Genomic DNA, 115,343 nt, shown 5'->3' with positions numbered 1-115,343 from the left:
CCCCCGGCCCAGCCCGGCTATGGCTACCCGCAGCAGCCTCCGCAGGGCGCCCCCAACCCGTACGGCCAGCAGCCCGCCTACGGTCAGCAGCCGCCGTACGGCCAGGCCCCCTACGGGGTCCCGCAGCCGCCGGCGCCGGGTGGGGGCAAGAAGCGGACGGCGATCGTCCTCGGGGCCGTGGCCGTCGTGGCCGCCATCGCCGTGGGGGCGTGGTTCGTGCTGGGCAGCGGTTCGGGCGGCGGTTCCGACATCGCCGACGACGGCGCGCACAAGCTGACGACGCCGGCGACCGTGATCGACGGCACGTACAAGAACAGCGGCGACGCGGCGGACGAGATGACCGACAAGGAGATCAAGGAAACCCAGTCGTGGGGTGTGCAGAACCCCAAGAACGTCAGCGCGGGCTACACCTCGGGGTCGGGACTCACCGCGAAGAAGCTCATGTTCTCCGGTGTGTACGGCACGGTCGAGGACCCGGAGAAGGCCGTCGACGCGATGTTCACCAAGATGAGGACCGAGTCGGAGAAGGACACCTCCTTCAACGGCAAACTGGTCGGCAGCCCGCAGGAGTTCACGCCCTCGGGCTTCGACAACGGCGTCATGAAGTGCCAGCAGATCGAGAGCACCGAAGCCGGCAAGGCGACACGGATGCCGGTGTGCATCTGGGGTGACCACAGCACCCTCAGCTATGTCATCTCGATCGACATCGCCGCCCTCGCCACCGGCGGCGGCAGCTCGCTGGAGGACGCGTCCGCGCTCGCGGCCAAGCTGCGCGCCGATGTGCGCGTCAAGGCCTGACACCGCGCGCACGCCTCGGTCACGTCTCAACAGCGGAGGGGCCCCGGTCTGTTGACCGGGGCCCCTCCGCTGTCCGTCCGTACGGAAACGATCTGCCGTTACGCCGTCTTCTGCTCGCCCGGGCCGCGTCCGCGCGCGTCCCTCGGGATCAGGGTCGGGTTCACGTTCGACAGGACGACGTCCGCCGTGATGACGACCCGGGCCACGTCCTTGCGGGACGGGACCTCGTACATCACCGCCTGGAGGACCTCCTCCATGATGGCGCGCAGACCGCGCGCGCCGGTCTGGCGCAGGATCGCCTGGTCGGCGATGGCCTCCAGCGCCTCGCGCTCGAAGTCCAGCTCCACGCCGTCGAGTTCGAAGAGGCGCTGGTACTGCTTGATGAGGGCGTTGCGCGGCTCCACCAGGATCTGGAGGAGGGCCTCGCGGTCCAGGTTGTGCACGGACGTGATGACCGGGAGGCGGCCGATGAACTCGGGGATCATGCCGAACTTCACCAGGTCCTCGGGCATGACGTCCTCGAAGCGGTCCTTCGCCTCCAGCTCCTTCTTGGAGCGGATCGTGGCGCCGAAACCGATGCCCTTGGCGCCCGCGCGGGACTCGACGAGCTTCTCCAGACCGGCGAAGGCACCGCCCACGATGAACAGCACGTTCGTCGTGTCGATCTGGATGAACTCCTGGTGCGGGTGCTTGCGTCCGCCCTGCGGCGGGACGGAGGCCGTCGTGCCCTCGAGGATCTTCAGCAGGGCCTGCTGGACGCCCTCGCCGGACACGTCACGCGTGATCGACGGGTTTTCACTCTTCCGCGCGACCTTGTCGATCTCGTCGATGTAGATGATTCCGGTTTCGGCCTTCTTGACGTCGTAGTCCGCCGCCTGGATCAGCTTCAACAGGATGTTCTCGACGTCCTCGCCGACATACCCGGCCTCCGTGAGCGCCGTCGCGTCGGCGATGGCGAACGGGACGTTCAGCATGCGCGCCAGGGTCTGCGCGAGGAGGGTCTTGCCGGAGCCCGTGGGGCCCAGCAGCAGGATGTTCGACTTCGCCAACTCGATGGCGTCGTCACGGCCTTGACCGCTGGCGTTCTCACCTGCCTGGACCCGCTTGTAGTGGTTGTACACCGCGACCGACAGGGCCTTCTTGGCCGACTCCTGCCCGACCACGTACCCCTCGAGGAACTCGTAGATCTCGCGAGGCTTGGGGAGTTCCTCCCACCTGACCTCGCTCGTCTCCGCGAGCTCTTCCTCGATGATCTCGTTGCAGAGATCGATGCACTCGTCGCAGATGTACACACCGGGGCCTGCGATGAGCTTCTTGACCTGCTTCTGGCTCTTGCCACAGAACGAGCACTTGAGCAGATCGCCGCCGTCACCGATGCGTGCCACGGTGTGCTTCCCCTTCGCCTGGGAGTCGCCTGGGTCCAGCGACTCCTGGTGCTGCCTTATGTCCGACGGTACCTTGCCGGGCCCCCCGTTCGGGCCCCCCTTGGCGCGGTTGACTTCGACGTGCTCCAAGTCGAACCGTGCCAAGGGGCGGCAGACGATACAGCTTCCGCGTCTACCAGTGCGCCTACCAGTACGTCAGCGGACGCTGGCGTTGTTCATCTTCCGGGTGGAAATGATCTGGTCGATCAGGCCGTACGACAGGGCGTCCTCGGCCGTGAGGATCTTGTCGCGCTCGATGTCCTCGCGGATCTTCTCGATCGGCGTGGTCGAGTGCTTGGCCAGCATGTCCTCCAGCTGGGCGCGCATCCGGAGGATCTCGTTGGCCGCGATCTCCAGGTCGGAGACCTGACCGCGGCCGGTCTCGCTGTACGGCTGGTGGATCAGCACGCGCGCGTTGGGCAGCGCCATGCGCTTGCCCGGCGTACCGGCCGCGAGGAGGATCGCGGCGGCGGAGGCCGCCTGGCCCATGCACACCGTCTGGATGTCCGGCTTCACGAACTGCATCGTGTCGTAAATCGCAGTGAGAGCCGTGAAGGAGCCACCGGGGCTGTTGATGTAGACCGAGATGTCCCGGTCGGGGTCCATCGACTCCAGGCACAGGAGCTGTGCCATGACGTCGTTGGCGGAGGCGTCGTCGATCTGCACGCCGAGGAAGATCACGCGCTCCTCGAAGAGCTTCGCGTACGGGTCGTACTCACGCACGCCCTGCGAGGTGCGCTCGACGAAGCGCGGGATGACGTAGCGGGACTCGGCGATGGGGCCGGTGTACTCCGCCTGGGCGGCCTGGGTGGCCCTCGTGCGGTCGTAGAGGCCGCTGCCGGGGAAGTCGTTCACGGTGTCTCCTGAAAGGGGCTGAGGCGGGGGCTGGCGGGCGTTGGGGGGCTGTCTACGAGCCCGCCCCGGTGCCTCCGCCGCCCGGCATGCCGGCAGCTGTGGCGATGACGTCGTCGATGAGGCCGTATGTCTTGGCCTCGTGGGCGTCGAACCAGCGGTCGCGGTCCGAGTCACGGGTGATCTGCTCCACCGACTGGCCGGTGTGCTGGGACGTGAGCTCGGCCATGCGCTTCTTGGTGTGCAGCAGCCGCTCGGCGTGGATCTTGATGTCCGAGGCCGAACCGGCGAGGCCGGCGGACGGCTGGTGGATCAGGATCTCGGCGTTCGGCAGTGCGAAGCGCTTGCCCGGGGTGCCCGCGCTGAGCAGGAACTGACCCATCGAGGCGGCGAGGCCCATGGCGATCGTCACCACGTCGTTCTTGATGAACTGCATGGTGTCGTAGATCGCCATGCCGGCCGTGATCGAACCGCCCGGGCTGTTGATGTAGAGGTTGATGTCCTTGTCGGGGTCAGCGGCGGCAAGGAGCAGCAGCTGCGCGGTGATCTTGTTCGCGATGTCGTCGTCGACCTGCTGACCGAGGAAGATGATCCGCTCGTTGAGCAGCCGGTTGTAGACCTGGTCGCCGAGGCCACCGCCGATGGAAGGCTCGCCGGCGGCGGAAGGCATCAGATTCGTCACGTCGTATCCACCTGCTCGTATTACGACGGCGCCGGGCCGTCTCACGTGTTCTACCGGGGCGTGGGGCCGTCCGGCGGTTTCGGGGACTCCCCTGCCCTCGTATTCATGGACCCTAACGCGCGGGTCCCTCCGGGGAATCCCGGGAAGTGAACTGTTCGCTGTGAGCGCATGTGCTCCGCTGGGGTGAGCAGGGGGTTGCGTCGGGGTCGGCCGTGTCCGGGGCGGGGTCGGGGTGAGCGTCGCGGGGCTGCGCCCCGGGCCCCCTGGGGTGCGCTCGCCGCGGGGGCGGTGGTGGGTGGGGCGGTACGGGTGGGTGGGGGCTGGGCGCGCAGTTCCCCGCGCCCCTATAGGGCGTCAGCGGGGCCCGGGGAGGAATCCGGGGCGGGGTCGGGGTGAGCGTCGCGGGGCTGCGCCCCGGGCCCCTGTGGGGCGCGAACAGGCCCCCGGGGATCGAAGTCCTCGGGGGCCTGTTCGGGTGTTCTCAGCTGGGCCGGGGGCTTTAGGCCTCCGGCTTCTCCTCGGGGGTCTCGGCCTCGGCGGCCGGGGTCTCCTCGGAGGTGGACTCCGTGGTCTCGTCCTCTTCCTCGTCGTCGAGGTCGATGATCTCGCCGTTGGTGTCCTTGACCGTCGCGGCCTCCACGACGACCGCGAGGGCCTTGCCGCGAGCGACCTCGCCGACCAGCATCTGGACCTGGTTGCCCTCGACGACCGCCTGCGCGAACTGGTCGGGGGACATGCCGGAGGAGGCCGCGCGCCGCATGAGGTGCTCGGTGAGCTCCTCCTGGTTGACGTTCAGCTTCTCCTTGTTGACCAGCTCGTCGAGGACGAACTGCGTCTTGATGCCCTTGACCGCGGCTTCCTTGGTCTCGGTGTCGAACTCCTCGGCCGTCTTGCCCTGGATCTCGAGGTACTTCTCGAGGTCGAGGCCCATCTGGCCGAGCTGGTGGTGCTCCAGGTTGTGCTTACGGGTGTTGATCTCGTCCTCGAGGAGCTTCTCGGGGACGGGCACCTCGACGAGCTCCAGCAGCTTCTCCAGGACGCGCTCCTGGGCCTGCGTGGCCTGGTCGTACTGCTTCATGTTCTCGAGGCGCTTGCGGCTGTCCTCGCGCAGAGCCTCCAGGGTGTCGAACTCGGAGGCGAGCTGGGCGAACTCGTCGTCCAGGGCCGGGAGTTCACGGGCGGCGACCTGGGTGACCTTGACGGTGACCTCGGCCTCCTTGCCGGCCGCCGAGCCGCCCTTGAGCTCGGAGGTGAAGGTGGCCTCGCCACCGGCCTCCACGCCCTTCACGGCGTCGTCGACGCCGTCCAGCAGCTCACCGGAGCCGATGGTGTAGGAGACGCCGGTCGCGACGCCGTCCTCCAGCACCTCGCCGTCGACCTTGGCCTCCAGGTCCAGCGTCACGACGTCGCCGTCCTCGGCGGCACGCTCGACCGGGGAGGTGGAGGCGAAGCGCTCACGGAGCTGCTCGACCGACTTGTCGATGTCCTCCTCGGTGACCTCGATCGCGTCGACCTCGACCTCGATGCCGGAGTAGTCCGGGATCTCGATGGTCGGGCGGACGTCGACCTCGGCGGTGAAGTTCAGCGTCTCGCCGTCCTTCAGCTCCGTGATGTCGACCTCGGGCTGGCCCAGGACGTTGAGCTCGGCCTCGTTGACCGCGTCGGTGTAGAACTTCGGGAGCGCGTCGTTGACCGCCTCCTCCAGGACCGCACCGCGGCCGAACCGCTGGTCGATGACGCGCGCCGGGATCTTGCCCTTCCGGAAGCCCTTCACCGTGACCTGCTGGTTGATCTTCTTGTACGCCGCGTCGAGGCTGTCCTTGAGCTCCTCGAAGGGCACCTCGATGCTGAGCCGAACCCGGGTCGGGTTCAGGGTCTCCACGGCGCTCTTCACGGTTCGGTCTCCTTGGGGGCTGACTTCTCTGGGTTCTGCTGAGGGTTCTGCCGATTGCCCTCTGCCGGACACGGCCCAGCCTCAGCGGATTCGCGGCCCTTGAGGGACGTAACAACGCAGACACACGGGCGCGCAGCTTGCATAGTAGCCGCAGGCGGTACTCGCCCCAAAAGGTGATCTCGCCGGTGGTCCGGCAGGTGGTCGGGGTGGCGGGATTTGAACCCACGGCCTTCCGCTCCCAAAGCGGACGCGCTACCAAGCTGCGCCACACCCCGTCTGGTGCGACACGTAGGGTACATGGCCGCAGGCCGTGGGGTTACCGCATTTCAGGACTGGGAGTGGAGGCCGGCGTGAAGTCCGGCCGCGTCCCGGAAAGGGAGTGTGCGTCGAGGGCCCTCGAACCGCTACGATGCCTTCTGTGCCGCGGTCACCTGACCTGCGGCGCGCGTCTGCGGGCGTAGCTCAATGGTAGAGCCCTAGTCTTCCAAACTAGCTACGCGGGTTCGATTCCCGTCGCCCGCTCTTCACCGCCTCCGGCCCGGTTCTCTGAACCGGGCCGGCCGCGTTTCCCGCGGATGTCGCTGCTCGCCGACACTCCCGACGCCATGGTTGTCGATCGGTTCACGACGGCGGTCAGAACTGGATCTCGTTGATCGTGTCGGCTATCGAGTTCAGGAATCTCTGGATGTCGTCCGCCATGCCGGTCGAGGCCAGGAAGAAGCCGAAGAGTATGGCGACGACCGCCGGGCCCGCCTTGATCGTGCCTCCGCGGATCAGCACCACCAGGATGATTCCCAACATCAGCACCACTGACAACGAAATGGCCACACTGATCACACCCTACGGTCGGTCCGCTACCGGCCCAGGGATGCGTTCCCTCGCACCCCCGCCAGATCCATCGTGCCACCAACGAGGCCCGCATATGCGGCCGGTGACGCATCATCGGCCTCACCTGGACGATTTTTCCGCACAGACAAACCCAGGACACGGGAATATGTCTTTTAGTAGTAACTAGGCTGATATTTACGCTTCTTGCAGGCCCAGAAGTGCGCGCATTCTGGCGTACTTGTCGGTCAGGCGGGCGCGGGTCGTGGCATCCAGTGCCGCCAGGCGGGCCGGGTCCGCGTTGTGCGCCAGGTCCGCCTGCTTGACCAGGAGCGCGCCCGGGGTCTCGAGAATGCGCCGGGCGTACGCCTCTTGGGTCTCCCCCGCGCGCTTGGTGACGGCCAGCACGATGTCCTTCGTACGGGGTGACAGAGCTGCCTCCGCCAGCCAGCGTGCGGACAGCGCGTCGTCCTCCACGGCGTCGTGCAGCCAGGCCGCGGCGATCTGTTCGGCGTCGCCGCCACGCGCGCGTACGCCCTCCGCGACGGCCTGGAGGTGTTCCACGTAGGGGCGGCCGGCCTTGTCCGTCTGGGTCGCGTGGGCTGCGCGGGCCGTGGCTTCCACTTCGGTCAGGGTCAGGGTCAGGGGCTGGGTCTGGGTCTGGGGTGTTGGTGGGGGTTTCGTCATCCGGCCAGTGTGGGCGCGGGGGGCTTCGGCGGGTTGCCAGAGTCGTTTGGCAAGGTAATTATTGACTCTTACTTGACGTTATCTTGACCTGGCAAGTCGTCAGATTGTTGCCTGGGCGGTGGGGCCCTCTCGGCAGATCAGGAGGAGGGCTCTGTCGTCGTTCACGTCTCTGGCCACCGCTTCGATGAGGTGCCAGGCCGCGCCGTGGAAGCCGCCGGCCACATAGCGGTCGGCTTCGCCGGTCAGGCGGTCGATGCCTTCGACGATGTCCCGCTCGGACGTTTCGACCAGGCCGTCCGTGAACAGCATCAGGACGTCTCCGGAGCGCAGTGATCCCTTCACGGGGTCAAACTGGGCTCCGTCGTACACGCCCAACAGCGGTCCCTCCGCTGCCTTTTCCTCCCAGCGGCCCGTGCCCGCGCTGAGCTGGAGGCCCGGTGGGTGGCCGGCCGAGAAGAGTTCGTAGTCGCCGGAGTCGAGGTCCAGGACGAGGTGGATCGAGGTGGCGAAGCCCTCGTCCCAGTCCTGGCGGAGGAGGTAGCCGTTCGCCGCCGGGAGGAAGGCGTGGGGCGGCAGCGAGCCCAGCAGTCCTCCGAAGGCGCCGGAGAGCAGCAGGGCTCGGGAGCCCGCGTCCATGCCCTTGCCCGACACGTCCGTGAGGACGACCTCCATCGTGCGGCCGCCGTTCGTACGGGCGGCCACCACGAAGTCGCCCGAGAACGACTGGCCGCCCGCCGGACGCAGCGCCATCTCCCGGTGCCAGCCCTGCGGCAGCTGCGGCAACTTGCTCTGGACGCGGATGCGTTCGCGCAGGTCGAACAGCATCGTGCCGCCGCGTCGCCAGGGGACGCCGACCCGACTGCGGAACTGGGCGATGAGGAGCCCGAAGAAACCGCAGGCCGCCACCACCAGGACCACTCCCGGCGTGACCCGGCTCGGGCCCTCCGTGTACGGGCCCAGCTTCACCGACTCCACGATCAGTGCGGTGGCCGCCCCCGCGTACAGGCCCAGCAGGCTGGACGGGCGCAGCAGGAGGCCGCCGGCGACGATCGGGAGGACCAGCAGGGCCGGGGAGCACCACACCGAGTTGGTGAGGGTCATGGCCATGATGATCGGGATGGTGAGGAGCAGACCCGCGAGCGCGATCCAGTCCGAACCGTCGCCCCGGAAGTAGTCCACGGCGGATCTGCGCACGCCGGTGCGGACCCGGTGGACCTGCTTCTTCAACCGGGCCGTGAACGTCTCGGCCTCCGCGCGCCGCTCTCGTCCTTCTGCCATTAGTTCGGGACCCTATCCATCGGACCAGCTGCTTGGCACGGGAGGTCCCACTTGTCCCCCGTCCGAGCTTCAACTTCACAGTGAAACCCACCGGGGCCCGATCCGAGGCCCCGAGGGGAAAATTCCCTCGCTCGCCCCGCATTGCCCTGGTAGTCATGGTCCATGACTACCTCCAGGACCCCCGGCTCGACCGACCTGCGGGTGCTCCGGCCCGACGACTGGGATCAGTGGTACGACAACCTGCTCCGTGCCTTCGGCGGAATGCCGGAGTCCGCCGAGGAACGGGAGTTGTGGAAATCACTCACCGAGTACGACCGTTTCGTGGGCGCCTGGGACGGTGACACGTGCGTGGGCAGTGCGGGTGCCTTCACTTTCCGGGTAACCGTACCGGGTGGGGCCTCCGTTCCGGCAGCGGGCGTGACGGGGGTCGGCGTGGCCGGCACGCATCGCAGGCGCGGGGTGCTCACGTCCATGATGCGGCGGCAGTTGGACGACGTACGGAGCTGGGGCGAGCCGTTGGCCGTGCTGACGGCGTCGGAGCCCGCCATCTACGGGCGGTTCGGGTACGGGCTCGCCACCCACTCGTTGAGCTTCGAGATCGACACGACGCGGGTACGGCTGGACGTCCCGGCCGGGACCGGTGACGTACGGCTGCGGTATGCCGTACCGGCCGAAGTCCTCGAGGTCTGTGAGGCGGTGTACGCGCGGCGGGTGCCGGAGCGGCCCGGGATGCTGGCGCGGATGCCCGGCTGGGCGCCGGCCATGGTGCTCGACCCGGAGGGCGAGCGGGGCGGGGCGTCGCCGTTGCAGTGCGTTGTCGCCGAACGGGGCACGGAGGTCGTGGGGTTCGCCCGGTTCCGGGTCAAACCCGACTGGGATGTCACCGGGTCCAACAGCGCGGTCGTCGTCGAGGACGTGGAGGCGTTCGACGCCGCCGTGCAGGGGGCGTTGTGGCGGTTCCTGTTCGACATCGACCTGACGTCGAAGATCGTCGGGCGGGGGCGGCCGGTCGACGAGCCCTGGCATCACCTGGTGTCCGACATCCGGCGGTGCGCTCTGCGCAAGCGGGACGCGCTGTACGTACGGCTGGTGGAGGTCGGGGCCGCGCTGGAGGCGCGGACGTACCAGGCGCCCGTGGATGTCGTCCTCGATGTCGAGGACGCGTTCTGTCCGTGGAACTCCGGGCGTTGGCGGCTGACCGGCGATGCCAAGGGGGCGGTGTGCCGGCGTACCGAGGACGCGGCTGATCTCGCGCTGTCCGTACGGGAGTTGGGGGCGGCGTATCTGGGCGGCGTGTCGTTGGCCGGGCTGGCGGCTGCCGGGCGGGTGCGGGAGGTTCGGCAGGGGGCGTTGGCCGAGGCGTCGGTGGCGTTCGGGTCGGTTGTGATGCCGTGGCTGTCCCACGGGTTCTGATGGGTCTTTTGTTGCGGGGGGCCGTCGTCGCGGGCGGTTCAGGGGGTTGTCAGTTGTCCTGGCAGGTGGGGCACCAGAAGAGGTTGCGGGCTGCGAGGTCGGCGGTGCGGATCTCGCCGCCGCAGAGGTGGCAGGGCAGGTTGGCCCTGCGGTAGACGTAGACCTCGCCGCCGTGGTCGTCGACGCGCGGCGGGCGGCCCATCGCCTCCGGAGTGTGTTCCGGGCGGACGGTGTCGATGCGGTTGTTGCGCACGCCCTCGCGCATGAGGTCGACCAGGTCGTTCCAGAGCGCGTCCCACTCGATGGGGGTGATGTCTTTGCCCGGGCGGTACGGGTCCATGCCGTGCCGGAAGAGGACCTCGGCCCGGTACACGTTGCCGACGCCCGCGATGACCTTCTGGTCCATGAGGAGGGCGGCGATCGTCGTACGGCTGCGGCTGACGCGGGTGTAGGCGGTGCCGGGGTCGGCGTCCTCGCGGAGGGGGTCGGGGCCCAGGCGGTCGTGTATCGCCTGCTTCTCGGGGGCCGTGATGAGGGCGCAGGTCGTGGGGCCGCGGAGATCCACGTACGAGGTGCTGTTCGCGAGGCGCAGGCGGACCGTGTCCGTGGGGGGTGGGGCGGGGGCGTCGCCGAAGTTGACCTTGCCGAAGAGGCCGAGGTGGATGTGGATCCAGTCGGCTTGCCGGAAGCCGAGGAAGAGGTGTTTGCCGTGGGCGTCGGCGGTGGTGAGGGGGACTCCGTCCAGTAGGGCGGCGGAGTTGGTGAACTTGCCCTGGGGGCTGGTTACCTGGGTGGGTTTGCCTGCGAAGTGGGCGGCGTAGTCGTGGGCCAGGCGGTGGATTGTGTGCCCTTCGGGCAAGGTGCGGGTTCCTTTCGTGTTTTTTGCCCACCCACCCGCCCACCCGTCTCGGTCGGTCGAGAGGTCGGCCTCTACCCGGGGGCTGCGCCCCCGGACCCCCCTTCGGCCTGAACGGCCTCGTCCTCAAACGCCGGACGGGCTGGAAATGCCGACCGGCGTGAAAAGGCCGAGGCCATCTCTGGTTATGGCCGAGGCCAGGGCGCCTGGGGCCGGGCTGGGGAGCCTGGGGGCCGGGCTGGGTAGCTGGGAGCCGGAGGCGGAACCCGGAGCCGGGAGCCGGAGGCGGAGCCGAGAGCCGGAGCCCGGAACCAGGAGCCGGAGCCGGGCCCTGAGCCTAAGCCGGAGCCCGGAACCAGGAGCCGGAGCCGGGCCCTGAGCCTAAGCCCTTGGCCTCGGTCCTGCGGTAGGTGGGGCCGGGTCGGGATTCAGCCGTCTCGGCCGGTCCTCGGCTCTAGGCCTGTGGGTGGTGTGCCGGGATGGGCGGGAGGTCGCCTGTCGTTTCGTACGACGTCAGCATGTCGATGCGGCGGATGTGGCGGGGGTCCTCCGAGAACGGTGTTGCCAGGAAGGTCTCCACGAACTTCGTCGCCTCGTCCTGGGTGTGCATCCGCGCGCCCACCGCTACCACGTTCGCGTTGTTGTGCTGGCGGCCCAGCGCCGCCGTCTCCTCGCTCCAGGCCAGCGCCGCGCGCACGCCCTTCACCTTGTTCGCCGCGATCTGCTCGCCGTTGCCCGAGCCGCCGATCACGATGCCGAGGGCATCCGGGTCGGCCGCCGTGCGCTCTGCGGCGCGGAGGCAGAAGGGCGGGTAGTCGTCGAGGGCGTCGTAGATGTGGGGGCCGCAGTCCACGGGGTCGTGGCCGGCCTCCTTGAGCCACTCGACGAGGTGGTTCTTGAGTTCGAAGCCCGCATGGTCGGAGCCGAGATACACGCGCATGGTCCGAGTGTGACATGCGTGTTTCCGGGCAGCAGCCTCGGGGGCTGATCGCGAAAAGCAGTAGCAACACTCAGAAACCTCAAGCAAACCTCAAGTAACGATCTGGATTCAAAGGTTCAGGAATCCCTATGCCTCCGATTCACTGGACCGACTGTTTACGCCGTCCCCACCGGCGCGCTTACCCCGTTCACCCGGCGCAAAGGAATTCCCCCATGGCCTCGCAGCCGACCACCGGTCTTCAGGCCGGACTGAAGAACCGACATCTCTCGATGATCGCCATCGGCGGTGTCATCGGAGCCGGACTCTTCGTCGGATCCAGCTCCGGTATCCGTACCGCCGGACCCGGCATCCTGCTCTCCTACGCCCTCGTCGGTACGCTCGTCGTGCTGGTGATGCGGATGCTCGGCGAGATGTCCGCCGCCAACCCGACCTCCGGTTCGTTCTCCGCGCACGCCGACCGGGCGCTCGGGCGCTGGGCCGGGTTCTCGATCGGCTGGCTCTACTGGTTCTTCTGGGTCGTCGTACTCGCCGTCGAGGCGACCGCCGGGGCCACCATCCTCGAGGGGTGGGTTCCCGCCGTACCGCAGTGGGCCTGGGCGCTCATCGTGATGGTGGTGCTGACCGCCACCAACCTCGTCTCCGTCGGTTCCTACGGCGAGTTCGAGTTCTGGTTCGCCGGTATCAAGGTCGTGGCCATCAGCGCGTTCGTCATCATCGGTGGGCTCGCCGTGTTCGGTGTGCTGCCCGGTGTCGACAGCGACAAGGCCGGGCTCGGCAATCTGACCGACCACGGCGGCTTCCTGCCCAACGGGCCCGGCGCCATCCTCACCGGCGTACTGCTCGTCGTCTTCTCCTTCATGGGCAGCGAGATCGCCACGCTGGCCGCCGGGGAGTCCGAGGACCCGCAGCGAGCGGTCACCAAGTCCACCAACAGCATCATCTGGCGTGTGGCCGTCTTCTACCTCGGCTCGATCTTCGTCGTCGTCACGCTGCTGCCGTGGAACGACCCCTCGATCAAGGAGGACGGCTCGTACGTCGCCGCCCTCGACTCCCTCGGTATCGCGCACGCCGGTCAGATCATGAACTTCATCGTGCTGACCTCGGTGCTCTCCTGCCTCAACTCCGGGCTCTACACGGCCTCCCGCATGGCCTTCTCCCTCGGCGAGCGCGGTGACGCGCCGAAGGCCTTCGCGCGGACCACGTCCCGTGGCGTACCGCTCGCGGCGATCGTCGCCTCGGTCGTCTTCGGCTTCGTCGCCGTCTTCTTCAACTACAAGTTCCCGGACTCGGTCTTCCTCTTCCTCGTCAACTCCTCCGGCGCCGTCGCCCTGTTCGTCTGGCTGGTCATCTGCTTCTCGCAGCTGCGCATGCGGAAGATCATCGAGCGGGAGTCCCCGGAGAAGCTCGTCGTACGAATGTGGCTGTACCCCTATCTGACCTGGGCGACCGCCGCTCTCATCGTGTTCGTCCTCGGCTACATGCTCACCGACACGGAACACGACGGACGCGAGACCGTTCTGCTCTCGCTGCTGGTCGCGGCCGTGGTGGTCGCCATCTCCGTCGTCCGGCAGAAGACCGGGCGCGGGGTGCCAGTCGGTGATGGTGGTGGAGGCAGTGGTGTGGGTGCTGGTGCCGAGGGCACGGGGGGCGCCGATGACGGCGATGGCGTCGACGATGTCGTCAAGGTCGGCTAGTTCGGCTCGTTCGACCCGCTCGGCTAGTTCGGCTCGTTCGACCCGCTCGGCTAGTTCGGCTCGTTCGACCCGCTCGGCTAGTTCGGCTCGTTCGACCCGCTCGGCTCGTTCGGCTGGTTGAGGAGGAGTCGTTCACAGCACCGTGAACGACTCCTTCGCCCTTTCGTAGGTCCGCACTGCCTCGTCCTCGATCTCCTCGTGGTACCAGGTGCTGATCTGGTACGACTTCCCCTCCACGTCGAAGCCGAGCAGTCTGGCGTGCCAGTGCGTGCCGTCCAGAGTGAAGGTGTACTCCCAGACGACCGCCGGGTGATCCTGGTACGTCGTCTCCGCCAGGGTGATCTTCGTGTAGTCCCGGCCCTGGCGGGCGTTGCGCTCCGACTCCTCCCACGTTTCCAGCAACTCGCCCCTGGCCAGGGAGGACTTGGCGAGCAGTTCCTGCCTGCCGTCGGGGGACGTGTAGTGCACCTCGGCACCCGTCTTCACGTCCCGGCGCCAGCCTCCGGGAGTCGCCCACGCGTATCCGCCCGCCTCCTCGTGCGCGCCCGGCGGCAGGCTGCGCGGGCGCGAGGTGCCCTCGACAGTGGGTTCGGGTGTGAATTCGGGGGTGGGTTCAGGGGTGGGTTCTGATGTGAGTGGGGTGGCGGGCTGTGGGGGCGCGGGCTCGTACGACGCCCAGGTTTCTGGCGGCGATCCCGGAGTCGCCGTGTCCCTGCCTCCGGGGGAGCCCGCCGTCGCCACCAGGATTGTTCCGATCACCGCTCCTGCCGTGATTACACCGGCGGCCACCATGCCCAGCCTGCGGCGGGCGTGGCGCGAGCCCTGGCCTTCGTGGGGTTCGTGCGGGGTCGCGGGGCCCGGCAGTTCGCCGGGCGGCCTTTCCGGTGGTGGTGTTACCGGTGGTGTTGTTCGCGTGGCCGTCGGCAGGTCGGCCGCCTGCTGCAGGTCCGGGCGCGACGCCCGGTGCCGCAGCTCTTCTCGGATCAGTGAGATCCCGGCGCTCCGGGCGGGGATCGCCGAGCCGGCCTCGGACCGTACTTCGGAGGGGACTTCTGTGGAGGCGTTGGAGGCCTCCTGGGGGTGTTCCCGTGCCTGTCGCGCTGCCCTGACGAGTGACGCGTCCAGGTAGGCGGGGGTGGGGGTGTCCTCGTGCGGTTGTACGGTGGGCGGGGGCTCCGGAGGCTCCCCCTCCCTCTCCCCCGGCTCCTCCTGCGGCTCCTGCTCCTGCACCTGCCCCGGCTCCGGAAACGCCACCGGCCTCAGTGTCCGTTCCACGTCCTCCAGTGCGGGCCTGGCCGACGGTTCCTTCTCCAGGAGTGCGGCCAGGATGTCGCGCAACGGGCCTGCCTCAGCGGGGAGTTCGGGATCCTCGTACAGGACCGCGAGCAGTGTCGCCAGGGTCGTTTCGCGGGAGAACGGGGAGCCGCCGCCCAGGGCCGCGCAGAGGGTCGCGCCGAGTGACCACACGTCGGACGGTGGGCCCTGGTGTCGGCCGGACACCCGTTCCGGGGCCATGTAGTCGGGGGAGCCGACGAGCATTCCGACCATCGTGAGCGCCTTCGCGTCCTGGATGGCCGCGATGCCGAAGTCGGTGAGGACCACCCGTCCGTCGCGTTGCTCCACCAGGACGTTGCCCGGTTTGATGTCACGGTGCAGGACGCCTCCGGCGTGCACCTGGCGCAGTGCGGATACCAGGCCGAGGCCCAGGCGGGCCGCGCCGGCCGGGGTCAACGGGCCGTCCTGGGCCAGGAGTTGCTCGAGGGAGCGGCCGTCGACCAACTCCATGACGATCCACAGGCGTTCACCCTCGTCCACCACGTCGTACACGCGCACGACGTTGGGGTGGTCGATCCGGGCCGTTGCCCTGGCCTCGCGGAGTGTGCGTTCGCGGCGGGTTCGGGTGTCCTCCGCGTCGAGTCCGTCGATGCGCATTTCCTTGACGGCCACCGGTCGGTCGAGCATTTCGTCGACGGCCCGCCACACCCGTCCCATTCCCCCCTGGCCGATACTTTCGACCAGCCGATATCGACCTGTCACCACCAGATCGGGAGCACCGCCGCCCATATTCCCCCGCAATCCCCTGCACCCCCTCAACGCGCGCCCCACCAGAACCACAATGGTCACACTTCATGCCGTATCAGCATAGTGGCGGGAAATCTTGTGGTACCTCTTCATGGACCGCGAATTCAGGCGCGGTCCAGGGGGATCCAAGGGGGACGAACATGAGTTCTGGTCGCACGACGGTCATCGCGGGATCGCTGCTCACGGCATCTTTCTCGGCCGTGATGATCCTTTCCTTCACCGCCAGCGCGGATGACCAGGGGCCCGGAAGCAGCAAGGGGGGAAAGGCCGTTGACGCGGCGCCGGCAGGCGTCAAGTTGACCACACAGTTGCCCGAGAGCATCTCGGTCGACAACAGTTCGAAAGAAACGGAACTCACCGCCACAGTAAAGAACGAGGGGAGCAAGGAGAGCGGCGCCGTCCGGCTTTTGGTCGTCGGATTCGACGGTATGACGGTCAAGAACGTTCAGGGCTGCTCGGAGATTGCAGAAAAAGATCTGCCGCCGGGTTCGAACAGCGGTTTCAGTTGCGCCGTCGGTAATCTCGCCGCCGGTAAGTCGAAGTCGTACGACGTCGAAGCGACGTTCGACCTGGGCAAGACCGGCAAGATCTGTCTGCCCGTCCAGACCGCCGACGGCGCGAAGACGTTCTGGCAGCAGGGCCCGGTCCCGTTCGGGACGAACAACCCGTCGCCGAACGCCCCGGCCACCCCGCTGCTGCTCGGCACCGACAACAAGCCGGTGGCCCCCGGCGGCGACAAGCTGCCGAGGACCGGTCCGGCGCGCGACCTGCTCCCGCTCGGCGCGGCCGGCGCCGCGCTGCTGTCCGCCGGAGCGGCGGGCATGTGGTGGTCACAGCGGCGGCCCCGCCAGCAGTCACAGGCCTGAGCGACCGATCGAATGGGTGGATGAGTGGCTGACGGCTGACGGCTGACGGCTGACGGCTGACGGCTGACGGCTGACGGCTCAGTCAGGGCCGTACGCAGAAGATCCGGGATGCCTTGTGTGGCATCCCGGATCTCGTCAACGTCCGTGGGGGGGGACTCAGCGGTTGAGGAACTTCCAGGCCGTCGGCAGCATGCCCATCGCGAGGGCCGCCTTCAGTGCGTCGCCGAGCAGGAACGGTGTCAGACCGGCGGCGATCGCCGCGCTCGCGCTCATGTCGGCGGCCAGGGCGAGGTACGGGACGCCGATCGCGTAGATGATCGCCTCGCCCAGCACCATCGTGCCCGCCATGCGCGGTACGGAGCGGTCGGCGCCGCGTCGGGCCAGCGCGCCCACGACGGCGGACGCGAGCACCATGCCGAGGATGTAACCGAAGGACACCGACGTGCCCGAGCCGCCCTGCGCGAACCACGGCACGCCCGCCAGACCGGCCAGGGCGTAGACGACGAGGGCGGCGAGGCCGCGGCCGGCGCCCAGCGCGGTGCCGACGAGGAGCGCGGCGAAGGTCTGTCCGGTCACCGGCACCGGCGAGCCGGGCACGGGGACGGCGATCTGGGCGGCGATCCCGACGAGCCCGGCACCGCCGAGCACGAGCGCGGTGTCCCGGACGCGGGAGGCGGGGAGCAGATCGGCGAGGACCTGACCGGGGCGGGCGGTGGCGACGGCGGTTGCCATGGGTACTCCGCGGGGATGTGGGCGGCAAGGACATCGCGACGCTATCCCAGCGTCCTCGGGCCGATCACCGTCAGCGATCGACAAAGGGGGCGCGGGCGGCTTGGTGGGCTCCGTACAAACGGTGGTGGTTACACCCGGTACGGCGTGACACCGGTCACTGAGGTGAGGTGGTTTCGGCTACGGGGGTAGCGGAGGCGGGCTCTGTAGGGTTCCGCCAATTCGGCCGGACGTCCGGCCCGGGTCAGGTTGCGCTTCGACCCAGGTCCGGCCCCGGTCCGGACACGTGCCGTCTCGCCCGTCGGTCGTCGTCTGTGCAGGGTCGGCGCGCTTTGCTAGCTTCGAGCGCATGGTCGCCCAGTCCCGGTACTTCTCGTCGCGTCGCCATGTCGACCTGCGACGCGTGGGCACGGCCACCTGTCGCCGCCCCGGGTGAGGCGGCTCCGGCGCGCCTCGCTCCACAGGACTCCCTGAGCGGGCATTCGCAGCTCCCCGAGTCCTTCTGAGACGGCGCAGTGTCGGACCCGTTCCCGAGGATGATCGCCATGCCCCGTGCCACGGCACCCACCCTTACCTCCCTCTCTTCTCCCCACTCCTCCCCTGTCTCCTCCTCTATCTCCTCTCCCATCTCCTCTCCCATCTCCTCTCGCACTTCATCTCTCTCCGCCTCCCCCTCGCCCTCCCCTTCGCGCGTGCCTCGTGCCGCCGATTCCGATCGGCGCAGGACGAGTGCGAGTGTCGTCCTGCGGTCCGTGCTCGCGCACGGGCCCGTGGCGCGCAGCACCATCGCCCGGTTGACCGGGCTGTCGCCGGCGTCGGTGACGGACTACTGCGCCCGGTTCGCCGAACTCGGCCTGATCCGCGAGGAGTCCGTGCCCCGGCGCTCCAACGGCGTGGGGCGCCCGCACGTCCCCGTCGATCTGGACGTCTCACGGTTCGTGGTCGCCGGGGTGCATGTGGCCGTGCCGTACACGACGGTGGCGCTGCTCGATCTGCGCGGCCGGGTGGTGGTCGAGCGGGAGCTGAAGCACGAGCGCACCGACCCGGATTGGGTGTTGGAGCGGGCCGCGGCGGGGCTGCGGGCGCTGCTGGACGGCGTACCCGGCTGCCGGGCCCTCGGTGTCGGGGTGGCCGTGGGTGGCTGGGTGGACCGGGAGTCCGGGACCGTCGTGGAGCATCCGCTGCTGGGCTGGCGGGACGTGGCGGTCCGGGAGATCCTCGAGGCTCGCACCGGGCTGACGGCCCATGTGGACGGGCACGCGCGGGCGTTGGTCAACGCGGAGCGGCTGTTCGGGGCGGCGCGGGACGGGGGGAGCGTGCTGCATCTCTTCGTCGGCAACGTGGTCGACGCGGCGTTCGCGACCAACGACAAGGTGCACCACGGGCCGCGCTCCCAGGCGGGCGCCATCGGCCATCTTCCGGTGCCGGGCGGGACGGAGCTGTGCGACTGCGGGCGTACGGCGTGCCTGCAGGCCGAGTTGAGCGAGCGGACGCTGTGCCGGCGGGCGCGGGAGGCGGGCGTCATCGCGGGCACGAACCCCATGCGGGTGGTCGCGGCGGCGGCCGGGGGCGACCCCGACGCTGTGGGGCTGTTGGTGCGGCGGGCGGGTGCCGTGGGGCGGGCGATGCGGCTGCTGCTCGATGTGCTGAATCCGGAGACGGTGGTCGTGACCGAGGTCGGGGTCATTCACCGCGAGGACTGCCTGGCCGCGTTGCGCGAGGAGGTCGGGGTGGAACGCGCGTCCTCCGTCGTGCCGACGAGTTTCCCGGATTCGGTGCTCGCGGTGGCGGGTGGTTCGGTGGCACTCGACGTGCTGTACCGGGATCCGCTGGCCGCGGGCCGCCTCACCTGAGGTTACTTAATTCAGAAACTCCGAATGTTGACAGGGACCACGCATGACCTGGAACATCGTTCTCATGAGCCCTTTCGTGAGCTGTCGCACCCTCTGTTGCTGACACGTCGCCACTGTTGCTGACACGTTGCCACGTGTGAAGCGCTCATTTCTTCCGAGCTTTCCGCTCGCCCTTCCTTCTGCGTGAATTCCCTTTCCCGGGCCTCCTCGTGCCCCGAATTCCGCATGCGCTCCAGCCTTCCCAACTCACGGAGTCCTCCCATGCCTTCCTCTCCCGTGCCCGGTGTCGACCGACGGCTCTTCCTCACCTCCCTGCTCGGCGCCGCGGCCGGTGTCGCCGGGTTGAGCGGCTGCGCCGACAGCAGCGCCGCCGCAGACACCAAGGGTGCCTCGACCGCTCCGCTCGCCGACAGGATTCCGGCCGGTACGAGCCTGAAGATCAACTCGTATTCGGGCACCCAGGAACTCCAGTTCAAGCTGGCCAAGTTGGGGGATCTGCCGTTCAAGGTGTCGAGTTGGGAGAACATCTCCGCCGGCCCCGATGTCATCAACGCCTTCCGGGCCGGCTCTCTCGATCTCGCCAACAACGCGGGTATTCCGCCGATCCAGGCGCACTTCCAGGGATTCGACGCGAAAATCGTCGCGATCAACGTCACCCGCAAGCCGAACTATCTCTTCGCCACCAAGCCCGGCAGCGATATCCGGTCGGTCGCGGATTTCAAGGGCAAGAAGCTCGCCTTCTCCCAGGGACAGGCGCAGGGCGTCGTACTTCTGCGGGCGTTGGAGAAGGCCGGGCTCGCGTACGACGACGTGAAGCTCGTCCCGCTCACCAGCAACCAGTTCTTCACCGCCCTTCAGTCGGGCCAGGTGGACATCGCGCCGCTGGCCATCGCCCAGGCGCCCGCGTACTTCCAGCAGTACGGCGGCAAGGGTGCCCGCAGCATCGACACGGACGTGGTCGACCTGCTCAGCCTGCTGTGGGCGCCGGTCTCCGTGCTGAACGACCCCGCGAAGGCCGCCGCGATCGCCGCGTACATCCCGTACTGGGCGAAGGGCCTGGTGTGGTCGTACGAGAACCCCGGCATCTGGAACGAGGAGTTCTACGTGAAGACGCAGAATCTGACCCTGCCCCAGGCACAGGGGATCTCCAGGCTCGCCAACAAGATGCTGTTCCCGGCGAGTTGGGCCGAGGCGATCAAGTGGGAGCAGGAGACCGCCGATCTGCTCGCGGAGGGCGGCTTCGTGAAGAAGTTCGACGTGAGCTCGCTCTTCGACCACCGCTTCGAGGGCATCGCGGCGAAGTCCGTGGCCGCGGAGTACCGGCGGTGACCGCCGTGACGGCCGGCGCCTCCGCCGGCCCCGAGGCCGCCGCACCGGTGGAACCCGTCGGGTCCGCCGGGTCCGTTCCGGGCGGTGCGGAGGGTGGCTCGCAGGTTCGCAGGCGGCGTCGGCTCTCCCCCGGGAAGCGGCTGCCGGCCGCTCCGCTCATCGGGCCGGCCCTCGTCATCGCCCTGTGGGCCGCCGCGTCCGCCGCCGGGCGGCTCGACCCGGCCGCGATCCCGGCGCCCTGGACCGTGGTGAAGACCGGCGCCCGGCTGTGGACCGACGGGACACTGCCGTCCGACATCCTGACCTCGGTACGACGGGCCGCCTCCGGGTTCGCGATCGGGCTGGTCGGCGGCATCCTGCTGGCGCTGGCCTCTGGGCTCAGCCGGGTGGGCGAGGCGCTGATCGACGGGACGGTCCAGCTCAACCGGGCGATCCCGGCGCTCGGTCTGATCCCGTTGTTCATTCTGTGGCTGGGCATCGGCGAGACGTTCAAGATCGCGATCATCGCCATCGTCGTCTACATCCCGATCTACCTCAACACGCATGCCGCGCTGTCCGGCATCGACAGCCGTTTCGTCGAACTCGCCGAGGTGCAGGGCCTGTCGAGGTTCCAGTTCGTCCGGCAGATCGTCGTCCCCGGAGCGCTGCCCGGATTCTTCGTGGGACTCCGGCTCGGCGTGACCGGGTCCTGGCTCGGACTGGTCGTCCTGGAGCAGATCAACGCCACCAGTGGACTCGGCTACATGATGTTCCAGGCCCAGAACTACGGCCAGAGCGACGTCATCCTCGTCGGCCTGGTCATCTACGGGATCTTCGGCCTGGTGTCCGACAGCGCGGTCCGTCTCATCGAACGGAGGGTGCTGTCATGGCGACGCACACTGAGCAACTGACGACCCGGTCCGGGTCCGCCGTCCAACTCCGGGGCCTGACAAGGTCGTTCGGCGGGCGCAAGGTTCTCGACGGGATCGACCTCGACATCCCGGCCGGGCAGTTCACGGCCCTGCTCGGGCACAGCGGCTCCGGCAAGAGCACGTTGCTGCGGGCGGTCGCCGGCCTCGATCACGAGGTCGAGGGCAGTGGTCAACTCACCGCGCCCGAGCGGGTGTCGGTGGTCTTCCAGGACTCACGGCTGCTGCCCTGGCGCCGGGTGCTGGACAACGTACTCCTGGGCACGGACGGCAAGGAGGCGGCGGCGAAGGGCCGGGAAGCCCTCGCCGAGGTGGGGCTGAAAGGGCACGAACGCGCCTGGCCCAGTGAGCTGTCCGGCGGTGAGGCGCAACGGACGGCGCTGGCCCGGTCGTTGGTCCGGGAGCCCGAACTGCTGCTCGCCGACGAGCCGTTCGGTGCGTTGGACGCGCTCACGCGGATCAGGATGCACGGTCTGCTGCGGGAGTTGTGGGAGCGGCACCGGCCGTCGGTGCTCCTTGTCACGCATGACGTGGACGAGGCGGTCGCGCTGGCCGAGCGGGTGCTCGTGCTGGAGGAGGGGCGGATCGGGCTCGATCTGGCGATCGACCGGGAGGTGGGTGCGCGTGGCGAGTACAGGGCGCTGTTGCTCGGTGCGTTGGGTGTGACCGTCGATGGGGGTGACCGTCCGCTGGGGGCTGCCGCCCCCAGGCCCCCGCGTCGGCCCTGAAGGGGCCTCGTCCTCAATCGCCGGACGGGCTGAACTACCTGGTCCTGCGTCGAGAGGGCACCGCACAAAACAGGCCTCCATGCCCGCTACCACGATTCCGCACCGGCATTCGTAAGCAAAGGAAACACCCATGACCCGCCGGCTCCACCTCAACGCCTTCCTCATGACCACCGGCCACCACGAAGCCTCGTGGCGGCTGCCCGAGAGCGACCCGCACGCCCATGTCGAGCTGAACCACTACGTACGGCTCGCCCAGATCGCGGAGCGGGGCACCTTCGACTCGCTGTTCCTTGCCGACAGTCCCCAGCTGTGGGGAAGCGTCGCGCAGCGTCCGGCAGGCGCCCTGGAGCCGCTCACCCTGCTGACGGCCCTGGTGACGGCGACCACGCACATCGGTCTGATCGCCACCGCCTCCTCGTCCTACAACTCCCCCTACAACCTGGCCCGCAAGTTCGCCTCGCTCGACATCATCAGCGGCGGCCGGGCGGGCTGGAACATCGTCACCACGGCCGGCGCCGAGGCCGCCCGGAACTTCGGGCTCGACGCGGAGCCCGCCCACGCCCAGCGGTACGCGCGTGCCGCCGAGTTCCTCGATGTCGCCCTCAAGCTCTGGGACAGCTGGGAGGACGACGCGATCGTCGCCGACAAGGCCACCGGCGTCTGGGGTGACGACACGAAGGTCCACCCGCCCCGGCACAAGGGGACGTACTTCAGCGTCGAGGGCGCCCTCAACGTGCCGCGTACGCCCCAGGGTTACCCACTGCTCGTGCAGGCGGGGTCGAGCGAGGACGGCAAGGCGTTCGCCGCCCGCTACGCGGAGGCCGTGTTCACCGCCCAGCAGACCATCGAGGACGCGCAGGCCTTCTACGCCGACCTCAAGTCCCGTACGGCGGCGGGCGGTCGCGACCCCGAGCACATCAAGGTGTTGCCCGGCATCGTGCCGGTGCTCGGCTCGACGGAGGCCGAGGCGCTGGCGAACGAGCAGATCCTGGAGGACCACATCGTGTACACGCACGGCGTTGGCAATCTGGAGAACCTGCTGAAGCTCCCCGCCGGGACACTGGAGTTGGACGCCCAGCTGCCGGCGGACCTGCCGCCCGAGAGCGCGATCGAGGGCGCCAAGAGCCGGTACACCCTGGTCGTCGAGCTGGCCCGGCGAGAGCGTCTCACCGTACGGCAGCTCATCGGGCGGCTCGGCGGCGGGCGCGGACACCGCACCTTCGCCGGGACGCCCGAGCAGATCGCCGACGAGATCGAGACCTGGTTCACCCAGGGCGCCGCCGACGGCTTCAACATCATGCCCGCGGTCCTGCCCTCCGGTCTCGAGGCCTTCGTCGACCACGTCGTCCCGATCCTGCGCGCCCGCGGTCTGCTGCGCGGCGAGTACGGGCCGCGCCAGACCCTGCGCGAGAGATACGGCCTTCCGCGCCCCGCGAACCAGTACGTCAGCCCCGCTTCCGCATCCGCCTCTGCTCCCGCTCCCGCCCTCGTCTGAGGAACTCCGAAAGGAACCCGCGCATGTCCGGCATCGAGATCCAGAAGGTCACCGCGAACATCGGCGCCCGAGTGTCCGGCGTGGACATCTCCAAGCCCCTCGACGAGGAGCAGGTCGCCGCTCTCCGTGAGGCCCTGAACGTCCACAAGGCCCTGGTCTTCGACGAGGTGAACCTCGACGACGAGGGTCAGCAGGCCTTCGTCCGCCACTTCGGGGAGCTGACCACCGCCCACCCGACCGTGCCGTCCGTCGACGGCGCGCCGAACATCCTGCCCGTCGACAGCGAGCGGGGCCGCGCCGCCAACCACTGGCACACGGACGTCACCTTCGTCCTCAACCCGCCGCAGGCCAGCACCCTGCGCAGCATCACGATCCCCGCGTACGGCGGCGAGACCCTGATCGCCAGCTCGGCCGCCGCCTACCGCGATCTGCCGGGCCCCCTGCGGCAGTTGGCCGACAACCTGTGGGCCGAGCACACCAACGACTACGACTACGCGGTGCCGGACGAGGCGCTCGACGAGCAACAGGCCGCCCAGCGCGCCCAGTTCACTTCCATCGGGTTCCGTACGGCCCACCCGGTCGTCCGGGTGCACCCGCTGACCGGTGAACGCGGGCTGTTCATCGGCGGGTTCGCACAGCGGATCGTCGGTCTGTCGGTCACCGAGTCCCGCAAGATCCTGGACCTGCTCCAGGCGTACGTCACGCGCCCGGAGAACGTCCTGCGTCACCGCTGGTCGCCGAACCAGCTCGTCCTCTTCGACAACCGCATCACCCAGCACTACGCCATCGACAACTACAACGGCCTGCCGCGCCGTCTGCACCGGGTGACCATCGCCGGTGACATCCCGGTCGGCATCGAGGGCAAGGAGAGCTACTCGATCGCGGGGGACGCCTCGCACTACACGTCTGTCGCCGCGTAGACCGGTCAACAAAAAGCCCCTCGTGCGCGTCACGCGAGGGGCTTTTTGTTGCTAGCGTGTAGTTGCAAGCTGTTCGCAATAAGAGCGGCGTGCGCAGCGTCCTACCTCGTGATCGTCTTCTCACCGAACACGACGGCAGGCGGAATGACGGACGGCCCCCGCGAGGACGTGACTCGCGGGGGCCGTCCCATGTCCGGTCCGCCCTGCCTACAGGTTGCTGAAGTCCGGGCCCGCCGTCCGCGAGCGCTTGATCTCGTAGAAGCCGGGGACCGAGGCGACCAGGAGGGTGCCGTCCCACAGCTTGGCGGCCTCCTCGCCCTTCGGGGCCGGGGTGACGACCGGGCCGAAGAAGGCGATCTGCTCGCCGTCGGCGCCGGGGACCGCGATCACCGGGGTGCCGACGTCCTGGCCGACCTTGGTGATGCCCTCCGTGTGGGAAGCGCGCAGCTCGGCGTCGAACTCGAAGTCCTCCTGCTCGGCGTAGTCGATCAGGTCGGCGGGCAGGCCGACGTCCGCGAGGGCGCCGGCTATCGACTCGAGGGTCAGTTCCTCGCCCTTGTTGTGCACGCGCGTGCCGAGGGCCGTGTAGAGCGGGCCGAGGACGTCGGCGCCGTGCTTCTGCGCGGCCGCCGTCACGACCTTCACGCCCAGCCAGGCTTTCACCTTGAGCATCTCCTGATACTCCTCGGGCAGCTGGTCGATCTTGTCCTCGTTGAGCACCGCCAGGCTCATCACGTGCCAGCGGACCTCGATGTCACGGACCTTCTCCACCTCGAGGACCCACCGGGAAGTCATCCAGGCCCAGGGGCAGAGGGGGTCGAACCAGAAGTCGACGGGGGTCTTGGTCGAGGTCGTCTCGGACATGGGTCTCCTAAGGAAGGGCGCGCTTTCAACGGGGAACGTATCCGCGCCACCATCGCATTCCCGGGTGCCCGGTGTCAGTGGTGCGTGGCAGGATCGGTGCTGGTCGGCCGTACTGATGACAATCGAGGGAGTGCTCCGTGCCCGGTGAGAATCTGTCCCGCGACGAGGCCCGGGAGCGGGCCGCGCTGCTGTCCGTCGACGGATACGAGGTGTTCCTCGACGTGCGGTCCGCCGTGGGCGAACCGGAGGGTGGGAGCGGGAACGGCGGGAGCGGGAACGGTGGGGGCGGGGGGCCTCGGACCTTTCGGTCCGTGACCACCGTGCGGTTCCGGTGTGCCGAGCCCGGTGCGGCCAGTTTCGCGGATCTGATCGCGCCCAGTGTGACCGCCGTCTCACTCAACGGGCGGGATCTCGACCCGGGGGCCGTCTTCGACGGCACGCGCATCCTGCTCGAGGATCTCGCCGCGGACAACGAGCTGGTCGTCGACGCCCAGTGCGCCTACTCCCGCACGGGCGAGGGCCTGCACCGCTTCGTCGACCCCGAGGACGGCGAGATCTACCTGTACACGCAGTACGAGCCCGCCGACTCGCGCCGTGTCTTCGCCAACTTCGAGCAGCCCGACCTGAAGGCTCCCTTCCGGTTCGAGGTGCGGGCGCCCGAGGAGTGGGTCGCGTGGAGCAACGGAGTCGGGGAACTCTCGGACGGGGTGTGGCGGTTCGCCGAGACCAAGCCCATCTCGACCTACATCACCACCATCCTCGCGGGCCCCTACCACTACGTCACCGATTCGTACTCGCGTACGTTCGCCGACGGTACGACGCTCGAGATCCCCCTCGGCGCCATGTGCCGGAAGGGCCTCGCCCCCTACTTCGACTCCGACGACGTCTTCCTCGTCACCAAGCAGGGGCTGGACTTCTTCCACGACCACTTCGACTACCCGTACCCCTTCGGAAAGTACGACCAGGCCTTCGTGCCCGAGTACAACCTCGGTGCGATGGAGAACCCGGGGCTGGTCACGTTCCGCGAGGAGTTCATCTTCCGCGGGAAGGTGACGCAGGCGGCGTACGAGCGGCGGACCAACGTCATCCTGCACGAGATGGCCCACATGTGGTTCGGCGACCTCGTCACCATGGAGTGGTGGGACGACCTGTGGCTCAAGGAGTCCTTCGCGGACTTCATGGGCGCGTTCTCGCTCGTCGAGGCGACCCGTTTCACCAACGGCTGGGTCACCTTCGCCAACAACCGCAAGGCCTGGGCCTACCGCGCCGACCAGCTCCCCTCCACCCACCCCGTCACGGCCGACATCCGCGACCTGGAGGACGCCAAGCTCAACTTCGACGGCATCACGTACGCCAAGGGTGCCTCCGTACTCAAGCAACTCGTCGCGTACGTGGGCCCGGAGGCGTTCCTCGAGGGCGCGCGGCGCTACTTCAAGCGGCACGCGTACGGCAACACGCGCCTCGGTGATCTGCTGTCGGTGCTGGAGGAGACCAGCGGGCGGGACATGGCGTCCTGGTCGCGGGCGTGGCTGCAGACGGCCGGGGTCAACTCCCTCACCCCGGCGGTGCTGTTGAGCGCGGACGGGCTGATCACCGAGCTCGCCGTGATCCAGGAGGCCGCCGAGTCGCACCCCGAACTGCGCCCGCACCGGGTGGCCGTCGGTCTCTACCGGCGTTCACCGGGCGGGGAGTTGGAGCGGTACGCGCGTGCCGAGGTCGATGTCGACGGGCCCCGCACGGTCGTCGGTGAGCTGGTCGGGAGCGAGGCGCCCGACCTCGTGCTCGTCAACGACGACGACCTGACGTACTGCAAGATCCGGTTCGACGAGGGCTCGTTGGCGACGCTGCGGGCGCACCTCGGTGAGATCACCGACCCGCTCGCCCGCGCGCTGTGCTGGTCCGCGCTGTGGAACCTGACGCGGGACGCGCTGATGCCGGCCCGGGACTTCGTCGACCTGGTACTCCGGTTCGCGGGACGCGAGTCGGACATCGGCGTCCTGCAGATGCTGCACGCCTGGGCCGGCACCGCGCTCACCCACTACGTGGCCCCCGACTGGCGGGCGGCCGGTGAACGCCTGCTCGCCGAGGGCGCGTTGAAGGAACTGCGGCTCGCCGAACCGGGCAGCCAGCACCAGCTGACGTGGGCCCGCTTCCTCTCGGCCGTGGCGTCCAGCGAGGCCGATCTCCAGCTGCTCCAGGGGCTGTTGGAGGGCACCGCGAAGATCGACGGGCTCGATGTCGACCAGGAGCTGCGGTGGGCGTTCCTGGAGCCGCTGACCTCGCACGGCGTCGCCGACGAGAAGACCCTCGCCGCCGAACTCGCCCGCGACGACACGGCGTCCGGCAAGCGCCACCAGGTCCGCTGCCTCGCCGCCCGCCCCTCGGCCGCCGTCAAGGCACAGGCGTGGGCCCAGGTCGTCGAGTCGGACGCGCTGTCCAACGCCCTCGTCGAGGCGACCATCTCGGGCTTCGTCCAGGGCTCGCAGCGGGAGCTGCTCGCGCCGTACGCGGACAAGTACTTCGCGGTGATCGAACGGATCTGGGCCGACCGCTCGATCCAGATCGGCATGGACGTCGTACGGGGTCTGTTCCCGTCCCTCCAGGACTCACCGGAGACGCTGGCGGCGACGGACACGTGGCTGACGGCTCACGAGGCCGCGGCCCCGGCGCTGCGGCGCCTGGTCCTGGAGTCCCGGGACGACCTGGCACGGGCGCTGCGGGCGCAGGCGTGCGATGGGGCGGCGGCGCGGTAAGGGGTCGGGGGGCGTCGTCGGGTGCGGGCTCGGTGGGGGCTGGTCGCGCAGTTCCCCGCGCGCCTGAAAAGCAGGGGCTGCGCCCCATGCTTTTCGGCCCGCAGGGCCGTGCTTTTGTCGTTAGGGGCGCGGGGAACCGCGCGACCGGCCCCCACCGGGCCGCACCCGACAACGAACCGAACCACCCCTCCGCCGGGTGACTTGCCCACCGAACCCACCGTTACCGAACCCGGGCACCCCATCCCGTAACCCCCGGAGGGACCAGCGTCTTTCGGCATTCGAACGCTTGCACTTTAGGGCGAGCTTGTCCTGAATTGTCGACGGGCTTGTAACGGCGGTTAGGGGACGGATCGGACACGGGAAAGTCGGAGTCATGACCCACAACACCCCGCTCTCCCCGAGCACCCGCCCCCTCCGTCACCTGTCGCACGTACGGCGCCGGGTACTGACCACCGCCCAACTGCGCGCGCACGGCATCGCGGCCGCCGAGGCCGGTGAGCAGTGCCGGCCCGGCGGGCCCTGGCAGCAGATCCTGCCGGGCGTGTTCCTGCTGCACCCGGGTCCGCCCACCAGCGAGGAGCGGCTGCACGCGGCCCTGCTGTACACAGCGAAGGAGCGGACGGCGACCGGAGTTCCGGCCCAGCCCGACTCCGAGGAGCCGTACCGGGAGCGAGGCCGTCCGGTCTACGCCGAGGCCATGATCACCGGCCTCGCCGCACTCGCCCTGCACGGGTTCGCCTCCGCGCCACCACTGCTGTCCCTCGGCACCCTCGACGTCCTGGTCCCCCGGCTGCGCCGACTGCGCTCGACGGGCTACGTACGCATCGTCCGTTCCTCCGCGCTGCCGACGCCCGAGCTGGTCGACGGGCTCCCGGTCGCCCCGGTCCCGCGCGCCCTCGCCGACGCGGTCGCCGGACTCACGGACGGGGACGCCGTACGCCGGCTGCTCACCGACGCGGTGCGCGGCGGGCACTGTGAACCTGCGGCGGTGGTACGGGAGTTGACCCAGGGCAGGCTGCTCGGGCGCCCGCATGTCGTGGACGCCGTCGACTCCCTGCTCGCCGAGGGCCGGGCGATCGCGGAAGACCGTCTCTACCGGATGGTGCGCGAGTACGGCCTCCCGGACCCCGTCTGGAACGTCGACCTGCGCCTGCCGGGCGGCCCGCACCTCGGCGGCCTCGACGCCTACTGGCCCGACCACGCGGTGGCCGTGGAGCTGGACACGCGCGCCCCGCGCCCGGTGCACGAGCAGGCGGACGACGCGCTGTGGTCGGAGTACGCCCGTAAGCGCGAGCACCTGGAGCGGCTGGGCATCACGGTCGTCCACATCACGCCGCGCAAGCTGCGCGAGGCGCTCGACCAGCAGGCAACTGTCGTACGCACGGCTCTGATGGCGTCGGGGGACCGCGAGCCGGCGGCGCATGTCATGGTCCTGCCGAGGTAGTGACGGACCTGGCAGAACCAGGAGGGGGAAGGAGGGGCCACCGGGAGACTGGGGCCCCTCCTCGTGTGGCGGATTCCAGGGGTCCTCGAGTACGTACGAGTCCTCATGGACGCATGTACCGGTCGGGACGCGCTCAGCCGGGTGAGCGCACGCGATAAACCCGGCGACGTCGGCGAGGGGCCCCGGGATACTGATCACCCATGGATGAGGTCGAGGTCGTTGTCACCCATTCCGAGCGCACGACCCTGCGCGTCGGCGACATGTACTTGAAGGTGGACGCCGATCAGGCCCGCCTCGACGTCGAGTTCGAGGCGATGTCCCTCGCACCGGTCCCGACCCCCGAGGTCCTGTGGCGCAAGCCGCACGTGCTCGCGGTCGCCGCAGTCCCGGGGACGACGCTCGGGCGCCTCGGCGGGCCGGCGACCGGGTCGCCGGCCGCGTGGGCCTCGGCGGGCGCCGCGATCCGGAAGCTGCACGACGCGCCCCTGCCGGCCCGACCGGGCCAGGCCGGCCGGAGCATCGTCGCGTTGGCGGCGGAACTCGACAGCGAGTGCGAGTCGCTCATGACGAGCGGCCTCCTGCCCGCCGACCTGGTCACCCGCAACCGCCAGGTCGCCGAGGCCGCGCTCCGGCCGTGGACTCCGGCGTTCACTCACGGCGACCTGCAGATCGCGCACGTCTTCGTCGAGGGCGACGAGGTCACGGGCATCATCGACTGGTCCGAGGCGGGCCAGGGTGATGCCCTGTACGACCTGGCCACCTTCACGCTCGGACACGAGGAGCGCCTCGACGACGTGCTCGCCGGCTATGGCGCCGGTTCTGGCACCAGCTCTGGCGTCGGCATCGACATCGACGTGATCCGGGCGTGGTGGTCGTTGCGAAGCCTGCTGATTGTCCGCTGGTTGACCGAGCACGGCTTCGACCCGTTCGCGCCGGGCTGTGAGGTCGACGTGCTGAGATCACGGATGTGAGGCTTCCCCGGCCTATTTCTGGCTGCCGCAGTACTCCGCCTCGACGACCTTCATCGGGTCGCCGCTCCAGTCGCCGTTGAAGTTGAAGGCGAGCGAATGCTTGCCGTCGGCAGTCGTGACCGCCACGGAGCTGGAGCCGTGGATGCCGCCGCTGTGGCCCCAGACGGTGACCCCGCAGCTCAGCTCGTTCTCGATGAGGCCGAGCCCGTAACGCCCGCCCACGGCCCCGGCGGCGACGGTCGTCTTCATCTCGGCGAGCTGCTTGGCCGGCAGCACCTTGCCGCGCAGCAGTGCCGAGTAGAAGCGGTTCAGGTCACCGGGGTTGGAGATGATCTCGCCGGCGGAGTTCGCCATCGAGGGGTTGAGCTCGGTGACGTCGTACACCTTGCCGCCGGCGTCCACGGCGAGTGTCGAGTAGGCGCGGCTGCCGGGCCGGGGGACGGTGGGGTCCGTACCCGGCATGTACGTGCCGTGCAGCCCGAGCGGCTTGATGACGCGCCGCCGGACCTCGTCGCCGTACGAGTTGCCGGTCACCTTCTTGATGACCATGCCGGCGATCGTGTAGTTGGTGTTCGAGTACCTCCAGTCCGCGCCCGGGGTGAACTCGGGCTCGTGGCTCATGGCGACCTTGACGATCTCGTTGGGGGTCCAGGTGCGGTACCGGTTCTTGAAGAAGCCGTCCGCGAGGAAGACCTCGCGCTGGAAATCGGTGTCCGATGTGTAGTTGAAGATGCCGCTGGTGTGGTTGAGGAGTTGACGGAGGGTGATCTTCCGTCCGTCGTGTCCGTTGCCGCGGACGACTCCGGGCAGCCACTTGTCGACGGTGTCGTCCAGCGACAGCCGCCCCTCGGCCTCGAGTTGGAGCAGGACGGTCGCGACGAAGGTCTTGGTAATGCTGCCCGCCCTGAAGTTGTCCTGGGCGCTGCGCGGCTGCTTGGTCTTGAGGTTGCCGACTCCTGCGGTGGCCTTCCAGACGCCGTGCCGGTCCTTGGCCTGGAGGGCCACGCCGGGTACGCCGTCGCTGACTGCGGCGTTCATGGCCGCGCGGGTGGCCTGGTGGCCGGCGCCCCGTTCGGCCGGTGCGGCTGCCGCTGCCGCTGTCATCGCGGGGGCGGTGAACACGCCTGCCGCCACGGCGATCGTCGCGGCCATTCCCACGAGCCTCTTGCTGCCCGGCCTCTTGTTGACTGCCATTCCGTTCCCCCTTGTTCAGGTTGCAATCGGTCGGGGGGAGGGACCCGGCGGGCGGGCGCGAGGTTGCTCGGGGTGGGCCGGTTGAGCGACTTTCAGCCGTCGCGCAGGTGGAGACGGGCGCGCACGGTCTTTCCGACGCTCGCACGCAGGTACCAGTCCAGGGAGTGGGCGAGCTGCCGTACGACGATCAGTCCACGCCCTCGCTCACTGAGGTCCCGCGACCTGACCTCGGGGAACGCGAGCACCGGGTCGGACACCTCGATGCTGAGCGCGTTGTTGTCCAACTCGACGATGCTCAGACGCAGTTCATGCCCGGGGATGCTGCCGTGCACGACGGCGTTGGCGACGAGCTCGGAGGTGACCAGAACGGCGTCTTCGATGTCGCCGGGCCAGCTCCACATGGTGAGGCGGCGACGGACGTGGAGCCGGGCGAGTCGGACGCTACGGAGGGTCATGGGGTAGCCCATGGTCCAGTCGTGGGTGAGCAGGGTTTGGGGACGGGGATCAGACATCGGTGTTCCCTTCAGCTCGGGCTTCCCAAATAGCGTGTTCTTGCTGGCAGAGCCGCACAATCGAACACGCCCAGATTATTCAGCGTCAGCAAAATTGGACTATGCCCGAATCTGAACAAGCGACTGCGCGAGCGCAACACGGGCTGTCACACTCGGTGCAGCACGAGCAACAGCAAGTACTGCGGCACGGAGGAGGTGCACATGGCGGCGAAGCGCGGGCGGACGGCCCAGCGACTCGAACTTGGGCTTCAACTGCGTCAGTTGCGCGAGAACTGCGACTGCGGCGACCGGGGAATCGGGCTCACCCGCAAGCAGGCTGTGCAGGGGCTGCGCATCTCGGAGGCGTCCCTGCAACGGATCGAGACGGGGTCCCTGAACTTCCGCTACGTGGGCGACCTACGGCGGCTCCTCACCAAGTACGGCGTCTCGGACGAGGAGGTCATCGACTCCCTCATCAACCTCAACAGGGAGTCCAACCAGCAGGATTGGCTCACGCAGTACCGGGGCTTGATGCCTGCGGGGATGCCGGGGTTCGTGGGACTGGAGCCCGAGGCCCAGGCGATGAAGGCCTACCACCCGACCCTGGTGTACGGCCTGCTCCAGACCAAGCGCTACGCCCACGTCGTGCACGAGGTGCAGAAGCCCATTGAGGAGTACACGTCGGAGTTCATTCGAAGTAGCGTTGAGCTACGGATGAAGCGCCAGGAGGTTCTCACTCGGGAGAGCCCCGTGAAGCTCCACGTCATTTTGGGAGAGGCCGCTCTGCGGTATCCGATCGGGGGCACCGATGTCATGCGCGAACAGTTCGCGCGCATTGAGGAGTTGTCGGGGTGGGACCACGTCACCGTTCAAGTACTGCCGTTCCGGCCCAGCTACCGCTCGATCAACGACTTCGCCATCCTCGACTTCGGCAACGAACTCCCGCCCCGCGTCCAGGCCGACAGCGCCTGGGGTTCCGTATCCACGTCGGACAAACCTCGCGAAGTCGACCGGTTCATCCGGCGGTTCGACGCCATGACAGCATCGGCGCTGCCACCCGAGGACACGCCCACTTTCCTGCACCGACTAGAACGAGAGCTGTAGACCCATGCATCCGCACCTCACCGCACTGGACCTTGCCCCTGAGAACGCCTGGTTCAAGTCCTCGTACAGCGATGCGGGCCAGAACTGCGTCGAGGCCAGCCACCTCGCGCCCGCCATGGGCATAGGCATCCGCGACTCCAAGAACCCCACAGGCCCCGCCCTCCACCTCACCCCCACCACCTGGACAGCCTTCGTCACGCACCTCTGCGCAGGCTGAGCAGCCAACGACCGCCGCGCCGACACGACACCCCGGCGCGGCGCCACTCCCCCCGTTCACGCCGGCGGCGTACCCCTCATGCGCCCGGCCCGGTCAGCTCGTACGGCTCGCCCAGGGGATGCGAACCGGGCCCCTTCCCTGCCATCGCGCGAACGGTGACCCGCTCGCCAGGGAAGAGGGCGAAAAGGGCGACCTGGGAAATGAGTGACTTCTGGATGGGGTCGCGGGTGGGGCCGGCTTCTGGTGCGGTGTTCTCGATGTCCAGGTGGTCGACTCCCCCGTCCACGAGCAACTCGTAGAAGCGCAGCAGTTCGTATCCTTCGTCGGCCTCGGGGCGACCGGTGAGCAGGAGTGTCTCCGACTCGCCGAACGGCACCAGAGACCTGCCGTCCAGCACGCTTGCGAGGTCCCGGGGGCTGGTCGGCTCGATTCCCATGGCGCCCCCGGACAGGTGGTCTGCCGCCGCCCAGGACCCGTCGTCCAGTCGGGTCGAGAAGTAGAGCTCCTCGGCGAAGTGGCCGTCCTTTCGCCGGTGAAAGAGCAGGACGAAGCCGAGGTCGTCGCGCATACAGATGTCGGCGACACTGACCTCGGCCCCGCTGTCGAGGCGGGTGCGCATGGTGTACGGCCCGTCGGCACCCTGCCTGTCCCTGGCCGTCAGAGCCGCACGGGCGAGTTCTGCCAGATTCCTGGGCATCGTCTTCCTTTCACCGCGTCCCCTTCTTCAACACCAACTCCACATTCCGATCCCCCGCACCCCCCGACAGATCCACCCCCGCCCCCGGCGCGTTGAACGACAGCTCCCGGTACAGGGACGCCAGGCCCGTCTGGGAGAGGTCCGTGTAGTCCGTTCTGTGGGGGGCCGCCGACTCCACCAGTGTGGTGAACAGGGAGAGCGTGCCGTCCCGGTTGTCCACCAGCTCTATCACTCGGGCCAGTTGCGGGAAGTCGATGTGCGACGCCGTCGAGATCTCCCAGAACGAGCGGTCGTCGGGGGCCGGGTGTGCCTTGATGACGTTGCGGTGGATGTGGCCGTTCACCCAGGCCAGGACGTTGCGGTGGCTCGCGAGGAGGGACACCAGGGCCGTGCCGTCGTAGCGGCGTTCGTTCGGGTGGGCCGGGTCGTGGTGGGTGTTGGTCATGGAGTCGCTGGTGTGGTGGCTGAAGACGATGGCGTACGAACCGTCCTTCGCGGTCTCGCGCAGCGTCCGGTCCAGCCAGCGGACCTGGGCCGCGCCGATCGAGCCCTGGTAGTGGCCGCCCGGGTCCGTGGTGTCGATGCTGATGCCGATGACGTCGTCCGAGATGCGGAACGTGTAGTACTGGGTGCCGGCGTCGAGGTTGGCCGTCGAGTAGCCGTGGCCGACCGGGCCCACCCCCGCGTACGCCGGGTCCAGGTGTGCCTTCAGATAGTCGGCCCGGGTGTACGGGGCTCTCTTCTCGTCCGGGGTGACCGAGCGCAGGTCGCGGGTGTGGGCCTGGATCAGCTCGCGGAAGCGGATGCCCCTCGGGTCGTCGGAGCTTCTGATCTGGTCCTGGAGTGCCTTGCTGCGTGCCGTCGGCAGATCCATCAGCTTCTTGCCGCCGACCGCGAAGTCGGTGAGGAAGGGGTCGCTGTGGGAGGCGTAGCAGCCGAGGGGGAGGGAGTCGTGGTTGCCGACCGTCGAGAACCAGGGCAGGTTCAGGCCCGGGCTGCGTACTTCTCGTATCGCCGCCTCGAGGAAGCCCTCGATGTGCGGGAAGCCCTGCTGCTTGTCGGAGTCGCGGGTGGCGGAGTCCGGCTGCCAGTAGAGCGGGAGGCCGCTGTTCTGTACGCCCTCGTAGTGGCGCGGGTCCCCGGTGTTCGGCGTCATCCGGCCGCCGCTCATCACCTTCATGAACCACTCCAGCTCGGAGTGCGCGTTGTTGTCCGTGTTGTCGCCGGTGGTCATCACGAAATGGAGCGGCGAGCCGGTGACCGGCGCTCCGCGCAACGCGTTGATCCGCTCGACGAGCGAGGTCGCGCCCTGCACCGACAAGGCCTCGTGCGGGCGCCAGGCGTGCCGGTCGGCCGAACGCATGTACTCCAGGCGCAGCGGGTGCTGTACGTCGGTCAGGTGAAGGTCCGTGAACTGGACGAAGGCCGCCATCGTGGTCCGGCGGGCGGCGCGGCCCGACTTCGGCGACGCCAGCTCCGTGCGCACCACCCGTTCCCACGCGCGGCCCTCGCCGAGCCGGCGGTAGCCGCCCGTGCCGAGGGGTGCGGAGACGCTGTTGAGGGTGGTGCCCCGGGTGAAGGGGGCGAGCGCGGCCGGCACCGCCTGGTGGGGCACGGCCGGCCGGGCCTCGGCGGCGGTGGCCTGCGTCGCCGTGGCGGCCTGGCCGGCACTGGGCCGCAGTGCGTAACCGATCCCCGCGGAGGCGGACACCGCCCCGGCCGCGGCGATTACCGTACGTCGATTGAGCCCTTGGGTTGAGCTTGCGACAGAGCGTGTGCGCGACATGGCGCGGTCTCCCCGAGTGCGAACGCGTCGGACGTGGTCATCGGGCGATCGCAGTCGCGAACGTCCCGCTCACTCTGGATGCTTGGCACCGGGGGTGACCTGCGCGTGAACGAGGCAGCAACGGGCGACGCCGATCTCCGTACGTGGATCTTGGGGCCCCTCGCCCGTTCACGACCGCACGGCGAACGGCCCGGAGTCGGTCACTCCGTGTTCATCTGACGGGGTATGACCCGTCCCGTGACCGGCCGCTCCCGCCACAGCTTCAGCCCGACCCGCACCGTCCGTGCCCTCGGCAGCTCCGCCACCGCGTCCAGGTCGTGCCAGGCGGCGAGGTCCGTGGAGCCGTTCTCCTCCGGGCGGAGTTCGCCGCCGGTGACCAGGCCCTCGTAGACCAGGGCCAGACCCTGGTGGTCCACCGGGCGCCACCGGCGGTGGGTGAAGGTGCGGCGGCGCGAGTCGACGCCCAGCAGACCCGTCACGTCGATCCGGTAGCCCGTCTCCTCCATGAGCTCGCGGCGGACCGTGTCGTACGGGTCCTCGCCGTGCTCCATGCCGCCGCCCGGCAACACCCATTCGTGGCCACCGCGGCCGTCGGGGCTGCGGGCGAGCAGGATCTGTCCGTCACGGACGACGACGGCGTACGCGGCGACCCGCAACGACTTGCGCATATGGGGGACGTTAGCGTGCGGGGGCGGCGATGTTCATGTGGAATATCCCCGAACGAGGGTGTGTGCGGCGCCGGATGCGGGGGCAGACACCGAGTGCGAAACGTCGCGATTCGGACCCCATCCAGCCAAAGCGCATCGCGGGTTTTCCCCACTCGTTCATATAGTTTCGGTCAACCAACCCCAAACATCCGCCCCTTGGGTAAAGCTATGTGATCGTCCGGTGTCGATTCCGGACGCTTTTGGCCAAGGTCGATCAACTCGGCCGCTCAACGCATGCTCCTTTACCTACAAGGGATGCCGATGACCCTCACCCCTCAGCGCGCACCGATCTCGGGTGCGAGACGTGTGGCGCGTATAGCCGCGGCCGCCGGACTGGTGGCCGCGCTCTCCGCGGCAGGGCCCATACCCATGGCCTTCTCCGCGGACACGGCGACGACCCCCGCCCCGGCCGACGCCTCCGTCAAGTCGGCCCACGACAAGCTCGGCTCCGACGACGCCGAACTCCTCTCCGAGGCCAAGGCCGACGGTGACAAGACCGTCACCATGATGATCGCCACCGCGCCGGGGCAGACCGAGCAGGTCGCCGCGCAGCTGGACGCGGTCCAGGGCGGCCTCGTCGGCCGCACGTTCGACAAGGTCGGCTATGTGCGGGCGACCGTTCCGACCGCCAAGGCGGACTCGGCCATCGCCGCCGCCGCCAAGCTCTCCTCCGTGCACGGCATCGACCTGCGCCAGGACATCCCCCTGGACGACCCGACGCCGAGCGCCGACACCGCCTCCGCCCCCCAGGCGCGTGCCACCACCAAGACTTACGCGGCGCCGAACAAGAAGACGCCCGCCGAGAACCCGTACAACCCGTCCTTCGAGACGGGCGCCGTCGACTTCGTGAAGAAGAACCCGAAGGCGGACGGCCGCGGCATCACCATCGGCATCCTCGACTCCGGTGTGGACCTGGCGCACCCCGCGCTGCAGAAGACCACCACCGGCGAGCGCAAGATCGTCGACTGGGTCACCTCCACCGACCCGGTCGCCGACGGTGACGGCAGCTGGCTGCGGCAGACGAGGGCGGTCGCCGGTCCGGCCTTCGCCATCACCACGACCAGCCAGGGCACCGAGAACTTCACGGCGCCGGTCGGCGACTACAAGTTCAGCTACTTCGCCGAGTCCGCCACCGCCGGCGGCGACCAGGCGGGTGACGTCAACCGCGACGGCGACAAGACCGACGTCTGGGGCGTGCTGTACGACGCCGCCGCCGGCACGGTCACCGTCGACGTGAACGACAACCACGACTTCACCGACGACAAGCCGATGAAGCCGTACAAGGACGGCTACCAGATCGGCTACTTCGGCACGGACAACCCGGCGACCGAGGTCGCCGAGCGCATCCCGTTCGTCGTCGAGATCCGCAAGGACGTCGTCTACAACGCGGCCGGTGCCAAGGCCGACTACGCGAACATCGGCATGATCTCGTCCGAGCACGGCACCCACGTCGCCGGTATCACCGCGGCGAACAGCCTGTTCGGCGGCAAGATGAACGGTGCCGCACCCGGCGCCAAGATCGTCTCGTCGCGCGCCTGCATCTTCGGCCCCGGCTGCACCAACGTCGCGCTGACCGAGGGCATGATCGACCTCGTCGTCAACCGTGGCGTCGACATCGTCAACATGTCGATCGGCGGCCTCCCGGCGCTGAACGACGGCAACAACGCGCGCTCCGAGCTGTACACCCGTCTGATCGACACGTACGGCGTCCAGCTCGTGATCTCGGCCGGCAACTCCGGCCCCGGCGCCAACACGATCGGTGACCCCGGTCTGGCCGACAAGGTCATCTCGGTCGGCGCGTCCATCTCCAAGGAGACCTGGGCGGCCAACTACGGCTCGGCCGTCACCAAGAAGTACGCGATGATGCCGTTCTCCTCTCGCGGCCCGCGTGAGGACGGCGGCTTCACGCCGACGATCACCGCGCCCGGCGCCGCGATCAACACCACGCAGACCTGGCTGCCCGGCTCCCCGGTCGCCCAGGCGGGCTACACCCTCCCGGCCGGCTACTCGATGCTGCAGGGCACCTCGATGGCGTCCCCGCAGGCCGCGGGCGCCTCGGCGCTGCTGCTGTCGGCCGCCAAGCAGAGGCACATCGACCTCACCCCGGCGATCCTCCGCACGGCCCTGGTCACGCACGCCGACCACATCCCGGGTGTGCAGGCGTACGAGGAGGGCGCGGGCCTCATCAACATCGTGGACGCGTGGCGGGCGATCAGCTCCGCCAAGGTCGAGGACGCCGCCCACGACTACACGGTCAAGGCCCCGGTCGACACCGCGATCGACTTCGCGCTGAAGACCCCGGGCTTCGGCACCGGCCTGTACGACCGCGAGGGCGGCCTCAAGGCCGGCGTCGAGAAGTCGTACGACATCACCGTGACGCGTACGTCCGGTCCCGCCAAGGCGATCCGGCACGATCTGCACTTCAAGAACAACGCCGGTAGCACCTTCGAGATCGCCGGCTCCGAGCACGTCAAGCTGGAGCTGAACAAGCCGGTCACCATCAAGGTCACCGCGGAGTCGGACACGGCCGGCATCAAGAGCGCCATCCTTGAGCTCGACGACCCGAGGACGGATGGCGTCGACAAGCAGATCATGACCACGGTCGTGGTCTCGACGCCGGTCAAGTACACGTTCGCCGCGTCGGGTTCGGTGCAGCGCAACAGCACCCAGTCCTACTTCCTGACCGTGCCCGAGGGCGCCAAGACCCTCGAGGTCGCGATCAGCGGACTGGCGGCCGACAGCCAGACCCGGTTCATCTCGATCCACCCGTACGGTGTCGCCGTCGAGGACACGGGCACCCCGTACTGCTACAGCAACTACCCGAACACCAACGGCTGCGCGCCCGACGTGCGTTCGTACCCGAACCCGCAGGCCGGTGTCTGGGAGGTCGAGGTCGAGTCGCGTCGTACGTCGCCGCTGCTCGACAACCCGTACAAGCTGGACGCCACCGTCCTGGGCGCGACCTTCGACCCGGACGTCGTGACGGTTCCCGAGGCCAAGGTCGGTACGCCGATCGCCGCCTCCTGGAAGGTGACGAACAACCTCGCCCCGGTCGACGGCAAGCTGGCCGGCGGTCCGCTGGGCTCGTCCCTGAACGCCCGTCCCACCATCGCCACCAACGAGACGCACACGACCACGGTCGAGGTGCCCGCGGGCGCCGCGTCCCTGGACGTCGCCATCGGCAACGTCTCCGACACGGCCGCCGACCTGGACCTCGTCGTGTACGACGCGGCCGGCACCCAGGTGGGCATCTCCGCCGACGGCGACTCGGAGGAGGCGGTCTCCATCGCCTCGCCCGCCGCCGGTACGTACACCGTCGAGGTCATCGGCTACGCGGTCCCGGCCGGCACCACGGCCTACGACTACCAGGACGTGTTCTACTCGTCCGCCCTGGGCTCCATCCAGGTCGCCGGCACCCCGGTGAAGCTCGGCACGGGCGCCTCGGCGACCGTCTCCGGCAACATCGTCGCCTCGGCCCCGGCGCCGGCCGGCCGTGAGTTCTTCGGCCAGGTGTCCCTGGTCAACGGGCACGGCACGGTCGCCGGTATCGGCAGCGTGAAGATCGAGAAGGTCACGCCTTGACATCCTCGCCTGCGTGAACGGAGGCGATTCCGGTCAGCACCGCTACGCGGTACTCCCTTGGGTTCCTGCTTCATCGGCCCCTGCCACCCGAGGGTAGTCTGACAAGGTCTCCACAGGCTTGACGTCCCGCCAGTCCGGCGGTAGGTCCGCCAACTACGTTGCCGGACAAGGCGACTCTAGCAATGGAGCTGCGGCCCTCCGGGCCGCTATGGGCAGGATGCCCTTCACCTCCACTCTGAAGGGTGGAGGTGAAGGGCAAGTGTTCGATAGCGGTAGGCGCGACCCACGGGGCGGGCGTCCGGTACCTGGTACCGGGCGCCCGTCCCCTTTGCGTTCACCGGCACGCGAGGGTGCGGGACTTGGGCAGCGCGGCCGTGATCCGGGCCCGTTCGGCGGCGATCTCCTTCTCGCCGACGGTCCAGGTGTTGGGGGATTCGGCGCCCGTCGGGATGCCGATCAGGGTGTGCTCGCCCACGGTCGGCCGGGGGTCTGCCTCCAGGTCCATCACGAACGTCACCTCGGCCGGGCCCTTGTCCGGCTTGTAGTAGCGGGTCACGCGCAGGGTGACCCGCTCCTGGCCGGCGCCGGGTCCGAGGGCGACGGCGGTGACCGTGCCCTCGACGACCAGGCGGGCGCAGGCGAGGTGTTGCGGGCTGGTCAGCGCGCCCGCGGCCGTGCCGCCGTCCTTGAGACCCGCGCCGCCGTCCTCGTCGCCGCCGCTCTGCGGGTCGAGCGAGTAGGACGGCCCGGCGTCGGCGGACGACGTGGTCGCCGAGTCCTCGACCCCCTTTCCGGCCTGCGCGAAGAGCCACACCGACCCTGCGGACAGGGTCCCCACGGCGGTCACGGCGGCGACGCCGAGAGCGAGGGTGCGCAGCGGACGCCAGTACCGCCACTCCCGTACCGGAACCCGGGCCGGCTTTCGCACCCGCTCGGACTCGGCCTCTGCCGCTGTGCGTTCCCGCGCTGTCAGGGCGTCCCCGATGAGCCCCAACTGCTCGCGCAGGAGCGCCACATCGGCCGCCGCCGACCAGTGCTCGGCCATGAAGTCGGCGTCCGTGAGGGCCTCTTCGGGCAGCGGATCGTCCGTCAGCGCGGCCATCAACGCGTCCACGCCGTCGTATTCGGCGGCCATGTCACACCACCTCGTCCTCGTGCAGGCGGGCGCGCAGTGCCCGTACCGCCGTGTGCAGCCTGCTCTTGACCGTGCCCTCCGGGATGCCGAGTTCCTTGGCGATCCCGCGTACCGGCAGGTCGGCGTAGAAGCGCAGGATCAGCACCTGGCGCTGGGGGTCGGGCAGGTCGTCGAGCCCCCGGCTGACGGCCAGGGAGAGCAGGCTCGTGTCCTCGCCGGAGGGGTGGGCCGCCGGCTGGCGCAGGGAGGCGAGCCGCTCCCCCAGGCGCTCCTGGCGGCGTTTGGCCCGGTGCCAGTCCATGGCGAGGTTGGAGGCGACGACCGCCGCCCACGCCGAGACGTCACGCGGTGCCTCGTATCCGTTCGCGGTGCGTTCCAGCAGCCGCAGGCGGACCTGCTGTACCCCGTCCAGCAGGTCCGCCTGCGGTACGCCGCCAAGGGCGAGCACCGCCCGGACCCTGCGCTCCTGCACCGCGTCCAGCGGGTCGCCGTGGTCGTCCTCCTGGACGCGCCGGGCCTTTCTGCGCAGCACAGCACCCTCCCCCTCGCCGCGTTTCTCCTACGACGCCGAGGGCGGCCGGAACGTTCGGCCCCTGCGGAGAGGTACGTCACACCGTTACCGAAGCGAGACCCAGGCCTCGCCCGTCCCCGGTCGGCCGGTCCCGTACAGCTTTCGTCCGAGTGACCTCCTCGGGCGGGTTTCTCCAGCTCGGAGCGGGTGCGGCCGGAGGATCGTGTCCGGATGCCACGCCTGCCGCGTCCCAGTCCTCGGGCATGCCGGGCAAAGGATTGGACATGTTCCCCGGGGTGGGACGCATGATGGAAATGCGCCGGTCACGCAATCGGTCAGGGTTACGCAAAACAGCGCGCCATACAGAAGGAGTCGCCGTGAGGGTCGGAATCGTCGGAGCCACCGGACAGGTCGGCACGGTCATGCGCAGGATCCTCGTCGAGCGCAAGTTCGTGATCGAGGAACTCCGGCTGTTCGCGTCGGCCAGGTCGGCGGGCTCGGTCCTCGACGGTGTGACGGTGGAGGACGCGGCGACGGCCGACTACACAGGCCTCGACATCGTGCTGTTCTCGGCGGGCGGCGCGACCTCCAAGGCGCTGGCGGAGAAGGTCGCCTCGCAGGGTGCCGTCGTGATCGACAACTCGTCGGCGTGGCGCCGGGACCCGGAGGTACCCCTGGTCGTCTCCGAGGTGAACCCGCACGCGATCGTCGACCGGCCCAAGGGCATCATCGCCAACCCGAACTGCACGACGATGGCCGCGATGCCGGTCCTGCGGCCGCTGCACGCGGAGGCGGGCCTCGAGGCGCTGGTCGTCGCGACGTACCAGGCGGTGTCCGGTTCGGGTGTGGCCGGGGTGGCCGAGCTGCACGGGCAGGCGCAGAAGGTGGTCTCCGACGCGGACAAGCTGACGCACGACGGTTCGGCGGTCGACTTCCCCGAACCGCAGGTCTACAAGCGGCCGATCGCGTTCAACGTGCTGCCGCTGGCCGGCAGTGTCGTGGACGACGGTTCGTTCGAGACGGACGAGGAGCAGAAGCTCCGCAACGAGTCCCGCAAGATCCTGGAGATCCCGGAGCTGAAGGTCTCCGGTACGTGTGTCCGCGTGCCGGTGTTCTCGGGGCACTCCCTCCAGGTGAACGCGCGGTTCGCGCGTCCGCTGTCGGTGGAGCGGGCTACGGAGCTGCTGGCGGGGGCGCCCGGTGTCGTCCTCTCCGAGATCCCGACCCCCCTCGAGGCGGCCGGCAAGGACGCGTCGTTCGTGGGCCGCATCCGCGCCGACGAGACGTCGGAGAACGGCCTCGCGTTCTTCGTCTCCAACGACAACCTGCGCAAGGGCGCGGCGCTGAACGCGGTACAGATCGCGGAGCTGGTGGCGGTGGAACTGCGCGGGAAGTAACCGCGCCAGCTGGTAGGAACGGCGGCACTACCGCCAGTAGGACTCAGGGGCTGCTCACCGGTGACCGGCGGGCGGCCCCTCGTCGTACACACACGGCTTCTCAGAGCGCCAGGTGCCGACGCAGCGCCACGTCGATCTCGGCCATCCGCTGGTTGGAGTCCTTGGGCAGGCCGCACTCCTCCGCGGGCAGCAGTACCTGGAAGGGGTACACACGCGACGTGTTCGACGTGAGCGGTACGAGCGTCAGCACTCCCTGTCTCGTCCGCGCCGCCGCCGCCGCGTTGGCGCCGACGTTCGAGACAATCAGGTCGCTTCATCGGTGAGCCCGTCCGCCGAGAACCGGTCCCAGAACGCCGCGTCCTCACTGCCGTCCCCTTCGGCGAAGGCCTCCGCGTACTCCTCCTCCAGCCAGGCAGCGCGCAGGAGTTCGATGGCGTCGTGGATCACCGCGGATCGCGACGCCGCGCCCGTTCTCCGCGCGTACTCGTCGACGAAGGCGACATCATCCTCCGGCAGACTCACACTGATCTTCATACCCCGACGGTAACAAAGTAGGAAAATTAGGGCCATTTGTGGTATTAACGGCCGCCCTCCGCGTCACCCACGGGAACCAACTCCCGCCCCCCGTCGTCAGCACAACGCGACCTCTTGTGGATCACCGGGCCGGGCGGGCCGTTCACCCCGTTCAGCGGCGGGTTCTGGACATCGCGTCGGCCCGGGATCCCATGGAAGGATGGCGCAACCCACACATTCGAGGAGATGACCGCGTGCCTGGCACAAACCTGACCCGCGAAGAGGCGCAAGCGCGGGCGAAGCTGCTCACCGTTGACTCGTACGAGATCGACCTCGATCTCTCCGGCGCACAGGAGGGCGGCACCTACAGGTCCGTGACCACGGTGCGCTTCGACTCCGCCGAGACCGGCGCGGAGTCCTTCATCGACCTGGTCGCCCCGGCCGTACTCGAGGTCACGCTCAACGGGGACACTCTCGACCCCGACGAGGTCTTCAAGGACTCCCGGATCGCGCTGCCGGGACTGCTGGCGGGCCGCAACGTGCTGCGCGTCGTCGCCGACTGCGCGTACACCAACACCGGTGAGGGCCTGCACCGCTTCGTCGACCCCGTCGACCAGCAGGCCTACCTCTACACGCAGTTCGAGGTTCCCGACGCCCGCCGCGTGTTCGCGTCGTTCGAGCAGCCGGACCTCAAGGCGACCTTCCAGTTCACGGTGACGGCACCCTCCGGCTGGACCGTCATCTCCAACTCGCCGACGCCCGAGCCCAAGGACGACATCTGGCGCTTCGAGCCGACGCCCCGGATCTCCTCGTACATCACCGCGCTCATCGTCGGCCCGTACCACTCGGTCCACAGCGTGTACGAGGCGGACGGCCAGACCGTTCCGCTCGGTATCTACTGCCGGCCCTCGCTCGCCGAGTTCCTCGACTCCGACGCCATCTTCGCCGTGACCCGGCAGGGCTTCGAGTGGTTCCAGGAGAAGTTCGACTACGCGTACCCCTTCAAGAAGTACGACCAGTTGTTCGTCCCCGAGTTCAACGCCGGTGCCATGGAGAACGCGGGCGCGGTCACCATCCGCGACCAGTACGTGTTCCGGTCGAAAGTGACCGACGCCGCGTACGAGACGCGCGCCGAGACCATCCTGCACGAGCTCGCGCACATGTGGTTCGGCGACCTCGTCACCATGGAGTGGTGGAACGACCTGTGGCTGAACGAGTCGTTCGCCACCTACACCTCCATCGCGTGCCAGGCGTACGCCCCCGGCTCGCGCTGGCCGCACTCCTGGACCACCTTCGCCAACTCGATGAAGACGTGGGCCTACCGCCAGGACCAGCTGCCGTCCACGCACCCGATCATGGCCGAGATCCGCGACCTCGACGACGTCCTCGTCAACTTCGACGGCATCACGTACGCCAAGGGCGCCTCCGTACTGAAGCAGCTCGTCGCGTACGTCGGCATGGACGCCTTCTTCGCGGGCGTGCAGGCCTACTTCAAGCAGCACGCGTACGGCAACACGCGCCTGAGCGACCTGCTGGGCGCCCTGGAGGAGACCTCCGGGCGTGATCTGAAGGCGTGGTCGAAGTCCTGGCTGGAGACGGCCGGTATCAACATCCTGCGTCCCGAGATCGAGACGGACGCGGACGGTGTCATCACCTCGTTCGCGATCCGCCAGGAGGCCCCGGCCCTGCCCGCCGGCGCCAAGGGCGAGCCGACGCTGCGGCCGCACCGTATCGCCGTCGGCCTGTACGACCTCGACGACGCGAGCGGCAAGCTGCTCCGGGACGACGAGAGCGGACGCATCGAGCTGGACGTCGACGGCGAACTGACGGCCGTACCGCAGCTCGTCGGCAGGCGCCGTCCGGCCGTGATCCTGCTCAACGACGACGACCTGTCGTACTCCAAGGTCCGCCTCGACGACGCGTCCCTCGCCTTCGTCACCGAACACCTGGGCGACTTCGAGGCGTCCCTGCCGCGCGCGCTGTGCTGGGCCTCCGCCTGGGACATGACCCGTGACGCGGAACTGGCCACCCACGACTACCTCTCCCTCGTCCTGTCGGGTATCGGCAAGGAGTCGGACATCGGTGTCGTGCAGTCGCTGCAGCGGCAGGTGAAGCTGGCGATCGACCTGTACGCCGACCCGACCGCCCGCGAGGCGCTGCTGGCCCGCTGGACGGACGCCACGCTCGCCCACCTCCGGTCGGCCGAGGCCGGCTCCGACCACCAGCTGGCCTGGGCCCGCGCCTTCGCGGCCACGGCCCGTACGCCGGAGCAGCTGGACCTGCTCGACGCGCTGCTCGAGGGCACGCAGACCATCGAGGGGCTCGCCGTCGACACCGAGCTGCGCTGGTCGTTCGTCCAGCGGCTGGCGGCCGTCGGTCGCTTCGACGAGGACGAGATCGCGGGCGAGTACGAGCGGGACAAGACGGCCGCCGGTGAGCGGCACGCCGCGACCGCCCGGGCCGCCCGTCCGACCCCGGAGGCCAAGGCGGAGGCGTGGGCGTCGGTCATCGAGTCCGACAAGCTGCCCAACGCCATCCAGGAGGCGGTGATCGGGGGCTTCGTCCAGACCGACCAGCGCGAGCTGCTCGAGCCGTACACCGACAAGTACTTCGCGGTGGTCAAGGAAGCCTGGGACTCGCGCTCGCACGAGATCGCCCAGCAGATCGCCATCGGCTTCTACCCGGCCGTCCAGGTGTCCCAGGAGACCCTGGCGAAGACGGACGCCTGGCTGGCCTCCGCCGAGCCGAACGCGGCCCTGCGCCGGCTCGTCTCGGAGTCCCGCTCAGGTGTGGAGCGCGCGCTCCGGGCCCAGGCGGCGGACGCGGCGGCCTCGTAACCCGGAGGGCGTCGACTCGCGTCGAGCGCTCGCATCGAACGGCGTGTCCCGGTCCGACCGGGGCGCGCCGTTCGGCGTATCCCCCGTAACCCGTGGACTGAAAATCCCCGTCTCTACGTCATCCGGCGCCGTCACGTGGTCTGCGGGCGAGTCTCAGCCGCATGGCGCGCCACAGTTCGGCCGCGCCGCGGCTGGTGTCGGGCCGGGTGTGGTGGAGGGCCGGGCAGCAGACGTCGTGGGCCACCCTGGCGGTGCCGTAGTCCCGGTGATGCGGTCCTGGCCAGGCGATCCCGCCGGCCAGGTGGTAGACCTCGTCGTCGGCGAAGAGCCGGGCCGGATACTCCCCGGGGATCAGTGCGATCGACTCCGCCTCGGCCTCCGGCTCCCCGCCGCCGAAGAGCCGGAGGGGGTCGGGCCGCGCGTGCGGCCGGTAGCCGTTCTCTCCGTCGAAGCGCAGGGTGCGGTGCCGATGCGTGGCCAGGCCGCACTCCAGGCACGGCACGGTCAGCTTTCGCCCCCATCCCGGCACGCGCGAGTCATTCACTTCCGATCGGCCTCCGGCTGGACAAAAACCTCGTCAACACCCGGGTAACGGCGGAAACTTGCGCGACGACACGGAGTAACGACCCGCGATCAGGGGCGGCGTGACGTCAGGACGGGGGTCCTTTGCTTCCCCTCCCCCACAAGCACCGACCCCCGAACACCGCCCCTGCGCACCCCCGTCTGCCCCACCACGGTCGCCCCGAACGCCAGCCCCATGCCCGCCAGTTGGACCGGCGTCAGCGCCTGGCCGAGGGCTGCCCAGCCGACGATCGCGGCGGTCAGCGGGGACAGCGGGCCGAGGAAGGTGACCTGGGTCGCGGTGAGGCGGCCGATGCCGCGGAACCAGAGCCAGTACGCCACGGCCGTGTTGGCGAGCGCGAGGTAGAGGTACCCGGCGGCGGCCCGGCCGTCCAGCGCGGGCGGGGCGCCCTCGACGAGCAGGGCGAGGGGGGCGATGAGGAGGCCCCCGGCGGTCAGTTGCCAGCCGGTGAGGGCGAGCGGTCCCACGCCGTCCGGGCGGCCCCAGCGCTTGGTCAGTACGGTGCCCGTCGACATCGACGCGGTCGAGGCGAGGGCGGCCAGCACACCCACGGGGTCCAGCGCCCCGGCCGCCTTCAGCACGACCAGACTGACGCCGAGCGCCGCCGCGACTCCGGTGAGCAGGGTCCGTACGGTCGGCCGCTCGCCCAGGAACACCGCCGCGAGCCCGGCGACGAACAGCGGGCCGACCGAGCCGACGACCGCCGCCATACCGCCCGGCAGCCGGTACGCGGACAGGAACAGCAGCGGGAAGAAGGCGCCGATGTTGAGCGCGCCCAGGACCGTCGCCTTCCACCACCAGGCGCCGCGCGGCAGCACCCGGGTCAGCGCGAGCAGCACGAGACCGGCGGGCAGGGCGCGCAGCAGGCCCGTGAAGAGGGGGCGATCGGGCGGGAGGAACTCCGTGGCGACCGCATAGGTGGTGCCCCAGGAGATGGGCGCGAGGGCGGTGAGGGCGATGGTGGGGACGAGGGCGGAGCGGCTGGCGGGCATGGGCGCACCCTTCGAAGTAGGTCAGCGATAAGTAGCTTAGCTCTAAGCAACTTTCCGTCAAGCTACTTTCTCGCGAGTGACCGTCCGGCTCGTTGTTCGGCGATACTCGGCGCATGAGAGCGAGTGCACAGCCGCCGGAGCAGCGCAGGGACCCCGTCGACGCGATCGTCGCCCAGTGGGCGGTGGTGCGGCCCGATCTCGACACCGCCGCGATGGAGGTGTTCGGCCGTGTCTACCGGCTCGCGCGCGCCATGGGCGACCGTACGGAGAAGGCGTACGCGCGGTTCGGGATCGCGCGCGGCGAGTTCGACGTGCTCGCGACCCTGCGCCGGGCGGGCGAGCCGTACACGCTCTCGCCGCGTCAGCTGTCGTCGACCCTGATGCTCACCACGGGCGGGATGACGGGCCGTCTCGACAAGCTGGAGCGGGCCGGGCTGGTGCGCCGCTCCCCCGACCCGCACGACCGGCGCGGCCTCCAGGTAACCCTTACGGAGGAGGGGCTGAACCGCGTGGACGAGGCGGTCGGCGTCGGTGTCGCCGCCCAGACGGAGGCGCTGGCCGCCCTCGACGCCGGGAAGGCCGCTCAACTGGCCGACCTGCTGCGGGAGCTGCTGGCGGCGACGGACGGCTGAGAACGCGCCGAGGCGCTGAGAACACGCCGAGGGCGCCCTTCTCACCCCGTCGGTGACGGGACGAGGAGGGCGCCCTCGGAACGAATGATCAGGCCCTGGCCCGGAAACTCAGACCCTGGCCCGGAAGGTCAGGCCGTGGCCCGGAAGGTCAGGCCTTCGCCTTCGCGGGCTTGGTGACCTTGGGGGCGCGGTCCGTCGACTTGTCGAGGACCATCACCAGGCCCGCGATGACCGCGAACAGGGCGATCGGGGCGACAACGTAGAGGCCCAGCGTCTCGATGACGCTCAGGCCATGGCCGGGGTCGTCACCGTCGTCGCGGGCGAGCGCGAGCGCGGGAGACGTCATGAGCAGCATCATCAGCGTCGTGCCGGCCACCAGGGCGCCGGCGCGCAGGGCGTTCTTGTTGTCCACGGTGCAAAAGTAGCGAACGCCCGCCGGGGCCGCGCGCCCGGGGTGCCGTATGAGGGGACCGGGCGCCCCGCGAGGGCCGCGCCACCGGCGTCACCCTCCCTCCCGCAGCACCTCCATCAGCGCCCACAGCCGCGACGACCCCGCGAGCTCCTCCAGCGTCACCGGCCTGCCCTCCGCGTCGGCGATGGGCAGCCGCCAGTTCGGGTACTGGTCCCACGTACCCGGCAGGTTCTGCGGGCGCCGGTCGCCGACGCCGTCCGGGAGCCAGACGCCGATCATGCGGGCGGGGGTGCGGAGCAGATAGCGGTGGACGGCCTGGATCTCGGCCTCCTCCGCCGCCCCCGAGAGCCCGCCGCTGCACCCCTTCAGGAGGCCGAGACGCGAGAGCAGGGTCAGCCACTCGTTGGTGTCGGCAGCGGCGGCGGACCGCTCCTGCGCCAGGGGGTTGGTCAACAGGCCCAGCCGGTCGCGCAGTTCGACGTGGTCGCCGGTGAGCCGGGCGGCGGTGGGCGGCAGGTCGTGGGTGGTGACGGTGGCGAGGCAGTCGGCGCGCCAGTGGTCGGGGGGCAGCGGGCGCCCGTCGCCGTCCCAGTCACGCTCGAACCACAGCACCGACGTGCCGAGCACCCCGCGTTCGTGCAGGGTCTCCCGGACCCCCGGCTCCACGGTCCCCAGGTCCTCGCCGATCACGACCGCCCCGGCCCGCGAGGCCTCCAGCGCGAGGACGGCGAGCATGGCCTCGGCGTCGTAGCGGACGTACGCGCCCTCCGTCGGCGCCAGCCCCTGGGGCACCCACCAGAGCCGGAAGAGGCCCATGACGTGGTCGATGCGCAGGGCGCCCGCGTAGCCGAACAGGGACCGCAGGAGCTGGCGGTAGGGGGCGTAGCCGGACTCGGCCAGGCGGTCCGGCCGCCAGGGCGGCAGGCCCCAGTCCTGGCCGCGCGCGTTGAACGCGTCCGGGGGTGCGCCGACCGACATGCCGGCCGCGAAGTACTCCTGCTGCGCCCAGGCGTCGGCACCCCCGGGATGCACTCCGACGGCGAGGTCGTGCACGATCCCGACCGGCATGCCCGCGTCGCGTGCCGCCCGCTGGGCGTCGGCGAGTTGGGTGTCGGTGAGCCAGGCGAGGCGGGAGTGGAAGTCGACGCGGTCCATCAACTCGCCCCGGGCGCGGGCGGTTTCGGCGGACCGGGGGTCCTGGAGGCCGGCCGGCCAGCGCGACCAGTCCGAGCCGTGCGCCTCGGCGAGCGCGCACCAGGTGGCGTGATCCTCCAGCGCCTCACCGGCCCGCGCGAGGAAGTCGGCGTACGCGGCCTGCCGTCCGGGTCCGAGCGGTACGGCGCACACCAACTCCAGCGCCTCGCGCTTGAGTTCCCATACGGCGTCCCGGTCGATCAACGCGCCCTGGTCGAGCACCGACTCCCGCAGCCGCCCGGCGCGCTCCAGCAACCCACGCACCCGCTCGCGGTCCTCGGCCGCCTCGACGTACGCGAACTCGGGGATCGCCTCGACCCGCAGATGCACGGGATCGGGGAAGCGCCGGGAGGAGGGCCGGTACGGGGACGGGTCGGTCGGCGCCCCGGGAACGGCCGCGTGCAGGGGGTTGACCTGCACGAATCCGGCACCGAGCGCCCGCCCGGCCCAGGCGCTCAGCTCACCGAGATCACCCAGGTCGCCCATGCCCCAGGAGCGCCGGGACAGGAGGGAGTAGAGCTGGACGAGGAGTCCGTACGAGCGTCCGGCGGGCGTGGGCAGCCGGGCCGGGGCGACGACAAGGTGGACGTGGGCCGTGCGGCCGTCGGGCGCGCGGGCGTCCAACTCGTGGACGCCGGGCGGGAGTCGGTCGAGCGAGTCGCAGATCTCGCCTTCCTCGGTGCGGATGCGCAGCCGGGTGCCCTCGGGCAGGTGGGCCAGCGCGGTCGCCGTACCGTCGGCGCCGCACACGACGGTCGGCGGCAGCAGTCGGGCCGCCAGCTCCCGTTCCCGGGCGGCGAGGGCGGTCCGGACGGCGTCCGGGGTGGTCGCGTCGACGCCGAGCGCGGCCAGCACGGCGACGAGCGCGGAGTCGGAGGCGGCGACCGTACGGTCCGGGGAGGGACGGAAGGAGGGGGCGACGCCGTGCAGCTCGGCGAGCCGCTCGAGCGCGACCCGCTCCGCGGAGCGGCCCTCCTCAGCGGCCCTACCCCTGTGACTCTCGTAGCTCTCGTGGCTCTCGGCGGGCTCGGCCGGGGTGTGTACGGACATCTACAGCCCCGCGAGGTCCGAGAGTGCCCCGACCGGGCCCTCGTACAGCCCCGTGGGGTCCGCTTCGGCGTCGGCGTGCTCGCTCGTCATCGCCTCCGCGTCGGCGAGCGGGGGCTCGCTGGTGAGGGGCTCGGCGGCGGGCAGCGGCGGCTCGCTGGTGAGCGGCAACTCGGCGGCCGCACTCTCGGCGCTGAAGATGTAGGCCGGTACGGCCACGGAGGCCTCCTTGTCGCGTACGACGGCTGACGGCTGTTGGCGGGTTTCTTTCGCAGGCCTACCCAGTGGGCGCCGCCGCAGACGTGGATGAACGGACGAACCACGGTAGCGCCGCTCACATTCCGCGGTTCTTCCGTCGTCTTCCGGACGAGGTCCGCCACATTCCCGCCACTCGGCCTCCGCACGCCTGCCCGCCCGCTCACTATTCACTCAGTACATGTATCCAGTGCATAATGATCCGCATGAGCACCCGCCACATCCTGCTGGGGCTGCTCGCCGGAGGGCCGAGCCATGGCTACGACCTCAAGCGACGGCACGACGAACGCTTCCCCCAGGCCCGTCCGTTGGCCTACGGGCAGGTCTACACGACCCTCCAGCGCCTGGTGCGCGACGGGCTCGCGGAGGTCGACGGCACCGACGCGGACGGCGGTCCGGAGCGGACGAAGTACCGGGCGACCGGCGAGGGAGAGCGTGAACTCGCCGAGTGGGTACGGCAGATCAGCGCGCCCGCGCCGCACGTCGCCAACGAGATCTTCGCCAAGGTCGTCGTCGCGATCCTGGCCGACGGGGACCCGGCCGCGTATCTGCTGGACCAGCGTGCCGCGCACATGGCGCGGATGCGGGAACTGACCGCGGTCAAGACCGCGGCGGGCTCGGACCTCTCGACCGTGCTCTCGACGGACTACGCCCTCAACCACCTCGACGCCGACCTCCGTTGGATGACCACCACGGCGGCCCGGCTCACCACACTGACCGCGGAGGTCGAAAAGGCATGACCAACACCCACGGGGACCCCTCCGACGGCACCGCGCAGCCGCCACTGCTGGCGGCCCGCCGACTGTCCAAGGCGCACGGCAGGACGCCCGCGCTGCGCGGGGCCTCGGTCGAGCTGGGGGCCGGCGAGATCCTGGCCGTCACGGGGGCGAGCGGCAGCGGGAAGTCGACGCTTCTGCACTGTCTGGCGGGGATCGTCCGGCCGGACATGGGCACCGTGGAGTACGCCGGGGAGCGGCTCGACACACTGCCCGAGCGGCGGCTGAGCGAGCTGCGGCGCACGGAGTTCGGGGTCGTCTTCCAGTTCGGGCAGCTGATACCGGAGCTGACCGTGCTCGACAACGTGGCGCTGCCGCTGCTGCTCGCCGGGACGTCGCGCGCGGTCGCACACGAGCGGGCAGGCGAGTGGCTGGAGCGGTTCGGGGTGCTCGGGCAGCAGGTGCTGCGGCCGGGCGAGCTGAGCGGCGGCCAGGCGCAGCGCGTCTCGCTCGCCCGGGCCCTGGTCACCGGCCCGAAGGTGGTCTTCGCCGACGAACCGACCGGTGCGCTGGACTCCCTCGCGGGCGAACAGGTGATGACGGCACTCACCCACACGGCCCGCGAGTCCGGCACGGCGGTCCTCCTGATCACGCACGACACCCAGGTGGCGGCGTACGCGGACCGAGAAGTACGACTGACCGACGGCACCGTGGCCGCCGCCGGAACCGCGAGCGCTGCCCCGGCTGCCCGGAAGGGGACCTCGTGACATCCAGCCGTGTTTCCGGGACTGAGAAGGGCTCCTCGCGAGGCGGGCTTCTGGCGGATCTGCGGCTTGCCTGGCTGCTCACCCGGGGTTCCGACCGGCGGGAGTGGTGGCGGGTGGCGCTCACCGCGGTGGGGGCGGGGCTCGCTACCGGGTTCGCGTTGGCCGCCGTCGCCATCGCCGCGATACGCGGGTCGCGGACCGTGCCCTTCGGCAACGGGCTGCTGGACGAGCCGGGGGAACGCTCCGGCGTGGTCCTCACCCTCGTCCTGCTGCTCGTGCCCGTGCTCGGGTTTCTCGGGCAGTGTGCGCGGGTCGGGGCCGTGCACCGGGACCGGCGGCTGGCCGCGCTGCGGCTGGCGGGGGCCACCCCGGCGCAGGTGCGGCGGATCGCGGCGCTGGAGACGGGGCTCGCCTGTCTGCTCGGCGCGGTGCTCGCCACCGTGTACTCCGTACTGTTCCTGCTGGCCGAGTGGCGGCAGCCCCCTGCCCTCCTCTGGCTCGCCATCGCCGTGGTCGCGGCGGCCGTGCCGGTGCTGGGCGCGCTCGTGGGCGTACTGGCGCTGCGCCGCCTGGTCGCCTCGCCGCTGGGCCGGGTGCGGCGGGTCCCCCCGCGCGAGGGGCGTGGCCCAGGGATGCCCATCCCGATGGCGGCCCTGGGGCTGCTGTTCGTGGGGCTGCTGGTGGCGCCGAACACGTTCGGCGGGTACGAGACCGCGCCGGTGCTGGTGTTCGCCGTGGTGATCGTCACCGGTGTGGGCGCCCTGTGGCTGACCGGCGTCACCGCCCGGTTCACGGGGCGGGTCCTCGCGGCGCGTACCGCGGATCCGGCGACGCTGATCGCGGCGGAGCGGCTGCGCGACGACCCGTGGGCCGCCGCCCGCACCCACGCGGCGGTGCTGCTGGTGACCACCGTGGGCACGGGGTTCGTCGGTGTCCGGGAGGTGCTGCTGACCTCGCTGCGCGAACGCGGCGAGAGCATGCTGGCCGCGCCCATGTCCTTCTACACCACCGGCGCCGACCTGACCGGCGCCGCCGTCCTGGTCGCCCTGGTGATCACGCTGTGCGGGCTCGGCGTCGGCACGGCCGAGTCGGTGGCGACCCGCCGCCGGGGTTTGGCCGCGCAGGCCGCCGCCGGAGTGCCGCGCGCGGTGCTCGGCCGGGCGCTGCTCCTGGAGACGGCCCTGCCGCTGGCGCCCGCGCTGCTGCTGGCGGGCGGCGGGGGCCTGCTGATCGGCGGCTGGTTCGCGGGCATCGCCCACGACGGCAGCCGCTCGGTGCCGTACACGGCACTGCTGGTCCCGCCGGCGGTGTACGTGTGCTGTCTGCTCGCCGCTGCCACCTCACTGCCGTTGCTGCGCCGTTCGGTGCGTCCGGCGGAGCTGCGGTACGTGTGAGCGGGCGGGCATGAGTGATCCGGCCCTGGTGAACGGGGGTTCCCAGGGCCGGATCGCATCCGTGCTTCAGGTCTTCGGGTAGACGAAGGCCCGGAGGTCAGGCGGAAATGCCGTCGATCCGGGCCATCGCGTCGTCCGCGCCGTACGGCTGCAGGTACGGCAGCCAGCGCGGGTCCCGGTGCCCGGTGCCGATGATGCGCCAGGCGAGACCGGTGGGCGGGGCGGGTTTGTGGCGCAGCCGCCAGCCGATCTCGAAGAGATGGCGGTCCGCCTTGGTGTGGTTGCAGCGACGGCACGACGCCACCACGTTGTCCCAGCGGTGCTGACCGCCACGAGAACGCGGGATGACGTGGTCGACGCTGGTCGCGGCGGCGCCGCAGTACATGCACCGGCCGCCGTCGCGAGCGAACAGTGCCCTTCTGGTCAGTGGAACGGGCCCCCGGTAGGGGACCCGGACGAACCTCTTCAGCCGGACCACGCTGGGTGCGGGGACAGTAATGGTCGCGCTGTGCATGAAGGCGCCGGATTCCTCGAGGGAGACTGCCTTGTTCTCCAGGACGAGGACGAGCGCGCGGTGGAGCGGTACGACACCGAGTGGCTCGTACGACGCGTTGAGTACCAGGACATGCGGCACGGATGCCTCCTTGGGCGTCGGCGGCGCGTGGCTCGCGCCGGGACGATCTGTAGTCAGTCTCCCCTCTCGCCTGGTGGCAGCGCCACCACGTCCCGGTAACGGGCTGGGAGTGTTTTCGACCACACCTTGCGTTCATGCCCCGGGACCACATCCTCTTCATCCCCAGGTGGGCACGGTCTCTCCCTCGAACATGGCGCCAATCCGCACACGCTCCCCCGTTAGTGTGGTGGTTCTGCCCTTCCGGTGACCTTTCCGTGACCTGAATGACAAGCTCACCGCCGAGCTGACCGCCGTAACCATCCGTACCGGGGGCAGGCCGCACTGGAGGTACCCGCCGTGTCCTTGCCCGTCGTCCAACTGGCCGCCGGTCCGTCGCCCTCGCCGAGCCCCACGGAGTCACCGACCGCGCTGGTCCCGTCGCTCCAGGACGCCCAGGAGAGCGCGACGAACGCCGCCAGCTGGGTCGAGCAGAACTGGTCCACCTGGCTGGCCATCGGTCTCAAGGTGCTGCTGATCCTGGTGATAGCGGTCGTGCTGAGAGCGGTGGTACGGCGGGCCATCACCAAGCTGATAGACCGCATGAACCGCACGGTCCAGGCGGCCGACGGCCCGGCCGGCGGCACGGCGCTGGGCAGCCTGCTGGTCAACGTGGAGCGCCGCCGCCAGCGCTCCCAGGCGATCGGCTCCGTGCTGCGCTCAGTGGCGAGCTTCATCATCCTGGGCACCGCAGCCCTGATGGTCCTCTCCGCGTTCCAGATCAACCTCGCCCCGCTGCTCGCCTCCGCCGGTGTGGCGGGCGTGGCGATCGGTTTCGGCGCCCGCAACCTGGTGACGGACTTCCTCTCCGGCGTGTTCATGATCCTGGAGGACCAGTACGGCGTCGGGGACACGATCGACGCGGGGGTGGCCTCGGGCGAGGTGATCGAGGTGGGCCTGCGGGTGACGAAGCTGCGCGGCGACCAGGGCGAGATCTGGTACGTGCGAAACGGCGAGGTCAAGCGCATCGGCAACCTCTCCCAGGGCTGGGCCACGGCCGGTGTCGACGTGACCGTGCGCGCGGACGAGGACCTGGACCGGCTGAAGGCGACGCTCGCCGAGGTCGGCGAGAAGATGAGCCGCGAGGAGCCCTGGAACGAGCTGCTGTGGGGCCCGATCGAGAGCCTGGGCCTGGACAGCGTGCTCCTGGACTCGATGGTCGTGCGGATGACGGCGAAGACGATGCCGGGCAAGTCCCTGACGGTGGAGCGCGAGCTGCGCTGGCGCGTCAAGCGGGCCCTGGACGCGGCGGGCATCCGCATCGTCGGCGGTACCACGGTCATCCCGGAGGAGGAGGCGCCCGCGGACCCGACGGCGGCGGTCGCGGCCCCCTCGGTGTACTCGAACTCCGCCTCCCCCCAGGCGGAGGCGGCGGCCCCGATCACCCCGGCGCGGCCCGTCCGGTAGGCGGTACGAGACACCCGACAGCCTGTACGAGACCCGTACGAGAGAGGCGGCGTCCCCGATTCGGGGCGCCGCCTCTCTCATTGCCCCTTGACGTCCCCCTTGGTCCGGTTCTATCTTCTCGCCATCCGATAGGAAACCTTCCTAACAGTCATCTCGACTGTGAAAAGCTGGGCACGGAAAGGCAGGTGCAGACACCCATGGCAGGAACCGCAGGCACGCCCGGCACTCCCCGCGTCCTGCGCGCCATGAACGACCGGGCCGCTCTGGACCTCCTCCTGGAGCACGGCCCCCTCTCCCGCACCCGGATCGGCAAGCTCACCGGCCTGTCCAAGCCGACCGCCTCACAGCTCCTCGCCCGCCTGGAGGCGGCGGGGCTCGTCCTGGCGACCGGCACCAGCGAGGGCCGACCCGGCCCCAACGCCCAGCTGTACGAGGTCAACCCGACCTCCGCCTACGCCGCCGGGCTCGACGTCACCCCCGAACGCATCGTCGCCGCCGTCGCCGACATCACCGGCCGGACGGTGGGCGAGTTCGAACTGCTCACCCCCGGCAAACGCCCCGCCCGGCCCGTCGTCCAACAGGTCACCGACGCCCTCGACGGCGCCGTCAAGGCGGCGGGACTGGCCCGGGACGACCTTCGGCGGCTGGTCATCGGCACGCCGGGCGCCTTCGACCCGGGCACCGGCCGGCTGCGTTACGCCGCCCACCTGCCGGGCTGGCACTCCCCGACCCTCCTCGACGAACTCGCCGCCGCGCTGCCGATGCCGGTGGAGTACGAGAACGACGTGAACCTCGTCGCCATCGCCGAACAACGGCTCGGCGCGGCCAGAGGGCACGACGACTTCGTCCTCCTGTGGAACGAGGGCGGACTCGGTGCCGCGCTCGTCCTCGGCGGCCGGCTGCACCGCGGCTGGACCGGCGGCGCCGGCGAGGTCGGCTTCCTGCCCGTGCCGGGCACACCCCTCGTCCGGCAGGTCAGCAGGGCCGGCAGCGGCGGCTACCAGGAACTCGCCGGTTCACAGGTCATCCCCCGGCTCGCCCGCGAGCTGGGCATCGTCCCCGTCCCCGAGGGCCCCTACGCCGAGGTCGCAGCCGCCCTCGTCGCCCAGGCCGCCGACATCAACGCCGGCCCGCACCGGCGGCTCCTCGAAACGTACGCGACCGGCCTGGCCACTGGCCTGGCCTCGCTGGTCTCCGTCCTCGACCCCGAACTCGTCGTCCTCAGCGGCGCCTCCCTCACCTCGGGCGGCGAACCCCTGCGCGGTCTGGTCCAGGCCGAGCTGGAGGAACTGGCCGCGGCCCGGCCCCGGCTGCTGGTGGGCGACGTACGCGAACACCCCGTGCTGCGGGGCGCGCTGGAGAGCGCCCTCGCGACCACCCGCGACGAGGTCTTCGACACCTCGCGCTGAGCCACCCCCCACCACCTGCTTCACCCGCACGTCTCACCGCACATTTCACCCTCACCAGTCCCCTGCCCTGCCACGCCCTTCCCTGGGAGACCTCGCCATGACCGGAATATCCAGAAAAGTCGCTGTCGCACTCGCCGTGACCGCCTCGACGGCCCTCCTCGCCACGGCCTGTACCGGCCAGTCCTCCTCAGGCACCCAGGACGACGCCTCCAAGAACACGACGATCACCTTCTGGCACGCCTGGAGCGCGCCGAACGAGGTGGCGGGCGTCAAGGCGCTCATCGCCGGCTTCGAGAAGGCCCACCCGAACATCCATGTGAACGTCGTCGGCAACATGACCGACGACAAGATGAACCAGGCGCTGCGCGCGGGCGGCAGCAAGGCCCCCGACGTGATCTCGTCGTTCACCACCAACGGCGTCGGCAAGTTCTGCTCCTCGGGCGCGCTGGTCGACCTGGGCCCGCTGTTCAAGAAGTCGAACATCGACCCGGCGGCGACCTTCCCGAAGGCGATGAGCGAGTACACCCAGTACGACGGCAACCGCTGTGCCGTCCCGCTGCTCGGGGACGCGTACGGCCTCTACTACAACAAGACCGCCTTCCAGAAGGCCGGGATCACCAGCCCGCCCAAGACCTGGTCCGAGTTCGAGGCCGACGCCAAGAAGCTGACGATCACCCAGGGCGACACCTACAAGCAGCTCGGTTTCATGCCGAACTACCACGGCTGGGAGACGACCACCGAGCACTACATGGGCCAGTTCGGGCCGACGTACTTCGACTCCTCCGGCAAGTCGACGATCGCCACCGACCCGGCCGTCACCGCCGCCTTCACTCTGCAGAAGAAGCTCGTCGACGACCTCGGCGGCTTCAAGAAGCTGGAGAAGTTCCGCTCCGGCCTCGGCGACGAGTGGGGGCCCAAGCACCCCTTCCAGACCGGCCAGGTGGCCATGCAGCTCGACGGTGAATGGCGCCTGGGCATGGCGCTGGACGCGAAGCCGGACTTCGAGATCGGCGTCGCCCCGCTGCCCGTCCCCGACGACCAGGCCGACCAGTACGGCAAGGGCTACATCACCGGCACCATCGCGGGCATCGCCGCCACCAGCCAGAAGCAGAACGCGGCCTGGGAGCTGGTCAAGTACATCACCACGGACACGGACGCGGTGGTCGGCTTCTCCAACGCGATCCACAACGTGCCCTCCACGCTCGCGGCCCTGAAGTCCCCGAAGCTGAAGTACGACCCGCGCTTCAAGACCTTCCTCGACATCGCCGCGAACCCCAACTCCTCCACCTCGCCCGCCTCGATCAACGGCGGCGTCTACCTCAACACCATCCAGGAGCTCGGCTACGACTACGAGAGCGGCAAGGTCACCGACCTGAAGGCGGGCCTGAAGAAGGCGGCGGCGCAGATCGACACGGACATCGCGCAGGCGAAGTGACCATGGCCGCCACCTACACCCTGCGGGCGAAGCACCGGCGTTCGAGGCTGCGCACCCTCGCCTTCCTCTCGCCCTGGCTGATCGGCTTCACGGTCTTCTTCGCCTATCCGATGATCTCCACGGTCTACTTCTCGTTCATGCACTACGACGGCTTCAAGCCGCCGACCTGGAGCGGAACGAAGAACTGGACGTACGTCTTCGAGTCCTACCCCTTCTTCTGGCCCGCCCTGCGCAACACCCTGTGGCTGGTCGTGATCATGGTGACCCTCCGCGTCCTGTTCGGACTCGGGATCGGCATGCTCATCACGAAGATCAAGACGGGTACGGGCGTCTTCCGCACCCTCTTCTACCTGCCCTACCTCGCCCCGCCGGTCGCCGCGACCATGTCGTTCGCGTTCCTCCTCAACCCCGGTACGGGACCGGTCAACTCCCTGCTGGAGAAGATCGGCATCCCGGCGCCCGGCTGGTTCAACGACCCCGACTGGTCGAAGCCGGCCCTCACCATGCTGGCGCTGTGGGGCATCGGCGACCTGATGGTGATCTTCATGGCGGCGCTGCTCGACGTACCGAGGGAGCAGTACGAGGCGGCCGAGCTGGACGGCGCGACGCCCTGGCAGCGGTTCCGGTACGTCACGCTGCCGAACATCTCGCCGATCATCATGTTCGCGGTCGTCACCGGCGTCATCGGGGCGATGCAGTACTACACGCAGCCACTGGTGGCCGGAAAGGTCGCCTCAGGAGTGATCCAGGGCGCGGGCACGATGTTCCAGCCCGGCTACCCCGAACACTCCACGCTCACCCTCCCCCAACTCGTCTACAACCTCGGCTTCCAGCGCTTCGACTACGGCTCCGCCTGTGTGGTCGCCCTGGTCCTGTTCGCCCTGTCCATGGCGTTCACCGCGCTGTTGATGCGGCGCCGGGGCGGTCTCATCCAGGCAGGTGACTGACATGACCCAACTACTGGAACGGCCGCAGGTGGAACTGAAGGTCCCCGCCACCCCGGCCGAGCGCACGGCCCGCCGCAAGGCTCTCCTCGAATGGATCGCGGTCCACTCCCTCGGTGTCGCGGCGGCCCTCTTCTTCACCCTGCCCTTCGTGTTCGTGTTCCTGACCTCGCTGATGAGCGACTCGCAGGCACTCAGCCGGGACCTGATCCCGCACACCTGGGAATGGTCCAACTACCGCAAGGTCTTCGACACCCCGGGCTTTCTGACCTGGTGGAAGAACACGCTGATCTACGCCGGCCTCGGCACCGTCCTGGTCGTCGTCTCGTCCGTGCCCGTGGCGTACGCGCTCGCCAAGTTCCGCTTCCGGGGCCGGAACCTGACGCTCATGCTGGTCATCTCGATGATGATGCTGCCGCCCCAGGTGGTCGTCATCCCGATGTACCTGTTCTGGGCGAAGCAGCTCGACCTGTCCGGCACCCTGTGGCCGATGATCATCCCGCTGGCGTTCGGCGACGCGTTCTCGATCTTCCTGCTGCGCCAGTTCCTGCTGACCATCCCGAACGAGTACGTGGACGCGGCCAAGGTGGACGGCTGCGGCGAGCTGCGCACCCTGCTCAAGGTCATCCTGCCGATGGCGAAGCCGGGCATCGCGGCCATCGCCCTCTTCCAGTTCTTCAACGCCTGGAACGACTACTTCGGCCCCCAGATCTACGCCTCCGAGAACCCGGGCGCGTGGACGCTGAGTTACGGCCTGGAGTCCTTCAAGGGCGCCCACCACACCGACTGGAACCTCACCATGGCCGCGACCGTGCTGGTCCTGGCCCCTGTGCTCCTCGTGTTCTTCTTCGCCCAGAAGGCGTTCGTCGAAGGCGTCACTCTCACCGGCGTAAAGGGTTGATCCACACATGAAACTCACCGTGGTCGGCGGCGGATCGACCTACACCCCCGAACTCATCGACGGGTTCGCCCGGTTGCGGGACACCCTGCCCATAGAGGAACTGGTGCTGGTCGACCCGGCCGCCGAACGGCTGGAGCTGGTCGGCGGGCTCGCCCGGCGGATCTTCGCCAGGCAGGGCCACCCCGGGCGGATCGTCACGACCGACGACCTGGACAAGGGCGTCGAGGGCGCGGACGCCGTCCTGCTCCAACTGCGGGTCGGCGGCCAGGCCGCACGGCAGCAGGACGAGACATGGCCGCTGGAGTGCGGCTGCGTCGGCCAGGAGACGACCGGCGCGGGCGGCCTCGCCAAGGCGCTGCGCACGGTGCCGGTGGTCCTGGACATCGCCGAGCGTGTCCGCCGTACCAACCCGGACGCCTGGATCATCGACTTCACCAACCCGGTCGGCATCGTCACCCGTGCCCTACTCCAGGCCGGCCACAAGGCGGTCGGCCTGTGCAACGTGGCGATCGGCTTCCAGCGGAAGTTCGCCGCGCTGCTCGGGGTGACCCCGGCCGACATCCACCTGGACCACATCGGCCTCAACCACCTCACCTGGGAGACGGGCGTCCGCCTCGGCGGCCCCGAGGGCGAGGACGTCCTCCCCCGGCTCCTCACGGAACACGGCGACCGGATCGCCGACGACCTCCACCTTCCGCGCCCGGTCCTCGACACCCTCGAGACGGTGCCGTCCTACTACCTGCGGTACTACTACGCCCACGACGACGTCGTACGGGAACTGCGCACCAAGCCCTCCCGGGCGGCCGAGGTCGCGGCGATGGAGGCGGAACTGCTTCGGATGTACGGCGATCCCACCCTGGACGAGAAACCGGAGCTGCTCGCCAAGCGCGGCGGCGCCTTCTACTCGGAGGCGGCGGTGGACCTGGCCGCGTCGCTGCTGGGCGGGGGCGGCAGCCCCTACCAGGTGGTGAACACCTACAACAAGGGCACGCTGCCCTTCCTGCCCGACGACGCGGTGATCGAGACACAGGCCGCGGTGGGCCCGAACGGGGCGGTCCCCCTCGCGGTCGAGCCTGTCGACCCGCTGTACGCGGGGCTGATCGCCAACGTCACCGCCTATGAGGAACTGGCGCTGGAGGCCGCGCTGAACGGTGGGCGCAACCGGGTCTTCCGGGCGCTGCTCGCCCATCCGCTGGTCGGACAGTACGACTACGCGGACACCCTGACCGACACACTGATCGCGCACAACCGGGAGCATCTCGCGTGGGCATGACCGCACACGTCCTCGCCGTCGACGCCGGCAACAGCAAGACCGACGTGGCGGTGGTCGCGGCCGACGGGGAGGTGCTGGCCACGGCGCGCGGCGGGGGGTTCCGGCCGCCGACCGACGGGTTGGACGTGGCGGTCTCCGCGCTGTCCGACACCGTCGCCGAGGCCTTCGCCGCCGCCGGGGTCTCGTCCGTCGACCGGGTCTCGGCCTGTCTGGCGAACGCCGACTTCCCGGTGGAGGAACGACAGTTCACCGCCGCGCTGCACGCACGCGCGTGGGGCGCGAGTGTCGACGTACGCAACGACACCTTCGCGATCCTGCGGGCCGGGATCACCGAGCCGCGCGGGGTCGCCGTCGTCTGCGGTGCCGGCATCAACTGCGTCGGCATGACTCCGGACGGCCGCACGGCCCGTTTCCCGGCGCTGGGGCGTATCTCCGGCGACTGGGGCGGGGGCTGGGGCCTGGCCGAGGAGGCCATGTGGCACGCGGCCCGGGCTGAGGACGGCCGGGGCGGACCCACGGCCCTGGTGTCCGCACTGCCCGCCCACTTCGGGCTCACCTCCATGTACGCGCTGATCGAGGCCCTGCACCTGGGGGACATCGACAACGCACGGCGCCACGAGCTGACGCCGGTGCTGTTCGCCACGGCGGCGGCCGGCGACCCGGTGGCGTGCGCGCTGGTGGACCGGCTGGCCGACGAGGTGGTGGCCATGGCCACGGTCGCACTCGGCCGCCTCGGGCTCCTCGAGGAGGAGACCCCGGTGCTGCTGGGCGGCGGTGTACTGGCGGCCCAGCACGCCCGGTTGACGGACCGCATCACCGAGCTGCTGGCCACCCGGGCCCCCAAGGCCGTCGCCCGGGTGGTGACGGCCCGGCCGGTGCTGGGGGCGGCACTCCTCGGCCTGGACCACACGAACGCCCCGCCGGAGGTGCACGCGCGCGTACGACGCTTCTACGAGGCCTGATACGAGATCTGGCCCCCTTCGTACGGGAACCGAACAGATTCCTCCGGCGTATTCATGGGCAGAGGGGTGGTGCGGAGCGCGCGCATGTGTCCGAATGCATGTCAGCGCGCTCCCGCACCACACCACTCACTGCGACTCGACGCGGCCGCACTGCGATCCGATCAAGATCCAGTCAAGGTCGGTGCGGATTGTCAGTGCCGGGGGCGATACTGGCGGTGACGGATGACCATGGGGGAGGTCACAGTGACATCTACGAGCAGTGCGGCACCACCGACGCCCGACTCGCCGGACGGCACCGGCCCCTCGGGCGCGTCCGGTCCTTCCGCCGGCCCGGGCCTGCCCGCGATCCCGTCGCAGGCGGGCAGGGGTCCCGTTCAGGGTGTCCCCCAGCCCCCGCGCCGTACCGCCTTCGCGGAAGGCCTCGACCAGCTGCGGGCCGCCGCGACCACCGAGCCCGGCCGGCTGCGCATCATCGGCGCCCTGCTCGCGGTGCTGGTCGTCGCTTTCGGTGCCGTCACCGCCTGGCAGATGACCGACCGCTCCTCCGCCGCGGACGACGTACTGCACAACAGCCAGCCCCTCAGCTCCGCCGCCGCGGACATCTACAGCTCCCTCGCGGACGCCAACACCGCCGCCTCCAGCGGTTTCCTGGCCGGCGGTGACGAGACGGCGACCTCCCGCGACCGCTACCAGCAGGACATCCGCAACGCCGCCGACAAGCTCTCCGCCGCCGCGACCAACTCCGAGCCCGGCTCCGAGTCCGCGACGACCATCGCCAGCCTCAACAAGCTGCTGTCGGAGTACACGGGCTACATCGAGCGGGCCCGCGCCAACAACCGGCTGGGCTTCCCGGTCGGCGGCTCGTACCTGCGGCTGGCCAACGACACGATGCAGGACCAGATGCTCCCGCAGGCGGAGAAGCTCTACGCCAAGGAGAACCAGCGGCTGAGCTCCGACTACGCGGACGCGACCTCGTACCCGTGGGCGGCGATCGGTCTCGGCGTCGCCGTGCTCGGCGCCCTCGTCTGGGCCCAGCGGCGCAACTACCGGCGCACGAACCGGGTGCTGAACCACGGTCTGGTCGCGGCGACGGCCACCGCGACGGTCGTCCTGCTGTGGCTGGTCGCCGGGCAGAGCTTCGCCCGCTCGGGGCTCAACGACTCCTACGACCACGGCATCCGCTCGCTCAACGTGCTGCACGACGCCCGGATCGCCTCCCTCAAGGCCCGCGGCAACGAGAACCTGACGCTGGTGGCGCGCGGCGCGGAGACGACCAAACTGGCCGACGGCGAAGTCGTCGACACGTACGACAACAGCTTCCGGACGGAGATGGCCGACCTCGGCAAGCGGCTGACCGAGGCCGAGCGGCTCGCCGACGACCCGACGGGCAGGACGCCGGTCGCGACGGCCGTCGGGGGCATGGAGGAGTGGGAGGAGCGCCACAAGGAGGCACAGGCCGAGTACGAGTCAGGTGACTTCCAGCAGGCGCTCGCCCGCGTCATAGGCGACAAGAGCGACAAGCCGACCGGCGAGTGCTTCGACGCTGTCGACAAGGCGCTGAAGAAGGCGATCGGGCACGAGCAGACGGAGTTCACGCGGGCGGCCGAGGACGGCCGGGGCGCCATGACAGGTCTGCCGGTGGGCGCGGCGGTTCTTGCCGTGCTGGGTGCGGCGGGCGCGGTGCTCGGCATCGGGCGCAGGCTGTCGGAGTACCGCTGATGCGCTGCGAGGCGGTACAAGGGAGTTCGGCGGCGAGGGAGTTCGGGCGATGAGAGGGGGCGTGACGATGAACGCACAGCGGCTTTCGCGGAGTCCGCGCACCGGTCTCCGGGTCCTGCGGGCCGGACTGCGGGGGTGGGGCGGTGTGGGGGCGATGGCGGCCGTCTGCGCCCTCGCGGTGGTCTTCGCCCTGCTGCTCCCGCTGACCCAGTCGCACGGTGACGGCAGTTCGGGCACCGGCGGCCAGGGTGTCGCCGAGGGCATCCAGGCGAAGGCCTCGGCGGCGTGCAGGAACCCGCAGGACAAGAGCCCTGCGCCGTCCTCGTTCGACGGGAAGACGATCGAGGAGATCAAGGCCCGCAAGGACCGGCGGCTGGTGGTGGGCGTCGACCAGAACAGCTACCGCTGGGGCTACCGCGATCCGAACGGCGGCAAGTCGGCGGAGCTGGAGGGCTTCGACATCGACCTGGTCCACCGGATCGCCAAGGACATCCTGGGCGACGAGAACGCGGTCAAGTTCAAGGCCATCCCGACCAACCAGCGCATCCCGGCGCTCAAGGACGGCCGTGTCGACATGATCGTCCGTACGATGACGATCACCTGTGACCGGCTGAAGGACGTGTCGTTCTCCGCCCCGTACTTCCTCACCGGCCAGCAGGTCCTCGCGCCCAAGAGCTCCACGATCAAGGGGTACGACAAGACGCTCGACGGCAAGCGGATCTGCTCGGCGGAGGGCTCCACGGCGCTCGAGAAGCTGAAGGCGGACAAGGCGGCGAAGAAGCCCGCGGTCGCCACCGCCGACATAGACACGACGGTCCCCAGCCAGCTCGACTGCCTCGTGCGCCTGCAACTCGGCCAGGTGGACGCCGTGGTGACCGACGGCGCGCTCGCCGCGAGCCAGGCCGCGCAGGACCCGACGGTGGAACTGAAGGGCAGCACGTTCACCACCGACTACTACGGCGTGGCGGTGAAGAAGGGCGCGAACGACCTGGCGGCCCAGGTCAATCGCATACTGGAGCAGTACCGCCAGGACGGCGACTGGCAGAAGTCGTACGACAAGTGGCTGTCGCCGACCCTCGGCAGCGACTCGGAGTCGGCGAAGCCACCGGTGCCCCGCTACGACCAGTGACGTTCACCCACCAACCACGAGCCAACCGAACGAGTCCAACCCACGAACAGTCGAGGTGATCGATGGGCGTCACGGGAGCCCCCGGGCCGGTGATGGACCGGGACGAGGTGGACCGTGCGCTGGCGCGGCTCGGCGCGGAGCACGAGGCGATCGAGACCTCCCTCCTCGCCCTTCAGGACCACGCGGGCCGCAGACTCCTCGAAGGCGCCGAGCTCACCGGCACGACCAAGGAGCGCTGGACGTCCGCGGACGCGTCGATCACGCTGCTGTGGGCGTACTTCGACGCGTACTCGGACGCGTTCCGCTCCGCCCGTGACATCCGTTCGCGCCGCCGCTGGTCCAGCCGCGAGGACCTGGTGGAGCTGACGGAACTGCTGCGCGGCGAGTGCGTCACGGTCGCGGGCAGCGCGGCGGCGACGGCCAACGCGCCCACCCTGCACGGCACCGGGAAGCTCAGCGAGCGGTACTCGCTGGCCGGCCTGGTGGAGCGGATGAACGAGCTGTACGCGACCTCGCTGGACATGGTCGTCACCTCCGACGCGGTCTGGTCGGCCCTGCCCGCGCGGATAGATTTACTGGCCGCGGAGCTGCAGCGCACCCGCCAGCTGGCGCACTCCGTGGGCGTGCGCCCGGGCGAGCACCCGGCGGGCGACGACCTGGAGCGCATCACCCGCACCCTGACCGCCCTGCGCGAGCAGGTGATCTCCGACCCACTGGCGTTCTGGCTGCCCGCGCAGGGTAGTTCGGCGCCCGGCGGCGGCCGTCCGGACACCACCGTGTACGACCGTGAGGCGCGCGCCCTGGAGGACGTACGCCGGGAGATCGACGCCGTGCTGACGGTCCGCCAGGACGCGGAGGCGCGGCTGGTGAAGCTGCGTGACGTGCTGTCCCGGGCGGACCGCACGCTCGCCGAGGCGCGCAGCGCGCGCGGTGAGGTGCTGGCGAAGATCGCCGCGTCGGAGGTGCCCGCCGTCAGCGGCCCGCCCACGGCGTTGCAGGAGCAGTTGTCGACGGCCTCCGAGTACCGCAGACACGCCCAGTGGCACCGTCTCTCGCCGCTCCTGGAGTCCCTGGAGGCGAAGGCGGAGGACGAACTGATGCGCGCCCGCGAGTCGTTGACGGCGGTGACCCAGCCGCTGGCGGTCCGCGCGGAGCTGCGCGGCCGGCTCGACGCGTACCGGGCGAAGGTCGCCCGGCACGGTCTCGCGGAGGATCCGCTGCTGATCGAGCGGTACGACGCGGCGCGCCGCATGCTGTGGAGCGCGCCCTGCGATCTGCGGGTCGCGGAGCAGGCCGTGCTGCGCTACCAGCAGGCCGCCGCCGAGTTCTTCGGCGGCCCGCGGGTGCCCGGCCAGGCCGGACCCGATGACCGGAGGGGGGAGTACTGATGACCGGGACCGAACAGCGCAAGTGCCAGCGGCCCGACTGCGAGGGCAGTTACGAGGACATGGGGGGCGGCGAGCTGTACTGCGACACGTGCGGGCTCGCGCCGGTGGTGGCGGTGGGCGGCGCGGCCGGTTCGTCGTCGGCGTCGGCGTCGGCCTCGGCGGGTTCACGCGGGTCCGCCCCGTCCACCCGTACCTCGCGCACGTCCCGTTCCTCGCAGTCCCGCCGCTCGGTCTCCGGCCGGTTGTCCCGGTCCCTGTCGGGGAGGTCGACGGGCCGTTCGGTGTCGGTGCGCAGCTCGGGTTCGACGGCCGCGTCCACCGGGCGCGGCCGGCTCGGCGCGGGCCTGGTCGAGGTGCCGGGGGTGCCGCGGCCCGACCCGCGCGCGATGGTACTGGAGAACCCGGAGGTGCCCGAGCGCAAGCGGTTCTGCTCGCGCTCGGACTGCGGGGCGCCGGTGGGACGGGCGCGCGGCGAGGGCCGGCCGGGGCGTACGGAGGGGTTCTGCACGAAGTGCGGGCACCCGTACTCCTTCGTGCCGAAGCTGCACACCGGTGACATCGTGCGCGGCCAGTACGAGGTGGTGGGCTGTCTGGCGCACGGCGGGCTCGGCTGGGTCTATCTCGCCGTGGACCGGGCCGTGTCCGACCGGTGGGTGGTGCTCAAGGGCCTGCTGGACACCGGGGACCAGGACGCGATGGCCGCCGCGATCTCCGAGCGGCGCTTCCTCGCGGAGATCGAGCACGCCAACATCGTCCGGATCTACAACTTCGTCGAACACCTCGACCAGCGCACGGGCTCCCTCGACGGCTACATCGTCATGGAGTACGTCGGCGGGAAGTCGCTGAAGGAGATCGCCAACGACCGCCGCACCCCGGACGGCAAGCGGGACCCGCTGCCGGTGGAGCAGGCGTGCGCCTACGGCATCGAGGCGCTCGAGGCGCTCGGGCATCTGCACAGCCGCAACCTGCTGTACTGCGACTTCAAGGTCGACAACGCGATCCAGACCGAGGACCAGCTGAAGCTGATCGACATGGGCGCCGTCCGCAGGATGGACGACGACGAGTCGGCCATCTACGGCACGGTCGGCTACCAGGCGCCGGAGGTCGCGGAGGTCGGCCCGTCGGTGGCGTCCGACCTGTACACGGTCGCGCGCACGCTGGCCGTCATGACGTTCGACTTCCAGGGCTACACGAACGTGTTCGTGGACTCCCTGCCCGACCCCGACCACATCGAGGTCTTCCGCCAGTACGAGTCGTTCTACCGGCTCCTGGTCCGCGCCACCGACCCCGATCCGGCCCGCCGGTTCGCGTCCGCGCAGGAGATGTCCGAGCAGCTGACGGGCGTACTGCGCGAGGTCGTGTCGCTCCAGACGGGACGGGCCAGGCCCGCGCTGTCGACACTGTTCGGGCCGGAACTCAAGGTCACGGACGCGGAGTTGTTCGGCGCGCTGGACGGCGAGGTGTCGCGGCTGGGGGCCCGCGTGACGACGCCCCGCAAGAAGTCCCCGGCGCCGGCCCTCCCCGCCCCCGGTGGCGCCGCCAGGGCGCTCAACGGCACCCCGCGCCTCGTCAAGGCCATCGACGCCGGTGCCGCCGCGCTCGCGCTGCCCGTGCCCCGCGTCGACCCGACCGACCCCAACGCGGGCTTCCTGGCAGGCCTGTTGGCCTCGGCGGCCGGGGAGCTGATCGCCGCGCTCGCGGTGGTGCCGGCGCAGTCGACCGAGACACGGCTGCGCGAGATACGGGCCCTGCTGGAGAACGGGGACGCCGGGGCCGCCCTGGAGTCGCTGGCCAGACTGGAGGAGGCTCGGCCGGACGACTGGCGGGTGGTCTGGTACCGGGGCGTGGCCGCGCTGGTGACGGGTGATCACGAGAGCGCCGCGCTGTCCTTCGACGCGATCTACGACGCCTTCCCGGGCGAGAGCCCGCCCAAGCTGGCCCTCGGCCTGTGCGCGGAGGTGCTCGGGCAGCTCGACAACGCCGCCGAGTACTACCGGCTGGTGTGGACGACCGACCCGAGCTATGTCAGCGCCGCGTTCGGCCTGGCCCGCGTCCAGTTGGCGGCCGGCGACCGCCGTAGCGCCGTGAAGACCCTGGAGTCCGTCCCGGAGGCGTCGATCCACTACACGGCGGCCCGCGTGGCCGCCGTACGGGCCCGGCTGCGGCACCGGACGGCCCTCGCCGCCGACGCGCCGTTCCTGGACGATCTGATCGCTTCCGCCGGGCAGGTGGAGGCACTTGGCGGATACGGTCTGGACGCGGTCCGGCGGGAGCAGCTCTCGGCGGAAGTCCTCGGCTGCGCGCTGGACTGGATACTCTCCCAGAACCAGGGTTCCGCCCCTTCGGCCGTCGGGGGGCGGGTGCTGCTCGGCAGCGACCTGGACGAGCGTGGTCTGCGCTTCGGTCTCGAGCGCTCGTACCGCACGCTGGCCCGGCTCGCGCAGGGCGGCGAGGAGAGGATCGACCTGGTGGAACGCGCCAACCGTTACCGCCCCCGGACGTGGGTGTAGTTGATGTCCCAGATGCCCCAGCCGCCCCGGCCGACCGCACTGTCCAGGTGCCCGAGCTGCGAGGAGCCGCTCGAGTCGGGCGACCGGTTCTGCGGCGCGTGCGGGTACGACCTGTCGGCCGTGCCCCCACGCCCCGGTGACTCGCCCACGCTCACCCTCAGCGGCGCCCTCGCCGCCGCACCGCTCACGCCTCCGGAGGCCGCTTCCGTGGACTGGCCCCTCGCGCCCGAGACCAGCAGCTCCGGCACCCCGGCGCCGGTGCACCTGGCGACCGACCTCCAGGGCACCGACTCGGGCGAGACGCCGCTCCCGCCCGTTCCCGGCCGGCCGCCGGCGCCCACCGGCTCGCCGGTCTCACCGGCCACCGGGGGTGTGCGGTTCGACCGGTCGCCGGGCGGTGAGCCCGACGAGTACCCGCTGCAGGCGCCCGCGCCCGCCCCGCGCCCCGCCCAGGCCTCGACGCCCCCGGCCGGCACCAAGGTGTGCGTGGCCTGCCGGGCGGGCCGGGTCGACACCGACGGCTACTGCGAGAACTGCGGGCACGCCCAGCCGCGCGAACGCGACCACATGGAGGACGAGGTCGGCCCGCTCGCCGCGGTCACCGACCGTGGCCTGCGCCACCACCGCAACGAGGACGCGTACGCGATCTCCCACACCACGCTGCCCAACCGCACACCCGCGCTGGTCGCGATCGTCTGCGACGGCGTCTCCTCGGCGACCCGCCCCGACGAGGCCTCCCTCGCCGCGTCCCGGGCCGCCGGCGACTCGCTGATGGCCGCCCTGCCCCAGGGCACCCACCCCCAGCAGGCGATGCACGACGCGATCCTCGCCGCCTCGCACGCCGTGAACGCCCTGGCGGACGGACCGGCCGGGGCCCGCGAGCACGCCCCGCACCAGAACTCCCCGGCCTGCACGCTGGTGGGTTCCGTCGTCACCCCGACCCTGCTGGTCGTGGGCTGGGTCGGCGACAGCCGCGCCTACTGGGTCCCGCTCGACCGCTCCACCGCCCCCGCCCGTCTCACCGAGGACGACTCGTGGGCCGCGCAGATGGTCGCCGCGGGCCTGATGAACGAGGCGGAGGCATACGCCGACGAGCGCGCCCACGCCATCACGGGCTGGCTCGGCGCGGACGCGTACGAACTGGAGCCGCACACCGCTTCCTTCAAGCCGGACCGGCCGGGTGTAGTGGTGGTGTGCACGGACGGGCTGTGGAACTACGCGGAGGCGGCGGAGGAGATGGCCGAGGTTCTCCCGCCGGACGCCGCCGCACGCCCGCTGCACGCCGCCCGGGTCCTGGTGGGCCACGCCCTGGACGGCGGGGGCCACGACAACGTAACAGTGGCCGTCGTGCCGTTCCCCGCCCCGTCACAGGGGGCAGGATCGGCCTGAGGGCACTGACAACGGGGGTGTTCTCAGGAGGACCGGAGGGGACTGGTCCGCATACAGTCACTGCTCCACGGATGTGGGGTTCTCGAGGGGGAGCGAAGCAGGCATGGCCAATTTCTCGAAGTCGAACGTGCCGCAGTTCTCGGTGGACGTCTACCAGAACGAGTACCTGCCCGACGGCGGGCGCGAGGTCAGCGCGATCGTGACGGTCACCGCGACCGGCGGCGGCACTGTCGGCTCCGCCGTCGCGGCACCCCACCTCTACTCGCCCGGCCAGAGCCCGGACGCGGCCGTGGCGATCATGGTCGACTGCTCCGGCTCGATGGACTACCCGCCGACCAAGATGCGGGGCGCCCGGGAGGCGACGGCCGCCGCGATCGACGCCGTGCGCGACGGTGTGCACTTCACGGTGATCGGCGGCACGCACATCGCCAAGGAGGTCTACCCGGGCGGCGGGCGGCTCGCGGTCGCCGACGCGACCACCCGTGAGCAGGCCAAGCAGGCGCTGCGCCGGCTGAGCGCGGGCGGCGGCACGGCCATCGGCACCTGGCTGCGCCTCGCCGACCGGCTGCTGTCCTCGGCCGAGGTCACCATCCGGCACGGCATCCTGCTCACCGACGGCCGCAACGAACACGAGTCGCCGGAGGACCTGAAGGCGGCCCTGGACTCCTGCGCCGGCCGCTTCACCTGCGACGCCCGGGGCGTGGGCACCGACTGGGAGGTCAAGGAGGTCACCGCGATCGCCGCCGCGCTGCTGGGCACCGCCGACATCGTCGCCGACCCGGCCGGCCTCTCCGCCGACTTCACGCACATGATGGAGACGGCCATGGGCAAGGAGGTCGCGGACGTCGCCCTCAGGCTGTGGACCCCGGTCGGCACGGAGATCAAGTTCGTCAAGCAGGTGGCACCCACCGTCGCCGAGTTGACCGACCGTCGCACCGAGGCGGGCCCGCGCGCCGGCGACTACCCCACCGGTTCCTGGGGCGACGAGTCGCGCGACTACCACGTGTGCGTCCAGGTGCCCTCCGCCGGCCTGGGCCAGGAGATGCTGGCCGCCCGCGTCTCCCTGGTGATCCCGCAGCCCGACGGCAGCGCCCACAACCTCGGCGCGCAGGGCCTCGTACGGGCGGTGTGGACCGATGACATGGCGGCCTCGACGTCGATCAACCCGCAGGTCGCGCACTACACAGGTCAGGCCGAACTGGCACAGGTCATCCAACAGGGTCTGGATGCCCGCAAAGCGGGTGATGTCGACGGGGCGACGGCCAAGCTGGGACGGGCCGTCCAGCTCGCCAGCGCCTCCGGAAACGCGGATACTGCGAAACTGCTTGCGAAGGTGGTGGACGTGGTCGACGCCGCGGCAGGTACTGTGCGACTGAAGGCGAAGGTCGAAGAGGCCGACGAGATGACGCTCGAAACACGGTCCACAAAGACTGTTCGTGTAAAGAAGTAACCGAACAAAACGTAGCGAAGAGGAGAGGGGGAAGCGCCGACATGCCGACCTGCCCGAACGGACACCAGTCGGGTTCCGACGACTGGTGCGAGGTCTGCGGTCACCGCATGGCCGGTGCCGTGCCTCCGCCCCCGCCGCCACCCCCGGCGCCCGGTTACGGCTATCCGCCGCCCGGTTCCGCCACCGGTGCGCCCGGCAGCCGCTCACACCTGTCCGCCGTGCCGGACGCCGAGCAGGAACTGTGCCCGCAGTGCCGTACCCCGCGTGAGGGGGGCGCTCCGTTCTGCGAGGAGTGCCGGTGGAACTTCCTGACGAACACGGCGACCTCGTACACCCCGGCCGCTCCGCGCCCACCGGCGCCGGGAGCGGGCCAGGGGTACGGGGCTCCCGGTGGTCCCGGCCCCGGCCAGCGGTTCCAGCCTCCGCCGCCCGGCCCGTCCTACGGCGGCGGCGGTGACGGCTACGACTACCAGAGCTCGCGCCCGTCGCAGATCAACCGCCCCGCCGAGCCCATCCCGCCCTTCGGCGGCGACCCCTCACGCCCCGTCCCGCCGCCACCGGGTCCCACACCCGGCATGCCCGGCGGCCCCGGCGGTCCTGGCGGCACGTCCGCCGGTGGACCGCAGGGATACCCGCCCAGCGGGCCAGGCGGATCGCAGGGCTACCCGCCGCCCGGTCCCCCCGTCACTCAGGGCGGGCCCCAGGGATACCCGCCGCCTGGAGGCCCTGGAGGGCCAGGTGGCGCCCCGCAGGCGTTCCAGCCGTCCGGTCCGCCCTCCCCGCCCGCGTTCCCGCAGGAGACGGGCCGACGCGGCGGCCCGCAGCCCGGCGGCGGTTTCGGCGGCGGTGACGACGACTGGGTGATCTCCCCGCCGACCGGCGGCCCGGGCGGACCGCCCGCCCCGCAGCAGGGCGGTGGCTACGGCTACCCGCAGCCCGGCGCCACCCAGGCCCCGCCCGCCCACGGCGGCGGCTACGGCAGGCAGCAGCCGCTGACCTGGTCCGCGACGATCGGCCCGGACCGCGAGTACTTCATGGCGATGATGCAGCGCTCCGGCCCCGAGGCCGCGGGCCTGAACCTGCCCGCGTACTCGCCGGAACAGCAGCGCGCGCTCACCGGCAACCAGATCACGATCGGGCGCCGCCGTCACTCCACGGGCGAGTCCCCGGACATCGACCTGGCGGTGCCGCCGGAGGACCCGGGCGTCTCGCACCAGCACGCGGTGCTGGTCCAGCAGCCCGACGGCAGCTGGGCGGTCGTCGACCAGAACTCGACGAACGGCACGACGGTCAACAACTCCGAGGAGCCGATCCAGCCCTTCGTCCCCGTGCCGCTGCAGGACGGCGACCGGGTGCACGTGGGCGCCTGGACGACGATCACGATCCGCCGCGGCTAGGGCCCTGAGGGCCGGGTACGGGGCCGTCAGACCGGGAGGGGCCAGGCGTACGGACCCGTGGGTTCGTCCAGCCAGGCCCACTCCCGGTCGCCGCTGACGGTGATCCCGTACCGCTCCCGTTCCGGTCGGCCTTCGCGCTCCCAGAGGGCATACGCCTCCTGCGGGTCGAGGCTGCCCCGGGTGAGCCCGAGCAGGAACCGGAACAGCTCGTGCTCGCGCGTCCGGACGGGGAGCGCGCCGAGGTGCGGGATCTCCGGGTCCGATCTGCTCGTCCCCCGCAGCGGCACGAAGTAGGCGGACGTGTGCAGGAAGCGGCCCTCGGCGTGCTCGGCGTCGCGGACGGTGAGGGCGGCCAGGCCGGTGGCGAACGGCGTCAGGATGCGGGCTCCCGGGCGGCACTGGGCGAGCCACGCGCGCGGGATCGAGGCGAGCGTGCAGGTCGCGATGATCCGGTCGTAGGGGCCTCGTTCGGGCACTCCGCGCGCGCCGTCGCCGGTGACGACGACCGGATGGTGTCCGGCGGCGGCCAAGTGCCGGCGGGCCGACTCGGTGATCTCCGGGTCCAGATCCACCGTCGTGACGAGGTCGTCGCCGAGACGGTGGGCGAGCAACGCCGCGTTGTACCCCGTCCCGGCGCCGATCTCCAGGACGTTGTGCCCGTCCTCGACCTCCAGCTCGACGAGCATCACGGCCATGAGCGAGGGCTGGCTGCTGGAGGAGACCAGCTCCCCGTCGCGCATCCGGGTCGCGAGCGGCGCGTCCGCGTAGGCACCGCGCAGCCAGCGCTCACGCGTACGCCGTTCCGGACTCTCGCCCCACAGCCGCTGCCGGCCGCTCACGGCACCGGCGTAGTAGTAGGGGACGAACAGATGCCGCGGCACCGCCTCGAACGCCTCCCGCCAGACCGGGTCGCGGTCCCAGACCCCGCCGGCCTCGATCATCCGCACGAGTTCCGCCCGCGCCGAGGCGGCAAGATCGTCGAGGTCGTCGACACCGTCCAGATCGCTGTCCCGGCCCTCGTGGAGATCGTCCGCGCCCATACGTCCACTGTCCTGCGCCCGAGGCCGGGACGCGAGCGGCGAGGGTGTGGTCCTAAGCCTTGAGTCCTCGGTCCACCCGTCTGAGACCATGGTGAGGTGAAAGAGATTCCGCGCGGCACGCTTCAGGAGCAGACCTTCTACGAGCAGGTCGGCGGCGAGGACACCTTCCGGCGCCTGGTGCACCGGTTCTATGAGGGTGTCGCCGAGGACCCGCTGCTGCGGCCCATGTATCCCGAGGAGGATCTGGGCCCGGCCGAGGAGCGGTTCACACTGTTCCTGATCCAGTACTGGGGTGGCCCCACCACCTACAGCGAGAACCGCGGCCACCCCCGGCTGCGGATGCGCCACGCCCCCTTCGCCGTCGACCGGGCCGCGCACGACGCGTGGCTGAAGCACATGCGGGTCGCGGTCGAGGAGCTCGGCCTCTCCGAGGAGCACGAGCGGACGCTGTGGAACTACCTGACGTACGCGGCGGCCTCGATGGTGAACACAGAGGGCTGAGCACGGAGGGCTGAGCACGGAGGGCTCCGGGCCGGCAGAAGGCTGAGAGCCGGCCTTCAGCGGACGCTGACGTCCAGCGTCCCGAGCCCCGCCCTGCGTACGGCGATCGATCCGTACGGCGTGCGCAGCCGCAGCCAGGGCCCCGACGAGACCAGCGCGAGCGGCGCCTCTCCGGACGTCTGTGCGGTCTGTGCGGGTCGCAGGAAGCCCAGCGACTGCGCCGCGTGCACGGCCCGTACCGGCAGGCCGGTGTCCCCGACCGTCCGGGTCCAGATCTCCCGCCCGATCCGGTCGAGTTCGGCGCGGGTACGCGACTCGGGCGGCAACTCCTGCGTACGGGACCGGAATTCGGCGACGGCCGCGGCGACCATCGTGCGCAGGACGTCCGGTGCGGGCAGGCCGGGCTCCGGTCGCCAGCCGCGGCGCGGGGGCAGTACCCCGGCCCAGGGCGGCCCGGTCACGGCCCCGGGGATGGTGAGGGTGGCGGCGGACTCGTCCACCGTCTCGAGGAGTTCACCGGCGGACACGGTGATGTCGAGGCCGACGTCCAGCCCGTTCTCGTACGGCTTGGCGAGCCGGGCCGCGCGGATCGCGAGGACCTCGAAGGACGGGGGCCGCCCGAACACGGCGAGCGCGGTGCCGGCCACCTGGAGGCGTACCGCCGCCCCACGGTCGTAGTGGAGCAGCCGGGCGAGGAAGGCGGCGAGATCGGCCGCCTCCCCCTCGTCGGCGAGGTGCAGGACCGTCATGCGGCGACGGCCTCGCCCTCTTCTGCCTTCTCGTCCTTGCCGTCGTCCATGTACTCCTCCAGGAACTCCCGCTCCTCGGAGGTGATGCGGCGCGGACGCTGTGTCGCGAAGTCGAACGGCACGACGACCGTGGACGCCTGGACGTACACCTGGTCGGCGTCCTTGACCTCGTAGGCGAGCGTGAAGGACGCCGCTCTTATCCGCGTGACCCACAGCTCGATGTCCACGGGCGCGTGCCGGTGGACCAACTGCCGCTTGTAGTCGATCTCATGGCGTGCCACCACGGACCCCTGCTGGAAATCCTTGTCCGGGCGGAACAGGAAGTCGATACGGGCTTCCTCCAGATAGCGGAGGAAGACCACGTTGTTGACGTGGCCGTACGCGTCCATGTCCGCCCAGCGCAGTGGGCAGCGGTAGATGTGCCGCAAGATCAGCCTCGGGTCAGCTTCTTGTAGGTGGCGCGGTGCGGGCGGGCCGCGTCAGCGCCGAGCCGCTCGATCTTGTTCTTCTCGTACGACTCGAAGTTGCCCTCGAACCAGTACCACTTGGACTCACCCTCATACGCGAGGATGTGGGTCGCGACCCGGTCCAGGAACCAGCGGTCGTGGGAGATGACCACAGCCGCGCCCGGGAACTCGAGCAGAGCGTTCTCGAGCGAGGACAGAGTCTCGACGTCGAGGTCGTTGGTGGGCTCGTCGAGGAGCAGCAGGTTGCCGCCCTCCTTGAGCGTGAGCGCCAGGTTCAGACGGTTGCGCTCACCACCGGACAGGACACCGGCCGGCTTCTGCTGGTCCGGACCCTTGAAGCCGAAGGCGGAGACGTAGGCTCGCGACGGCATCTCGACCTGGCCCACGTTGATGTAGTCCAGCTCGTCCGACACCACGGCCCAGAGGGTCTTCTTGGGGTCGATGTTGGCGCGGCTCTGGTCGACGTAGCTGATCTTGACGGTGTCGCCGATCTTGACCGAACCCGAGTCCGCGGGCTCAAGACCCTGGATCATCTTGAACAGCGTGGTCTTGCCCGCGCCGTTCGGGCCGATGATGCCGACGATGCCGTTGCGCGGCAGCGTGAACGAGAGGTCGTCGACCAGAACCTTGTCGCCGAACGCCTTCGAGAGGTTGTTGACCTCGACGACGATGGAGCCCAGACGCGGGCCCGGCGGGATCTGGATCTCCTCGAAGTCCAGTTTCCGCATCTTGTCGGCCTCGGCCGCCATTTCCTCGTAACGAGCCAGGCGGGCCTTGGACTTGGTCTGGCGGCCCTTCGCGTTGGAGCGGACCCACTCCAGCTCTTCCTTGAGTCGCTTGGCGCGCTTCTCGTCCTTGCGGCCCTCGACCTTGAGGCGAGTGGCCTTCTTCTCCAGGTACGTGGAGTAGTTGCCCTCGTAGGGGATCGCGCGACCGCGGTCGAGCTCGAGGATCCACTCGGCGACGTTGTTCAGGAAGTACCGGTCGTGAGTGACGGCGACGACAGCGCCCGCGTACTTCGAGAGGTGCTGCTCCAGCCAGTTCACCGACTCGGCGTCGAGATGGTTGGTGGGCTCGTCGAGGAGGAGCAGGTCCGGGGCCTCGATGAGCAGCTTGCAGAGCGCGACCCGGCGCTTCTCGCCACCGGAGAGGTTGGTGACGGGCCAGTCGCCGGGCGGGCAGCCCAGCGCCTCCATCGCCTGCTCCAACTGCGCGTCCAGGTCCCAGGCGTTGGCGTGGTCCAGGTCCTCCTGGAGCTTGCCCATCTCGTCCAGGAGCGCGTCCGAGTAGTCCGTCGCCATGAGCTCGGCGACCTCGTTGAAACGCTTGAGTTTGCCCATGATCTCGGCGGCGCCGTCCTGGACGTTCTCCAGGACCGTCTTGGCCTCGTCGAGCTTCGGCTCCTGCATGAGGATGCCGACACTGAAGCCGGGCGACAGGAAAGCGTCACCGTTGGACGGCTGCTCAAGGCCTGCCATGATCTTGAGAACGGTGGACTTACCGGCACCGTTCGGCCCGACCACACCGATCTTCGCGCCGGGCAGGAAGCTCAGCGTCACGTCGTCAAGGATGACCTTGTCGCCGTGCGCCTTGCGCGTCTTGCGCATGGTGTAAATGTACTCAGCCAAGAGAAACCGTCCGGCAGCTTGAAATCTGGCAGTGGTGGGATACACCCCATCTTGCCGTACCGCCGCCCCTACGGGGAAACGCGTACGTCAGCGGCCCCGGGCGTCCGGCGGGCTGAGCCCGGGCCGCGCTATCCAGTGGGTCACCGTGCGGTCACGCACTGTTGAGTTGTCAAGGGGCGTTGTCGCTCACACTCACCGGCGAGCGTGCGCCCCGTGCGGCTCCTTCTTGCCGACGAGGAGCACCACTCCGCCGCCGATCACCAGCAGGACGAGCGCCATGCCCGCGATCATCGGCGTCGCGCTGGAGCTGCCGGTCTCGGCCAGGTTGACGCCACCGGGTGGGGTGCCCGGCGCCAGGGCCGGGCTCGGCTCGCTGAGGGTCTGGACCGCGTCGCCACCCGCGCTGTCCTGGGTCTCGCAGTCGAGGACGCCCGCGAAGCGCTGCTCGAAGCCGTTCGGCCCCAGGATCGTGAAGTCGTACGGCTGGTCTTCCTGCAAGGGGATCGTCACCGTCCGCACCCCGCCGGCCGCGATGGTGTGCTCGAAGCCCATCAGCTGGAAGGTGAACGCCTCGTCGCCCTTGTTTGTGGCCGTGATGTCCACCCCACTCTCGGCGCAGTTCTTGCGCGCCGAGAGCGCGGGGACAGGACCCGTGGCCGCCCAGTTCGCGGTCGTCGTCGCGGACACCGTGGACTCGCTGGACCCGGCGAGGATCTGGGTCTGGCTTCTGCTGTCGGAGGTGAAGGCCCGACCGACCGGCACGCTGGTCGAGGCCTGGACACTCAGCGCGGCCGAACCGTCCAGCGCCTTTGCGGGCACCTCGAAGAACACCTGGCCGCCGTCGACCACGGACGTGACGGCCTTGCCGTCCCGGTCGACGACCCGCACTCCGCTCGTCGCGGCGTCGGCGGGTGGTATCACCGTGACGGTGTCCGCGTCGGTGTGCACCGTGACCGGGCCGAGCCGCTCACCGGGGTGGCCGGAGACGGCGGGCGGATCAAGGGTGAGCGATGCCTCGGGCTCCCCGAGGCTTCGCGCGTTCTTCTCCAGATAGTCCGCGAGCTTCTCGGCCCGTGGGTCCACGGCGTCCACGTCCGCGCCGTCCGAGTAGCGCCAGATGGCCACCTGGGTGCCCGCCGCCGCGTCCTGCTCGGTGAGGCCGGCCGCACCCGCCCGGCCGGCCAGTTCCGCGAGGTCGTTCACCTGCGGGTAGGAGTTCTGCAGGATCCAGCGGATCCGGCCGGCGTCCTTGGTGCCGTTCAGCGAGGTGCCGCTCCAGGAGGTCTCCTGGTATCTGGCGTCCTTCTGTGTCGGGTTCCGCAGGTCGACGCCGTACGTCTGCAGCGTGCCGCCGTTGTCGACGGACATCTCGAACAGGCCCGCCGACACCTGCTGGTCCCCGTCGGCCCCGTGCACGACGGCCGCGCCGTACGTCTTCAGCCCGCCTATGGTGGCCGTCGCCCCGCCCTGCTGCTGCGGAGTCCCGTCCGCGACGGCCGTGCCCGCGGTGACCAGCGCGCCGGTGACGGCAAGACCGGACACCATCGTCGCGGCGGCGAGCCGGGCCGCCGCCGCTCGCCCGCGCCAGGACGACGCGGAGAACGAAGAAAACACAGAATTCCCCTTCGAGCAGGACTCGTTGACGTGGGGGGTGCGGTCCCGCCAGCAGCATCAGAAGCCCCGTGAGCTATCCGGGCATCCTAGGGAGGTGGCTGCACCGCGTTTCCCAGTCCTGTCATCGGATAACCGATCCGACTCGGAATCGTTATCGCCAAGATCATCCGTATGCCGGTCAGTTCACCTATATGCCTCAGCTCGGACGACGCCCGGATCGGCCGGGCTGATGTCATGTCACCGCGGCCGGCTCCCGCTGCTGTTGGGCCTGCGCTTCGCCCTCTTCGGCCACTGGAGCCGGCGCGGGCGTCTCCCACGTGGGTTCGGGGCGGGCGGGCGCCCCGGGCTCAGCCTTGGGCGGACTCGCGGAGCGTCGGAAGGCGGACGTGCCCCGTGCCAGGTCGTGGCCGATCGCCACGGCGTCGATATCCGCCGACGTCCAGCTCTGCCCGTCACGCATCTCCGTGCGCACCTTCAACCGGCCCTGCACGATGACCGGTTCGCCCACCGACAGCGACGCTCCGACGTTCGTCGCGAGGGCCCGGTTCGCCCACACCGTGAAGAAGTTGGTATGTCCGTCCGTCCACGTGTTCTTCTCGCGGTCCCAGTAGCGCGAGGTCACCGCGAGCCGGAACCTCGCCGAGGCCCCCGACGCCAGATCGCGGTACACCGGATGCGTCGCCACATTGCCCACCGCGCACACCATCGTCTCGTTCACACGAACCACCCCTCCCGGCCCCGGCGCACTCGCGCCGGGCGGATACCCGAACGGGCCCGTCCCGTACGGCTGTTTCCGGCGCGGCGACCGCGAACCTCTCCGGTCACCGCCTCGCGTCGATCACGTCCGCCGCTTCCGTCGCGTCCGTCGTGATCGCCGCGAAGCCAGAATGCATCCGTCGGGCCGAGCCCGCTGAGCCCTGTGGACTACCGGCCGGTTGTGGAAAACTCCGTCACCCGACCGAGGGACCCACGTCTCCCGCTCACCTCACCCCTGCGGGACCGACCCCTGCGACCTGCCGGTTTCCCGTGCTCACCCCACCACCGCCCGAGCCCCCGTGACCCGCACGTACTGCTCCCGTACCTCGCGATACCGCAGGAGTTCCGCCGCGACCGGATCCAGTACCCGGGCCCGGCCGCAACCGGCCGCCGCCTGCCGCAGCCGCCGTTCCGCCTCCTGCCCGTAGCGGCGGGCAGGCCCGCGAGCCGCCAGTTTGCAACTCCACTCCACACCCGGGCCGCCGACGATGCCCACCGACATCAGCAGCACCGGCACACCCAGGTTCGGCGCCATGACGCCGACGATCTGGGCCACCAGCCACAGTCCGCCGACGACCTGAAGGAGCGTCATGGACGCCTGTGCGAGCACGGCGACCGGCCACCAGCCCGGCCGGGGCGGCCGTCCCGTGGGCGTCCCAGCCCGTGCCGCCAGTTCGTCGAGCGCCTCGGGCAGGCCCTGCGCCCCCCGTACGGCCGCCTCGCGCACGGCCAGCGCCCATGGCGCGGGCAGTCCGGCCGACGCCCGTTCCGCGACCGTACGCACCGCCTGTTCGACCCGCTGGCGGGCCGTGGCCTCATCATCCGGTTGCTCGCGTACGCCGAAGCGGCCGGTGGAGGTTTCGCGCCGGTCCTGGCACCAGCGCAGCAGCCGCAACCACGGTGTGCCGCAGGCGCGGTTGGCGTTGCGCAGCCAGACACGTTCGGCGGCCTGGCCGGCGGCGGTGGCACCCACGGCGTCCGCGAGCCGGTCGGAGAACTCGTCGCGGGCCCGTTCGCTCAGCCCGGCGCGCCTGCCGGTGGCGTAGACAGGCCGCAACTGCCACGCGGCGGCGTCGAGGTCGGCCGAGATCCGGCGCGCCGCGGCCCCTCGCTCGCCCACGAACTGGCCGAGCGCCTCGCGCAGTTCGCCGACGCCGTCCCCGGTGAGCGCGGACAGCGCCAGTACGGTGGCGCCCGGTTCGCCGTACTCCCCCAGGGCGATGCCGTCCTCGTCGAGCAGTCGCCGCAGGTCGTCGAGGACCTGGTGGGCGGCCTCGCCGGGCAGGCGGTCCACCTGGTTGAGGACGACGAACATGACCTCGGCGTGCCCGGCCATGGGCCGCAGATAGCGCTCGTGGAGCACGGCGTCCGCGTACTTCTCCGGGTCGACGACCCAGATGACCGCGTCGACCAACGCCAGTACGCGGTCCACCTGTTCACGGTGCTGGACGGCCGCCGAGTCGTGGTCGGGCAGGTCGACCAGGACCAGGCCGCGCAACTGTGCCTCCGCCTCCGGGCTCTGCAGCGGGCGTCGGCGCAGCCGTCCCGGGATGCCGAGGCGGTCGATAAGGGTCGCGGCGCCGTCGCTCCAGCTACACGCGATGGGCGCGGCGGTGGTGGGCCGTCGTACGCCGGTCTCCGAGATGGCTACTCCGGCGAGGGCGTTGAACAGCTGGGACTTGCCGCTGCCGGTGGCGCCCGCGATGGCGACGACGGTGTGCTGCCCGGAGAGCCTGCGCCGGGCCGCCGCCTCGTCGAGGACCCGGCCGGCCTCGGCGAGCGTTCTGCTGTCGAGCCGGGTACGGGACAGCCCCACGAGCTCGCGCAGCGCGTCGAGCCGGGAGCGCAGCGGTCCGTCGTACGCGAGGGGCATCACCGGTGGGGGTGTGCTGCTGGAGATCCGGGTCTCGATGACCGTCTCGCGCGTGGGAGGAGGGTCCGTCTCGGAGACGCGGCGGGCGATCAGACCGTCGTCCCAGGCGCCGGAGGGGTCGGGTTCGGGGTGGGGGGCTGGAGGGGGCGTTTGGTCGGGGGCCTCTTTGGGGGCCTCCTCAGGGGTGGACTTACGAGCGGAAGGGGCGGGGGGAGGTGTGGCGGAGCCGGAATCGGCCGCCACGCGCGCGTGGCCGTCTCCGTCTCCGTCACCGTCGGCGTCGGCATCTGGGGAAGAGGCCTGTTTGGGGGCCTCGCCTTCGGCCTTTACACCCTCGGGCCCCTTCGCCTCGCCCTGCTTCTCGTCTTTCTTCAGCTCCTGCTCCTCCTGCTCCGCCTGCTCCTGCTCCTCCTGTGGGTCGTTGTCGGCCGAGGCGTCGGGGTGGTCGTGGTCAGTGACGGCGGTCACCGCGGTCACCTCTCCTTCTGCAGTACGGACAGCGCGGCGATGAGTTCGGCCTGGGGCTCCGGATGGACGTCGAGGGCGTCGAGCGGGGCGAGGCGGCGCTCGCGTTCGGTGTGCATGACCCGGTCCAGGTGGTCGGTGAGCAGTCGCCCGCCGCGGTCGCGCAGCCGCAGGGCGCCGTGGGCTCCGATGCGCTCGGCGAGCCCCTCGCCCGCCGACCGGGCCCGCCGGCCGCCCAGCAGCGCGCTGGCGACGAGCGCGGCGACCGCCTCGACGTCCGGGACGGCACTCCGGTCGAGGTCGCGCAGCTCGTCCTCGGCGTACTCCTCGAGCTCGCGCCGCCACCGCCGTACGGCCATCCCGATACGGTGCTCCACGCTTTCCTGGGACGGGTCGCGGGTCGTCAGTCCCGGGGCGTCCGCGGCGGGTTCGCGGCGCCAGGCGTCGTCGACGCGTTCGTCGGCGGCGGTGACGGAGCAGAGCAGGAGGGCGCTGAGGCTCTCCACAAGCGCGTCGAGAAGTTCACCCGCTGAACAGTCGAGCGGGAAGGCCCGCCACCGCTTCAACGCGTCCCCGGCGAGGACGGCGCCGGCCTGCAACCGCCCCCGTACGCGCGCGTGCTCGCTGTCGTAGGCGCTGTCGACGGCGGCGGTGAGCCGTAGTGCGGCCGAATACTGCGCTGCGGCGGCGCCGGCCAGCTCGGGCATGCGGGACTTGAGGGAGTCGAGGACGCCGTACGCCGTACGGGCCATCGCGTGTTGGCGGCTGGCCGGGTCCTGCGCCTGCTGGATGAGCCAGGCGCGCAGCGGCGCCACTGCCGTGGCCGGAAGTAGCCCCCCGCCCCAGGCGGACTCGGGCAGTTCGGGCACGGTGAAACGCGGTACGTCACCGAGGCCGGCCTTGGTGAGAAGGGCGCCGTACTGCCGGGACACCTCGGACACCACCTGATGGGGCACCCGGTCGAGGACGGTGACGAGAGTGGCCTGGTAGTCCCTGGCTGTGCGCAGGAGATGCCAGGGGACGGCGTCGGCGTACCGGGCGGCCGTGGTGACCATGATCCAGATGTCGGCGGCGCAGATCAGTTCGGCCGCGAGGACGCGGTTGTCGGCGACGAGGGAGTCGACGTCGGGGGCGTCGAGGAGGGCGAGCCCGCGCGGCAGGCTCTCGGCGGTCTCGACGCGCAGCACGCGCGAGCCGTCCTCGCCGGGGAGCAGCAGGTCGTCGCCGGAGTCCTGTCCGGGCTCCTGTTGGGGCACCCACACGCGCGTGAGGTCGGGCAGTACCCGCATTCCGCTGAACCAGTGGTGGTCCTCGGGATGGCAGACCAGCACCGGCGTCCGGGTCGTGGGGCGCAGGACGCCGGCCTCGCTGACCCGGCGCCCTACAAGGGAGTTGACGAGGGTCGACTTCCCGGCCCCGGTGGAGCCGCCGACCACGGCGAGCAGGGGCGCTTCGGGTTCTCTGAGGCGGGGCACCAGGTAGTCGTCGAGTTGCGCAAGCAGTTCGTCGCGGTTGGCACGCGCGCGTGGAGCCCCGGCCAGGGGCAGCGGGAAGCGTGCGGCGGCGACACGGTCGCGCAGGGCGGAGAGTGCGTCGAGCAGCTGAGGCCGTACGTCCAAGGTCACCACATGTGAAGAATGCCCAATTTTAGGGGAATTTTGAAGCATATAGGCATGCCTGCGCGCCGACGGAACACAAGGGACGGAAGGGACGACTGGGGCGTAGGCGCAGTCCAGGCATAACGAGTGCACAACACCCGATGCGCCAGACGGCAAAAGCGGTGCACGATTCGTACCTGCCTGCGATTATCAGGACCGCTTCACCGAACCTCCACATTGAGCCACGGAGGCGAAGCAACCAGGACAAGGACCCGGGAGCCCTATCCTTGTCTGCGGCAACGTCACGGCCGGCCCGCACCCGGGCCCACCACGACCGAGGCCACCACACCCGGCCCCCGTAGCTCAGTGGATAGAGCAGGCGCCTTCTAAGCGCTTGGCCGCAGGTTCGAGTCCTGCCGGGGGCGCAAGTCTCAGCCCTCCCTCGGGAGGGCCTTTTTGCTGGTCAGAGCGGGGTTCACTCGCACGCCACTGTCCCGGACACTCCCCCGACGATCAAGGGGCAGGTTCGGGGGCTGTCCGGCTGCCACGGGTTATCGCGGGTGGCCGTGTCGAATACGTGTCGAAATTCTCGGCGAGAAACCTCAACCGGCGTCCAGCAGTTCGGGGAGGCCGAGGCCACGGAAGTCCAGTTGTGGCTGATCAAGCAGGAATCCAGCCAGGCCACTGCGGAGGGACGTTATTCGCAGGGCAGAGGCCAGAGTCGCCCGGATAACCGTCCAGCGTCCCTCTGCTCGCGAAGAGCCACCACGCCAGCCCCAGCGTCGCAACAACCACCAGCAACATCGACAGCGAGACACGAACGACCGTCCGCGGGCGGCGCACCAGGCGTTCGCCGGTGGCCCACGCAACAAGCCCGACGAGCACTTCGGCTCCCACTACGACAGGAAGCAGGAGGTTGAGTTCAAAGCGTCCGCCGGCGTCGTAGCCAGCGTCACAGTACGCGCGCGCCCAAACCGTCAGAGACCATGCGCCGCAGCCGACAGCAGCTCCGAACAGTGCGGAAGCTGCCCTGGGGAGGCAGGAGTCGGGTCTCGACTTGGCTATGTCCACGGGGTGACACGACATGAAACACGCCGCATGCGGTTCCGCGAACGGGCGGGTATCCCTGGAGGACGCCGTTGGCAGCGTGGCTGAGGCCGGTGGGGGTACAGCGAGGCACACACACGCGCGCCTGGTCGATCGACGCACCCGCCGTCGTGGCCGACTTTCGGCGGCTGGGATTCAAACGGCCCGCATTTTGCGCTGCCATCCGTCGCTTGCAGCGGTGTCTTCGGCTCGGCAGCGGTCGCTCCTGAGCTCGACCCTGTGCTGGTGGTCACAGCCATTCGTTGATGGCCACGACGAGGACCGTGGCCTCATGGCGAACGGCGAGCTTTTCGTAGCGGGTGACGGGTGCGTCCCGCCACGGCACACCGGGTGCGGACCCGGATCCCTATGCCGCCGATCAGCTGCCGCCGAGGCCAGACGGGTGGCCGCCCCAGCTTCGCTACGGGTGACCGGGTTCCAGGTCCGGGCTGCCGGGAGCGCAAGTCTCCGCCTCTCCTTGAGGGGCTCTTTGCTGTCCAGAGCGGGTTTCGACCTGCCCGTCCCCTACGACAGACCCGCGCCCAAGTGGTACGTCACCGCCAGCTGGGCTCCGCAGACCGACTGCGAGATCGACGTCGTCGCCTTCATCCTCGACGAGGACGAGCAGGTCACCTTCGACGAGGACCTCGTCCGTCCAGCCGACCATGGCCACCGGCATCCGCGCGGCCTGCCCGGAGCCAGGAACTCCGGGTCGTCCGTCGCGGTGCGGGCTGGGGTGTGGTCGTGAGCGATCCCCTGGCCATCGGCGTGCGATGCCGCTTCGGCTCGCCGCAACGCATCTCCCGTATCCGCCCGCCCCGTGCGGTCAGCTGGGCGGGAACATCGCGAACAGTTTTTCGACGACCTCCGCCGGAGCGGAGTCCGGGGACCCCGAGTTGTAAGGCGGCTGTGGGGCGTATTCGATGAGGAGTTGGAGGGCCTGCGCCGCGTCGTCACCCGCGATCAGACCTGCCAGGGTCAAAGCCATGTCGATGCCCGCCGAGACGCCTGCCGCGGTCGCGTAGTGACCGTCGATGACGACCCGCTCGTTCGTCGGCGTCACACCGAACTCGGCGAGGTGCTCGAGCGCACCCCAGTGGGTCGTCGCCCGGCATCCTTCGAGGACTCCGGCGGCGGCAAGGATCAGGGTCCCCGTGCAGACGGAAGTCGTCCACGCGGAGGTCCGGTCGACCGCTCGCAGCCATTCGTGCAGGATTCCGTCGGACATCTGCTCCGCCTGGCCCGGGCCGCCTCCGACAATCACCACATCCGGGTTCGGCACGTCGGCGAGACGTGCGACGACGTTGATCGACAGGCTGCCCAGGTCGTTGCGGACGAGGCCCGGATGCTCAGCGACGAAGACGACCTCGGTGTCCGGGAGACGGCCCAGGACCTCGTACGGTCCGATGACGTCCAGCGAAGTGAACCCGGGATAGAGAACGACCGCGACCTGCATGGAAAAGCTCCTTGGGTTGCTCTGGTGGCAGCGATCGGGGACAGTCCGGTCGGTCGGACGGGATACGTCCGGCCGTGCGGCTGGCCGCCGTCGACAGGGGGGAGATGGGGGGATGTTCAGGAGGCGGGGGCCCGCTCGTCGTCGCCCGTCGTGGTCGTCGGACGATGGCCGGCGGAGGCGACCGTGATGCGTGGTCGGCCTGTGATCGGGTGGGTGTCGAGTACCGCACGCACACCGAACACGTCGTGCACGAGTTCGGGCGTCAGTACTTCGGTCGGTTCGCCCACCGCCACGAGCCTGCCCTCCGCCATGACCGCGACGCGGTCGCAGTAGGAGACGGCGTGGTCGAGATCGTGCAGGGCCGTGAGCGTCGTCATGCCCAAGTGCCTTAGCAGGTCGAGTACTTCGAACTGTGCGCGCACGTCGAGGTGGTTCGTCGGCTCGTCGAGTATCAGCAACCCGGCCTCCTGCGCGAGCGCGCGGGCGAGCAGAACACGCTGTTGTTCGCCGCCGGAGAGCGTCGCGAACGATCGCTGAGCCGCCCAGCGCATATGTACGTCGTCGAGTGCCTGCTCGACTGTCCGGCGGTCCTGGTCGGTGTCGCGGTCGAGCATCCCCTTTCGAGGGGTTCGCCCCATGGCGACGATCTCCTCGACGGAGAACTCGGCACCGAGCACGGTGTGCTGAGTGACGATCGCGCGACGGCATGCGGCCTCCCGCGCGGACATGCTCCACACGTTGTCGCCCCCGATGAGTACCGCCCCACCGGTCGGTCGAAGCACCCGGTACGCGCTGCGCAGGAGGGTGGATTTCCCGCTGCCGTTGGGCCCGACGAGTCCGACCATCTCACCTGGCGCGATGCTCAACGACACGTCGGAGACGATTCGGGCCGAGTCGATGTCGATACTGACGCCTTCGAAGTCCAGCCGCATCACGATCCCTCCCCTCGCCTGTTGCGTTGCAGCAGCCACAGCAGTACGGGCACGCCGATACCGGCGGTGAAGATGCCGGCCGGCAACTCGTTGGGCCGAGCGACCGTGCGGCTCGCGAGGTCGACGAGCACCAGGAAGGTCGCCCCCACAAGGATGGATGTCGGCAGAACGCGCCGGTGTTCGGCGCCCACGACGAGGCGCGCGATGTGAGGGATCATCAGTCCGACGAATCCGAGGCCGCCCGCGACCACGACCACGGTCGCGGTCATCAGCGACGTCACCACGAGCAGGTGGCGCCGAAACCGGTGCACGTCGATGCCGAGCCCGACCGCCGCGTCATCGCCGATCATCAGCGCGTTGAGGGCGCGCCCCTGGCCGAACAGCCAGACGACACCCAGCGCGAGTGCGACGGCCGGTATGCGAAGGTCGGACCACGCCGCACCCGCGAGGCTGCCCATGAGCCAGAACATGATGCCCGCGAGCTGGTTCGGGTTCGTCTGCAACTGGACGAAGCTCGTGGCGGCGACCGCGAGATACCCCACGGCGACACCGGAGAGGATCAACCGCGTGTCGGCGAGCCGGCCGCCTCGCTGGGCGAGCAGAAACACCGCGGCCATGGTGAGCATCGCCGCGGCGAAGGCGCCGCCGGTCACCCCCAGTCCGTGAAGCGCCGCGGAGCCGATCGCCAGAACGAGCACCGCTCCGAGAGACGCACCAGGAGTTATCCCCAGCATGTAGGGATCCGCGAGCGGATTACGGACCAGTGCTTGCAGACCGACACCTACGACGCTCAGGCTGGCACCGACCACCGCGGCCACGAGTACCCGAGGCAGGCGGAGTTCCCAGACGATCTGGTTCTGGAGCGGATCCAGACCGCCGGTGTCGCCGGTGAGGTGACGCAGGATCACCTGCCATACGTCCCGTGCGGGCACGGTGACTGTTCCCATGGAGATCCCGGCGGTGACAGCCGCCACGAGTACTACGGTGAGCGTCACGTAGAGGAGCCCTGTCGCGCGGCCCGACACCAGGTGTGGACCGCGCGTGGACCCGCCAGGCCTACTGAGGGTGCGCCGCATCGGCGATCGCCTCCACCGCGTACGCGTTCGTCGGGCCGATGAAAGCCCCGTCGGAGATGCTCGTGTACGTCTTGGTCCTCGACGCCTTCCACTGCGGGTACTGCTTGAACAGCTGGTCGGCGAGTAGTTTCACCTTTCCCTTTTCGGATGGATCGGCCAGTCCGATCACGAGCACATCGACATCGGCGGATGCCAGGGCCTCGGCACTCAGGTTCGAGGTCAGCTCCGGATTCGGCTTGTCACTGGGGAAGGCGTTCTCACCGCCGGCCGCCTTGATGATGTCGTCGTAGACACCGCCGGAAAACACGGCAGGCAGGTTGCTGGTGCTCATCATCGCCATGCCCGGATACACCAGCAGCGCCTTTTTACGGTCCTTGCCCTCGACGCGGTCCCGTACGGCCGAGATCCGTTTCCTGAGCTCGGCGACGAGGTCCGACGCCTTCTGCTGCTGGTCGAAAATGACCCCGGTCTGCGTGATGAATTCATAGGTCGATTCGATCGACTGCTGGTCATGGACGGCTTGGTCTGCCGCCGACGGGTTCGCCGCCCCGTAGGCACAGTCGACCGGGTTGACATACGACCTTATCCCGACGTCCGCCAACTGCTCACGGGTGGCGAACCCGCTCTTTGCGTTGAAACTCCCGCTCCATGTCGACACCACGAGGTCAGGCTTGAGCTCGAACACCTTCTCGGCGGGAACATCGAAATTCTTGTTCCACTCGGCACCTCCGGTGGCCAGCTTCGCGACCTCTGCGACCATCTGCGGATCATCGGAAATGGTAACGCGTTGCGCATTCGCCAGAATGTGGCTCTGGAGACCGAGAAGGACGTACGTCTCGACCTCTCCGACAGACGCGCCGTTCATGATCAGTACACGCCTGGGCGGCCCGTCGAACGTCACCTTCTGACCGCAGTTGTCGATCGTCAACGGGTACGAGGTGCTGGTCGGTGCGGCACCCTTCTCCGCGGCTGTCGCGCCGCCCGAACCGGATCCGGACCCGTCACCGGAGCCGCAGCCCGCGACGTGCAGGCTCAGCGCGGCCGCGAGCAGCCCGACAGCACACCGCTTCGCGTCCGGTCGCACGGACCCGAGTGATATCAAGGGCATTTCTATATCTACCTTCCAACAACCAGAGGCCGGCCCGGTCAAGGTCCAGCGGGCCGCGCGTTTCGCCATCGGAAAAGGGTGGCAGAAACCGAAGCGAGAATCGGCACAAGTGCCACTCGAGATCCTTGGCGCGATTCCCCATACCGATTGACAAGCGGCACGATTTCGCATTACGGCGTAAAGCCTATGAGTGTCGCGCCATGACGTCCATGTCATGCAGACCAATAAATCTGCCATCCCGCAGACCGGGAAGGTGCGAGACTGCGGGATGGCTGTGCCGGTATACGCCGGCGTCGTCTATCGAAGGGCCGGGGCGGGGGCCGGTGACTTCGTGAATGTACGGCGGTACTCCGTGGGCGAGACGTCGAGTTCACGCACGAACGCGAGACGCATCGCCTCGGGCGTCCCGTATCCGCATTGGCGCGCGATACGGACCACGCCGTCGCGGGTGTCGGTCAGCATGCGCTGCGCGGCCTCCAGGCGGATGAGGTCCACGTAGCGGCCTGGAGTCGTCCCGACCTGCTCGGCGAACACACGAGCGAATTGACGGGGGGACAAGCCGGCGCGCTCCGCCATCGCGGGAACCGACAGGTCGGCTGCCAGGTTGGCGGCGGCCCAGTACTGGACCTCACGAAGCGGATCCGAGCGGGCGATCTGCGCCGAGAGTTGCACGCTGACCTGGGCCTGATTGCCGGGACGGCGCACGTAGACCACCAGGAGTCGAGCGATCTCGTGTGCCACAGCGCGCCCGAAGTCCTCCTCGACCAGCGCGATGGCCAGGTCGATCCCGGCCGTCACTCCCGCCGACGTGGAGATCGGGCCGTCCCGGACGAAGATCGGGACCGGATCGATCCGTATCCGGGGATATCTGCTCGCGAGGTAGTCACAGGAAGCCCAGTGAGTCGTCGCCCGGCGGCCGTCGAGCAGTCCGGCCTCGGCCAGGAGGTACGCCCCGGTGCACACGGACACCACGCGTTTCACGCGCGGGGCACGCTCGCGCAGCCATGCCACGAGTCGGCTGTCGACGTCTCCCACGCCCGGCCCGCCGGGTAGGAGAAGGAGCTCGGGATCCTCGACGTCAGCCAGATCGAGATCGGGAACGAGCCGAAGACCACCGGCGGCCCGTACGGGCTCGCCGCCGAGCGACGCCGTGCGAACGACGTAGGGAGGCGTGCTCTCGCTTCCGGTGAAGCGCGCCGCCGCCGTGAACACGTCCACAGGCCCCGCCACGTCGAGGGGCTGTACGCCGTCGAACAGAACGACCAGTACCGTCCGGGTTCTCACCTCGGCGACACCGGCACCGCCGGAACAGCTCATCACGCCACCGGGACGGCCACCTTCCACGTCACGCCGCCTGGACAGTCGGCATCTCGGCTTCCAGCAGCAGGTGTTCGAGGGTGGCCCGTGCGCGGGCCACCCTCGAACGGACCGTGCCGATGGGGCAGCCGAGCAAACGGGCCGCCTCGTCGTAGGGCAGTCCCACCACCTGGGTCAGCAGGAACGCCTCACGGCGTCCGTCGGGCAGCGTCTCCAGCAGGTCGAGGAGCGCGATGCCGTCGTCGAAGCCGGGCAGGTCGCAGGACTGGGTGCGTTCCAGGGCCTGCTGCCAGTCGTCCGTGTCGGCCAGTCGTGGGCGGACCGCGGCACGGCGGAAGCTGTCGGCCACCGTACGACGGGCGATGGAGAGCAGCCAGGTGCGGGCCGAGGCGCGTTCCTCGAATCCCGGCAGGCTGTCGAGAGCGCGTACGAACGTCTCCTGGGTCAGGTCGTGGGCCGTCTGGGGATCGCCGCTGAGATGGGCGACGTAGCGCAGTACGTCGCCGTGGAGCGCGCGGACGAAGTGTTCGGCCGCGTGGGGGTCGCCGTTTCGGGCGGCCAGTGCCCAGGCGGTGGCGGCGGCGTCCGCCGTGGCGCGATCCGCCCGGCGCGGAGCGGGCAGGAAAGAGGTGATCACGTGGTGTCCTTCGCGGGTCGTCCGGATCCGACGTCCCGTGACGGGGCGCGGTCCTCGGCAGATGGGGTGCGGCCGTACGCGATGGATACGGCGATGCCCGGGACTCGTCCCGCGGTCGTCGGACCACGCCGAGAGACGTGCGGCCTGGAAGAGGCCCGCACGGGAAGACGGCATGGCGAAGAGCGGGTGAGCCCTCGGTGGGTCCGGCTGTCTCAGACGACAGCGGCGTCCCTGGGCGGTCCCCGCGAAGTGACGGAGTAACAGAGAAGGAAGCGGGCCAGTGACGAGCGGTGCGCGTCGCCCCGGCGCCTGCGCACGGAGGGGCCACCGGCCGCGACAGGCAGCGCCAGGAGCATCCGCAGCGGCGCGACCAGCCGGGCCGCCGCGGCACGCAGGACGCGGAAGACAGCGCGCTCGCCGTAGGCGAGCCACAGCCCGCACAGGACGGCGGCCAGCAGGTGGGCGGCGAGCATGCCGAATGAAGCGCTGCCACCCATGCCGGCCATGCCGTGCGTGTGCTCCATGCCGCCCGAACCGTGCGACATGTGCGTCATGCCGCTCATGTCCATGACCTCCATGGACATGGCGCCCGAGGAACCCATGCCCATGCCGCCCATGGCAGCAGCTGTGGCAGCGGAGTCGGCCGTCGTCCCGGGCATCACGGTCCGGCCCAGGGAGAACGTCTCGTGGAGCACCGTCTGGGCGGCGACCACGACCGTGACGATCAGCGCGAGCCCACGCTCACGACCGGCCAGGAACCAGCCCACGGCACCCATTGCCATGGCACCGACGGCCATGGTCCACCAGGGGACGGGGGCGCCGGACATGATGACGTGGCCGAGGGCGGCCAACAGCACGCAGACGGCGGCGAACACACCGGCCCGCAGCGCGCGGCACCACCCTCCGACAGTCATAGCGCGCCCATCCTCGCACCCGGCGTCCGATCGTCGTCAGGGGGTACGGAAACACACCGGGTCTCCAACTCACCGAAGAGACAGTGACCCATGTCACATTGGGGGTGAGGGAACTGGACGAGCGGCCGGAACGACTACGAGAAGGAGACGGTACCCGGCACCTGATGAACAAAAGGGTGATGCCGCCGGGGGTGTCGGGCGAGGAGACACCTGTCAACTGGTCGGCGCAGCCGCCCTCGTTGGCGATACGGAAGAAGCCCGCCCTCACGGGCACGGGCCTTCTCGACCCGAAACGACCATCGAGCAGGCGCCCCGGAACGCCCCCATCGGCCGTGAGGGACTCCCCCTCAAGTGGCCGCCGGCGGTGCTCGCAGTGAGCTTGTCCGCTTGTGACGGACATCCGAGCAGTCGAAGCTCCGCGTGCTCGCGGCTCCGCGTGCTCGCGTCGCACGATGCAGGTCGGGTTACGGACGCCTTGTCGGGGTGGGTGATGTCGCCGGTGGCGGTGTTCTTGGGAATACCTATCCGCCCTTGGGCCATTGAATGCTGCGGCGCGGTCGCTGTGCATCCAGCCGACGCGTGGCCGCCCGAGCCCTGTCCGAGCGAGGAAGTGCGGTGATCACGCGATGAAGGCGGTGCGGCTCCATACGTACGGCGGGATCGACGTGTTGCGGGTGGAGGAGGTGACGCGGCCCGCGCCCGGCCCTGGGCAAGTACTGGTCGAGGTCCGCGCGGCCGGGATTCAACCGGGAGAGGTGATGATCCGCGAGGGCGCTCGGCACGATCGCTGGCCGGCGACGTTCCCCTCCGGGCAGGGCAGCGACCTTGCCGGAGTCGTGGTGGAGGTCGGCCCGCAAGTGCGCGGTTTCGGAGTGGGCGATGAGGTCCTGGGCTTCACCCACAATCGGGCGAGCCACGCCGAGTTGGTCGTGGTCGACGACGTGAATCTGGTGTCGCGTCCGGCGGGGCTTTGCTGGGACGTGGCCGGTTCGCTCTACGTGGCCGGCACGACCGCATACGCCACCGTGTTCGCGGTGGACCCCCGACCGGCCGAAACGGTCGTGGTGTCCGGGGCGGCGGGTGGTGTCGGATCCCTTGCCGTGCAGCTCGCGCGGCGGCGCGGCGCAACGGTGATCGGGTTGGCGAGCGAGCGAAACCACGCCTGGTTGAAGGAGCGCGGTATCGTCCCGGTCACGTACGGGGAGGGCGTGGCCGAACGGATCCGGCAGGCTTCCGGTGGGAACATCGACGCGTTCATCGACACGTTCGGCGACGGCTACGTGGACCTGGCGGTGGAGCTGGGCGTGCGCCCCGAGCGGATCAACACGATCTGCGACTGGCCGGCCGCGGCCAGGATCGGTGCGCGAACCTACGGAGAAGGCTCGGCGGCGAGCGCGGTAGTGCTCGGCGAGCTGGCCAGGCTTGCCGCTTGCGGGGAGCTGGAGGTACCGATCGCCCGCTTCTACCCGCTGGAGCAGGTGCGCGACGCGTTCCGCGAGCTGGAACGGCGGCACACCCACGGCAAGATCGTGCTCCGGCCGGTAAGCCCTCGACGACAACCATCCACAACATCTGGGAATCGACAGCAAGCGCCTTGGCGACTTTCGTTCGTGGGCGACCTGCTGACACGCAGGTGAGCACATCGCTCAGGCCCGCACACAGTTCAGGCGGATACCCCGGGCGTACGGCTTCAGCCGGCCGCGTTTCGTCGCCCGAAGAACGCCGGACAGTGCGCGTGCGCCGGTGATGCCGCCAAGCGCCTGCCCTGAGCTCTGCCTCAGTTTCGAGGCCTGTTGGGGGCGCGGGCCCCTGAATCTCGCTGGACGCCTTCCGCAACGATCAGGACGCCGTCGTCGAGCAGGAACGGGACCACCCGTATCCCGGTTGAGTACGAGCAAGGCCTGCTCGACACCAACATCATGAGCTTGCGCTCTCCATGTAGCACGCAGTAGTACCGTCTGGCGCCCGGTCGGGTGGGCCCCAGAGACACCCGATCCTTCCTTGCGTCAGTGCGTCGCCCGAGGCAGCGGCGCCAGCGGGAGGTCCTCCGGGAGGAGCATGCGGAGGTCGTCCAGGCCCGGGGCCGGGAGGGCTCCTATGCGGCCCGCCTGGCGGGTCATCATCGTTTCCAGGATCTGGCGGGCCGTGCGGGCGTTGCCGAAGGAGCGGTCGCGGGGCAGGGCGTCCACGTAGGTGCGGAGTTCGGTGAGGGCTTCGGGCGTGCAGTCGTAGCCGTAGCCGGTGGCCGTGCGGGCGAGGATGTCCAGGAGCTCGTCGGTGGTGTAGTTCTCGAACTCCACGGTCCGGGAGAAGCGGGAGGCCAGGCCCGGGTTCGAGGCCAGGAAGCGGGTCATCTCGTGGGTGTAGCCCGCGGCGATGACGACGACCTCGTCCCGGTGGTCCTCCATCAGCTTCAGCAGGGTGTCGACGGCTTCGCGGCCGAAGTCGGAGGTGGCGCCCTCGGGCGTGAGTGTGTACGCCTCGTCGATGAACAGCACGCCGCCCAGCGCCTGTTCGAACGCGTCCTTGGTGAGCTGCGCCGTGTGGCCCACGTACCGGCCCACCAGGTCCGCGCGGGCCACCTCGACGAGCTGGCCCTTGGGCAGGACGCCGAGGGAGCGCAGCAGGTCGGCGTAGAGGCGGGCGACGGTGGTCTTGCCGGTGCCGGGTGGCCCGGAGAAGATCAGGTGCTGGCTGATCTTGGGGGTCGGCAGGCCGGCGGCACGGCGTTGGCGGGTGGCCGTGAGCAGGTTGACCAGGGCTGTGACCTCGTTCTTCACCGCGCTCAGGCCTACCATGGCGTGCAGTTCGGCGAGGAGATCCTCCGCGGCCGGGCCGCCTTCGGAAGCGGCTGGCGAGGTGTCGGCCACGTCCTCCGGCAGGAGCAGGGTCAGGTCGCTCTCGGCCGGGTTGGGCATCGTGCTGAGGCGGTGTGCCTGGCGGTCGATCATCTCCTCGAACACCTTGCGGGCGGCGCGGCCGTTGCCGAACGTGGCGTCGCGCGGCATCCGTTCGTAGTGCCGGGCGAGGGCGTCCAGGGTGCTGGGGTCCAGCTCGTAGCGGTGGCCCGCGCACATGTTCTCGGTGATGGTCACCAGTTCGGGGACCGAGTAGTTGGCGAACTCCACGGTCCGGGTGAAGCGGGAGGCGAGGCCGGGGTTGGAGGAGAGGAAGGCGCCCATCTCGTCCGTGTAGCCGGCGGCGATCACGACGACCTCGTCCCGGTGGTCCTCCATCAGCTTCAGCAGCGTGTCGATCGCCTCCCGCCCGAAGTCCGCGCCGGAGCCCTTGCTGTCGGACATGAGGGTGTACGCCTCGTCGACGAACAGCACACCGCCGAGGGCGTCGTTGAACGCCTCCATCGTCTTGATCGCCGTACCGCCGATGACCTGGGCGACGAGGTCGGCGCGGGAGACCTCGACCAGGTGTCCGGAGCGCAGGACGCCCAGTTCCGCGAGGATGCCGCCGTAGAGGCGGGCCACGGTGGTCTTGCCGGTGCCGGGCGGGCCCGAGAAGACGAGGTGGCGGCTCATCGGCGGGACGGGCATGCCGAGTTGGGCGCGGCGCTGGGAGAGCTGGTTGAGGTTGACGAGGGTCCGTACCTGGTGCTTGACGTCGGCGAGGCCGACCAGGGACTCCAGTTCGGCCAGCGGGCCCTGGGGGGAGGTGTTGCCGTTCTCGCCGGCCGTCGAGGGGGCCGCCGCGTCGGGGGGCAGCGTGTCTCCCCAGGCGTCCGGGGCCGCGTTGCCCGCGCTGCTCAGGTCCTCGACAGTGAGCCGTTCGCTCGCGCGGGACTGCTTGAGGCCGGCGCCTCGGTTGTCGCGTACGGTGCAGCCGGTCACGGTGACCGGCTCGGAGCTGTCGACGCGGATGCCGTCGCCGACGCTGCCGGTGATCTGGCAGGCGGTGAGGGCGGCCCGGGCGCCGTTCGACACCAGTACGCCGTGTGCGCCGCAGTCCGTGACGTGGGTGCGCAGGACGCTCAGTTCGCCGCCGTTCTCGATGGCGAGGCCGGACGCGCGGCCGGACTGCACCGAGCAGTCCCGGAGGGTGCCCATGCCCTCCGCGCCGACGGACACGGTGGCGTCGGCGGCTTCGCGCATGACCGTGTCGCGTACCTCTGGCCTGCCGCCCCCGGCGATCCGGAGCGCGGCGCCGCCCGCCCGGTCGATCTCGCAGTGTTCGAGGCGCCCGCGTCCGTCCTCGATGATCTCGATGCCGTGGCCGCCGGGATCGCTGATCCGGGCGCGGAGCACCAGCGGGTTGGCGCCGGCCCGGATCCGGATGCCGACGGCGGTCGCGTCCGAGACCACCAGTCCGTCGAACTCCGGCGAGGACTCGTCCTCGAGGAGTACGGCGCAGTTCTTGTCGGCGCAGTCGCGTACGGCCGTGCCGGTGAGGGTGGGCGCGCTGGAGCCGATCACGCGGATGGCGGGGCCGGTCGCCTGGTCGAACTCGCAGTCCCGGAAGGTGCCCCGGGAGCGTTCGGTGACGGCGAGTCCGCTGCCCTTGGTCCGTGCGGTGCGGCAGCTCACCAGTTCGGGGTCGGCGCTGTCGGCGAGCATGATGCCGGGGCCGGAGGTGTCGAGGACGGTGACCTGTTCGAGGACCGGGCGGGAGCTGCTGGTGATGTAGACGCCGACCGACGTGTCGTGCACGGTGGTGCGGACGATCCGGGTGCCGCTGCTGCCCTCCAGGGCGATGGCGGGCTTGTCGGTCGCGGAGATGTCGCAGTCCTCGACCAGGCCCTGCGCTGTCCCGCTGGCCAGTACGCCGTTGGCGCGGGCGTCCCGCAGCCGGCAGTCCCGTACGGTCGTACGGGCGTCCTCGCCGATGACGACGGAGGACGTGCCGGTGTTCTCGACGAGGCAGCCCTCGATGACGCTGCCGGTGGACGCGGCGTCCACGACTCCGGCGCCCTTCGGGTTGCTGACGCGGCAGTCGCGCATGGCCAGGGAGCCGGATTCGCGGGCCAGTACGGCGGTCCAGCCCGAGCCGACGATCACGCAGCCGTCCATCGCGGCCTGGCCGCGCGGCGCGTCGACCACCGGGAGGTCCTCGCTGCCGCCGCGCAGGGTGAGGTCGGTGAGCATCACGGCGTCGGCGACCAGGACGACCGCGGAGCCGCGGCGCGGGCAGATCTCGACGCTGCCCGGGTCGCCGTCGGCGACGATCGTGACGCGGGTGCGGACGGTGAGGTTCTCGGCGTAGCGGCCGGGCTGGACCCGGATCACCGCTCCGGTGCGTGCCTTCTCCAGGGCCTCACCGATCGTCCGGAAGCTGTCCGGTTGGTCCGGGCTGACCCTGAGCAACTGCCGTGACACGCGTCGATCCTCCTCGTTGTGGTGCGGCCCCGAGCGGTTCCCTTCCGGGATGTTCGTTTCGTACGGGCGTGCGCACGCGGTGAAGGCTACGGGACCGGGGGCGCCATCTTCCAGGAGAGGCAGGGGAGTTCGCGTGCCGACGTGTTCCGACCCCGTGCGTTTCGCTCTCGTCCGCGGCGCCTAGGATCGCGGGATGCGTGCTGCTCGTACTCTGCGCTCTCAGGGGGCGGCGGTTGTCGCACCCCTGCTCGTGGCTCTGCTCGTGACCCTGCTCGTAGCCATGTCGGCCGCCGTTCCCGCGGCCGCCGACTCCGTGAAGCTGCCCGCCGTACGGTCCGTTCTGGCGGCCGACGAGCCCTGCACGCCGGCCTCCGCCGAGCACGCCAGCGGCACGCCGTGGGCGCTGGCGGCACTGGGGCACACCCGGTCCCTGACGCTCTCTCAGGGTGCCGAGGTCACCGTCGCCGTGGTGGACACCGGGGTGAGCCCGAACGTCCCCGGGCTGGCCGGGCGGGTGACCGCGCTCGCGGGTGCGGGTGTGGACTGTGTGGGGCACGGGACGTTCGCCGCCGGTCTGATCGCCGGGGCGGGGGAAGCGGGGGGAGGGCCTGCCGGACTCGCGCCACTGGCCCGGATCCTGGCCGTACGGGCCACGGACGAGCGCGGGAACGTCTTGGCGGCGCGGGTCGCCGACGGCGTACGGGCGGCCGCCGACGCCGGGGCCTCGGTGATCTACGTCTCGGTGGCGCTCGCGGGCAGGAAGGACCAGCTGACGGAGGCGGTCGAGTACGCGAGTCGTAAGGACGCCCTTGTTGTTGCGCCGCTTGCTCCGGACGCCCTGCCGAAGGACCGGGCGACCGGGGAGTTGGTGCGGCCTCAGCCCTGGTACTGGCCCGCTGCTGTGCCCGGGGTGCTGGCGGTGACCGACTACGGTCCTGATGGGGGCCGGCCTGACAACGCGCCGGTGGTCTCCGGTGCCGATCTTGCCGCGCCCGGGGATTCCGTGGTCGGCCTCGGGGCCCGGGGGACGGGGGACTTCATCGGTTCCGGTGCCTCGCTTGCGGCGGCGCATGTCGCGGGGGCGGCGGCGCTGGTGCGGGCGCGGTACCCGGAGATGTCGGCGGCGGAGGTGTCCCGGCAGTTGACGGAGGCCGCGTATCCGGCGGCGCCGCCTCGGCTGGATCCCTACGCGGCGCTTACCGCGGTGCTGGCGGAGGCGCCGGGGGCGATGCCCAGGCCCGCGAAGGCGGTGGTCCCCGCTGCGGTGTCGTCGGAGCCTCGGCGGCGGGCGTTGGTCGTGGCGGGGGTGGGGGTGGGGGTACTGGTGCTGGTCGCCGCGCTCGGGGTGGTGGTTCCTCGGGGGCGGGCTCGGGGGTGGCGGCCCGCGGGGTGAGGTTTTCGCCCCCGCCGCCCCTACCCGTCCCATCCTGAACCTGGGGGCTGCGCCCCCAGACCCCCCTACGGCCCTGAACGGGCCTTGTCCTCAAACGCCGGACGGGCTGGAAATGCGGGCCGGGGTTGAAGAGGCACAGGCCGGCCCGGGAAGGCACAGGCCGGCTGGAGAAGGCACAGGCCGGCTGGAGAAGGCACAGCCCGGCCCAGGAAAACACAGCCCAGCCGGGGAAGGCACAGCCCGGCCCAGAAAGGCACAGGCCAGCCGGGGAAGGCACAGCCCGGCCCAGAAAGGCACAGGCCAGCCCGGGAAGGCACAGCCCGGCCCGGGAAGTGCCGCTCCGCCCGGGAAGTGCCGCTCCGCCCGGGAAGTGCCGCTCCGCCAGGAAAGTGCTGCTCCGCCCGGAAGGGCGCACCCCCGCCCGGAAAAGGGCGCACCCCGCCCGGAAAAGGGGCACCTCGGACAGCGGACACCCCAGTTCACTCCCCCGCGTCCTCCAGCACCGACGTCTGCACCTGAGTCGTCTTTCGGCGTGTGATCAGGGTTCCCCTGCCCGGCGGGAGGTTTCGGCCCTTCAGGGAGCCGATGATGAAGCCCTCTGATGGGGGGCAGGAGAGGAGGAGAGTCGGGGTGTTGACCTCCAGGAGGCGGCGGAGCAGCGCCTCGCCCACTCCTCGGCCCGCGCCCGCTGCCGAGCGGGAGACGATCAGGTGGACGCCTACCTCCCAGCCGAGGGCCAGGTGGGACAGGAGTGGTTCGAAGGGGGCGTTCATCGGGCCCGTGCCGACCATGTCGTAGTCGTCGACCAGGATGAACAGGCGGGGGCCGTTCCACCAGTCGGCCTTGCGCATCCGGGACGGGGTGATGTCGGGGCCGGGCAGCCTGGAGGTGACCGCGCGGGCCGCGCCCGAGACGAGGTCCTTGAGGGCGTCGATGGAGACTGCGTGGCCGAGGCGGTACTCGTCGGGGACCGCCTCGACCAGTTCGCGCCGGTAGTCGACGACCATGATGCGGGCCTCGGCGGGCGAGTAGCGGTTCATGATGGCCTGGGCCGCCACCCGGAGCAGGTTGGTCTTGCCGCTCTCCGTGTCGCCGACGACGATCATGTGCGGGGTCTCGGTGAAGTCGTGCCAGACCGTGGAGAGCTCCTGTTCCTCCAGGCCGATCGGCATCCGGAAGCCGCCCGCGGGCGCGTCGGGGGCGGGGAGGTCCGAGACCGGCAGTTTGGCGGGGAGCATGCGGACGGCGGGGGCGGCCGGACCGGGCCAGCTCTCCCTGACCGCTGCTACCAGTTCGGCTACGCCGTCTGTCAGGTCCTCCGCCGATTCCACGCCGTCTATGCGCGGGAGGGCGGTGAGGTAGTGGAGTTTCGTGTCGCGGGTCAGGCCCCGGCCAGGCATGCGGGGCACGGTCTTGGCGCGCCGCATGTCGATCTCGGAGTCCATCGGGTCGCCCATCCTGAGTTCCAGGTGGGTGGCCGCCTGGTCGCGGATGGCCGAGGTCAGTTCGACCCAGCGGGCGGTGGTGACGATCAGGTGGATGCCGTAGTTGAGGCCACGTGCGGCGATCGAGCCGAACGTCTGGATGTACCGGTCGAAGTCCTGGCGGACCGTGGACCAGCCGTCGATGACGAGGAACACGTCGCCGTGCTGTTCGTCGGGGAACTCCCCGGCGGCCCGGCGGCGCCGGAACGTCGCCATGGAGTCGATGCCCTCGTCGAGGAAGAAGCGTTCCCTGGCCGCCAGGAGGGATGTGACCTCGGCGACTGTCCGGCTCACCCGTTCGGTGTCCAGGCGGGCCGCGACGCCGCTCATGTGGGGCAGTCCGGCGAGGCCGGCGAGGGTGCCGCCGCCGAAGTCCAGGCAGTAGAACTGCACTTCGCGGGGGGTGTGGGTGAGTGCGAGCGAGGTGAGGAGGGTGCGGACCATCGTGGACTTGCCGCTCTGCGGGCCGCCCGCGATGGCTATGTGGCCGCCCGCGCCGGAGACGTCGATCGTGAGCAGGTCGCGTAGTTGGTCGAAGGGGCGGTCGACTATGCCGATGGGGATAGTGAGCTTGCCTCGGCCCGGCCAGCCGACTGCGGTGAGGCCCAGTTCGGGGTCCGGGGTGAGCGGCGGGAGCACCTGGTCGAGGGTGGCCGGCAGGTCCAGTGGGGGGAGCCACACCTGGTGGGCCGGGGGGCCCGCGTCGCGCAGTCGTTCCACGGCCACGGACAGCAGGGTGTCGCCTGTCTCCTCCGCGCCCGTGCCCGTGCCGGTCTCCGGGTCGGGGGTGGGGGCGGGCAGTTGGCGGGGGACGACGTAGCTGGTGGTCCACGGCACGGTCTGGCTGGCCACCCGTACCTGGTGGGCGCCGCCGCCCCGCTTCTCGTACGGGCCGGAGACGTACGCGGCGCGGAACCGGGTCAGTTCCTCCACGCCGGACTTGAGGAAGCCACTGCCGGGCTGCGGCGGCAACTGGTAGGCGTCGGGTACGCCGAGCACTCCTCGGCTCTCCATCGCGGAGAAGGTCCGCAGACCGACCCGGTACGACAGATGGCTCTCCAGCGCGTGCATCCGGCCCTCGTCGAGGCGCTGTGAGGCGAGGAGGAGATGGACACCGAGGGAGCGGCCGAGCCGGCCGATCATCACGAACAGTTCCATGAACTCGCGGTGGGCGGCGAGCAGTTCGCTGAACTCGTCGACGACCACGAACAGGCTGGGCAGCGGCTGCAGCGGGACTCCGGAGGCGCGCGCCTTCTCGTAGTCGAGTGCGGAGGTGTAGTTGCCGGCGGCCCGCAGGAGTTCCTGACGGCGCATCAACTCGCCGTGCAGGGCGTCCTGCATACGGGAGACGAGCGCGGCCTCACCGGCGAGGTTGGTGATCACGGCGGAGGTGTGCGGGAGTTCGTCGAGGCCGAGGAAGGTGGCGCCGCCCTTGAAGTCGACGAGGACGAAGTTGAGGGTCTCCGAGGAGTTGGTGAGGGCGAGGGACAGGACGAGGGTGCGCAGCAGTTCGCTCTTGCCGGAGCCGGTGGCGCCGATGAGCATGCCGTGCGGGCCGGTGCCGCCCTGTGCGGACTCCTTGATGTCGAGTTCGACCGGCTGCCCGTCGACACCGACGGCGATGGGCACCCGCAGCCGGGCGGCTCCGGTGTGCTGCTGCCACAGCTTGGAGGGGTCGTGGCGGTGCAGGTCGGGGATGCCGAGCAGGTTGGTCAGTTCGAGGTTCGTGGAAAGGGGTTCGGCGGCGTCCGCGCCGGTGCCGAGGCCCATGCGGTAGGGGGCGATCCGGCGGGCCAGGCCCGTCGCGCCGACCACGCCGAGGGTGTCGGGGCGGCCCAGGACGGTGGTCTGTTCCTTGCGGTCCCGGTCGGTGCGTACCAGCCCGAAGGTGTCCTTGGTCACGTCGAAGCGGAGCGTGACCCGGCCGGGCCGCCAGGTGAGCGCGCCGGACAGGTCCAGTACGACGGTGTTGCGGAAGCCGGGCCCCTCCAGCCGGTGGCCGCCGGGCACGGTGACGCCGTCCACGACGATCACGGTGAACGGCTCCTCTCGGCCGGGTACGGCGTCCGGGTCGAACTGGGGGCGCTCCTCGAACTCGGCGCCGAGCGAGTCCATCAGCTCGCCGAACGCGGAGAACGTCATCCGGGTGGGGCCGGCGCCGTCCGTCTCATGCGGGTGCAGGGCGTGCGGGAGCCACTTGGTCCACTCCCAGTCCGCGCGCCGTTCGTCGGACACGCACAGGGCGATCCACAGGTCGTCCGGCGAGTGGAAGGTGGCCAGTTGGGCGAGGACGGCGCGGGCCACACCGCGGATGCGGTCCTCGTCACCCCGGAACAGCACCCGGGCCCAGGCCCGCAGATAGATCGCGATGGGCTGCTCGGGCACGGTCGCGTAGGCGCGGATGAAGCTGCGCAGGGCGTGCGCGGCCAGCGGTTCCAGGTCCTCGACGGGGCTGGTGGACGTCGGGGTGAGTTTCAGGCCCAGTTTCTGCTCGCCGACCGCGACCCGGACCTCGCCGAAGTCCTCGTCGCGGGGGCGGCGTTCCCACAGCCGGGTGGTGCCCACCATCGACGAGAGGGCTGCGGGTTCGGGATGCCGCCAGGCCAGGGCCCGCTGCTGGTCGACGACGGCGCCGCGTACCTTGCGGCGGATCTGGCCGAGGTAGCGCAGGTAGTCGCGTCGTTCGCCCTTGAGCCGCTGCTTGCGTTCGCTGCTGCGGCGCATCGCCTGGCCGACGATCATCGCTCCGGACGCGACGACCATCACACCGAGGGCGAGATAGATGAATCCGCCGCTGCCCTTGGTCATACCGGGCCGCATGAACATGAACATCATGGACACGGACATCATCGCCATGGGGAGGTACGTCCACACGGCGGAGGAGTCGGGCACGACCTCGGGGAGCGCGGGCGGCTCCTGGAGGTTCAGCTCCCCGTCGGGCATCTCCGGGCCTCGGCGCCGGGCCGGGCGACGGAACAGGACCACACTCAAGGAGCTTCTCCTTACGAGGACTTGTGGGGCGCCGCCGAAGGCCGGACGGCGGATGGTCTGTACCGGCCGTTGTCCCGGTGGCGGCTGAAGCCCGCGATGCATCTGATACTACGATCGTCATGTCGAACGCCAACGACCGGTCCTCCGCCGTGAGTTCGAATCCCGCCGGAGAGAACCGGTCCGGCGCGACGTTCGGTGGAGCGTCGTCCGGCGTTTTCCCCCAGGACACGGAAAGCACCTTCGAAGAAGCGTGAGCAAGACCGATGACTGACACTCAGATGGCGGAGCTGTGCCGGCTGACGGTACGAGCCCCGGCCAAGACCATGGATCTGGCCGTACCCGCCGACGTGCCCGTCGCGGACCTGCTGCCCGCGGTCCTCGGCTACGGCGGCGACGATCTCGAGGAAGCCGGGATCGACCACGGCGGCTGGGTGCTCCAGCGGCTCGGCGGCGAGCCGCTGGACGAGGAACGCACCCTGGAGTCGTACGGCCTCAGGGACGGCGAGACGCTCTTCCTGCGCCCCCGCACCGAGGCGCTGCCCGAGGTGCACCTGGACGACCTGGTGGACGGCATCGCCACCACCATGCAGGAACGCCCGTACGGCTGGAGCCCGCGGGTGAGCCGGTGGCTGCTGCTCGGGGTCGCCCTCGCGGTGCTCGCGGCCGGCCTGCTGCTGATCGCGCTGCCGGGCGGCTCGGCGGCGCCGCGCGCGGTGTTCGCCATGGCGGCCGGGCTGCTGCTGCTCGCGGGCGCCGGCGCGGCGAGCCGGGCGGTCGGTGACGCGGGCGCCGGAGCCGCACTGGGCCTCATGGTCGGGCCGTATCTGGCGCTGGCCGGCTGGCTGTTGCCGGGCGGAGCGCTCGCGGGCCCGGAGCTGTACGAGGTGCTGGGCTCGCGGCTGCTCGCGTCGACGGCGGCCGGGGCGGGCGGCGCGGTGCTCGCGCTGGCGGTCGTGGCCTCGTACGCGGCGCTGTTCCTCGGTCTCACGGTGGTCTGTGTGTTCGGGGCGCTGGCGGCGGTGCTGATGCTCGTGGCGGATCTGCCGCCGGTGCATGTCGCCGGGGTGCTCGCGGTCGCGGCCGTGGTCCTCGGGGCGTTCGTGCCGTCGCTGTCGTTCCGGATGTCGGGGATGCGGATGCCGCCGCTGCCCACCAACGCCCAGCAGTTGCAGGAGGGCATCGAACCGCACCCCACCGCCACGGTGGCCTCGCGCGCGGTGCTCGCCGACGGTTGGATGACCTCGTTGTACGGGGCGGTGGGCGTGGTCGCGCTGGCCTGTCTGGCGGTGCTGGCCAGGGAGGACGACCTGCCCGAGACGATCATGGCGGTGGTGCTGTCCCTGCTGCTTCTGCTGCACGCGCGGGGCCTGGGCAACGTCTGGCAGCGGCTGTCGCTGGTGATTCCCGGCGTGGCCGGTCTGCTGGCGCTGGTCGTCGTCACCGTCCCGCAGTCCGCGCCGGGGACCCGGCTGGTCAGCGCGGCGGGTCTGCTGGCGGCCACGGCGGGGCTCGCCATCGCCTCGTGGACCGTGCCCGGGCGGCGGCTCGTGCCGTACTGGGGGCGGATCGGCGAGGTGCTCCACTCGGCCCTGGCGATCAGCCTGCTGCCGCTCGGCCTGTGGGTGCTGGGCGTGTACGGCGCACTGCGGTCCATGAACGGCTGACGGGCCTTCAGCGGCCTGGGCCGTCGGCGGGGTCCCCGTCCGACCGGTCGGCGGCCGACGAAGGCTGACGCTCCATCACCGGCCGTGCACGGCCGAACCGAAAGGGAACCAACGCTGTCATGCAGTCCAGACGCGATCAGGTCCAGGCGCACATGTTCGTCATGGGGCGGCTGACCTCGAGCATGCTGCGGGCGGACCCGGACGCCCCGGAGAGCCCGCAGGGCCGGACCAACCGGGGAGTGGTCATCGGGGTGCTGCTCGCCGTGCTGATCTCGGCCGGGGCGTTCGTCCTCGGGCTGCTGAAGCCGGGTACCAAGGACTCCTGGCAGGCGAGCGGGACCCTCGTGGTCAACAAGGACACCGGTTCCCGCTATCTCTATCTGGACGGCCGGCTGCGGCCGGTGCGCAACTACGCCTCGGCGCGGCTGCTGATGGGCGCCGACATGAAGGTGTCCATGGTCGGTTCCGCGTCGCTCGCCGACACCCCGCACGGGGCGCCGGTCGGCATCGTGGGCGCCCCCGACGCGCTGCCCGGCGGCGGGGACCTGGACATCGGCCCGTGGCAGGTGTGTTCGGGCACCGCCTCCGGTTCGACCGGCACCACCCTCGCGGTCGGCGCGCAGTCCACCGCGGCGGGCCTGCCCACCACTCGGGCACTGCTGGTGACCGGGCCCGACAAGGCCGACTATCTGGTGTGGCGGGGCAGCAAACTGCTCCTGTTCGCCGACTCCAACGCGCGCGAGGCCCTCGGTTACGGTTCCACTCCGCGTACGGCGGTGTCGGCGGCGTTCCTCAACTCCCTGCCGTCCGGCCCGGATCTGGACCCTCCGCCGGTGGCGGACAAGGGCGCGGCCGGACCGTCGCTGGCCGGCCGGAGCACCCGGATCGGCGAGGTGTTCCGGATCACCGTGCCGGGCGCCGTCGAGCGTTACTACCTGCTGGAGCGCGAGGGACTGACCCCGCTCACCGCCACCTCGGCCGCGCTGGTGCTGGGCGATCCGGACACCCGCGAGAAGGTGTACGAGGGCCGGGCGCCGCAGGCCGCGGTGCTGGGCGCGGACGCGCTGAACGGCCGACTGGTGCCGGGTTCGAGCGAACTGCCGCAGAACACCGACCTGCCCGAGGCGCCCCCGGAGGTGGTCGGCATCGACGCGGCCACGACCGCCTGCGTACGGATCACGGCCGGGGCGGAGGGCCCCCGGATCAGTGTGGCCCTCGAGACGGCGGCGGCACTGGGCCCGGCCGCGCAGGCGCCCCCGGAGGGGCTCACGCCGGCGTGTCTGCCGGTCGCCCGGATCACCGTGAAGCCAGGTGGGGGTGCGCTGGTGCGGGCCCTCGGGGCGGGCGGGAGCCAGGTCGGCGGCACGCTCTACCTGGTGACGGACACCGGGATGAAGTACCGGGTGGGGACGGCGAAGGCGCTGGCCGCGCTCGGCTACACGGAGGGCCAGGCACGCGGACTTCCCTCACCGCTGCTGGCGATGCTGCCGACCGGCCCCGATCTCAGCCCGGAGGCCGCGGTGGTGGGCGAGAGCGGCACGACGGCGCCGCGCTGCGGGACCGGTCGATCGTGACTGCCCGAAACGACCGACCGGAAGGGCAAAGGTGATGTCCGTCATTGTTCGATCAACTGACCCACACCTAGGCTCACTTGGACCACTAGAATCCCAGGAGACACAAATCCATGGCACCTACAGGTAAGCAGCAGTCACAGGCGGATGCGACACGCAACGGTGTCACCGCGCTGGAGCAGGCCTTCGCGGGTGTTCAGCGATGCCGCCAGGACGTCGAGAACATGAAGCACAACCTGTCCTCGGGCTACTCGGGCAGCGACGGTGGGGCGTTCCAGAAGCTCCTGGAGCGGTGGGACCAGCAGGCGGAGATCATCTCGAACAACCTGCAGAACATGATCGACACACTGAACGACACGCTCAAGGCGCAGGGCCTGCAGCAGGGTTCCTCCAACCAGGCCATCCAGGAGGCGTACAGCCGCTCCGAGGCGATCTTCGAGGCCCTGCGCGGCTAGCGCCTGTCGCGGGACAGCTCCCCCCACCACTTTCTTCCACCCCTGACCCGACCGCCTCGAGACAAGGACAGCCATGCCCGACTTCACCGACGGACTCATCTACGTCGACTACTCCCACATGAACAACGCCGCCGACGACATGGTCCAGCAGACCAAGGCGATCGACAGCATCCTCACCAACCTCGACGCGGAGCTCCAGCAGCTCAAGGAGACCTGGGAGGGCGAGGACAAGGACATGTACGGCGAGAAGCAGACGGCGTGGAACAACGCCGTAGGCGAGATGGAGCGGATTCTCGGCGAGAACTCGGCTCTGCTCACCGAGGTGTCCGACAGCTACCAGTACAGCGAGAAGTCCCTGACGCAGCTCTGGGAGAGCGTGCGTATCGGCGGCGCCTGACCCCAGAAGGGCGGCGGCACGCCCGCCCCGGCGGCCGTCCGCGTGCGCATCCCGCGGACGGCCTTCCCCTCGTACCTCTCATCGCGGGGCGGGACCTGACGGACGCAGGAGCAGGAGGAGTACGGACATGGCGGAGAACACTCCCACGGTCAATCTGAACAAGGCGTGGTTGCAGAGCTTCCTCGACAACGACGTCATCCCGTTCAGGGACGAGATCAGGAAGCTCGGCCTGGCGGGCCAGTCCCCGGTGGACGGGGTGGACGTGCCGGCGCTGGTGGACCTCGTGGCTGCGGGCGGAAAGACGGCTGTCGGCTTCCGGGACGGACAGGTGAAGCCGCTCGCGATCGGAACGATGGCGGCGGAGGGCAAGGGCCGGACCAACGGCGGAAACGTCACGGCGAAGCTGGACGAGCTGATCGAGCAGGTGACGGCGATCCTCGCCTTCCAGGGGGAGCTCTTCGAGGAGATCGAGGACGACCTCAAGGAAACCCTCGAGAAGATGTTCAAGACCCAGGACGAGAGCCTGGACAAGATCGACGGCAAGAAATTCGTGAACTTCTTCGAGGACGTGGACAGCATCTTGTCCGAGGGCCCCGGTTCGAGCGACGAGAACAACGACTGAGTCCCCCCTGACGGAAAAGGCCCTCTGCCATGGCGCTCGACCCCAGCAAAGTCACCGACGATCTCACCGCCTCCAACGACGTGTGGGCCGAAGCCGTCAACTACTTCACCGGCTACCCCATGCCGGCCAGAGACATCCTTTTCGACACACTGGTCGGCAACGAGGGCATTCCGCTGATGAAGGTGGAGATCTCGACCATGAACTCCGTGGACTACGTGGACACGGAGGACTACAACTGGCTGTCCGAGAACGCCGGATACAAGATAAACAACACCGACTTCGTCATCCCGTTCTACTCCGCGAGCGGCGGGGCGGGGTCGGAGGTGACGTATCACAAGGCGCGGATCACGCTGCTCGGGGACCACACCGAGAAGGACGGTGAGCTGACGGGCGGTGTGATCGAGGGCGGCAAGTTCACCAGCCACATCGACAACCATCTGGGGATGGACGGGAAGCCCACCTGGGACACGACTCCGCTGAACCAGTACAGCTACGGCTCCGGACGCGCCCTGGAGGCGCTCCTGTGGAAAGCCGAGGGCACACACAACTTCTCGTGGGGCGGCAAACACGTCGACAACGCCAACTCCGTCACCCTGGGCAACTTCGACGTGGTGGCGGGGGCGTTCGACCGGGTCGCGAAATTCTTCGTGGACCAGCAGAAGAAGGTCGAGGAGTGGCAGAGCAGGCTCGGCACCGAGGAGAACGACGCCTGGCGCGGTCAGGCGGCGGGCGTTTTCTGGGATCTCGTCGACAAGCTCAACAAGCAGTACTCCGACTACGCGGAGGACATGAGCCCCAACGGCTCCTACTACTCGAAGCAGGGCAACGAGATCCGGGAGGCCAAGACAGCCCTCGAGAAGGCCGCCGGCGATCTGCAGCGGGAATGGGCGAGCTGGGAATGGGAAGACGGCAACCCCTTGGTGCACCTGCACAAGATCTTGTCTTCGATCGTTGATTACGCGTGGGACCACAACATAACGAAGATCACCTATGACGTCGAAGTCCTGGGTGACTCCGTCTACACGACCTATGAGGCTGAAGCCAATTTCAGCAACCAGGCCGTGCTCGCCGGCGGGCACAATCTGCCGGCGGACTGGACCGGCATGGATTTCGGTCCGCTGAAGGAACTCAGCACCTGGGAGAAGGTCGGGAACCAGGCGATCCTGCTCTGGCAGAAGTCCGTCGAGGACCGGCTGGGGAAGGCGGCGGTCGCGTCACTGAATTCACTGCGCGACGCCTGGAGCAACGCGAACTTCGATCTCGGCACGGTCAAGTCGCGTACCGGCGACACCCTCAAGGACGGATACACCGAGGACAAGTCCGAGATCGCCGAGGAGAAGGCGAACAAGGCGGCGGAAGACGCCGCCAAGGCCGCGGCGGACGCGGCGAAGAAGCAAGAAGAGTTCATGCAGTGGCAGAAGGACCAGGCGCTCAAGGCCGAGGAGGAGCGCAGGCGGGAGAAGGAGGAGGCCGAACGCAAGGAGAAGGAAGCGGAGGAAAAGGCCGACCGGATCCGCGCCGAGCAGGAGGCCAAACAGGAAGCGAAGGAGAAGGAAGCCGAAGCCAAGGCGGCCGAGGCAGAGGCCAAGGCCGACCGGATCCGCGCCGAACAGGAAGCCAAGCAGGACGCGAAGGAGAAGGAGGCCGACGCCAAGCAGGCCGAGGCAGAGGCCAAGGCCGACCGCATCCGCGCCGAACAAGAGGCCAAGCAGGACGCGAAGGAGAAGGAAGCCGAAGCCAAACAGGCCGAACAGGAAGCCAAGCAGGAGCAGAAGGAGAAGGAGGCCGAGCAGAAGCAGGCCGAGGCGCAGGCTCGCCAGGAGCAGCTCCAGATCGCCCAGATGAACCAGGCGAAGGCCGAACAGGAGCGGCAGCGCAAGCAGCAGGAGGAGAAGGAGGCCGAACAGGAGGCCAAGCAGGAGGAGAAGGAGAAGGAAGCCGAGGCGAAGCGGGCCGAGGCGGAGGCCAAGGCCGACCGGATCCGCGCCGAACAGGAAGCCAAGCAGGACGCGAAGGAAGCCGAGCAGGAAGCGAAGCAGGAGCAGCGGGAGAAGGAGGCCGAGGCCAAACAGGCCGAGCAGGAGGCCAAGGCCGACCGGATCCGCACCGAGCAGGAAGCCAAGCAGGAGCAGCAGGAGGCCGAGCAGAAGGCCGAACGGGCCGCGGCGGAGGCCAAGCAGGAAGCGAAGCAAGCCGAGCAGGAGGCCAAGCAGGAGCAGCGGCAGGCCGAGGCGGAGGCCAAGGCCGACCAGATCCGCGCCGAGCAGGAGCAGAAGCAGGCCGAGGCGGAGAAGCGGTACGAGGCCGAACGCCGGTCCGTCCTCAACAACGGTGACCTCTCCCAGCTGTCGCCCACCGACATCGGCGGCCCGGTCAACGGCGGGGTGCTCGATCTCGGCGGTGGCTTGCTCAACGACGGCGCGCTGGACATTCCCGGCGGCGGTCACACCCATGTCGACACGGACGGTCGTGTGGTCACCGACTATCCGGACGGCAGCTCTACGACGATCGACCCGCTCACCCACACCTCGACCGTGACCCGGCCCGACGGCTCCACCATCTCCGGTCCGCTCAACTCCGGTGACCTGCTGACCAATCCGGACGGCAGCGTCACGCACCTGGACTCGCGGGGCGACGTGGTCACGCAGTACCAGGACGGCACCGTCCAGACCGTCGACCCGGACACCGGCACCACCACGGTCACCCACCCCGACGGCACGACGACGTCCGGCAACCTCAACGGCAACCTCAGCCTGCCCTCGGTCAACTCCCCTTCGTACAACGGCTACGGCGGCTACGGCTCGTACGAGGAGGAGCTCTACGACGGCTCCCCCTACCAGTCGCCGCTGGACTACGGCTCCTCGTCGGGTCCCCAGCCGAGCCCCACCCGGCAGTTCCTCAACTCCGGCCCCTTCCCCGGCCTCAGCACCAGCGGCTCGGACGTGTCGGGCAACCCCGCGGGCGGTGGGGCGCCGATGGGCGGCGCCCCAATGGGCGGCGGCATGGGTGGCGGAATGGGCGGTGGCATGGGCGGTGCGGGCGGAGGCGGCGGGGACAACGGCGAGCGTGTCCGTAACGTCTTCGACGGCGACGTGGTCAGCAACCGCCGCCCGAGGGCGGGCACCCGCACCGGCCGAGGGGGTTACGCCGAGGACGAGGTACGCGTGGCGGCGAGTGGTCCCACCACCTCCGGCAGCACGCCGTTCCTCCCGGGGACGGGCGGCGCCGGCGGGCCCGGCCAGACCAAGACACAGAGCGGCGACCGGACCCGCGACGCGTGGGAGCCGGAGGACGACGACGTCTGGGGAACGGACGAAGGGGGCGCGCCCGCCGTGATCGGCCGGTGAACCAAGTGAACCGGGTGAACCGGGGAGCTGCGGACTTCGTAACCCCGTGTCGGATGACCACTGTCGTGCAGAGAGGTGCCCGTTGAGCGAGTCGATGGAGCGGAAGTTGGCCGCGGCGATGGCCGAACTGACCGCCGTGCAGGAGGCGGTGGCCCGGGCCGAGAGTGAACTCAGCCAGGCCACGGCCACCGTACGGTCCCGGGACCGTGCCGTGGAGGTCACGGTCGGTCCGCAGGGCGAGCTGACCGGTCTGCGGTTCCTGGACAGCAAGTACCGTGGCATGCCGGGACCGCAGCTCGCGTCCTCCATCCTGGAGGCCGTGCAGGAGGGCCGGGCCCAGATGGCGCGCAAGGTGATGGACACCTTCGCGCCGCTGACCGAACGGCAGGGCGCCGGCACGGGCATCTCGGGCATCGACGTCGACTGGGAGCGCATGTTCGGCTCCGCGCTCGACCCGGAGGGCGGCAGCGGTTACGGGCGGCCGTCCCGGGACCGGCTGCGCGACGAGATCCATGAGGACACGGACGACACCTTGCCGAGGGGACGGTAGCCATGTCAGGCACCTACGAAGCGAACCCGGCAGGACTGCAGACGAGCAGCGGCAACGCCGGGGGGCTGTCGGCGCACGCGCGGAAGATCGGTGACGACTTCCTCACGGACCAGTCCAACTACCGTGGCCTGAACGGCTATTCGGACGATTTCCACGACGAGACCCAACCCCGGTACGAGGCGAACAACGACTCGATCCTCTCGGCGGTCCGAGCGTTCGAAGGCGTCTTCGTGGGGCTGGAGTCCGCGATCTCCGGAAACCGGCGCAACATCCTGAGCACCCAGGAGGGTGCCAACGACCTGATCCACCAGCAGTCCTCGAAACTGGACGGCCTCGAAGGGGGCGAGAGGCGCTAAGTGGAGGAGATCAACTTTCCTCCGGACGTCCGGAAGATGCTCTTTGCCCTGCTGGGCGAGGCGCCCCTCCAGGCCAGGGAGAATCTGCTGTGGGCGAGCCGTAACCTCTATCTCGCCTGCCAGAAAGCCCTGATCAGGCTGCGGGAAGCCGCCCGCGAGACCATCGTCGAGGCGCGTGACTCCCTGCCGCCCGCGGTCGCCGAGCAGTACATCCAGGGCCTCACGATGCTGATCGGCGAGGGGTACGGGAACGACCCCGTGCAGCGCCTCATCGATCAGCTCGACGATCTCGCCAACAACCAGATCGATCTCTCCCAGAAGGTCCAGGGGTCCAAATGGGAGATCATCGCCGAGATCATCATGCTGATCGCCGAACTGGCGATCCTGGCCGCCCTGATGGCGTTCACGGGTGGCGCGTCCGTGTCGCAGATGTTCCTGGCCAGGGCCAGGAGCAGGTTCGCGGTTCTGATGATCATCGACCGGCTGCTGCGGATGACCCATCTGATGCCGAGCCTGTCGGGGGCGGTGGAGGAGGCCATCCAGACTCTCGCGGTCCGGCTGGCCCAGATCGGACTGAACAGCGGTGGCCGAAAGCCCGACGGCATCGACTGGGGCGATGTCGGAAAGGCCGCCGCCTTCGGTGCGATCACCGGTGGGTTCATGGAGGTGTTCCAGACGGTCTTCAAGCCGTTCAAGAACATCTTCAAGAACTTCATGGACGACGTCCTCACGAAGTTCAAGTTCGATCCCGACACGCTGGTGTTCAAGGGCCTGAAGAACGGGCCCGGGGAGATCGCCGCCGCCTTCGTGATCGGGGGTGCCAGTGAGGGGCTCGCCGAATACGTCGTCAAGGGCGCGTTCGAGGGCAACTGGGAATTCAAGTGGGAGACGTTCGTCGGCAGCGGCTCCAGTGCGGTGTTCGAACTCACGGCGGGTGTCGCGGTCGGGGCCGCGGGGTTGTACGCGTACAACAAGTGGTTCGTCGACATGGACCTCTTCAAGCGTCACATGAACGATCTGCCCGGCACCAAGGGCCCGTTGGGCAGCGGTGGGGGCTCCGGCTCGTCCAAGTCGCCCGTGTCCAGCGGTCCTTCGGGTACGACGACGGGTAAGGGTGGGGTTTCGGGTACGGGTACGGGTGTCGGAGGGGCCGCCAACACCTCCCTCTTCACGCCCGGGCCGGTGACTCCGGCACCGCTGACGACGTCGTCGACGGGACCCGTCGGGGCGAACGGCGGGGTCGTCCTGCCGCCGCCGAGCATTCCGGCCGTCACGACTTCGGACACCTCTACTTCTACGTCTACTTCTCCTTCCGCGACTCCGTTGTTCGACTCGCCGTCGCTCAACACGCCGACCGGGTCGACGGCGTCCGCCTTCACGCCGCCGCGCACCTCCGGGTCCTCGTTCCTCCCGGACTCCGAGGTCGTCGACACGACGATGCCCGACCTCGACATGGACGCCGTACTCAACCCCGATGGGGCGTCCAACCTGCCGGGTTCGTCGGACGACGTCTCCTCCTCCACGGTGCCGAGGGCGACCGG

General features: G+C 70.0%; 93 protein-coding genes and 3 tRNA genes (2 of these 96 cut by a window edge). 51 read left to right on the top strand and 45 right to left on the bottom strand.

Annotated features, from left to right (window positions below; translation table 11 throughout):
* Positions 1–798, top strand: the 3' portion of a protein-coding gene (locus tag PV396_RS14090) for a hypothetical protein (protein WP_319204376.1). 165 nt of this gene lie to the left of the window's left edge; the window shows 798 of its 963 coding nt (coding positions 166–963); its start codon lies off the left edge, out of view; the stop codon is at positions 796–798.
* Between the two features lie 98 nt (positions 799–896).
* Here PV396_RS14090 and clpX read toward each other — a convergent pair whose 3' ends face one another.
* From clpX to PV396_RS14065, 5 genes are all read right to left on the bottom strand, one after another.
* A complete protein-coding gene (gene clpX, locus PV396_RS14085; protein WP_319204374.1) occupies positions 897–2,183 on the bottom strand; it encodes an ATP-dependent Clp protease ATP-binding subunit ClpX in 1,287 nt (428 codons plus the stop codon).
* Positions 2,184–2,378: 195 nt separating this feature from the next.
* Positions 2,379–3,077, bottom strand: coding sequence for an ATP-dependent Clp protease proteolytic subunit (locus PV396_RS14080; RefSeq protein ID WP_319204372.1), 699 nt, complete (start codon positions 3,075–3,077; stop codon positions 2,379–2,381).
* A 52-nt stretch (positions 3,078–3,129) separates the two neighbouring features.
* On the bottom strand, positions 3,130–3,801 hold the full coding sequence (locus tag PV396_RS14075; RefSeq protein ID WP_319204370.1) for an ATP-dependent Clp protease proteolytic subunit: 672 nt from the start codon (positions 3,799–3,801) through the stop codon (positions 3,130–3,132).
* A 454-nt stretch (positions 3,802–4,255) separates the two neighbouring features.
* On the bottom strand, positions 4,256–5,650 hold the full coding sequence (gene tig / locus PV396_RS14070; RefSeq protein WP_319204368.1) for a trigger factor: 1,395 nt from the start codon (positions 5,648–5,650) through the stop codon (positions 4,256–4,258).
* Between the two features lie 198 nt (positions 5,651–5,848).
* Positions 5,849–5,925, bottom strand: a tRNA-Pro gene (locus tag PV396_RS14065).
* A 176-nt stretch (positions 5,926–6,101) separates the two neighbouring features.
* Here PV396_RS14065 and PV396_RS14060 point away from each other — a divergent pair.
* A tRNA-Gly gene (locus PV396_RS14060) sits at positions 6,102–6,172 on the top strand.
* 111 nt (positions 6,173–6,283) lie between these two features.
* Here PV396_RS14060 and PV396_RS14055 read toward each other — a convergent pair.
* The 3 genes from PV396_RS14055 to PV396_RS14045 all read right to left on the bottom strand — a co-directional run bounded on the left by PV396_RS14055 (position 6,284) and on the right by PV396_RS14045 (position 8,440).
* The gene (locus PV396_RS14055; protein ID WP_006383514.1) at positions 6,284–6,478 is read right to left on the bottom strand and encodes a hypothetical protein; all 195 of its coding nucleotides are present in this window, start codon (positions 6,476–6,478) and stop codon (positions 6,284–6,286) included.
* 195 nt (positions 6,479–6,673) lie between these two features.
* Positions 6,674–7,162 (bottom strand): HD domain-containing protein, encoded by a 489-nt coding sequence (locus tag PV396_RS14050; RefSeq protein WP_319204366.1) that lies wholly within the window; start codon positions 7,160–7,162, stop codon positions 6,674–6,676.
* 99 nt (positions 7,163–7,261) lie between these two features.
* Positions 7,262–8,440: a PP2C family protein-serine/threonine phosphatase gene (locus tag PV396_RS14045; protein WP_319204364.1), complete on the bottom strand. Its 1,179-nt coding sequence runs from the start codon at positions 8,438–8,440 to the stop codon at positions 7,262–7,264.
* Between the two features lie 162 nt (positions 8,441–8,602).
* On the opposite strand from PV396_RS14045, the gene PV396_RS14040 reads away from it, so the two are divergent.
* The gene (locus PV396_RS14040; protein WP_319204362.1) at positions 8,603–9,853 is read left to right on the top strand and encodes a GNAT family N-acetyltransferase; all 1,251 of its coding nucleotides are present in this window, start codon (positions 8,603–8,605) and stop codon (positions 9,851–9,853) included.
* A gap of 49 nt (positions 9,854–9,902) precedes the next feature.
* On the opposite strand, the gene PV396_RS14035 is transcribed toward PV396_RS14040, so the two are convergent.
* Together PV396_RS14035 and PV396_RS14030 are read right to left on the bottom strand one after the other, a co-directional pair.
* Entirely contained in the window at positions 9,903–10,712 is an 810-nt protein-coding gene (locus PV396_RS14035) for an Fpg/Nei family DNA glycosylase (RefSeq protein ID WP_319204360.1), read from the bottom strand.
* 451 nt (positions 10,713–11,163) lie between these two features.
* Entirely contained in the window at positions 11,164–11,649 is a 486-nt protein-coding gene (locus tag PV396_RS14030; protein ID WP_319204358.1) for a ribose-5-phosphate isomerase, read from the bottom strand.
* Positions 11,650–11,861: 212 nt separating this feature from the next.
* Between PV396_RS14030 and PV396_RS14025 the strand changes: the two genes are divergently transcribed.
* Positions 11,862–13,343 (top strand): amino acid permease, encoded by a 1,482-nt coding sequence (locus PV396_RS14025; protein ID WP_319204356.1) that lies wholly within the window; start codon positions 11,862–11,864, stop codon positions 13,341–13,343.
* A 132-nt stretch (positions 13,344–13,475) separates the two neighbouring features.
* Here PV396_RS14025 and PV396_RS14020 read toward each other — a convergent pair whose 3' ends face one another.
* A complete protein-coding gene (locus PV396_RS14020; protein ID WP_416071399.1) occupies positions 13,476–15,335 on the bottom strand; it encodes a protein kinase domain-containing protein in 1,860 nt (619 codons plus the stop codon).
* A gap of 230 nt (positions 15,336–15,565) precedes the next feature.
* On the opposite strand from PV396_RS14020, the gene PV396_RS14015 reads away from it, so the two are divergent.
* Positions 15,566–16,291, top strand: coding sequence for a hypothetical protein (locus PV396_RS14015; protein ID WP_319204351.1), 726 nt, complete (start codon positions 15,566–15,568; stop codon positions 16,289–16,291).
* A gap of 156 nt (positions 16,292–16,447) precedes the next feature.
* Here the strand turns inward: PV396_RS14015 and PV396_RS14010 are convergent, their stop codons facing one another.
* A complete protein-coding gene (locus PV396_RS14010; RefSeq protein ID WP_319204349.1) occupies positions 16,448–17,023 on the bottom strand; it encodes a biotin transporter BioY in 576 nt (191 codons plus the stop codon).
* 533 nt (positions 17,024–17,556) lie between these two features.
* On the opposite strand from PV396_RS14010, the gene PV396_RS14005 reads away from it, so the two are divergent.
* From PV396_RS14005 to PV396_RS13980, 6 genes are all read left to right on the top strand, one after another.
* The gene (locus PV396_RS14005) at positions 17,557–18,873 is read left to right on the top strand and encodes an ROK family protein (protein ID WP_319204347.1); all 1,317 of its coding nucleotides are present in this window, start codon (positions 17,557–17,559) and stop codon (positions 18,871–18,873) included.
* Positions 18,874–19,134: 261 nt separating this feature from the next.
* The gene (locus PV396_RS14000) at positions 19,135–20,202 is read left to right on the top strand and encodes an ABC transporter substrate-binding protein (protein ID WP_319204345.1); all 1,068 of its coding nucleotides are present in this window, start codon (positions 19,135–19,137) and stop codon (positions 20,200–20,202) included.
* 47 nt (positions 20,203–20,249) lie between these two features.
* Complete coding sequence (locus tag PV396_RS13995; RefSeq protein ID WP_319205505.1) at positions 20,250–21,092, top strand: ABC transporter permease; 843 nt, start codon at positions 20,250–20,252, stop codon at positions 21,090–21,092.
* Complete coding sequence (locus PV396_RS13990; RefSeq protein ID WP_319204343.1) at positions 21,068–21,838, top strand: ABC transporter ATP-binding protein; 771 nt, start codon at positions 21,068–21,070, stop codon at positions 21,836–21,838. The genes PV396_RS13995 and PV396_RS13990 overlap by 25 nt, the downstream gene beginning before the upstream one ends.
* A 130-nt stretch (positions 21,839–21,968) precedes the next feature.
* Positions 21,969–23,333 carry an LLM class flavin-dependent oxidoreductase gene (locus PV396_RS13985; protein WP_319204340.1) on the top strand — a complete coding sequence of 455 codons (1,365 nt, stop codon included), beginning with the start codon at positions 21,969–21,971 and terminating at the stop codon, positions 23,331–23,333.
* Positions 23,334–23,356: 23 nt separating this feature from the next.
* Entirely contained in the window at positions 23,357–24,253 is an 897-nt protein-coding gene (locus tag PV396_RS13980) for a TauD/TfdA dioxygenase family protein (RefSeq protein ID WP_319204337.1), read from the top strand.
* A gap of 207 nt (positions 24,254–24,460) precedes the next feature.
* On the opposite strand, the gene PV396_RS13975 is transcribed toward PV396_RS13980, so the two are convergent.
* On the bottom strand, positions 24,461–25,117 hold the full coding sequence (locus PV396_RS13975) for a DsbA family protein (protein WP_319204335.1): 657 nt from the start codon (positions 25,115–25,117) through the stop codon (positions 24,461–24,463).
* 137 nt (positions 25,118–25,254) lie between these two features.
* On the opposite strand from PV396_RS13975, the gene pepN (PV396_RS13970) reads away from it, so the two are divergent.
* The 3 genes from pepN (PV396_RS13970) (at position 25,255) to PV396_RS13960 (ending at position 30,285) form a co-directional block, all read left to right on the top strand.
* Entirely contained in the window at positions 25,255–27,870 is a 2,616-nt protein-coding gene (gene pepN / locus PV396_RS13970) for an aminopeptidase N (protein WP_319204333.1), read from the top strand.
* Positions 27,871–28,243: 373 nt separating this feature from the next.
* Positions 28,244–29,314, top strand: a complete 1,071-nt coding sequence (locus PV396_RS13965; RefSeq protein ID WP_319204331.1) for a hypothetical protein — start codon at positions 28,244–28,246, stop codon at positions 29,312–29,314.
* 200 nt (positions 29,315–29,514) lie between these two features.
* Positions 29,515–30,285 carry a phosphotransferase family protein gene (locus PV396_RS13960; protein WP_319204329.1) on the top strand — a complete coding sequence of 257 codons (771 nt, stop codon included), beginning with the start codon at positions 29,515–29,517 and terminating at the stop codon, positions 30,283–30,285.
* A 12-nt stretch (positions 30,286–30,297) separates the two neighbouring features.
* On the opposite strand, the gene PV396_RS13955 is transcribed toward PV396_RS13960, so the two are convergent.
* Together PV396_RS13955 and PV396_RS13950 are read right to left on the bottom strand one after the other, a co-directional pair.
* Positions 30,298–31,437, bottom strand: coding sequence for a serine hydrolase domain-containing protein (locus tag PV396_RS13955; protein ID WP_319205503.1), 1,140 nt, complete (start codon positions 31,435–31,437; stop codon positions 30,298–30,300).
* Between the two features lie 134 nt (positions 31,438–31,571).
* On the bottom strand, positions 31,572–31,991 hold the full coding sequence (locus PV396_RS13950; RefSeq protein WP_319204327.1) for an ATP-binding protein: 420 nt from the start codon (positions 31,989–31,991) through the stop codon (positions 31,572–31,574).
* 201 nt (positions 31,992–32,192) lie between these two features.
* On the opposite strand from PV396_RS13950, the gene PV396_RS13945 reads away from it, so the two are divergent.
* A complete protein-coding gene (locus PV396_RS13945; protein WP_416071398.1) occupies positions 32,193–33,074 on the top strand; it encodes a helix-turn-helix domain-containing protein in 882 nt (293 codons plus the stop codon).
* 4 nt (positions 33,075–33,078) lie between these two features.
* A complete protein-coding gene (locus tag PV396_RS13940; protein ID WP_319204325.1) occupies positions 33,079–33,291 on the top strand; it encodes a DUF397 domain-containing protein in 213 nt (70 codons plus the stop codon).
* A 76-nt stretch (positions 33,292–33,367) separates the two neighbouring features.
* On the opposite strand, the gene PV396_RS13935 is transcribed toward PV396_RS13940, so the two are convergent.
* The 3 genes from PV396_RS13935 to PV396_RS13925 form a co-directional block, all read right to left on the bottom strand.
* Positions 33,368–33,988 carry a hypothetical protein gene (locus PV396_RS13935; RefSeq protein ID WP_319204323.1) on the bottom strand — a complete coding sequence of 207 codons (621 nt, stop codon included), beginning with the start codon at positions 33,986–33,988 and terminating at the stop codon, positions 33,368–33,370.
* Positions 33,989–33,998: 10 nt separating this feature from the next.
* The gene (locus PV396_RS13930) at positions 33,999–35,774 is read right to left on the bottom strand and encodes a TIGR03767 family metallophosphoesterase (protein WP_319204321.1); all 1,776 of its coding nucleotides are present in this window, start codon (positions 35,772–35,774) and stop codon (positions 33,999–34,001) included.
* Between the two features lie 200 nt (positions 35,775–35,974).
* On the bottom strand, positions 35,975–36,442 hold the full coding sequence (locus PV396_RS13925) for an NUDIX hydrolase (RefSeq protein ID WP_319204319.1): 468 nt from the start codon (positions 36,440–36,442) through the stop codon (positions 35,975–35,977).
* Positions 36,443–36,742: 300 nt separating this feature from the next.
* Between PV396_RS13925 and PV396_RS13920 the strand changes: the two genes are divergently transcribed.
* Entirely contained in the window at positions 36,743–40,063 is a 3,321-nt protein-coding gene (locus tag PV396_RS13920; RefSeq protein ID WP_319204317.1) for a S8 family serine peptidase, read from the top strand.
* A 334-nt stretch (positions 40,064–40,397) separates the two neighbouring features.
* On the opposite strand, the gene PV396_RS13915 is transcribed toward PV396_RS13920, so the two are convergent.
* Both PV396_RS13915 and PV396_RS13910 read right to left on the bottom strand, forming a co-directional pair.
* Positions 40,398–41,198: a hypothetical protein gene (locus tag PV396_RS13915; protein ID WP_319204315.1), complete on the bottom strand. Its 801-nt coding sequence runs from the start codon at positions 41,196–41,198 to the stop codon at positions 40,398–40,400.
* Position 41,199: 1 nt separating this feature from the next.
* Positions 41,200–41,730 carry a sigma-70 family RNA polymerase sigma factor gene (locus tag PV396_RS13910; RefSeq protein ID WP_319204312.1) on the bottom strand — a complete coding sequence of 177 codons (531 nt, stop codon included), beginning with the start codon at positions 41,728–41,730 and terminating at the stop codon, positions 41,200–41,202.
* A gap of 356 nt (positions 41,731–42,086) precedes the next feature.
* Between PV396_RS13910 and PV396_RS13905 the strand changes: the two genes are divergently transcribed.
* Positions 42,087–43,106 (top strand): aspartate-semialdehyde dehydrogenase, encoded by a 1,020-nt coding sequence (locus tag PV396_RS13905; protein ID WP_319204310.1) that lies wholly within the window; start codon positions 42,087–42,089, stop codon positions 43,104–43,106.
* Positions 43,107–43,206: 100 nt separating this feature from the next.
* Here the strand turns inward: PV396_RS13905 and PV396_RS13900 are convergent, their stop codons facing one another.
* Positions 43,207–43,356 carry a hypothetical protein gene (locus PV396_RS13900; RefSeq protein WP_319204308.1) on the bottom strand — a complete coding sequence of 50 codons (150 nt, stop codon included), beginning with the start codon at positions 43,354–43,356 and terminating at the stop codon, positions 43,207–43,209.
* Between the two features lie 53 nt (positions 43,357–43,409).
* Complete coding sequence (locus PV396_RS13895) at positions 43,410–43,640, bottom strand: ribbon-helix-helix domain-containing protein (RefSeq protein ID WP_319204306.1); 231 nt, start codon at positions 43,638–43,640, stop codon at positions 43,410–43,412.
* Positions 43,641–43,873: 233 nt separating this feature from the next.
* Here PV396_RS13895 and pepN (PV396_RS13890) point away from each other — a divergent pair, with 233 nt between their 5' ends.
* Positions 43,874–46,456 (top strand): aminopeptidase N, encoded by a 2,583-nt coding sequence (gene pepN / locus PV396_RS13890; protein ID WP_319204304.1) that lies wholly within the window; start codon positions 43,874–43,876, stop codon positions 46,454–46,456.
* Between the two features lie 118 nt (positions 46,457–46,574).
* On the opposite strand, the gene PV396_RS13885 is transcribed toward pepN (PV396_RS13890), so the two are convergent.
* Positions 46,575–47,000 (bottom strand): DUF6083 domain-containing protein, encoded by a 426-nt coding sequence (locus tag PV396_RS13885; RefSeq protein ID WP_319204302.1) that lies wholly within the window; start codon positions 46,998–47,000, stop codon positions 46,575–46,577.
* Between the two features lie 89 nt (positions 47,001–47,089).
* A complete protein-coding gene (locus PV396_RS13880; protein ID WP_319204298.1) occupies positions 47,090–48,031 on the bottom strand; it encodes an EamA family transporter in 942 nt (313 codons plus the stop codon).
* 113 nt (positions 48,032–48,144) lie between these two features.
* Here PV396_RS13880 and PV396_RS13875 point away from each other — a divergent pair, with 113 nt between their 5' ends.
* Positions 48,145–48,663 carry a MarR family winged helix-turn-helix transcriptional regulator gene (locus tag PV396_RS13875; RefSeq protein WP_319204296.1) on the top strand — a complete coding sequence of 173 codons (519 nt, stop codon included), beginning with the start codon at positions 48,145–48,147 and terminating at the stop codon, positions 48,661–48,663.
* Between the two features lie 148 nt (positions 48,664–48,811).
* Here PV396_RS13875 and PV396_RS13870 read toward each other — a convergent pair whose 3' ends face one another.
* The 3 genes from PV396_RS13870 to PV396_RS13860 form a co-directional block, all read right to left on the bottom strand.
* Positions 48,812–49,075, bottom strand: a complete 264-nt coding sequence (locus PV396_RS13870) for a hypothetical protein (RefSeq protein ID WP_319204294.1) — start codon at positions 49,073–49,075, stop codon at positions 48,812–48,814.
* Positions 49,076–49,165: 90 nt separating this feature from the next.
* A complete protein-coding gene (malQ, locus tag PV396_RS13865; protein WP_319204292.1) occupies positions 49,166–51,319 on the bottom strand; it encodes a 4-alpha-glucanotransferase in 2,154 nt (717 codons plus the stop codon).
* The gene (locus PV396_RS13860) at positions 51,320–51,535 is read right to left on the bottom strand and encodes a hypothetical protein (RefSeq protein ID WP_319204290.1); all 216 of its coding nucleotides are present in this window, start codon (positions 51,533–51,535) and stop codon (positions 51,320–51,322) included.
* Positions 51,536–51,777: 242 nt separating this feature from the next.
* Here PV396_RS13860 and PV396_RS13855 point away from each other — a divergent pair, with 242 nt between their 5' ends.
* The 3 genes from PV396_RS13855 to PV396_RS13845 are packed head-to-tail and all read left to right on the top strand — an operon-like array spanning position 51,778 to position 54,448.
* Positions 51,778–52,311, top strand: a complete 534-nt coding sequence (locus PV396_RS13855; protein WP_319204288.1) for a PadR family transcriptional regulator — start codon at positions 51,778–51,780, stop codon at positions 52,309–52,311.
* Positions 52,308–53,054, top strand: a complete 747-nt coding sequence (locus PV396_RS13850; RefSeq protein ID WP_319204286.1) for an ABC transporter ATP-binding protein — start codon at positions 52,308–52,310, stop codon at positions 53,052–53,054. Before PV396_RS13855 ends, PV396_RS13850 begins: the two co-directional genes overlap by 4 nt.
* On the top strand, positions 53,051–54,448 hold the full coding sequence (locus PV396_RS13845) for an FtsX-like permease family protein (protein WP_319204283.1): 1,398 nt from the start codon (positions 53,051–53,053) through the stop codon (positions 54,446–54,448). The genes PV396_RS13850 and PV396_RS13845 overlap by 4 nt, the downstream gene beginning before the upstream one ends.
* Before the next feature lie 97 nt (positions 54,449–54,545).
* Here PV396_RS13845 and PV396_RS13840 read toward each other — a convergent pair whose 3' ends face one another.
* Positions 54,546–55,082 carry an HNH endonuclease gene (locus PV396_RS13840; protein WP_319204281.1) on the bottom strand — a complete coding sequence of 179 codons (537 nt, stop codon included), beginning with the start codon at positions 55,080–55,082 and terminating at the stop codon, positions 54,546–54,548.
* Between the two features lie 336 nt (positions 55,083–55,418).
* Here PV396_RS13840 and PV396_RS13835 point away from each other — a divergent pair, with 336 nt between their 5' ends.
* From PV396_RS13835 to PV396_RS13770, 14 genes are all read left to right on the top strand, one after another.
* On the top strand, positions 55,419–56,525 hold the full coding sequence (locus PV396_RS13835; protein WP_319204279.1) for a mechanosensitive ion channel family protein: 1,107 nt from the start codon (positions 55,419–55,421) through the stop codon (positions 56,523–56,525).
* A gap of 197 nt (positions 56,526–56,722) precedes the next feature.
* The gene (locus tag PV396_RS13830; RefSeq protein ID WP_319204277.1) at positions 56,723–57,934 is read left to right on the top strand and encodes an ROK family transcriptional regulator; all 1,212 of its coding nucleotides are present in this window, start codon (positions 56,723–56,725) and stop codon (positions 57,932–57,934) included.
* A gap of 97 nt (positions 57,935–58,031) precedes the next feature.
* Entirely contained in the window at positions 58,032–59,369 is a 1,338-nt protein-coding gene (locus tag PV396_RS13825; protein WP_319204275.1) for an ABC transporter substrate-binding protein, read from the top strand.
* A 2-nt stretch (positions 59,370–59,371) separates the two neighbouring features.
* A complete protein-coding gene (locus PV396_RS13820) occupies positions 59,372–60,316 on the top strand; it encodes a sugar ABC transporter permease (protein WP_319204272.1) in 945 nt (314 codons plus the stop codon).
* 1 nt (position 60,317) lies between these two features.
* Positions 60,318–61,214, top strand: coding sequence for a carbohydrate ABC transporter permease (locus tag PV396_RS13815; protein ID WP_319204270.1), 897 nt, complete (start codon positions 60,318–60,320; stop codon positions 61,212–61,214).
* 7 nt (positions 61,215–61,221) lie between these two features.
* Positions 61,222–62,487 carry a 6-phospho-beta-glucosidase gene (locus PV396_RS13810; RefSeq protein WP_319204267.1) on the top strand — a complete coding sequence of 422 codons (1,266 nt, stop codon included), beginning with the start codon at positions 61,222–61,224 and terminating at the stop codon, positions 62,485–62,487.
* Complete coding sequence (locus PV396_RS13805; protein ID WP_319204265.1) at positions 62,478–63,449, top strand: N-acetylglucosamine kinase; 972 nt, start codon at positions 62,478–62,480, stop codon at positions 63,447–63,449. The genes PV396_RS13810 and PV396_RS13805 overlap by 10 nt, the downstream gene beginning before the upstream one ends.
* Positions 63,450–63,677: 228 nt before the next feature.
* On the top strand, positions 63,678–65,168 hold the full coding sequence (locus PV396_RS13800; RefSeq protein WP_319204263.1) for a hypothetical protein: 1,491 nt from the start codon (positions 63,678–63,680) through the stop codon (positions 65,166–65,168).
* Between the two features lie 67 nt (positions 65,169–65,235).
* Entirely contained in the window at positions 65,236–66,297 is a 1,062-nt protein-coding gene (locus PV396_RS13795) for a glutamate ABC transporter substrate-binding protein (RefSeq protein WP_319205499.1), read from the top strand.
* Positions 66,298–66,359: 62 nt separating this feature from the next.
* Positions 66,360–67,685: a hypothetical protein gene (locus PV396_RS13790; RefSeq protein ID WP_319204261.1), complete on the top strand. Its 1,326-nt coding sequence runs from the start codon at positions 66,360–66,362 to the stop codon at positions 67,683–67,685.
* Positions 67,685–70,195, top strand: coding sequence for a serine/threonine-protein kinase (locus PV396_RS13785; protein ID WP_319204259.1), 2,511 nt, complete (start codon positions 67,685–67,687; stop codon positions 70,193–70,195). Before PV396_RS13790 ends, PV396_RS13785 begins: the two co-directional genes overlap by 1 nt.
* The gene (locus tag PV396_RS13780) at positions 70,196–71,584 is read left to right on the top strand and encodes a PP2C family serine/threonine-protein phosphatase (protein WP_319204257.1); all 1,389 of its coding nucleotides are present in this window, start codon (positions 70,196–70,198) and stop codon (positions 71,582–71,584) included.
* A 103-nt stretch (positions 71,585–71,687) separates the two neighbouring features.
* Positions 71,688–73,034 carry a VWA domain-containing protein gene (locus PV396_RS13775; protein WP_319204255.1) on the top strand — a complete coding sequence of 449 codons (1,347 nt, stop codon included), beginning with the start codon at positions 71,688–71,690 and terminating at the stop codon, positions 73,032–73,034.
* Between the two features lie 41 nt (positions 73,035–73,075).
* Positions 73,076–74,431 carry an FHA domain-containing protein gene (locus tag PV396_RS13770; RefSeq protein WP_319204254.1) on the top strand — a complete coding sequence of 452 codons (1,356 nt, stop codon included), beginning with the start codon at positions 73,076–73,078 and terminating at the stop codon, positions 74,429–74,431.
* A gap of 26 nt (positions 74,432–74,457) precedes the next feature.
* On the opposite strand, the gene PV396_RS13765 is transcribed toward PV396_RS13770, so the two are convergent.
* Positions 74,458–75,471, bottom strand: a complete 1,014-nt coding sequence (locus PV396_RS13765) for a methyltransferase domain-containing protein (protein WP_319204252.1) — start codon at positions 75,469–75,471, stop codon at positions 74,458–74,460.
* 96 nt (positions 75,472–75,567) lie between these two features.
* Here PV396_RS13765 and PV396_RS13760 point away from each other — a divergent pair, with 96 nt between their 5' ends.
* A complete protein-coding gene (locus PV396_RS13760; RefSeq protein WP_319204249.1) occupies positions 75,568–75,972 on the top strand; it encodes a globin in 405 nt (134 codons plus the stop codon).
* Positions 75,973–76,028: 56 nt separating this feature from the next.
* Here the strand turns inward: PV396_RS13760 and PV396_RS13755 are convergent, their stop codons facing one another.
* The 7 genes from PV396_RS13755 to PV396_RS13725 all read right to left on the bottom strand — a co-directional run bounded on the left by PV396_RS13755 (position 76,029) and on the right by PV396_RS13725 (position 85,152).
* On the bottom strand, positions 76,029–76,721 hold the full coding sequence (locus tag PV396_RS13755; protein WP_319204248.1) for a hypothetical protein: 693 nt from the start codon (positions 76,719–76,721) through the stop codon (positions 76,029–76,031).
* Positions 76,718–77,149 carry a thioesterase family protein gene (locus PV396_RS13750; RefSeq protein WP_319204245.1) on the bottom strand — a complete coding sequence of 144 codons (432 nt, stop codon included), beginning with the start codon at positions 77,147–77,149 and terminating at the stop codon, positions 76,718–76,720. The genes PV396_RS13755 and PV396_RS13750 overlap by 4 nt, the downstream gene beginning before the upstream one ends.
* A 2-nt stretch (positions 77,150–77,151) precedes the next feature.
* Entirely contained in the window at positions 77,152–78,816 is a 1,665-nt protein-coding gene (ettA, locus tag PV396_RS13745; RefSeq protein WP_319204243.1) for an energy-dependent translational throttle protein EttA, read from the bottom strand.
* A 192-nt stretch (positions 78,817–79,008) separates the two neighbouring features.
* Entirely contained in the window at positions 79,009–80,430 is a 1,422-nt protein-coding gene (locus tag PV396_RS13740; RefSeq protein ID WP_319204241.1) for a TQXA domain-containing protein, read from the bottom strand.
* 232 nt (positions 80,431–80,662) lie between these two features.
* Complete coding sequence (locus tag PV396_RS13735; protein ID WP_319204239.1) at positions 80,663–81,148, bottom strand: single-stranded DNA-binding protein; 486 nt, start codon at positions 81,146–81,148, stop codon at positions 80,663–80,665.
* 312 nt (positions 81,149–81,460) lie between these two features.
* On the bottom strand, positions 81,461–83,536 hold the full coding sequence (locus PV396_RS13730) for a GTPase (RefSeq protein ID WP_416071397.1): 2,076 nt from the start codon (positions 83,534–83,536) through the stop codon (positions 81,461–81,463).
* Positions 83,533–85,152, bottom strand: coding sequence for a dynamin family protein (locus PV396_RS13725; protein ID WP_319204235.1), 1,620 nt, complete (start codon positions 85,150–85,152; stop codon positions 83,533–83,535). Before PV396_RS13725 ends, PV396_RS13730 begins: the two co-directional genes overlap by 4 nt.
* 322 nt (positions 85,153–85,474) lie before the next feature.
* On the opposite strand from PV396_RS13725, the gene PV396_RS13720 reads away from it, so the two are divergent.
* A tRNA-Arg gene (locus PV396_RS13720) sits at positions 85,475–85,547 on the top strand.
* A 1,151-nt stretch (positions 85,548–86,698) separates the two neighbouring features.
* On the top strand, positions 86,699–86,956 hold the full coding sequence (locus PV396_RS13715) for a hypothetical protein (RefSeq protein WP_319205585.1): 258 nt from the start codon (positions 86,699–86,701) through the stop codon (positions 86,954–86,956).
* A gap of 78 nt (positions 86,957–87,034) precedes the next feature.
* On the opposite strand, the gene PV396_RS13710 is transcribed toward PV396_RS13715, so the two are convergent.
* The 7 genes from PV396_RS13710 to PV396_RS13680 form a co-directional block, all read right to left on the bottom strand.
* Positions 87,035–87,664: a DJ-1/PfpI family protein gene (locus PV396_RS13710; protein WP_319204233.1), complete on the bottom strand. Its 630-nt coding sequence runs from the start codon at positions 87,662–87,664 to the stop codon at positions 87,035–87,037.
* A 116-nt stretch (positions 87,665–87,780) separates the two neighbouring features.
* Positions 87,781–88,596: an ABC transporter ATP-binding protein gene (locus PV396_RS13705; RefSeq protein ID WP_319204231.1), complete on the bottom strand. Its 816-nt coding sequence runs from the start codon at positions 88,594–88,596 to the stop codon at positions 87,781–87,783.
* Positions 88,596–89,570: an iron ABC transporter permease gene (locus PV396_RS13700; protein ID WP_319204229.1), complete on the bottom strand. Its 975-nt coding sequence runs from the start codon at positions 89,568–89,570 to the stop codon at positions 88,596–88,598. Before PV396_RS13700 ends, PV396_RS13705 begins: the two co-directional genes overlap by 1 nt.
* Before the next feature lie 82 nt (positions 89,571–89,652).
* Positions 89,653–90,756, bottom strand: coding sequence for an ABC transporter substrate-binding protein (locus PV396_RS13695; protein WP_319204227.1), 1,104 nt, complete (start codon positions 90,754–90,756; stop codon positions 89,653–89,655).
* A 321-nt stretch (positions 90,757–91,077) separates the two neighbouring features.
* Positions 91,078–92,064, bottom strand: a complete 987-nt coding sequence (locus tag PV396_RS13690) for a GlxA family transcriptional regulator (protein ID WP_416071413.1) — start codon at positions 92,062–92,064, stop codon at positions 91,078–91,080.
* Positions 92,065–92,125: 61 nt separating this feature from the next.
* On the bottom strand, positions 92,126–92,734 hold the full coding sequence (locus tag PV396_RS13685; protein ID WP_319204223.1) for a sigma-70 family RNA polymerase sigma factor: 609 nt from the start codon (positions 92,732–92,734) through the stop codon (positions 92,126–92,128).
* 212 nt (positions 92,735–92,946) lie between these two features.
* Positions 92,947–93,648, bottom strand: a complete 702-nt coding sequence (locus tag PV396_RS13680) for a hypothetical protein (RefSeq protein WP_319204220.1) — start codon at positions 93,646–93,648, stop codon at positions 92,947–92,949.
* A gap of 626 nt (positions 93,649–94,274) precedes the next feature.
* On the opposite strand from PV396_RS13680, the gene PV396_RS13675 reads away from it, so the two are divergent.
* Positions 94,275–95,285, top strand: coding sequence for an NADP-dependent oxidoreductase (locus PV396_RS13675; protein ID WP_319204218.1), 1,011 nt, complete (start codon positions 94,275–94,277; stop codon positions 95,283–95,285).
* A 369-nt stretch (positions 95,286–95,654) separates the two neighbouring features.
* On the opposite strand, the gene PV396_RS13670 is transcribed toward PV396_RS13675, so the two are convergent.
* A complete protein-coding gene (locus tag PV396_RS13670) occupies positions 95,655–98,972 on the bottom strand; it encodes a right-handed parallel beta-helix repeat-containing protein (protein ID WP_319204216.1) in 3,318 nt (1,105 codons plus the stop codon).
* Positions 98,973–99,165: 193 nt separating this feature from the next.
* On the opposite strand from PV396_RS13670, the gene PV396_RS13665 reads away from it, so the two are divergent.
* Positions 99,166–100,365, top strand: coding sequence for a S8 family serine peptidase (locus PV396_RS13665; RefSeq protein ID WP_319204214.1), 1,200 nt, complete (start codon positions 99,166–99,168; stop codon positions 100,363–100,365).
* Positions 100,366–100,844: 479 nt separating this feature from the next.
* On the opposite strand, the gene eccCa is transcribed toward PV396_RS13665, so the two are convergent.
* Entirely contained in the window at positions 100,845–104,834 is a 3,990-nt protein-coding gene (gene eccCa, locus PV396_RS13660) for a type VII secretion protein EccCa (RefSeq protein WP_319205498.1), read from the bottom strand.
* Positions 104,835–105,103: 269 nt separating this feature from the next.
* On the opposite strand from eccCa, the gene eccD reads away from it, so the two are divergent.
* From eccD to PV396_RS13615, 9 genes are all read left to right on the top strand, one after another.
* On the top strand, positions 105,104–106,504 hold the full coding sequence (gene eccD / locus PV396_RS13655) for a type VII secretion integral membrane protein EccD (RefSeq protein ID WP_319204211.1): 1,401 nt from the start codon (positions 105,104–105,106) through the stop codon (positions 106,502–106,504).
* Between the two features lie 119 nt (positions 106,505–106,623).
* On the top strand, positions 106,624–108,078 hold the full coding sequence (eccB, locus tag PV396_RS13650; protein ID WP_319204209.1) for a type VII secretion protein EccB: 1,455 nt from the start codon (positions 106,624–106,626) through the stop codon (positions 108,076–108,078).
* A gap of 110 nt (positions 108,079–108,188) precedes the next feature.
* On the top strand, positions 108,189–108,530 hold the full coding sequence (locus PV396_RS13645) for a WXG100 family type VII secretion target (protein WP_319204207.1): 342 nt from the start codon (positions 108,189–108,191) through the stop codon (positions 108,528–108,530).
* A 73-nt stretch (positions 108,531–108,603) separates the two neighbouring features.
* Positions 108,604–108,927, top strand: a complete 324-nt coding sequence (locus PV396_RS13640) for a WXG100 family type VII secretion target (RefSeq protein WP_319204205.1) — start codon at positions 108,604–108,606, stop codon at positions 108,925–108,927.
* A 127-nt stretch (positions 108,928–109,054) separates the two neighbouring features.
* Positions 109,055–109,549: a type VII secretion system-associated protein gene (locus PV396_RS13635; protein ID WP_319204203.1), complete on the top strand. Its 495-nt coding sequence runs from the start codon at positions 109,055–109,057 to the stop codon at positions 109,547–109,549.
* Positions 109,550–109,578: 29 nt separating this feature from the next.
* A complete protein-coding gene (locus tag PV396_RS13630; protein WP_319204201.1) occupies positions 109,579–112,896 on the top strand; it encodes an AAWKG family protein in 3,318 nt (1,105 codons plus the stop codon).
* An 82-nt stretch (positions 112,897–112,978) separates the two neighbouring features.
* A complete protein-coding gene (locus PV396_RS13625) occupies positions 112,979–113,446 on the top strand; it encodes a YbaB/EbfC family nucleoid-associated protein (protein ID WP_319204199.1) in 468 nt (155 codons plus the stop codon).
* A 2-nt stretch (positions 113,447–113,448) separates the two neighbouring features.
* The gene (locus tag PV396_RS13620) at positions 113,449–113,802 is read left to right on the top strand and encodes a hypothetical protein (RefSeq protein ID WP_319204197.1); all 354 of its coding nucleotides are present in this window, start codon (positions 113,449–113,451) and stop codon (positions 113,800–113,802) included.
* Positions 113,803–115,343, top strand: partial view of a hypothetical protein gene (locus PV396_RS13615; RefSeq protein ID WP_319204195.1) — the 5' portion only. Its footprint extends 15,943 nt past the window's final position; 1,541 of the gene's 17,484 nt are visible here — the first part of the coding sequence; it begins with the start codon at positions 113,803–113,805; the stop codon falls past the right edge of the window.

The organism is Streptomyces sp. ME02-8801-2C (assembly GCF_033793965.1).
GTDB lineage: Bacteria > Actinomycetota > Actinomycetes > Streptomycetales > Streptomycetaceae > Streptomyces.
Note: the sequence above shows the minus strand (reverse complement) of the source record. Positions and strands in the feature narration are given on the sequence as shown.

Excerpts from the sequence above, each read along its gene's own strand:
- PV396_RS13635 (WP_319204203.1), top strand. The coding sequence starts at position 109,055 with ATGGCGGAGAACACTCCCACGGTCAATCTGAACAAGGCGTGGTTGCAG.
- PV396_RS13705 (WP_319204231.1), bottom strand. The coding sequence starts at position 88,596 with ATGCGGCTGGACTTCGAAGGCGTCAGTATCGACATCGACTCGGCCCGA.
- PV396_RS13630 (WP_319204201.1), top strand. The coding sequence starts at position 109,579 with ATGGCGCTCGACCCCAGCAAAGTCACCGACGATCTCACCGCCTCCAAC.
- eccD (WP_319204211.1), top strand. The coding sequence starts at position 105,104 with ATGACTGACACTCAGATGGCGGAGCTGTGCCGGCTGACGGTACGAGCC.
- PV396_RS13920 (WP_319204317.1), top strand. The coding sequence starts at position 36,743 with ATGACCCTCACCCCTCAGCGCGCACCGATCTCGGGTGCGAGACGTGTG.
- PV396_RS14040 (WP_319204362.1), top strand. The coding sequence starts at position 8,603 with ATGACTACCTCCAGGACCCCCGGCTCGACCGACCTGCGGGTGCTCCGG.
- PV396_RS13775 (WP_319204255.1), top strand. The coding sequence starts at position 71,688 with ATGGCCAATTTCTCGAAGTCGAACGTGCCGCAGTTCTCGGTGGACGTC.
- PV396_RS13915 (WP_319204315.1), bottom strand. The coding sequence starts at position 41,198 with ATGGCCGCCGAATACGACGGCGTGGACGCGTTGATGGCCGCGCTGACG.
- PV396_RS13770 (WP_319204254.1), top strand. The coding sequence starts at position 73,076 with ATGCCGACCTGCCCGAACGGACACCAGTCGGGTTCCGACGACTGGTGC.
- PV396_RS13855 (WP_319204288.1), top strand. The coding sequence starts at position 51,778 with ATGAGCACCCGCCACATCCTGCTGGGGCTGCTCGCCGGAGGGCCGAGC.
- PV396_RS13830 (WP_319204277.1), top strand. The coding sequence starts at position 56,723 with ATGGCAGGAACCGCAGGCACGCCCGGCACTCCCCGCGTCCTGCGCGCC.
- PV396_RS13950 (WP_319204327.1), bottom strand. The coding sequence starts at position 31,991 with ATGTCTGATCCCCGTCCCCAAACCCTGCTCACCCACGACTGGACCATG.
- PV396_RS14030 (WP_319204358.1), bottom strand. The coding sequence starts at position 11,649 with ATGCGCGTGTATCTCGGCTCCGACCATGCGGGCTTCGAACTCAAGAAC.
- PV396_RS13825 (WP_319204275.1), top strand. The coding sequence starts at position 58,032 with ATGACCGGAATATCCAGAAAAGTCGCTGTCGCACTCGCCGTGACCGCC.
- PV396_RS13665 (WP_319204214.1), top strand. The coding sequence starts at position 99,166 with ATGCGTGCTGCTCGTACTCTGCGCTCTCAGGGGGCGGCGGTTGTCGCA.
- PV396_RS14000 (WP_319204345.1), top strand. The coding sequence starts at position 19,135 with ATGCCTTCCTCTCCCGTGCCCGGTGTCGACCGACGGCTCTTCCTCACC.
- PV396_RS13790 (WP_319204261.1), top strand. The coding sequence starts at position 66,360 with ATGGGCGTCACGGGAGCCCCCGGGCCGGTGATGGACCGGGACGAGGTG.
- PV396_RS13975 (WP_319204335.1), bottom strand. The coding sequence starts at position 25,117 with ATGTCCGAGACGACCTCGACCAAGACCCCCGTCGACTTCTGGTTCGAC.
- PV396_RS13645 (WP_319204207.1), top strand. The coding sequence starts at position 108,189 with ATGGCACCTACAGGTAAGCAGCAGTCACAGGCGGATGCGACACGCAAC.
- PV396_RS13620 (WP_319204197.1), top strand. The coding sequence starts at position 113,449 with ATGTCAGGCACCTACGAAGCGAACCCGGCAGGACTGCAGACGAGCAGC.
- PV396_RS14045 (WP_319204364.1), bottom strand. The coding sequence starts at position 8,440 with ATGGCAGAAGGACGAGAGCGGCGCGCGGAGGCCGAGACGTTCACGGCC.
- PV396_RS14010 (WP_319204349.1), bottom strand. The coding sequence starts at position 17,023 with ATGGCAACCGCCGTCGCCACCGCCCGCCCCGGTCAGGTCCTCGCCGAT.
- PV396_RS13965 (WP_319204331.1), top strand. The coding sequence starts at position 28,244 with ATGACCCACAACACCCCGCTCTCCCCGAGCACCCGCCCCCTCCGTCAC.
- PV396_RS14005 (WP_319204347.1), top strand. The coding sequence starts at position 17,557 with ATGATCGCCATGCCCCGTGCCACGGCACCCACCCTTACCTCCCTCTCT.
- PV396_RS13990 (WP_319204343.1), top strand. The coding sequence starts at position 21,068 with ATGGCGACGCACACTGAGCAACTGACGACCCGGTCCGGGTCCGCCGTC.
- PV396_RS13680 (WP_319204220.1), bottom strand. The coding sequence starts at position 93,648 with ATGACTGTCGGAGGGTGGTGCCGCGCGCTGCGGGCCGGTGTGTTCGCC.
- PV396_RS13945 (WP_416071398.1), top strand. The coding sequence starts at position 32,193 with ATGGCGGCGAAGCGCGGGCGGACGGCCCAGCGACTCGAACTTGGGCTT.
- PV396_RS13875 (WP_319204296.1), top strand. The coding sequence starts at position 48,145 with ATGAGAGCGAGTGCACAGCCGCCGGAGCAGCGCAGGGACCCCGTCGAC.
- PV396_RS13895 (WP_319204306.1), bottom strand. The coding sequence starts at position 43,640 with ATGAAGATCAGTGTGAGTCTGCCGGAGGATGATGTCGCCTTCGTCGAC.
- PV396_RS13815 (WP_319204270.1), top strand. The coding sequence starts at position 60,318 with ATGACCCAACTACTGGAACGGCCGCAGGTGGAACTGAAGGTCCCCGCC.
- PV396_RS13940 (WP_319204325.1), top strand. The coding sequence starts at position 33,079 with ATGCATCCGCACCTCACCGCACTGGACCTTGCCCCTGAGAACGCCTGG.
- PV396_RS14025 (WP_319204356.1), top strand. The coding sequence starts at position 11,862 with ATGGCCTCGCAGCCGACCACCGGTCTTCAGGCCGGACTGAAGAACCGA.
- PV396_RS13710 (WP_319204233.1), bottom strand. The coding sequence starts at position 87,664 with ATGCAGGTCGCGGTCGTTCTCTATCCCGGGTTCACTTCGCTGGACGTC.
- PV396_RS13880 (WP_319204298.1), bottom strand. The coding sequence starts at position 48,031 with ATGCCCGCCAGCCGCTCCGCCCTCGTCCCCACCATCGCCCTCACCGCC.
- PV396_RS13675 (WP_319204218.1), top strand. The coding sequence starts at position 94,275 with ATGAAGGCGGTGCGGCTCCATACGTACGGCGGGATCGACGTGTTGCGG.
- eccB (WP_319204209.1), top strand. The coding sequence starts at position 106,624 with ATGCAGTCCAGACGCGATCAGGTCCAGGCGCACATGTTCGTCATGGGG.
- PV396_RS13960 (WP_319204329.1), top strand. The coding sequence starts at position 29,515 with ATGGATGAGGTCGAGGTCGTTGTCACCCATTCCGAGCGCACGACCCTG.
- PV396_RS13955 (WP_319205503.1), bottom strand. The coding sequence starts at position 31,437 with ATGGCCGCGACGATCGCCGTGGCGGCAGGCGTGTTCACCGCCCCCGCG.
- PV396_RS13640 (WP_319204205.1), top strand. The coding sequence starts at position 108,604 with ATGCCCGACTTCACCGACGGACTCATCTACGTCGACTACTCCCACATG.
- PV396_RS13810 (WP_319204267.1), top strand. The coding sequence starts at position 61,222 with ATGAAACTCACCGTGGTCGGCGGCGGATCGACCTACACCCCCGAACTC.
- PV396_RS13765 (WP_319204252.1), bottom strand. The coding sequence starts at position 75,471 with ATGGGCGCGGACGATCTCCACGAGGGCCGGGACAGCGATCTGGACGGT.
- malQ (WP_319204292.1), bottom strand. The coding sequence starts at position 51,319 with ATGTCCGTACACACCCCGGCCGAGCCCGCCGAGAGCCACGAGAGCTAC.
- PV396_RS14050 (WP_319204366.1), bottom strand. The coding sequence starts at position 7,162 with ATGACGAAACCCCCACCAACACCCCAGACCCAGACCCAGCCCCTGACC.
- PV396_RS13925 (WP_319204319.1), bottom strand. The coding sequence starts at position 36,442 with ATGCGCAAGTCGTTGCGGGTCGCCGCGTACGCCGTCGTCGTCCGTGAC.
- PV396_RS13985 (WP_319204340.1), top strand. The coding sequence starts at position 21,969 with ATGACCCGCCGGCTCCACCTCAACGCCTTCCTCATGACCACCGGCCAC.
- PV396_RS13980 (WP_319204337.1), top strand. The coding sequence starts at position 23,357 with ATGTCCGGCATCGAGATCCAGAAGGTCACCGCGAACATCGGCGCCCGA.
- PV396_RS13785 (WP_319204259.1), top strand. The coding sequence starts at position 67,685 with ATGACCGGGACCGAACAGCGCAAGTGCCAGCGGCCCGACTGCGAGGGC.
- PV396_RS13935 (WP_319204323.1), bottom strand. The coding sequence starts at position 33,988 with ATGCCCAGGAATCTGGCAGAACTCGCCCGTGCGGCTCTGACGGCCAGG.
- PV396_RS13795 (WP_319205499.1), top strand. The coding sequence starts at position 65,236 with ATGAACGCACAGCGGCTTTCGCGGAGTCCGCGCACCGGTCTCCGGGTC.
- PV396_RS13755 (WP_319204248.1), bottom strand. The coding sequence starts at position 76,721 with ATGACGGTCCTGCACCTCGCCGACGAGGGGGAGGCGGCCGATCTCGCC.
- PV396_RS13820 (WP_319204272.1), top strand. The coding sequence starts at position 59,372 with ATGGCCGCCACCTACACCCTGCGGGCGAAGCACCGGCGTTCGAGGCTG.
- PV396_RS14015 (WP_319204351.1), top strand. The coding sequence starts at position 15,566 with ATGAGTTCTGGTCGCACGACGGTCATCGCGGGATCGCTGCTCACGGCA.
- PV396_RS13800 (WP_319204263.1), top strand. The coding sequence starts at position 63,678 with ATGGGGGAGGTCACAGTGACATCTACGAGCAGTGCGGCACCACCGACG.
- PV396_RS13850 (WP_319204286.1), top strand. The coding sequence starts at position 52,308 with ATGACCAACACCCACGGGGACCCCTCCGACGGCACCGCGCAGCCGCCA.
- PV396_RS13930 (WP_319204321.1), bottom strand. The coding sequence starts at position 35,774 with ATGTCGCGCACACGCTCTGTCGCAAGCTCAACCCAAGGGCTCAATCGA.
- PV396_RS14020 (WP_416071399.1), bottom strand. The coding sequence starts at position 15,335 with ATGGGACGGGTGTGGCGGGCCGTCGACGAAATGCTCGACCGACCGGTG.